Raw genomic sequence first — 115,343 nt, forward strand, 5'->3', positions numbered from 1 at the left:
ACGCATCAAAGTATTGGTAAAAGTTCTTCCTTGTCGGCTATTTAAAATTTGCTCAAACATTCCAGGTTCTTCTTTTACCGGTTTTGTTTTTTGAGTTGGAGCAGCCGTTTCTACAGCTTGTTCCATTCTTTTTGCTAAAATTTCGTACGCCGATTCGTTGTCAATAGATTTCTCATATTTTGCAACCATTTCCGATTTTGATGTTAAATCTGAAACTTCAGCATCATTCAGCACATCCATTCTAGATTCTGGAGAAATTAAATACGTATGAACCAAAGGCGTTGGAATTCCTTTTTCATCTAAAGCCGTTACAAAAGCTTCCCCAATTCCAAGATTTTGAATGAGTTCAGACGCATCATAAAACTCTGTTGTAGGGTAATTTTCTACCGCTTTCGAGATTTCTTTTTTATCTTTTGCCGTAAAACCTCTCAAAGCGTGCTGAATTTTCAATCCCAATTGAGACAAAACATTTTCCGGCACATCGCCTGGAATTTGAGTGATGAAATAAATCCCGACTCCTTTAGAACGAATCAATTTTACCATCGTTTCAATTTGTGAAACCAAAGCTTTTGAAGATTCATCAAAAATTAAATGCGCCTCGTCGATAAACAGAACCAATTTGGGTTTTCCACTGTCTCCTTCTTCAGGGAAAGTCATATAAATTTCAGCAAAAAGCGACAACATAAAGGTCGAAAAAAGCTGCGGTTTATTTTGAATATCTGAAACTCTTAAAATATTAACAACACCTTTTCCATCGCGGGTTTCCAGTAAATCGTGCACATCAAAACTGAGTTCGCCAAAGAAATCTGCGGCTCCTTGTTGTTCCAAAGCTACAATCGACCTTAAAATTGCTCCTAAAGACGCAGAAGCAATCGAACCGTAATTGGCTGCCAATTCTGTTTTTCCTTGAGGATTATCGGTAACGTATTGAAGAACTTTTTTTAAATCATTCAAATCAATTAAAGGCAAACCTTTGTCGTCACAATATTTAAAAACAATAGACATGATACTTTGTTGCGTATCATTCAATTCTAAAATTTTACTTAATAAAACCGGTCCGAATTCTGTAACAGTTGCACGAAGTTTAACCCCTTTTTCTCCGGAAATCGTCATCAATTCCACTGGGAAAGATTGCGGCTGATAAGGAAGTTGGGTTTTTGCATATCGTTCTTCGATGATAGAATTCATTTTACCTTCGGCTGCAATTCCAGAAAAATCTCCTTTAATATCCAACACCAAAGAAGGAATTCCTGCGTGCGAAAGCTGTTCTGCAAAGACTTGTAAAGTTTTTGTTTTTCCGGTTCCTGTCGCTCCGGCAATTAAACCATGACGGTTGATTGTTTTCAAAGGAATCGTAACGTTTACTTCGGTTACCACATCTCCGTCGAGCATTCCTTTTCCTAAAATAATATGTTCTCCTTTCGGAGTATATCTTGCATTTAAATCTTGAATAAATTTATTTTTATCTGCCATTTGAAATTTTTATCGATTAAAGATAAAATTTTTGGAGAATATCTTGGCTCTGTTTTAAGTTTTTGTGAGTAAAAAAGAAGTTCATATTTTAAAGATGATAAAAAACAGTCGTTTTGTTTACAACACACCAAAAACCACTTACAAGCTCATTATCAAAAGGTTTCAAAAAAGGAAATTGCCGTAAAATTCTAATAATCGACAGAAACTATCGACTAATTTATTTAATACTTTATAATTAATGACTTACTTTGTATCTTTATAGTTAAAATAATTAAAACAGGATCCAATGAAAATTGAACAAATATATACAGGATGTCTCGCACAGGGAGCCTATTATATTGTATCAGAAAACGAAGCGGCAATTATAGATCCATTACGCGAAGTAAAGCCATATCTTGACCGTTTAGAAAAAGACAATGTTACTTTAAAATATATTTTCGAAACCCACTTCCATGCAGATTTTGTCTCGGGACATTTGGATTTGAGTAAAAAAACCGATGCAGCTATTGTTTACGGACCAACTGCACAACCAGAGTTTGAAGCGATTATCGCAGAAGACAACCAAATTTTCGAAATCGGAAAAGTAAAAATTAAAGTTCTTCACACGCCTGGTCACACAATGGAAAGCACAACTTTTCTTTTAATTGACGAAAACGGTGTAGAAACCGCTATTTTCACAGGAGACACTTTGTTTTTGGGAGATGTAGGAAGACCTGACCTTGCTCAAAAAGCAGGAAGTATTACTCAAGAAGACCTTGCTGGAATTTTGTATGATAGTTTACAGACGAAAATCATGCCTTTGGACGACAGTATTACGGTGTATCCAGCGCATGGAGCTGGTTCTGCTTGCGGAAAAAACATGCAAAAAGAAACTGTTGATATTTTAGGAAATCAAAAGAAAACCAATTACGCTTTAAATCAGCCCGATAAAGAATCTTTCATCAGAGAAGTTTTAGACGGATTAACGGCTCCACCGAAATATTTCGGGATGAACGTTGCTATGAACAAAGGTGGCTACGAAAGTCTTGATGATGTAATGAATAAAGGTTTAAACCCAGTTTCGGCAGAAGATTTTGAAAATTACGCTGAAGAAACAGGTGCTTTAATTTTAGATACGAGAAGCCCTGTAGAATTTCATCAAGGATTTATTCCTAATGCAATTAATATTGGTTTGAAAGGCGATTTTGCTCCATGGGTTGGAACTTTAATTGTGGATGTAAAGCACCCTATTTTATTGGTTTCAGACGAAGGAACAGAAGAAGAAGTTATTACAAGATTGAGCAGAGTTGGTTTTGACAATGTTGTGGGTTACTTAAAAGGAGGTTTCGAAGCTTGGAAAAATTCCGGAAACGAAATCGACGAAATCAAAAGAATTTCTCCAGCAGAATTTGCTGAAGAATTTACAGAAAATGCAAAAGTTATAGACGTAAGAAAAATTTCGGAATACACCGCAGAACATATCGACAATGCTTTCAGCAGACCTTTAGACACGATTAGCGACTGGGTTACGAATATCGACGATTCTGAACATTTCTTTTTACATTGCGCAGGAGGTTATAGAAGCATGATTGCAGCAAGCATTCTTAACGCACACGGAATCAGAAACTTTACCGAAATAGAAGGTGGTTTTAACGGAATTAAAAAAACAGAAAAACTTCCGATTTCAGATTTTGTTTGCCAATCTAAAACATTGTAAAACATTTAGTTTTAATTAAATAAAATATTAATGACTGCAGAGCAAATTGAAACTGAAATAGATAAAGCGTTTATAGAAACATTTCTAAAACCAAGGGAAAAACTTGTTACTGATTTTCTTATTAACTTTTTAAGTTCAGATTTTAACTTTACAGATGATGATAGAAAAATCAAAGTGATAAGTCTTTTTAAATATGCTCCCAGTCCGTTAAGTTTTCTTTTTATTGAGCCTAATTACGATTATTATTCACCTGACGACACATTAAATCGACCTGAATTATCACTTCCTGATTATTCATATATTGAAGTTGATGAACTATGCATTAAAGTCCTAAACGAACATAAAATAAATTATTCAGAACATTTAAATTCGTTAGGAGAACTAGACCCGGCTGTTTACTGGGAAAACCAATCTCTTCTAGAAAATAATTTCCTTTTCTTTTGCTGGAAAAAAGCAAAAGAAATAACAAATTCTAAAATGTTAGGTTTCTTAGAATATTCAGATTTTGCGGGCGGAGTTTATGATTTAGATTCTGGATACTGCATCTCAGATGATGATTTGGAAGCTAGTGAATATTTAGAAAGTAAAAATATATTTATTGAAAAAGAAACAACTTAAGGTTTGATAAAACTTTTATTAAAATAAAATAGTTTCATAATGTCACAAAAATTTCAAGAGCTTATAGAATCTGAAAGACCGGTTTTGATAGATTTTTTCGCAACATGGTGTCAACCTTGTAAAGTACAGTCTTCGGTTTTAAATACGGTAAAGGAAAATGTAGGAACAGGCGCAAGAATTGTAAAAATTGATGTGGATGAATATCCTTCAATTGCCTCACAATACGGAGTTCGTGGTGTTCCAACTTTGGCAGTTTTCAAAAACGGAGAATTGCTTTACAAAGAAAGCGGCGTTCATGATGTAAACACACTAACCCAGCTTTTGAATCATTTTATGTAAAGGTAGGTTTAGATAATTTAGTTTATCAAAAAACTAAGAATTACATTTAAAAAAATAATTGCCACGAATGCACGTAATTTTATAATCGCGTATTCGTGGCAAAAATTTATCCGATTTGCGCTTACTTATGGACAGTTTTTCTCATATTCATTAATGATTCCCATAAAAATATTTTCCTGATCTCCATGTATTTTTCTTGCAATATTGCGGTCTAGGTCTTTAATATTTTTTTCTTTAATCAGTCTTTTTAATTCGGTTTTATAAAAATCTTTATATCCTTTTTGAAGGTTTTCTTCAAGTTTTTGATCTTGCATTACATCTTTTTTAAAAGTATCTAAGTAATTCGAGAATGCAGTACACTTACCTCCGACCACGCGGAAAGCATCTACAATTGGTTCCAATGAAGACCCCATCTTAGAACTCATACTAAACTGACTTTTAACTTTTACAGCTAAAACAGCAAAAGGATCATCCTTTTTTTGAATATAAAATGTAGAGTATACATAACCACAACCTCCATTCATACATTCTTTTACATCAGCACCAAAGAGTCTAATTTTCCCGTCATACAACAAAAACTCAAAACTCTCTACAGCATCAGAAGATAGCTTTCCTTCTTTATCTACATATTTTATTTGAATTTTTTCCTGTATCAACGGTGAATCTTCTACATTAAAAATCACTTTTTTTAAATCTTTAGGCTTCGCCTCTTTTTTCTTTCTTTCTCCCAAAGTGGCATATCTGAAACCCGTTATTTTACTCGACAACAAAATGAGTCCCATACCATAAGAAGTAGTTTCTGTGCCTAAATCATAAGCTTTGAAACTCGTTCCATCTTCAGCAAAATATTCTGCAATATTGCTTTCAGTATAGAGGTCTTCTTTTTTTTGTGCAAGAGCAAGTACATTTAGAAAGCAAAATAAAAGGAGAGATAATTTTTTCATTCTTAGTTTTTTCAGCAAATTAATCAAAAATCTCAAAAGAATCTCTATCATTTAAAAACTGAAAATGATTTCTGAAATTCTTTAGTTCTTCCAAATTTAATTCAGCTGTTACGAGATTTCCTTTTTTCTCTGAAACTTCAGTACCATCAGCAAAAAAACAGTGCGAACTTTCTTTATAAAAAAGATTATTTCCATCAGTTCCAATTCGGTTTAAGCCAAAAACGTAAGAAAGATTTTCAATTGCTCTTGCTTTCAACAAATGCTCCCAAGCTCCTACTCTTTTCTCTGGCCAATTGGCAACATATAAAATAGCGTCATAATCGTTATTATTCCTTGCAAAAACGGGAAAACGAAGATCATAGCAAACCTGCAACAGAAATCGAATACCTAGAAACTCTACAATTACTCGATTTTTCCCTGCTGTGTACACTTTATCTTCGCCAGAAAACGAAAACAAATGCCTTTTATCGTAAAAAGAAACTTCAGACTTCGGTTTTACAAAATACATTCTGTTGTAAAAACTTCCATCAACCGCAACAGGAGCGCTTCCGCAAAAAGCTGCATTTTTTTCTTTAGAAATCTTCTTCAAAAACTCAAGCGCTTCTTCATTTTTATCCGAAACTTCCGCAGCATCCATACAAAAACCTGTAGAAAACATTTCTGGCAAAAGAAAAATGTCTGAATCTGCATTTTCGAACTCCTGCTCAATTTTTTTAAAGTTTTCAGTTTTATTTTTCCAGACAATGTCTAAATTTAATCCTGTAATTTTCATATGTAGTTTTTAATGCTTTTAAGATCACATGCAATCGCTGTTTCTCTATGTGTTTTTGTGTCTTCAAACCACGGCGATCTCATAAGACTCCAATAAAGTTCTTAAAATTACGTTTTTTCAGTGAAATCGGTTTTATTTTTGATGCAATCGATTCTTATTAAACTAAATAAAATAAATTATGAAGAAATTGTTTTTAATGATGACCTTTCTGTTTTGCGGAGCAGCTTTTCAAGCACAAGCATACACAGGAAGTGGTGACCAAAAAGTAAACGCCGGACTTGCGGCATGGGGTTACGGAACCGGAGTAGCCGGAACTTATGATTACGGAATCAACGACCTTATTTCTGTAGGAGCGGGTCTGAATCTCTACTTTAACAATTATAAAGATAATAACCACGACAACCAGTTTTTTGCCTTTGGAAGGGTAAACTTCCATTTGAATAAAGCTTTACAACTTCCTGAGAAACTAGATATTTATCCTGGTTTAGATGTAGGTGTTTTGCATAGAGAATTTGGAGTGGGCGCACATGTTGGCGCACGATATTTCTTCACGAATAATATTGGTGTTTACGCAGAAGTCGGCAACAATGGCAGTCTTGGTGTATCGTTCAACTTCTAAACTTTACCATAAGATATGACAAAGCTTCTCATTTAGAGAGGCTTTTTATTTGGCATCCTTTTGATAATTGTTACATTTGCAAATTATAATTTAAAAACATTTAATGGAAATAGCAATCAAACTGTTTCAATTTATATTGAGCATTTCTATTCTAGTAATTCTTCACGAACTAGGGCATTTCTTGCCTGCAAAATGGTTCAAAACTAAAGTTGAAAAATTTTATCTCTTCTTCGACCCTTGGTTTTCTGTAGTAAAAAAGAAAATCGGCGAAACCGAATACGGAATTGGATGGCTTCCTTTCGGAGGCTATGTAAAAATTGCCGGAATGGTAGATGAAAGCATGGATACCGAACAACTAAAACAACCTGCACAACCATGGGAATTTAGAGCAAAACCAGCTTGGCAAAGACTCATCATCATGATGGGCGGTGTTACTGTGAATTTCTTTTTAGCTTGGTTGATTTACTCGTGCTTGATTGCTAATAATGGTGAAAATATTTTCGAAGCACAAAGAATAACAACTCCACTTCACTACACTGAAGCTGCAAAAAAAATGGGCTTTGAAGATGGTGACAAAATCTTGAAAGTTGACGGCAAGGTTCAGAAAGATTTCAAAAAACTAGCGTTAGATGTTTTACTAAGTGATGAAATTACTGTTGAAAGAAACGGAAAAGAAGTTACTTTCCCTACTAACGACGATGGAAAAGCTTTAGCATTCAATGATCCAGAACCAAAATCTTTTCTTACCCCAAGAATGACACCTATTGTTGATACCATTGTAGCTAAATCAACAAGTGATGCGGGTCTTAAAATTGGTGATAAAATCTCAACAATCAACGGAAAATCAGTTTCATTCTATGATGAAGTAAAACCTTTAATTGTTCCAAATGCAGGCAAAACAATTGCAGTACAAGTTGTAAGAAATAACCAAAATATAGATCTTAAGATCCCTGTTTCAAAAGAGGGCACTTTAGGGATTTTAAGCTTTAAAGAACTTCAAAAATACAATAATCACATTGATTACAGCTTTGGTGGCTCAATCCAAAGAGGTTTTACATTAACCATTGAAAGTTTAACCTATCAAATCAAGCAGTTTAAACTCATTTTCAATAAAAAAGTACAAGGCTACAAAAAAGTTGGTGGTCCACTTGCTATTATCAACAAAATGCCTGTAGACAAAGACGCAAGCGGAAACGTTTCAATTAACTGGACAGATTTCTGGTCATTCACAGCAATGTTCTCTGTTTGGTTGGCGTTCTTAAATTTAGTTCCAATTCCGGGATTAGATGGCGGTCACGTAATTTTCACATTATATGAAATGATTGTTGGCAAACCGGTTCCACAGAAAGTTTTGGAAAACGCTCAAATGGTGGGAGTTATCTTCCTTTTAGGATTAATGGTATTGATTTTCGGAAGCGACATCTTCAAAATAATCACAGGCGGATTATAGTTTTTTGAAAAAAGTTAAATAAAAACTTGCGTGGTTCAAATATCCGTCCTATATTTGCACCACTTAAAAATAAGGACATTCCTCCTTAGCTCAGTTGGTTAGAGCATCTGACTGTTAATCAGAGGGTCGCTGGTTCGAGCCCAGCAGGAGGAGCAAAACCGCAATCTTTTTTAGATTGCGGTTTTTTTATTCCAAAGATTCATTACTTCTTGGCTTATTTCTAATTAAAGCTTTTCGAAGGATCTTCTTAAAATTTATACCCGACAGCAAATATTTTGAATACTGCATTTCTCTAAATAACATTACTAATGCATATTCTAAGTCTTTTTCTTTACAAAACAGCAAAGTGAAGCCATGTTAGAAACCCTCATGTTTTAAAAACTGAAAATTAATACCCTGAAATAGAAAAAGATAAGAAATTTCTTACATTTAAGCGAGGAAAAAACTTGTAAGCTATCATTTTTCATATTATATTTGCACCACTTAAAACAAGAACATTCCTCCTTAGCTCAGTTGGTTAGAGCATCTGACTGTTAATCAGAGGGTCGCTGGTTCGAGCCCAGCAGGAGGAGCCACAAAATGAAACACTTACGAGGATCGTAAGTGTTTTTTTATTCCTGTTGCAAGAATATTGCAAGAACTTTTCAAAATCATAAGTCATTTTAAACTCGTAATATTATTTTTAATTAAATCAAATGACTGTTGATTTCAAAAACCGTATCCAAATCCATTGAGTCTAAATAATGCTGAGTAGTTTTAGTGTTGGAATGGGATAACATTTCTGATATTTTATCAATAGAAACCCCACTTCTTTTTAAAACTGACGCATAGGAATCTCTTGCGGTCTTGAGTTTCAAAGGAACGGAAAGTTCTAATTTTTCTGATAATTCCGATAGTGAATAATTAATCTGTTTTCTAAGTTTACGATTATAATAATCAAAGTTCTGCTCTGAATATCCTTCTTTTAGAAAACCCAATACAAATTTACTGTTTCTATCACCTACTTTTTGTAGCAATAGTTCCAGCTTCCTGTCAATAGGAACAACAACATCCTTTTTTAAATTTTTTCTTGTTTTTTCAGTTTTTTTCCTGAAAAACACAAAACATTTTCCATTTTGCTGTTCCCACCTCAATCTCAATAAATCGGCAAAGTTGATCCCATTACAACGGTAAAGAAGTTCCCAAATATTTCTTGCAAATTCTTCTTCAGGATTTGCAAAATTTTTAAAATTTACGATCTTTTCAATTTCTTTATTTGACAACACATATTTTTTGGGAATATATTCTGTAATCTTATATCCTTCTGCTGAAAAAGGATAAACATAATCTTTTGGTATTATTTTCTTTTTATTGCAAAAGTAATTGATAACCGTTCTGAGATCCCGTAAATTGGAATTAATGGATGATATAGACGTTCCTTTCCTAAGTCTCTTTTTTTCATTAGTTACTAAAAACTCTTTGTCAATCTCGGTAATACTAATCCCGGAATTTCCTCTCAAAAAAACATTCCGGGAATGCTCCATATGTTTAATAGTTCTAAAACTCAGATGCTCATTTTCTGAAATGTACCGTGTAAATAAGTCTGATAGTTTTAAAGAGGTAAAAATCTGTTCATTTTTTAAATCAGTATCTTTATTGAAAAACTTAGTTTTAATCTTATTCCGGTCAAAAAAATCAAGTTCAGATATTATTTTTTCAGCTTGAGAAACCCGTTTAATGCATTCATGGCGGAATTCTACTGATTTTTCCTCCATATTCTTTTTATCAAAAATATGAGAATACTGTACCTCTGTTAGTTTTGCGATATTGAGATACAATTGATTTTTACCTTCAATAATACGGATGCTTAGATTATAATTATTATTTTTCAGTTTAACTCTTTTGTCGAGTACGAGACTACATGTTGCCATTTTTGAAAATATTTAAATTTAAACCACTAAAACCGGAATTTTCACTTCTTTTTTCATTTTTCCGCCTTCATCAATCCAACGGTCAATCTCCTCTTTACTGAATATTAGTTTTTTTCCAATTTTTTTAAATGGTATTTGATTTCTGTTTACTTTTGAGTAAATCGTTGCCTTTGTGAAAGGGATATATTTTATTAATGAATTGAGATCCATATATCTGTTTTCTTGCATAGTTTTGATATTATTTTGAAAACAAAGGCATCGCAATGCTAAGCCTTTGTTTTGATTTTGCCAAAGCGGCAGTTAAAAATTTACGTTTTTTCAATGTAACCATACCCAAATTCAAGACATGACTTATTCTGTTCACAAAATCTGTGAATTAAAAAATTTGATAAAAGTTTAGATTAAATTATAGGAAACGGTAAATAAAAATTTCCTGATGGTTATTGAAAACCTTTAGGCAGCAAGATCAATTTGATCATCTGAGGAAAGAAAATCTTTTCTCAAAGAAGAATATTCATTTTCATCATATTCAGAAACACCCTTTTCAAGAATTTCTGAGATTTTGGCAACGTTTTTTTCATACAGTTCACTGATAATCACTTTACGGTTCAGCATCAATGCCGCTCTTCCTGTTGTTCCAGTTCCGCCGAAGGGATCCCATACAGTCCCGTTTTCAGGAAAAAATGATAAGATAAATGGAATGGGTAGCAAGGTTGGAAACGACCCGAAAAACCCATTCTGAAGACCATCCTTCTGTGATCTCTCCTTTGAGATATTTAACTTTAAAATTTGTTCAATGTCGTTATCACATAGGAAATTTCTCATCGTTTTATAGGGATTAGAAATATGATATGATTTCTTTTTGCCCAAACCTTTGTTTCCCTGTTCTGAACAACCACTTTTAACGGTTGCTGATTTTTCTGGATCAAATATTCTCAGTTGATCGTAGTAATAATCCGGTGATTTGGAAAATATAAGAATAGATTCGTATGAATTTGTAAAACGTGAAGTTTCGTTACTTTGGGGCTTAGGATTTGATTTTTGCCAGATAATCTGATCAATAAAAAAGAAACCAGCCTTCTGCATCTCTAAAATCAATAACGCAACGACACCAACACAAATTGAACCTTTATAGGTATCATGGAGATTGATAATGATAACACCATCCTCAGTCATATGATCTGCCCCTATTTTCATAACATCAACAATATTTTCTACGAAATCTTCACGTTTTTTCTCTCTTCCAATTTCCAACTCAGATCCTATATCTCTACTTCCCTTCGAAATATTATCTTTTCCATATTCTATTAGGTTGAAATAAGGAATTGAGGTAAAAATACCGTTGATCAATGTTCCTTCCGGAAACTGAGTATCCAGACTGTTACCGGGAAGTATTAAATATCTGTCTGAAGAAATATAATTTAAAACAGTGATTTCAGATGTTCCCCTATCAACTTTAGTATTGTATTGACGCATCATTGACTCTGCTTTTTTTAAGTCATAGTTTTTACTGATATATCCTTCAAGAATTTTAGCCTCATTTTCCTTTTGGAGGTCATAATTATTTTTTGGATCTGCTAAAATATCAAGACATTTTTTTGCTCTGTCGAATGATATTTCATTTTCTAAAAGTCTTGTAGAAAGATTAAGGGCATTCTCCGGATTTTCGTTATCGAAGACCAATGATCTTTTTGCCGTAATAACATTATTTCGTCCCCATCCTCTGCCATATTGTTCAGAAACGAATCCATACTTTTCATTACATGAAATTTCATCCTCTTCATTACCATCTACCACTCTCAAATAGTGAGAGAGTAATCTTCTGCGTTCCTCAACAGTTGGAACCGATTTCAGATTAAATTCAATAATCCAATCTTTGACTTGGTCTTTCGAGTTGGGTGTCTTTTCAATAATTATACAGTCGATTTGGTTTAAATTTAAATCCTGTAACGCTAAAAATCTTAAAACACCATCTACAATGACATATTTATCGTTATACCTGAAGACAACCAGAGGAATATAACATCCTGTCTTCTCAAACTGTTCCTGTAATTTTTTAATGAACTGTTTCTTTTCTTTCCTGTCAAATAACTCATCCCATTCTTCCGGAATTTCAATTTGATTTAATGATAATTTGGTTACTCTGTTAAATAACGGCAAAACTACCCCTGCTGTAAATGTTTCTTTGTGCATGATATTATTGTTTAAATATTATGATGCAAAGTAACAGGGGTCACCAAAAAATGTGAAGACAAATTACATTACAAACCTCGTTTTGTAACGTTACAAAAATGACGATTATTTTGTTTTGCCTTTCTTTAAAATGTATTTCTGATCCATTGATATAATCTCCTTTTGAATATTGATTTTATAGTATTTATCAACAGAATCATCGAAAGTATTGATCATGTAGAACTCCGCTAATTTCTCACCGACAGTCTGATTAATTTCCTTATTGATAGAATTTTTTTCTTTTAAAAATCTTTTATACCCATAATCGTTTTCAAATAATTTCTTTACGATTTCATCAACCTCTTTCTGTTTTAAAACTAAAATATGATCTTTAATCTCCTCCTTATCTCTATTCTTTAAAGACTTTGTTGGTGGATATTTTATCTGAACATAAATTTCAGTCAGATCTTCTTTATATTCGTCTAATTTATTTGTTAGAATACCATTTAAATGATTCAGAAAAAGGTAATATAAAGATTTAGGTTGGGGACCCAGACTGATCTTATGTTTTCCTATCGTAAGTATTCCTTTTTCATCCACACATATCGGTTCTTTTGGAATCTGGTTTAGAATTAAACTAAAATTATCCACCATCGAATTCCGTATAGAATCTATAATTGATTTCAAATGGCTTATAACAACAATATCAATATTTTCACTCAAAATTCTCTGTACACACGAGTCACAGATATACCCCTGACGAAGTTTAAACATGATGTCTTTCTTGTTACCACAAAAATCATTAATACAACCTATGGATTCCTTATGGATATTAGGTTCAGTATAAATATTATCGATATTTAATTTCATTAAAGACTGAATAATATTCTCGACAATTTGAAAGGCTATCCCATACTTTGAATCTTTATCAGAAAAATATTCCCAATCGTTAGAATCCACAAATATATTATGACCGTTAAAACCACTGAACCAATTCTCATCATGTTTATTTGGTGATATTAATACAGCATAATTATCGGTTGGGATTTTATTAATAATCCTGTACATATTGAGGATTTCCCAATACTGTCCGAAGGATAAACGTTTTTGCAAAGAATAATCCTTAATCTGTAGTTGAAGTATTTCGGTGGGTATTGTTTCTCCCTTTATAAATTTTACCGTTCCGGGAACAGTGTTAAGTAATTTTACAACTTCATTCAGTTCTTCCATTGGATATTGAGGAAGGGCAGTGACAATAATATTCATTCTGAAAATTTAAACCCCTAAATTTAATGACTGTCTGGATATTAAACAAGAATCTTTATAGGGTATGTTTATGTCAGAGTTTTTTGATAATTTTTAGAAATCATATTTCTTACATGTTTTCAGTGAAATATTCAAGTCATGGAACGTAAAAAAAAAGGTTCTCGCAAGAACCCTTCTCTACTTTATCTTTTATTAAATTTTTCTTTTCTTCTTTTAGAAATAACTTTTTTATATGATTTATTCAACATTTCTAAAGCGGTATTTTCAATTGTTTTAAACGGATCTTCACGTTCTTTTATTGATAGCCCGATTTGTTTTCCGGTAGTTTCACTTATTACTGCCGAAAGAATATTTTTTACCGTTTCTGACATTCCTTCTTCAACAGCAACCGAATCATGAATTGTGAAAAAGTTTAAGTTGGGATGTTCTTTCAACAGTTTCTTAATTCCTATATCCAACAAAAGGGTTGATTCAAACCTTTGAAGAAGGATAGCTAGGCAACCTTTAGAATTATCTAACCCATTGATCAATTCGATAACATGACCGACATTTGGAAATTTTTCATTCATTTTTCTGATGAACGTATTATTTTCCCGGTGTTTTTTTAAGTTGAGATAACTCATTACATTTCTCTTTATATACTCCCTTGTTTTTTTCCCATCAAATAGGATGTTATTTAAATGCTGGTACAAATTATTATCAAAAGGTAGATCATTGAATTGTTCAACATCTTTCTGATTGAGAAAAGTGCCACACATATAGGGTATATATGATTTATTTTTATATTTAAATTTATTTTTAATTTGTTCTTTTATATAATACTTAGATTTATAAAATTCTGATTTTATTATATTATAAATATTTTTATCAATTTTTATTAATGAATTCTTATTTTTATTTGTATAGAAGGATGGTTTTAAAATATTTGAAAATATGTATAAATGACTATTACTAATATCTATCTCATTAATTTTTTTTCCATTTATCCTAAGAAATTGTCTTATTTCCTTTTTACAGGAGGTTAAAGTGGAGTAAAGTCTTAAATTATTGTTGTTTAGCGTGGGATCAAATTCTCCGTTTTTAATTTGATGAACACTTCTTTTAATTGCTAGTATTTTATCATCAATACTTTTCTTTAGATTTTGATAATAGATTTTATTTTCCTTCTTCTTTAGTTTTGAATCTAAAAAAAATTCTAGTTGCTCTATGTACAGGTCAACAGAACTATCAATGGTAATAATTTTACTGTTTAATTGTGGGAATAAATGTTGAAATTGAGAATTATTTTCTAATTTGGAATCAGTTTTATCCGTACCGGTTACAGACTCCATCATTTTCAAATAATTATCTCCAACCCTAGAGTTCATCGTAATTTTTTCAGCTTTACAGAAAAGGAAAAAGTCATTTTTAAGCTTGTAGGATTTTGAATATTTCCCAACTTTATAACTTTTGCTTTCTATCACTGGATAGTCTGTATTTTCTAAAAGGGCAACAGTTCTTGTTAAAAAATTTCTAGTAATTACATTAAAGTCTGTACTCTTTATTTTCTTGTGAAAACCATTATTCTTTGTATAAGTCATATAATTGGAAGACGGATACAGATAGTGAAGAAATAGTAATGTTGAATCTTTTAATTTGGATTTATCCCCTTTACTTAGGTCAGGATTAGTATTAATTTTGTCCCAAAGTTTTTCGTAATTAATATTATTTGGGATGATGAGACTTACATCTGAGAATTTGCTCATTATTTTGGATATTTCTCTTTTATACCGATATTTCAGGTACGTATAATATAAGATTTTTTTATGAATTTCCCAAAAAATTAATCAATAAGTGAATTACTTTTATTATAATCTGACATAGTTTTTTTTCATAGAGAATAGATAATATCTTCTCTATTTCATATTTAATATGATATGGACAACTTCAAAAGTTTCACCGTTATTCTCATGTCTCGAAATACCAATTTTAATGTTAGCAAAATTATGTAAGTCATCTCTAACAGAAAATCCTGAAATAGGATACTTTTCGCCATAATTTTCATTAGAGTTAAGGTTTTTGATATATTGAGAATAATTTGTCCACAAGTTATCAAATCTCTCAGCCTCACCAAAAACAACTACAAATTTACGTTTTAGTTCGTGCGTATCATACTTATTCAAAAGTTTAGAGATATGATCAGAAACAACTGTATTTTTAGCGCCACAACTTTCAAGTCTAAAACATTCAATAATTGTGACCGGAATTCCATTGTTCATCCTAATCATTATATCTAATTCTCCTGCACCCTTATCATTATTTGAGATTCCTGATCTTGTTTGATCGGCAATATTATGTCCTTTCGTTCTAAGGAGGTCAACAATATCATCATTGATAAGGTCTTCTATCTTTTTTATACGCTTTCTTTCAAGAATTCGTGAACTGATTTCAACAAGGTCATTTAAAATTTTATCAAGTGAATACATAGGATTATTATCAGGCTCTTGACTCTCAATTTTATATAAGCCTAACAGTTTATGTACATTTACTCCTGTAGCACTCACTTCACAAGGTATCGTTTTGAATGTGTTTTCAATTCCAATTCTTTTTACGAAAGAATAATTAAAAAGATGAGGACTCATCGATTTAGCGCATTCTTGACAATTACATGGAATCTTCTCCGGAACATCTGGATAGTTTAAAGATTGATGGATATCGTTTAATTCTTTTCTAATAACTTCAAGTAGAAAAGAAGAATTATTACCGTTAATCCATATAAATAATTTTCTTGAGTATTGATCTGTAGTTATAAGTGCCCTTGTACTTTCTCTTTGAATAATCACTCCATTTTTCCAGAATGTTTTATCATATATCAATTTTCTAATCCTAACAATAAATCGCGCCATTATACCTGCAGGCATGAAATCATAATGATATTCAAAGCGTAAGTTGTCTAGATAATCCCAATCAAAATCAATCTTTTCCGGTTTAAGTAACTCGGGAATTAGAAAGATGTTTTGTTCAACCTCAAAACATAACTCAAATTTCTTCATAAGTGTAACAATGTAAGCACGTTTATCACGTTCAAAATCATCAAGAATAACATCCAACATATCTGGGTCAAATTCACCGTTACGAGTTATTACATCTTTTGAATCTAAAATTTTATATACTGCATTTGTAGCCCATTCAGGCTTTAAAAATAATATATTTCGCAACAAAGTATCATCTTGAAAATGGAGAAAAACACCTAAATCGTGAAAATATTGACTTAAAAATAATGCTCTTTTATTTGATAGTCCATGTTGGTTGCATATATATAAATATTGGTCTGCCGAAATATAGTTAGACTCTAAAGACTCAAGTACTGTTCTAATTTCCAACCAAACCTTTGGCAGACTATCACCTATTAGTGGTAGCGAATTAATCTCGGTTCCAATTTCATTTATTAACAAATTAATATTTTGCCCAGTATATGCACTTACTTGATGGAATGATACTATATTTTTGAATTTTGTTTTAAGTGATCGTTCATCAATATTAATTATTCTTTCATCGATTTTATTTAGAACTATTATGACTGGTGAATTGTTACTTAATAAGCGAATCACATTAAGCCAATAATCAAAACTGATAAGATGTTGATCAGTTCTCGCTTCCCATACTAAGAGATAAAGTGATCTATTGGTTAAAAAAAACTGATGTGTTGAATGATAGATTTCTTGACCCCCAAAGTCCCAAATATTAACACGAAAGTCTCGTGATGAAGTAGTTTCAATCTTCCAAGTTTTTATGTCTATACCTTCTGTCGTATAGGTTGCGGGTAAAGTTCCACTTATTAATCTATTCATTAAATAGGTTTTACCAACATTGCCTTGCCCTACTATTAGTAGTTTTGCTTCAAATAATTGAGCATTATCTCCAAGAGATAAATAATAATTTATAATTCCTGAAACACCTTGAGAGGAAATTTCTAAAGGAACTCTACCAATTGGATTTCCATCAAAATCTAAAAATTCTAATGATGTTAAATTTTCAAACTCCTTTGGTAGTGATTTAATTTTGTTTCCACTCAAAATTAATCTTTTCAATTTTTTTAAATTACCTATACTGGTAGGTAAATAACTCAGATCATTAAAGCTAAGATCTAATTCAATTAAATTTTCAAGATTATCGAATGCATCGTCATCTATTGAACTTATTTTATTTTCAGATAAATCCAATTTTTCAAGAGTGTAGGCATCGCTCAAGGAGGTTGGAAATTTTTCTAATTTATTACCTTTAATACTTAAATTCTTACATTTGGGATACTCAATTTTTTCTGTTGGCAAAGAAGATATTTGATTATAGCTAATGTCAACTTTTTCTATATCAATTAAATTCCTGAAGTAATGTCCTCTAATTTCACGAATTTGATTGTCTGACAAATTGAAATATTTAATATTTTCAATAGTAAATACTATTGTTGGTAGTTCCTTAAAAGAGTTGCTTTTAAGACTTAAATGCTCTAATTTTTTGAATTCGAAAAACCAATCAGGTAATTCATGGATTGAATTACCAAACAAATCCATATACTTAGTTAAAGGACAGTTTTTAAGTTCTTTTGGAACCTCTTTAAGTCTGCCGGATGTTAACTGTACTTTACTTGTATTAGATTTTAAGTCTTTGAGCTTGCTCTTTATATGAGGTTTCATAATACGTGTTTTTTAATAAAAGTAATAATTTTGCTTAATCAATCTACTTCTTAAGATTCATTTTGTTAAAATACGTAATTTTTTTTGGAAAAATACTTATGTACCATAAAATCCTATCAATATAACAATTAATCTTTGGCATTAATAGAAATTATAAAATAGCATAACACTAAATTGCGAAAATCTGAAAGAAAATTTGGAAAAATTTTTATTTTTATTTTGGGGTCAATTTTTTTTAACAAAGTTTTTTCCGGTTTAAATTTAAATTTTAGAAAGTCAGATTTCTGAACCAAAAACCTAAAATTTTTTTTTTTTTTAAATGGGTATTATTATGATCTCAAGGAAATAAACCAAAAACTACGTGTATACATTCGAACCCCATTTTTAAAGGTTCTATACACCCACGGGTGCAAGGGGGGATTTGATTCCCCGGGCTCCCGGGGGACTATAGTAACTTTAATATATCCGGATGAAATAATTGTTTTGCCCGAAAGGGCAAAATATATTTTCAATCCGGAGATCAACCTGTACCATGCGCAATTGTAGCTCTAGCTTTCTACAGGACCTGCGCTAATGATTATTTTGCTCTGAAATTTACTGCAGTGACTGCGGACCTTGAGTGCTAAATTTTATTTTGCTATTCCAACTAAAAACCAGAACTATTCCTGATCAAAAACATGTGATTATTATTTTGCACAATTCTGCGGTCATAAAATTTAAAACAAAAACTAAATCTATTTTAAACGCTAAATAGTGCTAAAAGCGTAGGCAGAACGGCGATTCCGCCGTAAATTTAATCTGAAATTAAAATTACAACAAAATGAGGGTTAAATATAATAGAGTTTCTACTTTAGGTCAGACAGGAAATCGTTTTGAAGCGGATACTGATAAATATGATTTGGTATTATTAGACAAAGTTTCAGGCACAGTAAATTTTAGAGACCGAGAGAACGGACGGATCTTAATTGATCTTGCGGGAAAGAGTCAAATAACTGAAATAGTGGTCGAAGAAATTTCCCGTTTGGGTCGTAATACAAGAAACGTACTCGAAACGCTCGAGATCTTTGAGGAGCATGGGATTAATGTGGTGGTAAGAAACATGGGACTACAATCCCGACCTAATGGAGAGAAAAACCCTATATGGAAAGTCATAATTACTATAATATCAAGTCTTTACGAGCAAGAATTGTCCAATCTAAAGGAAAGAATCGCCGCCGGAAAAATAATCGCTCTTCAGCGCAATGTAAAATTTGGCCGTCCGTCAGGTAGTAACGAAAGTGATGCAATCTTTATAAATAAACCAAAAAATAAAAAGGCGTTGGAATATCTGAAAAAAGGAAGAACATTAAGAGAGATTGGAAAACTACTTGAAATGTCAACTAAAACAGTACAGAAAGTAAAAAAAGTTGCTGTAAAACTTGATATGATGTAAATGTAAGTAAGTAATCCATCCATTTAACCTTAAATTTTGAATTTTTCAAAAAAAACTAGCACTTGCTTGTTAATAGGTACGGTTTTTTTCGGTGCAAAATAATATTGTTTTTTATATTATAATTGAATGAACACTGTTATATGTTCCCAGATAAAGATTTTTATTTTCCGGTTTAAATTTCAATCTTTTATGATTTACGGCAAAAATGTACCTTAAAGGTACCGAAAAGTACATATAAAGTCTTAATAACTTAACATAAAGTACACTTTCAACTGATTAATTTTGAGTTTTGTATATTTTGCTACAACATTTACGAAAATAAATTTTCACTTTAATGATAGACTAATTATATTTGCTATTGATAAGATTAAATAATCCTATCAAATACATTTCGAACACATAGAACGCTTGTCTAACGACATTCCTCAGGTAAATCTGGTACATTTAATTAGGGGGAATATGTTAGCAACTCTCATGTCATATCTATATGGCGTGGGGGTCTGCTACTTATTTGACCCTAACGGTTTACCAGAACCTACCTGATAGAATAAGTTTAGTAGTCCTCACGCTTTCTTTATTAATTAACAACTCTTTTTCGGGACTGAAAGGAAATAAAACTTTAACTATGAAAAAAGTTTATTTATCTCTATTAACAGTAATCTTTTTAGGTTCATGTTCAAACAATGATTCTGAAACTACAGAAGAAAATAAAAATCAATCACAACAATTTATCGGTAAATGGCACCGTTACAAAACGGTAATTCTCAACGGTAAAACCGACACTCCCCTAAGTTCTTACGATCATGCTAAATGCGAAATAGAAGCAATACATGAGTTTACAACAAACAGTAAATACTTATTGACAAATTATGTTTTAAATTCTTCCACTCAACAATGTCAACAAATAGGGAGTATAGAAACATATCCTTATTCTTATAATGCTACAACAAATATTTTAGATATTGATGGAGAACGTTATTACATTAAACATAGTGATTCCAAGGAATTAATTCTTCAGGATTATGAATATTATGATCAAAATGGTGACGGAACAAAGGAGAAAAGATTAGATTACTATAAAAAATAAACCACCGAAAACCGAAATTCATCATGAATTATTTAAACTACCTTGAGAATCTTGATTTCGAATCAATGATTACAACTTCATTTCTATTGCCTTTCTTCGCTATAATGGTGGTTGTTAAAATTCTTTCCGCAATAATTTTTTCTTTCGTCCCGGATGATTATGACGATGATCCTTATCAAGTTACCGTATTTTCGAATATACTTTTGTACTTCATTTTCTCTTTCTTTATTGTAACAGTATATGATTATAATGATAGGAAAGGGATATTAGATTTCCGGTATTCTCAAAATGTATTTGAGGAAAATTCTAAAGAATTCGTAGTGAAAGAAGATACTAAATTAGAAAATGATCAAAACATTAATATTGAAGATCTAAATTCTTTTGAAAGTAAAACATTTTCTTGGGATGATATAGTAATTACACCCGAAGCTGAAAGACTAATAGATAATGCAAACCTAACCGAGAAATATGTGGGATTATCATCTGAGGATATTATCAAACTAAAAAAGATAATGAGTGACCCGAATCCCGATCCACTATCTAAGGCTGAAAACAAGATCGAGGTTGGAAGCACTGAATGTAAATGGTGTGAAAAAAAGATTGATATCAAAGCGATTATTTATACTTCAAAGGATTTGTTAGGGGTAATTGTAAAACCTAAGTCTGAAGACCCTTTTGAAATGATTGCTTCTGTAATGACGGTTTTAACAGTTAGTCCCCAAGCCTGCATTGAAAGTTATGAACTCCAAGATACAAATCAACATAAATATCAATTTATTGTAACCGATGAAAAAGAATTTTGTTCCTTAAAATGTGAGAAAGAATTCAAAAATAACAGAGGATACTAAAATTTAAAATAAACTTATGAAAACATTATCACTTATTGGAATTTTGATCAGTATTTTAGGAATTGTATTGTGTTTAGGAATTATTGATAATTTTGTCGCATACGGGAACAAACTTATTGACTATTTAAATTTAAACCACAAAGAAATTAAACACGAAATTTTCTCGATAACTTCCGTTTTAGATACCGGTAGAACTATTTGTTTTGTTTTAATGGGTCTTTTTGCATTCAATCTTTTTGTATGTACTAAAGTTTACCGTTCCAGAACTTAAGATATGTATTCCAAAAATATTAATACAAGTCAAAAGAGGCTGTCTCAAAAGTACCCTCTCTCTCGGACTCCTGTTTGACAACTTTTATCATTTAGGAGATTCTCAGAGCATTAGTTTACCTTTTGGGACAGCCTCTTTATTTTTTTCCGAATTGTTTCTTGGCAGTCCAATTTCATGTTCCTGAGGATAAGGCTTTCTAAAAGTCATACTTACATCTTCTTTAATTTGACGGTGAATATCATATTGTTTTTCTTTATCGTAAGAATACCGGGGATCGGTGATCATTGGCATCTTTGCCATTTTATGAATAGTAATGGTAGGAAAGTGAAAATCAACTTCAACCCTTCCGAGTAATAAATAACAACCGCCTTCCTGAAAATCATATTCCTTTAAACTATTGGGAAAATGTGCGGTGTCAAAATAATCACCGTTGACATCGATCCAAGTTCCAAAATACATCGTCCCTTTTTTAGTGGGAACGTGTTTTCTGGAAATAAGATATGCTAACATTTTTACCTGTCTTTTATGAAATTTCAACAAGTCTTTTACAAATACTGATCCTCTGTATTTGGTTTTTAATAAATCAAAAGGACTACATGAAACTGGAAGTCCAATTAACTCAATTTCATCAAATGCATCCTCGAAACTTTCTCTTTTCAGTTGTGGAAGTTTAAATTCCTGAACAGGTTCTTCAATTAACATCAAACCCCTATTCTTAGGTTTAAAATTTATTAATAGTAATCTTATTTCAACAAGCAATTCATTCTTTGGTTTACAAGTAAACCAGAATGCTCCAATAAAAATTAGAACCTTCATCGGTTCCATCATAATATTCATCCGTCTGATAAAATCTTCTTATGCTTTATAATCTCCACAAATTTTCAATTTCCATAGCAATATCATGAGATACTTGATTCAAAATTTCCAAATCTTTATCACCTCGATATATCATGGAAATGAAAGCATACATTTCAATTTCTTTTTTAATCCTTGGGATAAATTTACGACGCACTCATCTATGCCAAAAATAAAACAAACTCATAATCAATATATTAAAAAATAAGTTTAAATTTGCACTTCTATTAAAATCAAGATGAAAAATAAGATTGCCTTAGTTTTAGGATTATTCACAATAGTTACTGTAAAATCACAGAACACAGTACGCCCCGCTTCCGAAATATTTTCAGATTTCAATGGTTATTGGAGAAGCTCCAACAATGCAGTAATACCCAATAACAATCATAATTTACTTGCCTTTACTTGGAATGCAAATGGAATTAATAATATTAACACACCCATAACTTATTCTACCGGAGTTAATAATTCGGCTTTATCCAGCAATAATATTCCTTTCACATCTGCCACATTTATTTCATTACCCATTTACACAATCCCCTCTCCAGGTAGCGGAACTTTTATTGGGGTAGGACAAGCATTTGGAGGAAATGGTAATGTAACGCCGGTGCCGGTTAATAATAATTTAGTACAATATCTTACTGATGGTATTAACGGTTTAGGTTTAGGAACTGCTATTTTTAATATACCACAAGGCTCTAACATTGCCTTCAATACGATGGGAATTGTTCCCACATCAATCGGAGATGGTGTACCGGATCTTATTTTTACTCAGATGGGACAACCCAGCAGTACATCAGATGTATTTCACTTTCAAAATGGTCCCACCCCATCAGATCCGATGGTAGGAACTCCTTATTCGGTAGCTTTTGGTGCAGAAGTAAATGGTATACCGGTAGTTCCGTCTATTGGTAACGCCTGCTGGAAATTTTACAGAGCAAATGTATCGCCTCCTCTTTATGATGCAGGAACTTCAAGTGGATGTACGAGAAACATTAGAGTTATCGCTTTAGATTGGTCTGAAATGGGAATAACGACCGCAAATTATCAGAGTGCAACAACATTAATTCAAACATATTCAGGAACATCAGACCCTGCTTTTATTGGTGCTTATAACGCTGCATCAATTACTTTTGCGTCTACTTTTAGCGGAACTGTCTTTAATGATAACAATGCAGGAACTCCTGATGGTAACGGATATCAGGGAGCAACTGTTAAGCTCTTTAATAATGGAGTAGAAATAGGATCAAAAACAACTGATGTAAACGGATATTATTATTTTGACAATATAAACATCAATACTTATCCCGGTCCTTACACAATTCAGTTAACAGAGCCAACAGGTTTTAATGTTGTAGGTAATAAAGAGGGAACTACTGCCAACAGTTTCACAGCAACAATCTCTAACAGCATTTCTTCAGGGAATAATTTTGGAATCAATCAACCTCCTGTAGCGGTAGATGATAATGCTTCTGTTGGTAAAAATATGTCTAAAACATTCAGTATCGTAACGAATGATTATGACTTGAATTCAGGGTCTTTAATATACTCTACAATTAATCTCATCGCTCCCTCTGGTGCAACCAATATTATAACTTCCGGAGGATATACGAAAGGATTTATAATTGCCGGACAAGGAACTTGGCTGGTAGATAATCTTGGAAATCTAACATTTACCCCCGCTATCGGATTCTTCGGAAACGCTACTACCGTTAATTATAATATTAAAGATTTAGCCGGGCTTACAAGCAATAATGCCTCAATTTTCATCGCTGTAGATTACTGCATAAAACCAGGAGCGTCAGGAATTCCTGATGGATATTCAAAAGTAGGAATTACTACATTAAAAACCCGTAACAAAAACTGGCCCGAAGGCCCAACAATCAATGAAGGAGGTGTTCCCAATGGTTTTATTGCGTTAGAATCTAATACAAAAGGACTGGTTATTACCAAAACTACAAGTACAGCAAATATTATTAATCCCCAAAAAGGTATGATAGCATATGATATTACAGATCAATGTATAAAACTTTATAACGGAACTACTTGGAAATGTATAAAAAGAGCGTGTAACGATTAAATATAAAATATGAAAAATATAAAAAATACAAAAACATTCTATATAGGCAGTCTTATATTTTGTTCTTTAACCTTATCCGCCCAGGTAGCCATTGGTAAAACATCAGTAAATGGAAACAGTACACTGCTGGATTTCGGGGGAGCAACAGCTACTAATTCTCCGACAGATGTTGAAACCACTAATTTCAAAGGCATCATTCTCCCTGCATTAACAGCAACTCCTACATTTTCTGCTACCACTCCAACTACTAATAATCCACAAAACGGAACATTCATATTTGATAAAACTTCAGTAAAAGTGAGAATGTTTACTAATGGTAGTTGGGTAGATATGTCAGATACGGGAAGTTTAACCAATCTTACATCCAATACAAGTGCAGAGAGTGGGAATGGTGTGATAATAGGTTCCAATATAAGTTCGGCTACGGGAGTACTTGTTTTAGAGTCTCCCAATAAGGCAATTATATTACCTCACATTAAAAATCCTCATACAACAGTAAAAAGTCCCTATGCTGGTATGATGTGCTATGATACAGTAAGCAATTCGATTGCGGTATATGATGGCAGTAACTGGAACTATTGGAAATAAAAATCTTTACCAACTCTACGCCTCTGTTTTTGCTTTAATAACTGATAGAAGATTTTAACGGAGCACAGAAAGGATTCACAAAGATGGAGGTTTCCTGCGGAACGTCGAAGACTATTCGAAATACCCCGAACCTATTCACTTTTAGGAAAATAGCAACAGTGGCAGCAAAGCTTAAATTTAAACATAATATTCTGAATATAAGAAGTGATTCAATATCCTTCAACTCCACCAAAATAAAAGGGTATAACACCATTTAAAATCTAAAAATATTTTATAAATTGCTCAAATTCATTCCGTTTCATTGATTGCCTTTGTGGTGATTGAAATGGTGGTCACAAAATTTAATTATTTTTTAAAACATATTTTCTTACCGCGCTCGACGAGATCATTACATCCTTCTTGAATTTTCTTTACATAAAAAAATGTACGGAAATTATTGATGATGATGTGTACTTACAAACCTTCTAAGAATGGAGTCTTGCCGGTTTTGGCGGGATATAAATTTTAAAAAAGTTGCAAGATTTATTGCAAGACTTTTTTAGTAAATGGTCATAGAACATATTAAATCATCAAAGAAATGAAAGTACTATATTTTTTCAATCATCTCATATTCAGAACCTTAAAATCAAAAACACTATGACTGTTAATCAGAGGGTCGCTGGTTCGAGCCCAGCAGGAGGAGCAAAAAGACTTACAGAAATGTAAGTCTTTTTTATTTCTATAAATATTCTATTTCTCATTTCAGCCATCCTTAAATAAACTTTCTAATCCGCACAATATTGGCAGGTTTTTTTTCGTTACATTTGCAGCTTAATAAACAACAACAAAAGCGTTTAAAAATATTTTATTTTGAAGTTTTTACAGCACGCTTTTTGTTTAAGCTAAATGCTTGAAGAACCGAATGATGTCATTACCTATTAACAAATATCTACTCTTTATATTTTCCCTTTTCACGGCAGGCTTTTTTTTCGCACAAAACTCTGTTTCAGGCAGAATTTCAGACGCAAAGACCAGCCTAGCTCTTACGGGGGTTGATATTTACATCAACAACAGAACAACTCCTATTTTAAGAACAACCAGTGCAGATTTTAAAATCGAGGCAGATACGGTTATTGTTAAAGTAAAATTCAGTAAAAAAAACTATTCTTTATACGAAATCAGTATTACAGGAGAAGACAATAACAATCTTGCGATTGCACTTTCACCAGAAAAAGAAAGCAATATTGCCGAAGTGGTTATTCAGAAAAGCAAACCAAAATACAAGAGCAAAAAAGAAAACCCAGCCTACGCCATTATGCAGGAGGTTTGGAAAAGAAAAAAGAATAATGGTCTTGATAAATATGACAGCTACAGCTACAAAGAGTATGAAAAGATAGAGTTTGATGCCAATAACATAGACAGTACGTTTATGAATCAAAAGATATTCAACAAACTTGATTTTATCTTTGATTATGCAGACTCTACGGCCAATGGCAAAATGGCTCTGCCTATTTTCTTAAACGAATCTATTTATGAAAATTATGGTTTAAACAAACCCGCTAAGAAAAATAAACGCTTGCTTACCGCTCAGAAAACATCTGGTTTTCAAGACAATCAGGTTGTAACGATTACGGCAAAAAATCTTTATCGTGAAATTAATATTTATGATAATACTTTAAATTATTTTGATATTGGCTTTCAAAGCCCTGTTTCTTCCGACGGTTTCAGCACCTACGATTATTCTATTACTGACACGATTAGAATGAATGGAAATCGTGCATATAGAATTCGTTACGAACCTAAAAGAAAAGACGTTCTCGCTTTTCAAGGGTATCTTTATATTAATACAGAAACTTACGCCGTTTTGGGCGCAACGCTGAAGTCTACCCATCGAATGAACGTGAACTTCATCAATTCAATTGCGACAGAACTAGAATTCGACAATCCAGACGAAGAAACATTTTTGCCCAAAAAAGTTGTTACCCAAATTGAATTAAGCCCTTTTTCCAAAAAGAAAGGTTCAAAAAGCATTATTGCGAGACGCTCTGTAGATTATTCAAATTATCAGTTTAATCAACCCATTGCGGACGATATTTTCCTTAGAAAGAAAGAAGAATACGAAGATAAATTTCTTGATAAAGATGAAGCTTTTTGGGCCACGGCAAGACCAGATTCTTTATCAAAACAAGAAAAAGGTGTTTACGAAATGTTGGACAAACTTAACCAAACACCAAAATTCAACCGAATTGTAAAGATTTATGAAACTTTAGCTTCAAGATATTATAATATTACAAAAGGTGTAGATTTAGGTCCTATCACGTCTATTTACGGTAAAAACATGGTGGAAGGTGATAGAATTAGACTCGGAGCCAGAACGTATTTCGGACAAAACGACCCTTGGAGAATTGAATTTTACAATGCATACGGTTTCAAAGACCAGCAATTCAAATACGGTGCTGAAGGAAGATATATGTTCAACCGTGTAAACCGTTTTATGGTAGGAGCAGGAACCAAAAGAGACATTACCCAACTTGGCGTACAACTTACAACAGAAGACGGTATTTTGTCACGCTCTTTCGCTTCTTCAACAGTTTTTGCAAGAGGAACGAATGCTTCCTTAAGCTCGGTAAATCAAACAAGTGTTTTCACCTCAATTGAGCCGTGGAAAAACTTCCAGATTAGAATTGATGGAACAATGCAAAGCATTAAATCTGCCAATCCAGAAGGTTTCAGTTTGATGTATTATAAAGATGGAAACTTGAGAAAAACAACAAACGATTCTCACGTTACCATCAGTTTAATTGCGAGACCTGGAGCAAAATTCTCGCAAACAGGTGTAGACCGCTACGAGCACGGAACTTTGGCTCCAACTATCGTTTTAAAATATACACGCGGAATAGAAGGCTTATTTAACGCCGACTTCAATTATAACAAGCTGCAGTTTATGTTTTACAAACCTATCTTAATTGGAAGTTGGGGAAAAACTTTATTGAATTTTGAAGCAGGAAAAAACTTCAACACAGTTCCGTTGGCCTTACAAAACATTATTCCAGCCAACCAAAGTTATGGTTTGGTTCAGAATACATTTTCACAGCTTAATTATTACGAATTTGTTGCAGACACCTACTCTACACTTCATATTGAGCATCATTTTAACGGAAAAATTCTTTCTTACATTCCTTTAATTAAAAAACTAAAATTAAGAGAGGTTGGCTTTATTCGTGGCGCTTATGGAACTTTGAGTGATGCTTCAAAAAACATTAATGTGGATGGTGACAAATATTCTGCTCCAGACCAGCAAATTTACTACGAATACGGTTTCGGGATTGAAAATATAGGCTTTGGAAATATCAGAATTTTCAGAGTAGATTTTAACTGGAGAGGAAATTATCTCGACAGACCCGATGTTTCTAAATTTGGAATTAAAGCTGGGTTTCAGTTTGGGTTTTAAACAAAGCTAAATTTCTTTCAAATTTAAACAACCCTATCATCTTTTATTTTTAACGATCGTATTGATCATATTTCAGAAAAGCTAAAACGTCTTAATTTCAGATAGCGCTTCTACGGAGCGCGCCATCACAAAAACATTCATCTACAAAGGTTTGGCTCCTCCGGAGCCTCCAAAATCCTCCAAATTATTTTACAATACTGAACTTTAATTAAAACTAAAAACAACAAAAATCCCCAACCAAAAGGTCGGGGATTTTAGATTTTATGAAACGCTTAAATTATGCGTTTGCTTCTACAGATACGAAAGATCTGTTGTTTGCTTTCTTTCTGAAAACTACTTTACCGTCTACTAAAGCAAACAAAGTGTGGTCTTTACCGATACCCACGTTTGCACCTGGGTGGTGTTGAGTACCTCTTTGTCTAACAATAATATTTCCAGCAATAGCGTCTTGTCCTCCGAAAATCTTCACACCTAATCTTTTAGAGTGAGATTCTCTACCGTTCTTGGAACTACCAACTCCTTTCTTATGTGCCATTTTATTTTAAGGTTTTGTGTGGTTTAACAATTATTCTGCGCTAGCTTCCTCAGTCTTAGGAGCTTTTTTCGCTTTAGTTTCTTTTTTAGCTCCATCAAAACCTGTAATACCAGTGATTTTGATTTGAGTTAATGACTGTCTGTGACCATTTTTCACTTTGTAACCTTTTCTTCTTTTCTTTTTGAAAACGATTACTTTATCAGCTTTTACATGATCAAGGATCTCTGCTTCTACAGTGATTCCGCTTACAGCTGGGGCGCCAACAGTGATTGCTCCGTTTACAGTAAGAAGTACTTTATCGAAAGATACTTTACCTCCTTTATCTCCTGCTAAACGGTTCACAAACAATTTTTGGTCTTGCTCAACTTTGTATTGAAGCCCTGCTATTTCTACAATTGCAAACATTGTTTATAAATTTTTTAGTTATTTCGAGGTGCAAAGATAAAAATAAATTTCACATTTTCAAGCACAAAGACAAAATTTTTCTTTATTTCTAAATTATTTACTTTTGGCAAATAATTTTTATAACCAAAATGAACAGAGACCTCTACATCGATTTTGCTAAAGGTTTAGCGACGCTTTCCATTATTTTCATTCATACCGCGTTTTGGTCGGGGCAGTTTTATATTCAGCCTGAAGTAAGAGTTTTTTCTCTTGTTTTTGATGTGGCTTTGTTTTATGCTTTAAGCGGAATAACTTCCGGCTCCAACATCGAAAAAACTTTTTACAGACTTCTAAAACTGCAGATTACCTACATGATTTTTGTAACCCTGCTGTTCTTTTTAGATTATTTCTTTAAAGTTTTCGGTCTTGCATTTTTCTCTTTAGAATGGTTGCAAAGTTTTTATTCTACTTTCGGGTCGAAATATGCAGCAACAAGCATTTCAACGATTCCTAATTGGGAAAATTTAGGAAATTGGTATTTGCACGAATATAGAAATGCAGACACTTTTCCCGTTGTAATGGGAAGCTTTTGGTATTTGAAAGTCTATTATATCCTTACCGTTTTTGGAGTTTTAATTTTAAGATTCTTCCCGAAACACATCAATTGGTTTATAGGAATTTGTATTAGTTTAACTTTACTTTTCAATATTTTGCCTGAAATTTATCCTAGCGGACAAGTTGGTTATGTTGCTTTTTACATGACGGTTTTCTTGATTGCACATCAAATGAAAGGTAAAAAAATCCCAACGAAAATCATTCCTTTGCTTTACGGATTGGTTGCTGCAGCTTTGGTTTGGATGTTTTGGTATTTTGGTGACGATATTTTCTATAAAATCAACAAACAAAAATTCCCGCCGAAAGTTCCTTATATTATTTGGTCTTTATTTTCGTTGGTTACGCTGTTCGTTTTTTACAACAGATTAAAAATCACCAAAGAAAATTTTGTTACGCACATCGGGAAAAACGCGATTTTCTTTTATTTCGGGCAAGGAATTAGTTCATCACTTGTCTATTTTATGGTTGTTCCAATGAAAGATTCTATGCCTTGGTGGATTTTAATGATATTAATTTACGTCATCAATGTTATTTTAGCATTTATCATTTCGGCAGGTTTGAAGAAATTTGATGCTTTTGGATGGAAAACATTGGAATTTTTAAGGTTAAAAACTGCTTCTAAATAGTTTGTCTTTTTTAAATTAAAAAGCCATGACTGATTATAACACCATTGCGAACTAAAAAAATGCTCATTGCATTCACCAAAAACATTTCGTTCGTTGCGTTTAACCATCAAAAAAATAAAATCTTCCATCTTATTACAAATTATTTTAATTTTACAGAAATTTTTTAAGTCATGTTTAAGCTGAAACTTCCTACCGATCCAAGGTGGGCAAATATTGCAGAAGGAAACCTTCAGGAAATTTTGACCGATCATGCGTGGTGCGAGCAAAAAGCGGCTACAAATGCGATTGGGCTTATCACGATGCTTCCAGAATATCCGGAAATCGTGACTGAACTTTTGGCAATTGCACAGGAAGAATTAGAACATTTTAATCAAGTTCATCAGATTATCTTAAAAAGAGGGTACACTTTTGGGCGTACCCGAAAAGACGATTACGTGAACGAATTGGTAAACTTCATCCAAAAAGGAGGAAACAGAGACACTTTAATTATCGATAAAATGCTTTTTGCAGCGATGATTGAAGCGAGAAGTTGCGAAAGATTTAAAGTTTTAACTGAAAACATACAAGACGAAGAACTTAGAGAGTTTTATAGAGAATTGATGATTTCTGAAGCCAATCATTATACCACATTTATTGGTTTTGCAAGACAATTGGGCGATCCAGAACAGGTAAATGCACGTTGGGAAGAATGGTTGGAATACGAAGCCAAAATCATTAAATCTTACGGAAACAAAGAAACAATACACGGATAAAACGTTGAAAAAACCGACTTTAGAGAGCATGACAAACGCCTTCCTGAAAAACTTTTTTCAGGGACTCATAATTATTGGTCCAATTGGGTTAACGATTTTTGTGATTTGGTCGGTAATCACTTCTATCGACAATATTATTCCGTCGGTGGCCAGACAAATTCCGGGCTTGGTTTTTATTTCAGTATTGTTGGTAACGGCTTTGTTGGGATTTTTAGGAAATAAATTTGTTGTAGGAAGATTTTTTGTAGATTCGATAGACAGACTTTTAGAAAAAACTCCTGGAATAAAACATATATATTCTCCAACGAAAGACGTGATGTCTTCATTTGTGGGCGATAAAAAGAAATTCAGCGATCCTGTTTGGGTAAAAACCAACGAAAATCCGGAAATATGGAGAATCGGTTTTCTTACGCAAAAAGAAATGGCAGATGTTGATAAACACAATTATGTAGCGGTTTATCTTCCGCATTCGTATGCAATTTCCGGTTGGGTAATCGTTACTGAAGAAAAAAACATTAAACCTGTTGTAGGGATGACCGCAGCGACTGCCATGAAATTTGCGGTAAGTGGCGGTGTAGCAGGTTTTCATTCAGACGATAATATTTTTAAAGCACCTGAATAGCTTTTCTTATTTCTCGAAATATCGTTCGGATATTTCCTTTTCTTTTTTTGAATATTAATAGCTGGATTTTTTTGCGAAGCTTTATTTTATTTTAAAACTTAAGCATGTATAATTTTAAGTCTGGCAAATCTTTATATTAAGCTAAAAATATAGTATTCAATTTAGAAAAATCAGTTATTAATTTCCGCCATAAAATTCTGAAGCTAAATGATTTTATAGATTCATTTTCAGAACTTTAGCATTACATTTAAATAAAACTAAACAATACGATTAAAAATCAAAACAAGATGAGCAAAGTTGCAATTATAGGAGCAGGTGTTTCCGGTCTAAGTATGGCCAATTATTTAGAAAAAAATAATTTTGAATATCACCTTTACGAAAGAAGAACTCAAGACGACCTAAAAGGGCACGGTTTTATCGTTCCAAAAGAAGGAATTGAGTTTCTTTCAAGCATCATCAATATCGACGAATTGTACGAAAGAGGAAGTTTCCTTAAAAAATATATTCATTACGACCATAAAGGCGAAGTTATTTCTGAAAAAGATTTAGACGACGTTTTTGTGGTTTCTAGAAGTGCGTTAATCGAAATTTTAGCAAAAGGACTTCCTGCTGAAAAGATTTCTTACAACACAACGATTGCCATGAACGGTTTTGAAAACGGAAAAGCGTCTCTTACCGTTGACGAAAATACGCCCGTTGATGCAGATGTAATTATTGCTTCAGACGGTTCTAGAAGTAGAATCAGAAGGCACATCTTCCAAGATGAAGTAATGAAAGCCGTTTTGGAAAACGAAGTGGTAAACATTATCGAAAACGAAGAATTAGCAAGCCAAATTGAAAGCAACTTCTTAAAATTTCACCACGAAAAAGGAGGTTTAACTTTCGGTGTTTTAAAACTTTCTGCTAAAAAAATCCTTTGGTATTGTCAGTTTGATATTTCAAAATATTTCATCAACGAAGAATATAGTGCAGATTGCATTAAACAATTTATGTTGGATAATTTTGGAGATTGGAACCCGCTTATTTCATCAATTATAGAAGGTTCAAGCTACCAAAATGCTCACATTTGGAGAGTGTACGAATTGGAAAAACTAAACCCTTTCTATCACGAAAACGTAGTGTTTGTAGGTGATGCAGCGCATCCTTTAATTCCATTTACAAGTCAGGGAGTTACATCTGCGTTGAAAGATTCTTTCACTTTAACGAATCTATTAATGGAAAATAACGACCTTCAGGAAACTTTCAAAAAGTACGAAGACGCGAGAAGACCGGAAATCGATATTCACATTAAAAATGGAAGAGCTTTGCTAGAACAATTCCTTTTACCACTAAGCGAACAGCCGAAAAATACTTTACCCATTTCATACAAATAAAAAAATGTTTACAAACAACTATATTAATTTTGAAGCCCTAAAAAGAAAGGCCTACAACGGAAGATGGGCAACTTTGGAAGAAGGAATTATCCCTTTAACAGCGGCAGATCCAGACTTTAGAATGTCTCCTGCAATTGAACAAGGAATTATTGAATACATTAAAGACGGATACTTAAGTTACGGTCCTTTTTCTGGACTCCCAGAGTTTAAAAAAAGTGTTTCTGAACATTTCAACAGTGGTAAAAACGGAAGTTTTACTCCCGACAATGTTTTGGCGGTAAACAGCGCTGCAATGGGAATGTACATGGTGGCAAAATATGTTTTGAACCCAGGAGATGAAGCCATTATTTTCGACCCGGTAGATTTCTTATTTAAAAAAACCGTTGATGCGGTTGGTGGAAACATCAAACTTTGCGCTGTAGATTCTAAAACCGGCGATATCGATTTTGATATGTTGGTTTCTTTAATTGGTCCAAAAACCAAATTAATCAGCATTTGCAACCCGCACAATCCGGTTGGAAGAGTATATTCTAAAGAAATTCTAAAGAAAATATCTGAAATCGCAGCTGCGCACGACCTTTGGGTAATGAGCGACGAAATCTGGAGCGACATTGTGTACGACAACATTGAATTCAACACCTACTCTTCTGTTTCTGAGGAAGCTAAAAAGAAAAGCTTTACGGTTTTCGGGTTTTCAAAATCGTTTGGAATTGCTGGTTTAAGAATTGGCGCGGTTCTTTGTAATGACCAAGATTTATTGGATGATTTTACAGAGAAATCTCAGTTTAATTCTACTATTGAAGGCGTTTCTACATTATCACAAATTGCAGCAAGCGTTGCGATTGACAAAGCGAAACCTTGGTTTAATGATTTCTTAGGTCATCTTCAAAGCAATAGAGATTTTGCATACAATACCTTGAAAAACTCAGGCATTCTAACGCCAAATTTCCCTGAAGCAACTTTTGTAATTTTCCCTAAAATTGAAAACGGAATGACGAGTGAAGCATTTGCTCAGCAAGCATTGCAAAAAGGAAAAGTTGCCATTGTTCCAGGTTCGGAAAGATGGTTCGGAAAAGGCGCTGAAGGACACATCAGAATTTGTTTCTCTACTTCGCAAGAAATTCTTGCAGAAGGATTGGATAGAATTTTGAAAAGTTTTTAAGCTTAAAAACTTAGTCTCAGCGGCGGCTTCGCCGCCGCTGAGACTTCAATAAAATATTACTTGATTTATCAAACCAAAAAAGCGATTTCAAAATTTGAAATCGCTCTTTATTATATGTTTAAGATTCTATAAATCGAATGCAACTCCTGCCAAAACTGCAAATTGATTATTCAGAAGTCTGTATGTGTCAGAATTTGTGTTGTATTTCGCGATTGGAATTTGGAACTCTGTGAAAACTCCGAACCCTTTTTTGAAGAAATATCTCGCTCCTGCGTGTGCGCCAAAGTTTTTCAATCCTAAATTAAGACCTGGATACACATCGAAATTTGCCGGTAAACCAATCACTTCGCCAAGATGTGCATTCGCTCTCGCTTTTAAATCAAAACGGTGTTCAACTCTAGATTTTTCGCCATACACTTCAGAAATTCCTAAAAGATAACCGGTTTGCAAACCAATTGAAAAGCTATCTCCCAAACCGTAATCCAAAGAAGTCATAATCCCGGTTCCGCCGCTTTGGAAATTTGCTCCAATGTCTAATTTCAAGTCTCCTTTTCCAGAAAAAGCGTCGTTTTGTGCGCTTGCAAAGCCACCAATAGCAATAGTCATTGCTAGAAATAATTTTCTCATTTGTTATTTTTTGAAGCTGCAAAGATAAAAAATTATTATGTTTTGTTATTTCGATTCATCCAATAAAACATTCCGAAGAATAAAATTCCTGAAAAAACACTTTGAACAGCCACTTTTATGAGTGATTCTTTATCTTCTTCATTAAAGAAAAAATAATTAATAATAAAAAGCAGAACGCTATAAACAACACACCCTAAAAGTAATTTTCTTGTTTTCAATTGTTATATTTTTTTCAAAGACAAATATAGAAAAACCACATTCGTCTATAAAAACATTCATTAAAGTTCATTTAAAAACAGTTCACAAAGCGATTTAACACTGAAAACAAATCATTTACAAAAATATTTCTCAAGTAAATTCTAAAAAATAATCACAAAAATATTTGTTTGGTTAGATTTTTATTCTACATTTGTAGAACAAAATATAAAATTGTAGAACATGAAAGAAATAAAACTTACAGATTCAGAGAAAACACTCATGGAAATTCTTTGGGCAAAAGAAAAAGCATTCATGAAAGACATTTTGGAAGCTTACGACGAACCGAAACCCGCTACAACAACCGTTGCAACTTTGCTAAAAAGAATGCAAAACAAAGATTTAATTGGTTTCACTTTGTACGGAAACTCGCGAGAATATTACCCAAAAGTGGTGAAAGGAGAATATTTCAAAGAAGAAATGACTTCTATGATTGACCGTTTTTTTAACTCATCTGTTGCACAATTTGCTTCGTTTTTTACCTCAAATTCGAAACTTTCACAGAAAGAATTAAAAGAACTACGAGACATTATCGACAAGCAAATAGAAGAATAACCATGGAAACCATCATCACAAAAATTATTATTTGCTCCGGCGTTTTGCTCGGTTTATATTACCTGTTTTTAGCCAAAGAAAAAACGTTGGTTTTCAACCGATTTTACTTAATTTTCTCTTTAATTTTCTCGGTGGCAATTCCATTTTTCACGATTCAAGCACCGGAAATTAAGCAAGAAAAGGCGCCCATTATTTTTGAAGAAGCTCCTGTTGAAACCGTTTTAATTAGCCAAGAAACACCCATTCAAAGTGTTGATTACAGCCAAATTCTATTATATCTCTACGGAATTATCACCGCAATTTTATTGGTAAAACTGATTGTTTCTTTCATTAAAATCAAAAAATTAAAAGGAAGAAAAATGGTGTACAAAAGCAGAAATTTGGTTCTTGTAGAGAAAGATGTGGCGCCGTTCAGCTTTTGGAAAACCATTTATATCTCAGAAAAGTCTTTTGCAGAAGGCAAAATTGATGACCAAATTTTCCTTCATGAAGAAATCCACATTAGACAAAAACACTCTTTAGACCTTTTGTTGGCAGAAGTTGTAAAAGCGATATTTTGGTTCAATCCGTTTGTGTATCTCTACAAAAATGCCATCGTAAGCAACCACGAATTTCTCGCCGACGAAGAAGTAATCACCAAAAATAAAAACATAAAAAACTATCAAGAACTGATTTTAAAGGAGGTTCTAAAACAGCAAAATCTTTCTCTTACGCATCAGTTTAATTTCAACAACACTAAAAAACGATTTATTATGATGACAAAACAAAATTCAAAATTTGCTAAGGCAAAAAGATTTCTGGCAATTCCGGTGTTTGCGCTTGCTGCACTTGCTTTTGCGGAGAAAGTCTATGGAAATGACACCATAAAAAACACTCTTTCAGAAAATACAATTGTTGAAAATACTACAGATGCGGAAAATCCAAATGCTTATTCTGAGTACATCAAAATTATGCAAAAGTATTATCGTTTTATTGATGAAAAAGATTATCGTGGTTTTAATCGTAATCTTTCTCAAAGTGATAAAGCAGAGCTTTTTAAGCTATATAATGAAATGTCATATTTTCAACAAGACCTTGTTCCTGTTGCTTTTAAAGAAAGAACATGGAAAACACCTAGAAAACCAATAACAGACGAGATTATAGAAAAATATCAGGATGAAAAAAAATACTTAATAAGAATTGATGGAATTCGCATTAAAAATTCTGACTTGCGTAATTACGACAAGAAAAATCTCGCAACCTTTTTGGAATTACACACAGACCCCAAAAGAAATTTAGAACAAGATTACGTTATTATCTTTTTTACTGAAGAAAATTACAAAAAGCGCTACAATCAAAAATATATAGAAACAAGTATAAGATTTAATGAAAACACAAAACCAGCAATTCTCGATACTATCGTTCCTAAAAAAACTGTCGAAGCAAAAATTAGCACAAAAAACAATTCAGTAGAAAAAACAAAATCTGTAACAGATGTAGCCATTGCAACTCCACAAGCAGACAATACTGAAAAAACTCCTGCAGAATTTCCAGATGGAATGGACAATTTTAGAAGGTCTATTGGAGAAAATTTTAATCATGCTCGATTTGAGAAAAAAAGTGGTATAATCTCGACCTCGGTTATGATTAGCATTGATGAAAATGGAAATACAACGAACGTTACTGCCACAGGAGATGATCCCGCTTTTAATGAAGAATCTGTGAGAACTGTAAAATTTGTCACGAATAACAAAACTTGGAAACCCGCAACAGAAAACGGAAAACCGGTAAAAAGCGTGTCCAAACTTCCTCTAAAAATAATGTTTGCCAACCAAGCACCTACAAAAACACAATAACCATATCGAAGCCGTAAAGTTGATTCTTTGCGGCTTTTTTTGTGAATGCTAAAAAACTAGCGATAAATAAACAAAAAGTTCCCGCTAAAAGGATTAAAATCATTATAAAACTAAAGCGTTCTAATTTTTTTGAACGCTTTTGGGTTCAAAAAAATTATACTAAATTCTTCTTTTTAAGCTATAAATGTTAATAATATCTATTTTTGTGTCTAACAAAAATTTTTCAAATGAAACTTGAAGAAAATGAAACTATTCTTGAAGAGATTCATCATTCAAATAAAATTCCATTAAGGTTGGAAGATATGTTAACTATACCCTTTTTCACAGTATTTGCTTTCATTTTTGTTTTGGTGACGAGCAATATAACTCACAATAAAGATGTCATTTATTACTTTCTCTACCCAATTGCTACGGCATTTGTCGTAATGATGACAGTTGGTAGAATTTTTCTTCGGTGGTTTAAAACCAAAACAAGGAGGTTTTTTCTTTCAAATAAAAGATTAATCTTTTCAGACAAAACGGGCAAAATAATAGATAAATCTTTCCCTTTAAAAAATTTAGAAATAAGTTACAGAGAAAATCTAAATGGTAATGGATACATAATAATTGGAAAACCAGAACCACTTTTTCAGGGCAGAGGTATTAATTTTTTTGAAGATTCTGATGTCATGTATAATGTAAACAATGTAAAAAAAACATTTGATAGAATTTATTCTGAAAAGACTCTGTTGTAATTTTTATTTTTAATTCAGTCTGACTTGATTTTTAAAAAGTTCATCAAACCAACCTCTCCCTCAAACTTTTATTTCCTAAATTTGTTCAATGCAATTCAAACTTCATTCAGAATACAAACCAACAGGAGATCAACCAACTGCCATTCAAAAACTGACAGAAGGGATTGAAATTGGCGAGAAATTTCAGACACTTCTTGGGGTAACTGGCTCAGGAAAGACTTTTACCGTTGCCAATGTCGTCAATAATGTACAAAGACCAACTTTGGTTTTGGCTCACAACAAGACTTTGGCGGCGCAACTTTTCATGGAATTCAAAGAATTCTTCCCAGAAAATGCGGTAGAATATTTTGTAAGTTACTACGACTATTACCAACCAGAAGCCTACATTGCAAGCTCCGGAACATACATTGAAAAGGATTTGAGCATCAACGAAGAAGTTGAAAAACTAAGACTTTCGGCGACGGCAAGTTTGCTTTCCGGAAGACGCGATGTTTTAATTGTAGCTTCGGTTTCTTGTATTTACGGTATTGGAAATCCGCATGAGTTTCATAAATCATTAATTTCTCTTGAAATTGGCGAAAAAACAACTCGTACAGCACTTCTTCATTCTTTGGTCAGTGCATTATACGCAAGAACTTTAAATGAATTTCAAAGAGGAACTTTCCGTGTGAAAGGCGATGTAATTGATGTTTTCCCGGCGTATGCAGATAATGCGATAAGAGTTCAGTTTTTTGGTGATGAAATTGAAAAAATTCAAAGTTTTGACCCTGTTTCTGGAAATGTAACGGCAAATTTTGACCAGATTCAAATTTATCCAGCCAATCTTTTTGTGACCTCCAAAGAAACTTTAAATGGCGCGATTAGAGAAATTCAAGATGATTTGGTGAAGCAGGTAGATTTTTTCAATTCAATCGAAAAACCTTTAGAAGCTAAAAGATTACAGGAAAGAACAGAGCTAGACCTCGAAATGATTAAAGAATTGGGGTATTGCTCTGGAATTGAGAACTATTCTCGCTATTTAGACGGCAGAAATCCGGGCTCTCGACCCTTCTGTTTGATTGATTATTTCCCGAAAGATTTTCTCATGGTGATTGATGAAAGCCACGTAACTGTACCGCAAGTTCATGCGATGTACGGAGGCGACAGAAGCCGTAAAGAAGCTTTGGTTGAATACGGTTTTAGACTTCCTGCAGCGATGGATAACCGACCTTTGAAGTTTGAAGAGTTTGAAACCATGCAAAATCAAGTTATTTACGTTTCGGCAACTCCGGCTGACTATGAACTTGAAAAAACCGGCGGAATGTACATCGAGCAAATTATTCGACCAACCGGACTTTTGGACCCGATTATTGAAGTACGCCCTACTTTAAATCAAATTGATGATTTAATTGAAGAAATTAACAAACGTGCAGAAGCCGACGAAAGAGTTTTGGTAACGACTTTAACCAAAAAAATGGCGGAAGAACTCACGAAATATTTTACCAAATTCGGAATCAGATGTCGCTACATTCACTCGGATGTTGAGACTTTGGAGCGTATCCAAATTATGCAAGATTTACGTTTAGGTTTGTTTGATGTTTTAATTGGGGTAAACCTTTTGAGAGAAGGTTTAGACTTACCAGAAGTCTCCTTAGTTGCCATTCTTGATGCCGACAAAGAGGGAATGTTGCGCAGCAGAAGGTCGATGATACAAACAGTTGGTCGTGCCGCAAGAAACATTAATGGTAGAGCCATCATGTACGCTGATAAGATTACAAAATCGATGCAGGCAACTTTAGACGAAACCGAGTACAGAAGAGCCAAACAAATAGCTTATAACGAAGAACACGGTAAAGTTCCGACAGCATTGAACAAAAAGATTTCTGAAAATCTTGTCGGAAGAAGCAAAGATTTCCCTGACGAAAAATATACGCAGAAAGAAATTGCGCAGAAAGTTGCAGAGACAAAAGCTACTTATTCTTCTGAAGATGTAGAAAAAATCATTCTTCAAAAGCAAAAAGAAATGGAATCTGCTGCAAAAAGTTTAGACTTTATAAAAGCGGCAAAATTGCGTGACGAAATTGAAGCGTTGAGAAATTAACGAGGAAGAAGGTATTTATAAAACTTAAGTACCTTTTTTATTTTTCTTTTACGAACCATACCATTAATAGCGCCGTTAATTTTACCAGAACAATATTCGGGAGTCGATTTTACTAATTTTGCGTACTCATCTCCGATCAACGCAATCACCTCTTTATCAGATGTTAAACGTGCAAAATTCTTCAATCTTTTTTCAAGATTCATCTCATGAAAATTCATTCTATTGAGATCCACCATGTAGAAATTGTTTACGCCGTTTTCGTTTTTAATCATGAAATTTCCGGGTGCGTTGTCTAAAAATTCAATGCCCTGTTCATGAAGTTGAAACATTAATTGCGCATATTTTCTAATGATTTGCTCTCGGTCTGGAAAAGAATGATTTACAATTACTTCCATTAAAGTTGGGCATTCTTCCAATTGTCGGCTCACGTAATAGCTGGAAGTAAGTCCCCAAAAGTCAAAATTCTCGATGTAAGCAATGGGTTCTGGTGTATGAAAACCTTTATCTAAAAGCATTTGCGCATATTCAAAAGAGCGTTTTGCTTTCGATTTTCTGTAATATTTATAGACGTGTCTATTGATGAAATTATGCTGTTTGAAAGATTTAAAATTAAATTTTTCCGCATCAATTGCAATTACTTTTACCACATTTCGGCTTCCGGGACCAATAAGAGTTCCTTCGTTTTTAAAATTCTTTAAAACGTTGATAATGTTAGGTTCAAGATGATGATAACCTTCAGCATAAAAACTCTTCATAAGCCTAAAATGTAAATTTAAAGTAATAAATTCTTAAAGAATCTTTTTTAACAAATTAATAATCTCATCCATCGAAATTTCGTTGGTATTTACAGAAAAACTTCCGTCGTTGTATGGTTTATAAACCGCTTCTTCTGTAATCATAAACAAACCAACAGTTGGCGTATTTACGGCACTTGCCAAATGCATTACGCCATTATCTGCCGCAATAAACACTTCGCAATTGGCGATAAAACCTCCCATTTCTCGAATATCTTTGCTGTAGAACGATGGAATTTTGAAATTCAGTTTTGAAATATTTTCTACTGGTAAAAGTTCAACAAAATTATAGTTTGGAAACTCTTTTTCAAGTTTTTCGTAGAAACTATGCCACCATTCTTCAGAGTAACATTTTGCTCCTGTTGCATTGGTGAAAAGACAAACAGATTTTTTATCATTTTTAACCAAATCATGAAGCTTTCTCTTCCCTTCTTCCCTTTCTGCATTGCTTAATTCAATACTTAAATCAGGGATTTTAGTATCATTTCCCTTGATATCAATCTGCTGTAAAAACTCTCTTAAACTATAAATAGAATTTTTCGCAGCATGACGGTAATCTGAAATTTGAGCAGCCGTTTCTTCATTAGATTCTCCAAAAACTTTGTATTCTGAACGAGCCATTGAGGTAGACAATCTTCCAGAAGAAGAGCCATAACTTGCGTTTATAACCAAGTCGTATTTTCTACTTTTCAACTGATACCAACCTTTTATATACTGAAATAAATTACTGAAAGGCTTTTTCGGAAGTTGAATAATACGGTCGATATTTTTATAGTTTTTGTAAATAATAGGCGTAATTCCGCCCTTTACAAAAAGGTCAACTTTTGCATCTGGAAAAGTATTGATAACTTCCTGAACCAAAGGCGAAAGCAACAACAAATTTCCCAACCTATGATTCGGTCTGGAAATCAATATTTTCTTAATCGGGATATTTTTCTGAGTAATAACTTCCGTATGAGATTTACCAATATTTTTGGTAAGACCTCTCATTAAAGACCTTCTGGCCGCATTTATTTTTTTAGGTACTTTCATTTAGAAAAATAAAAACATCTAGCAAAGGTCGGAAATAATTTTGAACGAATCTAATTAATTTCGTAGAGGTCGCAGTAATTCTGTTAAACCATTAATTTTTATTTCATAAATCGTAGAAAGTTGCATCCCCAATTTTCCGGGAGGCATTCCTTTTTTGTACATCCATTCTAAGTAAGAAACGGGCAAATCGGCTAATATTTTACCTTTATATTTTCCAAACGGCATTTTAACCACGCAAATCTCCTGCAATATTTCAGGTCTTAATCCTTCCATTTATTATGATAATAAGTCTATATCTCTTTCAAATTCTTCTTTCTGGTCTTTTTCCGACAGGATGAGCTCATTACCGCTTTCAGAAAATTCATTTCGATATACCTGAATAAGTAAAACCGTGAGAGAAACCATAATTGGCCCAAAAATAAGCCCCATAAAACCGAAAAGATTCATCCCCATGATAATTCCGAAAACGGTATTAAGCGGATGTATATCTTCTAATTTTTTTAGTAAAGTAAAACGAAGCAAATTATCGGTAAGGCCAACAACAATAGCGCAATACGCAAGTAACCCTACTCCAGAACCTGTATTTCCTTCTGCAATCATAAAGACTACAATCGGCACATAAATAATAGCCGCTCCAACAACGGGAATCATCGAAGCCACCGCAGTTAAGGCAAACAAAAGTATCGGACTTGGAGCACCGAAAATATAATATCCAATTAAAGCAACAATACCCTGTCCGAGAGCTACAACGGGAATTCCGATTGCATTTGCCATGATAAGTTTTCGCATTTTCTCGCCAATCATAGCTACATTAGCTCTCTTCAGAGGAGCAGAAGAAGTAAGAATTCTTTCAAAAAGCCTTGGTTTTTCAAACATAAAATACAGAATAAAATACATAGAAATTACTACTGTAAGTGTATTGAAAGTTCCACTCAATGCAGAAGTAGAATATTTTCCGGCTGTTTCTTTAAGTTTTTTTAAATTTTCTTTGCTTAAAAGATCTACATGAGTCTTAGAATAAACAAAATCATGTATTTTATCTACAAATATGTTGAATTTTTCCATGTAAGCTTGTGCGTTTCCAAGCTTTTCAATAAGCAAATCTATGATAAAATATAACGGAAGCACAATAACCACAAGACTTGCCAACATTAATACCAACGCAGATGCCCAAGGTTTCCATTTTTTTTCTTCCTGGAGATAAAAATTGTACTTTCTACACACCACGTAAATGGTGATTGCTCCTAAAACAGAAGGTATGAAAAGAGCAAGATTAAAACATATTAAAGCAATCATCGTGATAATGATTGCCAACAAAAAAACCTGTTTAATTTTTGTCTCGCTAATTTGCTCGTTGATATTCATTGTAGTTTTTATTTATAAATCTGTCGAGGCTTTCCGCAGTATGCACAATACGCAGAATACATCATTACATAGATAAATGGAATAGTAAAAACTATACCAATACAACAAAGAATAATCCCAGAAATTGCTATTAAAATTCCCAAAATTCCAGTTCCTAAGAACACACCATAATTCTCTTTAGTGATATTAAAGCTTTTCGACAGTGCATCTACCGCCGATAAGTTTTCAAATAAAAGAAAAGGCATACCCAAAATCAACAATGGAAAAACAAAAAAAACAGGAAGACCACACATTAATGCAGAAATCCCTAAAATTATACTAGAAATAAGCCCATACAAAAGAGTTTGCCCTACATTTTGTCTAAAGCCTATAAATAAATCAGCAATCTCAATGGTTTCTTTATTGTTGTATTTATTCGCTATATACAGCAATCCTAAATGTAGTGGAGTAAGCAAAATACTCACCAACGTACTTGAAGAATAATATATTCCTGAACCTTCTTGTTGCCATACCCTAGAATCAGAATTCCGGAAAGTACTCCAATCCATCGTATTATTCATCCAAAATCCAAAACCACTTATCAGCTGTAGTAAAGTATCTAAAGCTATATTAATGATTACCGCAACAAGCACATACACGAAAATACCTTTATACATTTCGAAAGCGTGCGAGATAATAGAACCACTATTTCTTTCAGGTGTTGTTCCCTGTTGATCAAATTCGTCGAATTGAGACATCGTTATTAATATTTATGATGACTCAAATATAATTGTTTTTTAGCACAAAATATTTCTATTACGACGCTTTCTCTATTTTATCTTCAAAAAGTGAGGTATAAAGTGAATAAATCATCGCATTCCAAAATGGAAATGTGAAAAGCGCACCTACAAAAAAGACAGCGAAACCAGCATAGCAGAAAATAAATGCCACCAACACAGAAACGAAAATTTCAATAAAATTTGTTCTTAAAGCATTCCAACCAATGGCTAAAATCTCAAATATACGTTTGTTTTGGAAGAACATTAATGGCGCTGCAAAAATCGTTAACATCACCCAAATAATCGGCAGAATGATGGTCTGGGTAATAAAAGAGTAAATTAACACCCAAAACATAAAGAAGCTGATAAATTTGAAGAAATTAATACCATTGTATCCTGCAAAAAGATCACTAATTTCAATATTCTCCTTCAAATCTATTTTTTTATAAATCTGAAAAAAACCAATATTTAAAGGGTAAAGAAATATTCTCACGCCCATCATGGCAAACATAAAATACTGGAAATTTACAGTATCTGTTATTGTTGCAATCGCTGTTTTAAAATCATCAATTCCACTTGGTCCGGCTTCTTGATAATCCAAAAAAGCACTTTGGAAACCTTCAAACAGTTCATACTTCATTCCGAAATAATAAAAAACTGTCATAAAAATTCCAAAATATACAATAGAAAACATGATTTGAAGACCTAGAGTTTGGCTCCAATAAGAAAATGCTCTCTTTAAAATTAAATCTAGTCCCTGTTTCTGGGGATATTGCTGCTGCATTGAAAATATTTTGTGCAAAAATAGTCATCAATAACTATTTTTGCGGAATGTTTTTGGCAAATCATAAAAATTTTCAAAGAATGGACGAACTTTCGGCTCAGAAGGTTCCCTTTTTTTTCGTGACCGACTTCCTCGCTGAAACCGTTTTGGTGTACACCGAAGACGAATTAAAAAAAGAAGGCTTATTAATTGATTTTCAACTATTTTCAAACATCAAAAAGAAACATGATTTAGCTAAAAAAACAGAATGGAAATCTTTTCCAGAAACACTGGAAAGCTTCAAAAAAGGTTTCGACCATGTGCAGAGCAACATCAAACTAGGAAATTCTTATTTAACCAACTATACCCGAAAAACAAAAATTGAAACCAATTTGAGTCTGAAAGAAATTTTTTATCATTCTCAGGCTAAATACAAGGTTCTGTTTAAAGATTTTTTCGTATTTTTTTCTCCGGAAACTTTTGTAAAAATCATTGATGGCGAAATCTACACCTATCCTATGAAAGGAACGATAGATGCCTCCATAGAAAATGCAGCAGAAGTTTTAAAAAATGACCCAAAAGAAAAAGCAGAACACTACACTGTGGTCGATCTTTTACGAAACGATTTAAGTATGGTGGCAAACAACGTAAAAGTTGATAAGTTTCAGTATATCGATTTTTTGAAAACGAAACAGAAAGACCTTTTTGCGATGAGCTCGGAGATTTCCGGAACCTTGAAACCGGAGTTCGAAGGAAAAATAGGAAGCATTTTGCATCAGCTTTTACCTGCGGGATCAATCTTAGGCGCACCTAAGCCTAAAACTCTAGAAATTATTTTGGAAGCAGAAGGCTTCGACAGAGGATTTTACACAGGAATTTGCGGCTGGTTTGATGGCGAAAACCTAGACAGCTGCGTGATGATACGATTTATTGAAAAAGACGGCGATGAGCTCTTTTTCAAAAGCGGTGGTGGAATAACCCACATGAGTAAACTTGAAGACGAATACGAAGAAATGAAAAACAAAATTTATGTCCCAATTCATTGAAAGCATTAAAGTAGAAGATCAGGAAATTTTCCTTGCCGATTTGCATCAAAAAAGAATCAATGATACTTTTTCGCATTTCGGAAAAGCAGAATCTATCGATTTGCAAAAGATTTATAAACATCTTGAGCATGATGAAGACGGCCTTTTCAAACTTCGAATTGTGTATGATCTAGATAAAAGAATTCGTACACAGCTTATTCCGTATGCGATCCCTGAAATTCAATCTTTTCAGTTGGTAGAAAACAACAGCTACGATTATTCTTTCAAATTTGAAGACCGTAAAGAGCTGGAAAAGATGAAGATGAAAGCCAAAAGCGAAGAAATCATCATCGTAAAAAACAATCACATTACCGATACCTCTTTCTCTAATATTTTGTTTAAAAAAGGTAAAGATTGGTTCACACCCACAACTTATCTTCTGAATGGCGTGCAAAGACAACATTTGCTGAAAACCAAGAAGATAAAAGAAGCAGAAATCACTTTACAAAACATTAAGGAATTCTCACATTTTCAATTGATTAATGCGTTAAATGACTTCGATGATATGTTTATCTATCCGATTGCAAAGATTACCAATCTTCCGGGAAATGAGGATTATTTTGATTTATAATTCTTCTTGTTGTTTTTTAATTAATACAGAATAAAGAATAAGCAGATAAAACGAAAATAAAATACCAAAGCCGATTAAAGCTGCTTTTAAATGCATTTTAGATTCTTCTTGCATTAAACTCTCCCAATTATTGTATGTCATTAAAAAAGAGCATAACACGGGTAACAAACCAATTATTAATGATGACTTTTGGTCATTTTTTAAGACACTAAATCTTTTAATAATTTTTTTAATCATTTCTACTGTATAAAATTAAAATACGCCTTCAAAATATCTGCATTGCCTTTTCCGGCGGTAATTACTTCTAGAATTTTTGGTTTTACATCTGCTTTAAAGAAGTTTTCCATCACGCGGTCGAGTGTCATTTCGTCTTCAACTTTGGTGTAAGAAAACCCAAAATGTTTTGCCAAAAACTCCATGTTTTTATAATGTTTTGTGGCGATAAACTCGTCTAAAGCATTAGAATTTGCATTTGAAGGACCAGGAATAATCCTAAAAATATTTCCTTCCATATTATTAAAGATAATAATCCTGGTAAATGGCGGAATATATTGGTTCCACAAGCCATTAACATCGTACATAAAACTCAAATCTCCAGTCACTAAAACAGTCGGCTGGTTGCTTTTTATGGCAAAACCCATTGCGGTAGAAGTACTTCCATCAATTCCGCTGGTTCCTCGGTTGCAGAAAATCCTGCGTTTTCCTAAATCGAACAACTGCGCATATCGAATCGCCGAAGAATTACTAAAATGCACACAATAATTCTCTGGAATACTCTGTGTAACTTTATTAAAGAAATAAAAATCTGAATACTCGGCGCGGTTTAGGAATTGCTCGTGTTTTGCATCTTTTTTATCTCTTAAATTATCCCACAGATTATAAAAAGGTTTAGGCTCAAGATTTACAAAACTTAAAAGTTTAGCAAAGAAAAGTTCTGGCTTTATCTCAACTTTTTGCGTTAATGAAAAATAAGTATCGGGTTGCCAAACCTCATCCAAATGCCAATGTTGCTTAGGATGTGCTTTTCTTAAAAACTGCTTCACCCTTTTGGATACTACATTTTGCCCTACAGTAATCAAAAGATCGGGTGCATACTGTTTATAATCTTCCTCTGTAAAACTGGTAATATATCTATCAATATGCTTGAAAAATTTCTCGTGATAAAGATTAGAATTCGCCTCACACAAAACCACAACCGTATGATTTTTAACCAATTGCGTTAATTGATTTTCCAATTCTGGGCTATAATCTCTTGTTCCCACAAGAATCATGATGCGTTGCGACGTATTCCAATCTGCAACGAGATTGGAAGGAATATCGTATTCTTTGTGACGAATTGTATGCTCTACAGACGGAAAAGTGGGCAATTCGGAAACCAAATCATACAAAGGTTCTTCCAAAGGAATATTGATATGAACGGGACCTTTCTTTTCAAAGCAAAGCTCAATGGCTTTTTTAATAGTTTCGGCGTTTAAGTTTTCAGCATTTTCTTTTGAGTCTTCCAACAATTGAAAATCCCCATAAGAATGTTGATGAAAAAGGTCTTTCTGACGAATGGTTTGCCCATCGAAAATATCGGTATAATCTGTTGGTCTGTCTGCCGTTAAAATCAACAAAGGAATATTCGAATAAAACGCTTCTGTAACTGCAGGATAATAATTAGCTGCTGCTGAACCACTTGTACAAGTAATTATCACAGGTTTTTTCTCGCTCATTGCCATTCCCATTGCTACAAACGCAGCGCTTCTTTCATCTACAATACTGTAGCATTTAAAGCTGTCGGTTTCAGAGAAATGTATAGCCAAAGGAGCGTTTCTAGACCCCGGCGAAATGACAATATCTGAAATTCCGTACTGCTGAAGAAGATGCGCAAGAACCTGCACACTGCGTTTAGAAGAATATTTTTTCATTTGAAAATTTCCATTTTGTTTAAAGACCGAAAATTTCTGCCTTTAGATGATACGTTTAGAAAAAGACATTTCAAGAACGGCGTTTTCGTTGCACAAATTTACTCCTTTATCTATTAACTCTGAAACCAATCTTGTCTATAATTAATCATCTTTTTTACAATATCGTAAAGTTCAGGAAACGCAATTCGTAATTGGTCAGGAGTTTCAAAAAAATGTTTTAAGATTACTGAAGTAAATTCGTTTACACTCGTAAAAGCATAATTCCGAAAATAGCTGGAGTTCACAATTTTTCTGCATTGTTCCTCATCAGAAAGAATATCTTTTATCAGAAAAAAACCTTTTGAAAAATCTTCTTCGGCAACGGTTTTAGAAGCATCTCTTTTTCTTCTGGAAGCTGAAAGTATGGCATGTGTAAACTCATGGATTCCAAGATTATAATTGCTGGTATCAAACCTTATCCCTTCCAAAAAATTCTTCCAAGAGAAAACCACCACTTTTAATCCGGGATTAAATTCCCCAAAATGTTGATTCCCTGTAATGCTCGACACATAGTAATCTGGATACACCAAAACGGTACGAAAAGAATCTACAAAACAGGCATTCATCCCAAAACTTAGCTGCGTATAAGATGCCGCAATCATAATTTTTTGCTCCTCTCCTACATAAAAACTTTGTCTGCCTACAATAGGATATTTCTTTAAAAAGCTCGCCACTCGATGGTCAAAACTATTCTGAAAATAAGGACTCAATCTTCGGTAAAAAGAAAAATGCTGCGCAATAATATTTTTTTCTCTCGTAGAAAGCTTCCTCGGAAACAGATGAAAATGAATGTATTTCGGAATTCTTTCAAGATATCTTCGCCCCAAATCTATCCCAAAAAACAACACCGTTACGGTAAGCGAACAAGCAACCAAGAATACACTTTTGGTAAGCCAATAATAGAAAGCCGAGAAACATATAATGCCTAAAATCGCTCCGGGTGTACTTTTGAAATATCTGTTCATTAAAATTAATGTTAACCAAAAATATTAAAATTATTGCGATTCAAACCAAGGACTTTGAAGAAAGTAATGGCGCGAGCGAAGCGAGCGTCGAAACAGTTAGTAGTAACATCATTGCCTTCAAAAGTGCTTTCATATTTAAAACTCTGAAAGTCTTTCAAAAAATTTCACATTCTAAAAACCCAGTTTTCTCAACACTTTTTTCCCTGTCATAAACTGAGTTTCTACGGCGAAGTCAATTTTGAGGAAGCCGGAAACCTAATCTTTAACACAAAAGTAATTCTAGAGAAGCTGGAAACTGAATTTCTAAAACAAAGTCAGTCTTGGGGAAGCCGGAAACCGAGTTTTTGGGGAAAACTACTTTTTAAGACGAAAAAATGTAACACCATCACACAAAGGATTGTACACAAAATTTCTGTACATTTGCTCCACGTAAAATTTCTATAAAATGGATAAAATACCTAGTGTAGACCTGCGTGATTTCCTTTCGGATAACCCGGAACGCAAACAGAAATTTGTAAATGAAATCGGAAAAGCTTACGAAGAAATTGGTTTTGTTGCCTTAAAAGGTCATTTCCTAGACGATAAGCTTGTGAGTGAATTGTATGGAGAGGTGAAAAACTTTTTTGAACTCCCCGTGGAAACTAAACAAAAGTATGAGATTCCCGGTATTGGCGGACAAAGAGGTTATGTTGGTTTCGGTAAAGAAACCGCAAAAGGATTTAAAAAAGGTGACTTGAAAGAGTTTTGGCATTTCGGACAGTATGTTTCGGATGATTCAAAATACAAACAAGAATATCCTGATAACGTAATCGTTGAAGAACTTCCGAAATTCAACGAAGTAGGTAAAGAAACTTACCAAATGCTTGAAAAAACAGGGAAATATGTTTTGAGAGCTTTAGCTTTATACCTTGGCTTAGACGAGTTTTATTTTGATGATAAAATCGCAGAGGGAAATTCTATCTTAAGACCAATTCATTACCCTCCAATTACCCAAGAACCAGATGATGCGGTAAGAGCTGCAGCTCATGGAGACATCAACCTCATCACTCTTTTGATGGGTTCTCAAGGGAAAGGACTTCAGGTTCAAAACCACAACGGCGACTGGATTGATGCAATTGCAGAGCCAGACGAATTGATGATTAACGTTGGTGATATGCTTTCCAGACATACCAACAACAAGTTGAAATCAACGATTCACAGAGTGGTAAACCCGCCAAGAGAATTATGGGGAACTTCAAGATATTCTATCCCTTTCTTTATGCACCCAGTAAGCGAAATGTCGCTGAATGCACTAGAAAACTGTGTAGACGAAAACAATCCAAAATTGTATGAAGACACGACAGCAGGAGAATTCTTACATGAAAGATTAATCGAACTAGGATTAATAAAAAAATAAACAAAAACCGCTCTTCTGGAGCGGTTTTCTATTTTAAAGCGGCTTTAATTCTAGAATATTTCTAGCGAATTATTTTCTTTACGCACTTTGTTTTCTAAATATTCTTTAGTCTTTTTTATAGTATCTCTTTTATCTTCCTCACTGCGAAAAATCATTTCACCCGCCGCAATCTTTTGCATATAATTCGCCATCGGATTTTTACGATATTCTAACTGCATTTTATTATATTTTTCGACATCTAATTTTATCGTATTTTGATAATCGTACTCGTTCATAAAATCATAAAAATCGCTTTTTTTAGAGACTGAAATTAATTTATAAACATGAGTTTTGCTTTCATCTGACATTTCGATAATCAATCCCGGCAATCCATGAAATTTATACGGTCCGTCCGAAATTGGAATCTCTGTTGTAAACCAAGCTTCCCAAATCCTTCCGCCAAAAGCAACGGTTGCCTTCTGAGCCATATACTCTCCTACTTTCTTTTTTTCTTCAGTTACTTTCCAATTCATGGGTCTTGAATCTTCAACTTTATACACCTTTTCAGGCATATGGTTTGCAGTGTAGAAGAACGTTTTTCCCTGATTTTTTTCTACGACTTCCCTCACTTTCAAAGTTGGGTCGGGAAAAGAATAAACTCCTTTACTTGCATCAGCAACCATTGTAGAATCTGATTTTATCTTCTTTAAACCCGCGAACAAAGACTGTTTCTTTTCTGGCTTTACCATGAGCGACATAATTTCACTTTCTACTTCAGACTTATTTAAACTGTCTTTAGCAAAGCTATAATCATATAAAAACTGATAATTTTGCGCAGTAAGTGCAGCGCTCATAAACATCATAATTAAAAAAAATCTTTTCATTTGAATTCTACTTTTTGGTCTAATTCTATTGGGTTATTGTGTTTTGCTAAGTTTTTCTGAATGCCTTTAGTAAATTCCCTATAATCCACTTCTTTTGTGCCTCCTTTACCATCATCAGTATGAACTTTCGTGCCCATTGCTTTTAAAGAAAACATCGGGTCATCGTAAAAATTACGCAAAATCTTCTTGTATTGTTCCCAAGAGATTTCTTTTCCTAAATCCCGCTCAAACAAATCTTTTGTTTTCATCTCTTCAATTTTGGTTACCGTGAACGAAAAATTGTTTTGATTATCTTCCATTTTTAAAATCAAACCAGGAAGCCCATGGAAATAATAGGGACCTTCGGAAAGAGCTATTTCTTTACAAAACCAGGCAATCCAATGTCTTCCGCTAAAATCTACCTCTGCTTTTTGACAATTATAGATTCCTATTTTTTGTGTTTCGTCTGAAATTTTCCATTGAAGCTCTTTAAAATCGGTGATAAAAAATTTATCTCTTCCAAGAGAAAATACGAAGTGTTTACTAAATTTTTGCGTTGAAAAATCTTTGGCAAAATAAAGTTCCTGATTGATATTAACTCGATAACCATTACCATATTGACCTTGGTTTTGAAGAGAATCCGATTTTCTTCGAGACTCTGTTCTGAACAAAGATTTATTCCCCAAAATATCTAATCTGTATTCTCTTTCTACACTTTTGGGATCAGTTTCTCCAAGACTATTATCAATAAATTCATAATGAACCGACATATTTTGAGCAGCAGCAAAAAGCGGAAAAACTAATATTACGAGGTAAAGGAAAGCACTGAAAGGAGTAATTTGAATAATCTTTTTCATGTTTAATATTTAAAGCAAAACTACACTTTCACCATCTATAATTCAACAAAAAAAGAGTTAATATTCGTTAATTCTAAAACAACCTCAACTGCTGTTCTTTAGTTCCTGTAAAAGCATCGGTAGAGAGTTTGGGAAATTCTTTTCCGTCAAAATATTTCTTTCTTCCGATTTTAAAGGTATTGTGAATCATTTCTGCGATATTTCCTTCGCCAATATGTCTGTCGTACATTCTTTTGTCTCCCAATTTTCCGCCACGCATGGAACGAATTAAGTTTAAAACTTTCTGAGCTCTGTCAGGAAATGCAGTTTCAATCCATTTAACAAAAACAGGCTCTACAGCATCATTTAATCGAACTAAAGTATAACCAAAACTTTGCGCACCTGCATCTGAAATAGATTTTAAAATCGACAAAGGTTCATCACTGTTCAAACCTGGAATAATTGGCGCAACCATTACGTGAGTGGGAATTCCGTTACTGGAAAGAATTTCAACCGCTTTTAATTTATTTTGTGATGAACTTGTTCGGGGTTCCATTTTGCGGCGAAGTTCTTCGTTCATTGTTGGAATGCTTAACGAGACTGAAACCAGATTTTGTTCTGCCATAGGTTTTAAAATATCCAAATCTCTCAAAACTAAAGCATTTTTAGTAAGAACATTCACCGGATGTCTGTAATCTAAACAAACTTGAAGCAGTTTTCTTGTGATTTCAAATTGTCTTTCGGCTGGTTGATAGCAATCTGTGTTTCCAGAAAGTAAAATAGGAGCAGGTTTGTAGCCTCGTTTTTTAAAGAATTTTTCTAAAAGTTCAGGAGCGTTTTTCTTCACCATAATTTTTCTTTCAAAATCGATTCCGGCGCTGTATCCCCAATATTCGTGAGTAGGTCTTGCAAAACAGTAAGAGCAGCCATGTTCACACCCTTGATACGGATTCATAGAATATTCCATTGGCAAATCATCACTTTTCACTTGGTTTACAATGGTTTTAGGGAAAACTTCTGTAAAAGTGGTTTTTATGGCTTCCAAATCTTCTTCATCAGGTTCATAGGTGTATTTTTCGAAACGATTAACGACGTTTCGCTGTGCTCCTTGTCCTTTTATGAAGTTTTCGCTGCTCATATTCTTTGGTAAAATTAGAAAGGAAACTTTCTACAACAATTAGTTTTAACACAAAACTTTTCCACAAAAAAAATTCCGACAATCTAAAACAGATTGTCGGAGCTTGTTATACAAATATAATTGTGTACTACTTCTCTTATATGTTATTTCATAGCAAAATACTCTACACCGTGTTCTTCATCTGCATTTTCTTTGTGAAAATGTCTGTGATGATCGGCGTAATAATCATTGTATTTCTTTTGTTTTCTTTGTAAAATTTTCTTAATTCCGATAAAACTTAACGCAGCCAAAAAACCAATGCTTCCTGCCAGTAAAATTCCTGCTTCTTTTTTCATATTCTGAAATTTTTTGTTTTAGAGCAAAGCAAAAAATATACCTTTTGAGATTGTGTCAGTAATAAATTTTGTTAATCTAATCACAAAATTCTCTTTATATAATGGTGTAATAATTGCAGTTTTAAAGTTAAAATATTATTATGGAAAATAAAGAAACTGAAGACAAAATGACAACCTTAAGCCAAGTAATGACTACTCTTGGCAAAAGAGGAATTCACAGAGAATACAGAATGAACGAGGACGGAGAAATGAAACTAGACAACTCTGAACATGTATACCAACCTCAGAATCTTACCATTTTGCGTACCTACAGATTTGAGGGAGACAGTAATCCTGCAGATAATGCGGTATTATATGTTGTAAAAGATCACGAAAAAAACATTGGTTTCATCTTAGATTCTTATGGAGCAGAAAGCAATTATCCGGGAGAACAATTTGATAAATTTCTTAGAGAAATTCCTGTAGAAGAAAGCGAAGAATATTAATGCTCCTCATTTATACAACTAAAAAATCCGGAACTTTACTGAGTTTCGGATTTTTCTTTTTTCCTAAAAACACCTTTCAGAAAACCTTTTTCTTTTGGCGGCTCCACTTCTTTTGGATCTTCTTTTTTGGAAGGAGTTGTGGGAGATTTCAAATCTTTCTTAAGATCTTCCACAGACTGCTTTATTCCATTTACCTTTTCGACCTTATTTTTTATTGATTTTTCTGTTTTACCAATATTTTTGCTGATCAGTGTTTTCTTTAAACCATCTTCAATCCCTTTCCAAAAGAGGTTAAAAAATGATTTCGTGGGATCTCTTTCTATACCTTCCACCACGACAGATTCGGGAAATTTTTCCGATGTAGTTTTAATAAAAACATTTGCAACGGCACTTAAAAGCGTATTTTTCTCTTTAGTATCCTTATTTAACACCGCAATTTGAAGATCCTTATGTTTTAAATTAAAGCTTCCTCCCAAACCAGCAGGATTTCCTTTAAAATCGAATAACATCTCTTGTATGGTTCCTTTGGCCGAAACATTCATGTAAGGAACAATAAAAACATTCAGCGATGTCGCAGGAATACCTGTAGCGCGTCCTGAAATCCTAAAACGATCTTTTAAATCTGCGACATTAAAGTTCCAGTTTACGGAAAGCGGCGAAGCATTTAGGAAAGAACAATCGATTTTGATTTTCACATCGGTTGGTTTTCCCTTCATTTTGGCAGAGTTCAAATTTTGAACATGCATATTGAAATTGCTAAAGCTCAATTTCCCAGGCCCATCACTTTTCTCGGTATCTTCTTCGTATTCTAAATATGAGTTTTTGAGGTTTAAATTTTCAATAAACATGGGAATTTTAAGCGAGCGAAGCATTTTTGAATACAACGGTTTTATCTTCGGGTCGTCTTTTGGAATTTTACTTCTGAAAATATTTGCATTTACAGCAGAAATATTAACTGTTTTAGCCTCAATTAATGGCCGATCCGAAAACAAATCCCACTTTCCTATTGCCGAAATCTGATCTATCTTCAAAGAATACAAATCGCTCTCAACAGGAATCATCTTAATGAACTGTGCTCTCGAAACCAAAGGCTTCATCGCAAAATTCTGGATAACAGCTTTGTTTTTGCCTAAAAAAAGTTTCCCCAAAGAAAGATGATAAAATTTGGTGCGGTAAGAAAAATCTGATGTCGTAAAATGATAATCTTTTACGTTAAAATCCAACTCAGATTGGTTTTGTTTGGGAGATATTTCAAGATGATCTATTTGAGCATTCAATTGCTTAAAAGCCATAGGCTGATTTCCTTTTTGAAAGGTAAGATCTGAGTTTCTTAAATTAATTTTTCGCACAACAACCGGAAATTGAATTCCAGGAAAACCGGCATTCTTTTTAGATTTTTTTTCCAATGACGGAATATAAACTCCTTGCGCTTTGTCTACCAAAATATTCTTAACATCAAGATTCAGTTTTTCGTCTTCAATCGCCCATTTATTTATATTAAAAGCAATTTGCTTTGCTTTTAAATTAGTCTTTGTCCTATCGTTTTCAACAGTCACCTCATTGAAAATTCCGCTTTTAGGATTTACCGAAAAGTTTTTAAAACTAAAATTTTCGTTTACACCAAGAAACACGTTTTCTCCACTCAATTTAAAATCTTTGTAATGAACAGGTATTGTTTGGCGAGCAGTTTCTTTATTGAATATAAAATCTGTAATGCTAAGATTAAGTTTTTCTGCTTCTGCAAGATGAGTTCCGTCTGGTTTAATAATCTTCAAGGAAGCATTTTTTAATAAAACCCCGTGGAAATCTACTTCAAAGTTTTTATTTTTCGCCTCTTCTTTCTTTTGAACAGTACTGTTAGTGTATACCAGAAATTGTGGATTTACAATCTTTGCTTCAGAGAGTGAAATTTTGTTTTTCTTTAAAGCAATATCAGAAAAATTCATCTTCGGGATTGTAAATTGTACAAGTTGTCTTTTATTAGGAAACCGCATTTTAAACTCATCAAATCCCAATAATGCCTTTACATTAAGCTCATCTACCGACATTTGCCCATTTTCGGTTTTAATTTTCGCAATTGTTATTTGATACAAATCATCTGGTTGCAAGAAAAAATCATTCCCTTTAATACTGTATTGATCAAAAACCAGTGGCAACTTATCTTCTACCGCTTCTTCTGTAAGTTGCAAGTTTTCTACCATCAAATCCAAATTTTGAACGCTAAGAAACCTTTGTTTTGTTGGCTTAAAAACACGGATTTTTCCTTGCTGAATTCTAATATTTTCAAAAGAAACAGGATTTTTTTTCTTTCCTGTTTTTTTATCTACAGCATCGGCTAGAGTAATTGTAAGATCGGGTTTTAGCAGCAATAAGTCTGTAGAACTAATTTTTTTATTAAAAATGGCATCATAAATTCCGAAACGGCTGATTTTTAAAGTATCAATCGTTCCATCTAGCCCAATAACCTGTGTATTATTAGGATTTTTAGACTTCACCGCAATTTCTGAAGCAAAAATATCGCCCGTTCCAAGGCTGATTTCTAATTTTTTATAGGAAACTTTATAATCTGTATTGTCTTTAATGTACGCAGGAAGTTGGGTTTTCAGCCAGATATTCAGTCCAAAATTGACCAACAATATCAGTCCGAAGAAAATTCCTAAAAAAAGGAAAAGCTTTTTCACCCAAGGTTTTTTCATGGCGTATTAATTTTTAGAGATTTTACATCGTTTTTTTTCTTGCTAAAATTAGACCAATAACAAAATCAAACGCTTCCTTTAAAACTCCAACTCAATCACATACCCTTCATGACCTCTTACATTGATGAAATTTCCGCCTTCAAAACCAAGATACTGACCTTTAATACCGGTAAGTTTTGCTGTAAACTCTGGCTTTTTATCTAGGGTGAAAGAATTTACTTTTTCGGGTTTTTCAAAAGGATAATCAAATTTCCATAATTCTTCTCCTTCAGAATAAAATTTTTGAAAATCTGCGGGGAAATATTCTTTTATTTTTTGTTGAAAATCAGCCAAATCGATTTCATCTTCAAAATCGTCCTGAAGCATTTTTCTCCAATTTGTTTTGTCTGGAAGATGCTGTTTCAAGGCAACTTCTATCATTCCGGCTTCGTAACGATTTTCGGTTCTTGCGATGGGAAGCGCAAATGTTGCTCCCTGGTCAATCCATCGTGTAGGAATTTGAGTGTTTCTCGTAACCCCAACTTTTACATCTCCTGTGTAAGAAAGATACACCGTGTGCGGCTGCAGCTGAATTTGTTTTTCTACCTCCAAATCTCGCTCTGCAATGCCTAAATGCGCTGTAGAAAGTTCCGGACGAATAATTGTATCACTTGCATAAGGACTTTCGAAAAAGCAACTTTTACAAAAACCCATTCTGTAAATAGGCTTGTCTAGGTTACAATTTACACACTGAAAACCGGTATGTTTTATGGTAATTTCTTTCCCAAAAAGCTCGTTCATGTGAATCAAATCGCCAGAAAGATTTAAATAGTATTGAATTGGCTGAGCGTTGTAGCTCGTCATTTTTAAAATTTGCCCCTGAAATTTCATGTGATGTAAATGTTACTTTATCGAGTAAATTTAGTAATTTCAGTTTCAAAACCTATAAATTTATACTTTTGTACTAATAAAAAAACGCGGATGAATTATCTCATTACCGGAGGAAGCGGTTTTATCGGTTCTCATTTAATTGAAATTTTATTAAAAAACGGACATTCTGTCATTAGCATTGATAATTTTGATGATTTTTATGATTATCGAATTAAAATCAATAATACGCTAGAATCTTTGGGTTTAGAAAGAAATTTCAGTTTTACTGATAAAAAACAAGACATTGAAAGATTAATTTCCCTCACAGAATCTTCAAATTTTAAATTATACTCCACAGACATTCGTGATAAAGATGGCTTGAAAAGTGTTTTTGAAAACCATCAAATTGACCTTATTATTCATCTTGCGGCTCTTGCGGGAGTAAGACCTTCTATAGACCGACCTTTAGATTATGAAGAAGTGAATATTAAAGGAACGATGCATCTTTGGGAGCTTTCGAAAGATTTTAATATTAAGAAAATCATCTGTGCGTCGTCTTCAAGTGTTTATGGGAACAATACAAAAACACCTTTTTCTGAAACCGATTCTGTAGATCACCCTATTTCTACATACGCCGCCACAAAAAGGTCTATGGAAATTTTAGGACATGTTTATCATTCGTTGTATGGTTTGGATATGATTCACCTAAGATTTTTTACCGTTTACGGGCCAAGACAAAGACCTGACCTTGCGATTCATAAATTCACAAAATTGATGGTCGAAAATCAGGAAATTCCTTTCTATGGTGATGGTTCTACAGCTAGAGATTATACTTTTATCAACGATATTATTCAAGGAATTTTAGGTTCTATCGATTATATTTCTACCCACGAAAATGTCTATGAAATCCTAAATTTAGGCGAAAATGAAGTGATTACTTTAGAAGAAATGGTAACTACTTTAGAACAAACATTAGGAAAAAAAGCAATAAGAAAAAATCTGCCAATGCAACCGGGAGATGTCACAAAAACCAATGCAGACATTGCCAAAGCAGCCACTTTAACAGGCTATAAACCCACCACAAACTTCCAAAATGGCATAAAAATCTTTGTGGAATGGTTTTTGAGAAATCGAGAGCAGAACTACTGAGAGGTTGTTTTACCCAATTCTTCAGTCGTTAACAAATATTTAATAAAAAGAATTGAAAATCAAGGATAAAAAAGGCTATAATATAACCTATTTTTATACTTTTGCAAAAAATTGACAAATTATGTACTGGACATTAGAATTAGCTTCATATTTAAGTGACGCACCTTGGCCAATGACAAAAGCAGAGCTTATTGACTATGCAATTAGAACTGGTGCACCCATGGAAGTAGTAGAAAACCTTCAGGCTATTGAAGATGAAGGAGAAGTCTATGACGCAATCGACGAAATCTGGAGTGATTATCCTACAGATGAAGATTATCTTTGGAACGAAGACGAGTATTAATCGGCCTTTGGCTTTTGGCGCTTTGCCAATAGCCTTTTTTTTAACAATTAATGTGCAATTAGCAAACTGCTGATTGCCAATCGCAAATAGCAAACTATGAGTTTTTTAAACAAAGTTCTTAAAGGGTTTTTGGGAGACAAGAAAGCGCAGGACCTGAAGGAAGTAAAAAAAGTTGTAACAAAAATCAAAGCTGTTGAACCATCAATTCAGCAATTGTCTGACGATGGTTTAAGAGAAAAAACGGCGGAGTTTAAAGAAAATATCAAAGCAGCTACCAGCAAAATTACTGAGCAGGTAGAGCAAGTAAAAGAGCAAATTAAAACATCAACAAACGTTGACGAAAAAGAAGCTCTTTTCTCAAAAATCGAAAGACTTAAAAAAGAATCTTACGAAATTGAAGAAAAAGTGCTTAGCCAAATTTTACCTGAAGTTTTTGCTTTGGTAAAAGAAACTGCCAGAAGATGGGCTCAAAACGGAGAAATCCGTGTAACTGCAACAGACTGGGACAGACAATTGGCTGCTGCAGGAAAAGATTTCGTAGAAATCCAAGGCGACCAAGCGGTTTGGAAAAACCATTGGGACGCCGCAGGAACTGCCGTAAACTGGGACATGGTACATTACGACGTACAGTTTATTGGTGGGGTTATTCTACACAGCGGTAAAATTGCCGAAATGGCAACCGGTGAAGGTAAAACTTTGGTAGGAACACTTCCAATCTTCTTAAATGCGCTTCCAGGAAGAGGTGTTCACGTTGTAACCGTGAATGATTATCTTGCAAAAAGAGACTCGGCTTGGATGGGACCATTGTATCAATTCCACGGAATGTCGATTGACTGTATCGACAATCACCAACCGAATTCAGACGGAAGAAGAAAAGCATACAACTCAGACATCACTTACGGAACCAACAACGAATTTGGTTTCGATTATCTAAGAGACAATATGGTGAGTTCACCATCAGAATTGGTTCAAAGAGAATTAAACTTTGCTATCGTCGACGAGGTTGACTCGGTTTTGGTAGACGACGCAAGAACTCCTTTGATTATTTCTGGACCTGTTCCGCAAGGAGACAGACAAGAGTTTGATGTACTAAAACCATCTATCGACAGAATCGTAGAAGTTCAGAAAAAAACAGTTTCTGCTATCTTCAACGAAGCGAAAAAATTAATCGCTGCTGGAAATACTAAAGAAGGAGGTTTCAAATTACTTCAGGCGTACAGAGGTCTTCCTAAGAGCAGACAATTAATTAAATTTTTATCGGAAAGCGGGAATCGTGCTTTGCTACAGAAAGTTGAGGCACAATACATGCAAGACAACAACCGTGATATGCCGATTGTAGATAAAGACCTTTACTTCGTAATTGAAGAAAAAAACAATCAGGTTGAGCTTACAGACAAAGGTGTTGAATACATGTCTCAAGGAAATTCTGATGCAAATTTCTTCGTACTTCCAGACATCGGAACTGAATTGGCAGAACTTGAAGCTAAAAATCTTTCTAAAGAAGAAGAATTTGAAGCAAAAGAAAAACTTTTCGGAGATTTTGCTGAAAAATCTGAGCGAGTTCACACCATGAGCCAATTACTAAAAGCGTACACATTATTCGAAAAAGATGATGAGTATGTGGTAATTGATGGCGAAGTAAAAATCGTAGACGAGCAAACAGGTCGTATTATGGAAGGAAGACGTTATTCAGACGGTCTTCACCAAGCGATTGAAGCGAAAGAAAATGTAAAAATTGAAGCGGCAACGCAAACTTTTGCTACAGTAACACTTCAGAACTATTTCCGTATGTACAACAAATTGGCGGGAATGACGGGTACTGCAGAAACTGAAGCAGGAGAACTTTGGGAAATCTACAAATTGGATGTAGTGGTAATCCCAACCAACCGTCCGATTTTAAGAAACGACAAGCAAGATTTGGTGTACAAAACCAATAGAGAAAAATATAACGCAGTAATTGAAGAGGTAGAACAATTAACAGCAGCGGGAAGACCAGTATTGGTAGGAACAACTTCTGTTGAAATTTCTCAGTTACTTTCTAAAGCTTTACAGCTAAGAAAAATTCCGCACCAAGTTTTGAATGCGAAGCTTCACAAAAAAGAAGCAGAAATCGTTGCAGAAGCTGGAAGACCAGGAGTTGTAACGATCGCAACAAACATGGCGGGTCGTGGTACCGATATTAAATTGACGAAGGAAGTAAAAGATGCAGGTGGTTTAGCAATTATTGGTACGGAAAGACACGATTCTAGACGTGTAGACAGACAGTTGAGAGGTAGAGCAGGAAGACAAGGAGACCCAGGAAGCTCACAGTTCTATGTTTCTTTGGAAGATAACTTGATGCGTCTTTTCGGTTCTGAAAGAATCGCTAAAATGATGGACAGAATGGGCCATAAAGAAGGTGAAGTTATTCAGCATTCTATGATTTCTAAATCTATCGAAAGAGCTCAGAAAAAAGTAGAAGAAAACAACTTCGGAACAAGAAAGAGACTTCTTGAGTACGATGATGTAATGAATAAGCAACGTGACGTAATCTACAAGAGAAGAAAGAACGCTTTATTCGGAGATCACTTAAAGTACGATATTACGAATATGATTTTCGATGTAGCAAACTCAATTGCAGCAAAAGGAAAAGCTACAGGAAATTATAAAGATTTCGAATATGAAATCATTAAAACTTTCACAATGGAATCTCCGGTTTCTGAGAATGATTTCAAAAATAAAAACGTTCAGGACTTAACGAATATTTTATTTAAAGCAGCTCAGGAAGATTACCAAATGAAGCTAAACTTGTTGAAAGAAAAATCTTTCCCAATCATTGAAAACGTGTACCAAAACCAAGGTTCAATGTTTAAAATGATTCAGGTTCCTTTCACAGACGGCCATAAGACAATGACGATTGTTACGGACTTAAAAGAAGCTTATGACAGCCATTGCGAAAGCATGATTAACGATTTTGAAAAGAATATTACGCTTTCTATTATCGATGAAAACTGGAAACTTCACCTTCGTGAAATGGACGACTTGAGAAGATCTTCACAAGGAGCTGTTTACGAGCAGAAAGATCCGTTGGTAATTTACAAACAAGAATCTTTCCACCTTTTCAGTGAAATGATTGATAAATTGAACAAAGAAATTATCTCATTCTTATACAAAGGAGAAATTCCTGCATAAGGAATTTTTAGATAAAACATTCATAAACCACTTCGTTTGAAGTGGTTTTTTGTTGTAAAAGGAGTTTTTATTTAAATAATATGACAAATATCAATATTTAGCCTTATTTAGAATAATTAAAAAGAATATCTTTGCAACAAAAATAAGCTTCATGAAAAATGTACTAATCTGTGCTTCAATGTTGGGTTCAATGCTATCGTTTGCACAGGAGAAAAAAGATTCTACAAATTCAAAACATATCGAGGAAGTAATCATTAATACTTTGGTGAAGAAACACGACACCGAATCTTCCAATAAAATGCCGATAAGATTTATCGAAAATCCGCAAGTTTACTCATCAATTGATAAAAGAATTTTAGAAAACGAAAACATTTTCACCGTAGATGATGCTTACAGAAATGTAACTGGTTTACAAAAAATGTGGAATTCTACGGGAAGAGCCGGAGATGGAGGTTCCTATTTTGTGTTGAGAGGTTTCCCATCACAAGCTTCGACAAGAAATGGCGTGGTTGCGCCCGTAACTTCAACAATTGATGCCATCAATGTAGAAACCTTAGAATTCTTAAAAGGTCCTGCAGGAACGCTTTACGGAAGTAATGTCGCTTCTTATGGAGGTCTTATTAATAGAGTGACAAAAAAACCACAAAGCAATTTCTTTGGTGCAGTTTCTGGTTCTGCAGGAACTTACAATACGTACAGAGCAACGGCAGATGTAAACGCACCGATTACAAAAGATTTATTTTTCCGTGTAAATACAGCCTATACCAATGAAGGCAACTTCACGAAAAACAATGCTGGAAACCAATACACAACATTTGCACCAAGTTTAACCTGGAATGTTTCTGAAAAACTACAGTTGAATGTTGATTATGAAATGTTCAACAACAGAGTAACGGCAAATCCTTATTTCTTCTATCTTTCTCCTAAAACATTGAACGGGATTAATAATATGAAAGATTTGGAACAAGTTGCTGGTTTAGATTATAAAGAATCTTACACCGGGAAAGATTTGTACATGACAGCGAGAAACTCCAACGTATTCGGAAACGCAAAATGGAAAATCAACAAAAACATTACGTCTAATACATACATCAATAATTCTGATTCGTATTCAGACGGTTACAATCCTTATTTTTCGCTAAATTATGACAATGCAACTTCATCATATTTAGTAACAAGAGCAGACCAATCTACGAATAACAGTAAAAAATCTTGGTTCCAGATTCAGCAAAACTTCAACTTCAATTATGATTTTTCCAACGGAATGAAAAACAAAACGATTGTTGGTTTTGATTATATGAGAACAACGGAGAGGTTACGTTACAAGTATTTAAACTCAAATTTTGATACTTTAGCCGCTTCTGGCGCAGATTATTCAGGAATGAATGGCGATGCTTTAGCTGCACTTTATGCAAATACAGCCAACTTTTCAACTTGGGATTATATCAGAGATTTAAATACCTATTCAGGTTATATCTCCAACTTATTTACTCCGATTGCCAACTTACACATTATGGCAGGACTTCGTTATGAAAACAACGATTATTTAGGAGGACTTGTAGGTCCTGCTGCTACAGCAAGTCCAGAAAAAGCCTTCAACCAATCTGCATTTTCACCAAAAGCAGGGATTGATTATGAAATTGTAAAAGACAGATTCTCTGTATTCGGAAACTATCAAAATTCTTTCAAATCTAATGGTTATTACACTTCTGATGTTGCCGGAAACACAACATTATCGGATCCGGAAACAGGAAACCAGTTTGAAGGAGGTTTCAAGGCGAGTTTATTTAAAAACAGATTCAATGCAACGGTTTCTTACTACAATATTCAAGTAAAAAATCAATTGCTTTATACAGGACAGCTTGCCACAAATGGATCTTCAGTTCAAAACCAAGCGGCTTCTACATTGAGCAAAGGTTTCGAATTGGAAGTAAACGCATATCTTGTAAAAGGCTTCTCTTTAGTCGGAGGTTTGGCGTACAACGACACTGTAGATGAATCTACTAATACAAGACCAACAACTGCAGGTTCTTTCTGGAATGCCAATTTCAATTTAGCATATCAATTTGTTGATGGGAAAGTAAAAGGTTTAGGTTTTGGCTTTGGAGGAAACTATGCGAGCGACAACAATGTAACAGGAGATTTTATTTTACCAGAATATTTCGTTTTGAATGTTAATGCGTTTTACGATGCAAGAAGATTCAGAATTGGGGTAAAAGTAGACAACTTCACCAACGAGCATTATTGGACAGGCTACTCTACTGCTAATCCGCAAAAGTTAGCAAACTTCTTAGGAACAATCGTTTACAAGTTCTAATCATTCATATATTTTGTAAACCTCTGGCAAAAGTTTTCGCTTTCGCCAGAGGTTTTCTAATAGTATTTTAATTACTTTTATTCATTCTAAATTAAAACTTAGCGTATCTTTGCCCAAGTTTAGAAAAAATGAAGAAGAAACATCATCATAAAAAGAAACCAAGCGTATTCAAAAAATGGACGGGAAAGCTTCACCTTTGGTTTGGCTTGTCTATTGGTTTGCTTATTTTTATAATTTCGATTACAGGAACTCTTTTCGTTTTTAAGGATGAAATAGAAAACTTCAGCAGAAAAGAATACATCTATCATCATGAGCAAAATATCGCCGAGAAGAAAGTTCTTCCTATTCGTGTGCTCGAAAAACTGGTAGACGAACAAGTAAACGAAAAATACAAAATACATTGGGTAAATGTGCCCATCGACAAAAGCATGTCTTACCAATTTTATTGGTACGAACACAACACAAAAGCCTGGAACTATTTTGATGAATTTCCCATCTACAAACAAGCCTACGTAAATCCTTACACGGGTAGAGTTTTAAAATTATATGATGAAAAAAATGGCTTTTTTGCCATCGTAAAATCAATACACTGGAGTTTTCTTTTGAAGCAAGATTGGGGAAAATATGTAGTCGGAATTCCCGTAATTATCTTCATCATCATGCTGATTTCTGGGATTATTCTTTGGTGGCCGAAAAATAAAGCCGCTAAAAAACAACGTTTCCGTTTTCAATGGAAAGATACCACAAGATGGAAACGCAAAAACTACGATATGCACAATATCTTTGGATTTTATGCTTCTGTTTTAGGTTTAGTTTTTACAATTACAGGTCTTTTTTACGCGTTTTTTATCGTACAAACGATGATTTATGTAATCTTTTCCGGCGGAAATACAACATATCCCGATTTCTCTCACATCACGACAAAAGCGCCTATTGAAATGCGCAACGAAAGTACTTTAGACAAAGTTATCGCCACTGTAGAAGAAAAATATCCGGACTCTTTTGCTTTTTCTGTTGACTTAGGACATCCGCATTTAGACGACCACGAACATCCGAATTTTTCGGTGTTTGTAAGACATCTCTCTTACTCGTACCATAAAAATGCAAGTTTAATTTTCGACGAAAATTCAGGAGAATTACTTCATACACACGACCATTCCGACAAAAATTTAGGAGAGAAAGCTGTCGCTGCAAACTATGATGTACACGTAGGTTCTATCTTAGGTTTACCTACAAAAATCATTGCATTTATCGTAAGTTTAATGCTTGCTTCATTGCCTGTAACTGGTTTTCTAATTTGGTGGGGAAGAAGAAAAAAGACTAAAACAATCGCTTAACCTTTTGAAATTCATGGTTTTTTAAATGATTTAGCCTTTCTTTTTTTATTAAATTTACAAAAGAAGCTAATCACCATGAAAAATATTACTCCCCTCGTTTTGGCAATATGTTTTCCTATTATCACTTTTGCCCAAGACACCATTCGGAAAAAAGAAAAGAAAGTAGAAATCACCCCTATTCCCTATTTAAGCTACAGCCAAAGCCAAGATTTAATGTACGGCGGTATTGGTTTGGCCACTTTTAGGATGAATCATAGAGATACGATAAGCCCTCGTTCCACGGCTGGAATTTCTGCGATTGGAACTACACAAGGTTCGTATTTTGTGGCTGCTTTTGCTAAACTTTATTTTGATGAAGACAAGTGGCGAGTAAGTGCGATGGGAGGCTTTGGAAATTATGCTTTTCAAACTTATTTAGACGAACCAGAAATTGAAACAGGATTCTACGATTACGATTCAAAGACCTCAATTTTTACGCTAAGAGCGCTCAGAAAAGTTTATAAAAAAAATTATGTAGGTCTAGGTTATTATTACGACAAGGCGCATACCGTTTTTGAAGAACTTCCCACTGAATCTACACTTACAACGAGTTCTTTACAACTCATTTATCTTCATGATTCCCGAAACAATGTTTATTTTCCGACCAAAGGTATAAAAGCATCCTTTCAATATACAGCTTATCCAAAATGGATGAACGAAACAGAAAGTTTTGGTTTAGTTAATGCTTACATCAATGCCTACGTACCGACAAAGCGAAATAACGTGTGGGTTTTTCGAGCTAATTCTAAATTCGGCACAAAAGACCTTGAATTCCAAAAGCAAGTAGTTTTAGGACGAGTAGATCTTAGGGGTTATGCCGATGGAAAATATCGAGGAACAGGTAAATTTGATGTGCAAACAGAATTCCGTTATCAGCTGCCGAAAAGATTTGGATTGGTTGGGTTTACAGGTCTTGCAACTATTTACGGTTCAGATATTGAAGAATTCAACTGGAAATTGTACCCAACTGTGGGTATAGGCGCAAGATATACTGCCGTAAAATCTACCAATATGCGTTTCGGGGTAGATGTTGCAAGAGGGAAAGACGATTGGGCTTTTTATTTCAGAATTGGGGAATCATTTTAAATCTTATGCCAAAAGCAACATTTTTAACACATAATTTAATTGTAAAAACATAAAAAAATTACTTTTCTCAATATTTTTTTTACCTTTAGCTCCCAAAAAGAAATAAATGTCATTAGTAGATCTATCAAAACATGTTGCACTGGGAATAGACATTGGTGGAACAAATACAAAATTTGGCGTTGTAAACCATAGAGGCGAAGTACTGGAGAAAGGAAGCATTAGTACAGATGCATATCCTACCGTAGAGGAGTTTATCGATGCTTTATATACAGCTGTTTTACCGCTTATTGAAAAAAATAGTGGAGAAAAAAATTTCGACGGTATCGGAGTAGGCGCTCCGAATGCCAATTATTATTCTGGAACCATAGAACACGCTCCTAATCTTCCTTGGAAAGGTGTAATTCCTTTTGCGGAAATGATGACTAAGAAATTCAATCTTCCAACAAAAATTACCAACGATGCAAATGCAGCAGCAGTAGGCGAAATGCTTTTCGGAGCTGCAAGAGGGATGAAAGATTTTATCATGATTACCCTTGGAACAGGTGTAGGAAGCGGAATTATCGCAGGAGGAAAATTAATCTACGGACATGACGGTTTTGCAGGTGAACTCGGTCACACCATCGTAAAACCTGGTGGTAGAAAACATTGGAGCACTGGTTCTGAAGGAAGTCTAGAAGCTTACGCTTCAGCAACAGGAATTGCCATCACTGCAAAAAAAATGAGAGCAGAATTTCCAGAATCAATGTTGAATGAATATCCTGAAGAAGCCATCAACTCTAAAACAGTACACGAATGTGCATTGAAAGATGATCCAATTGCAAAAGAAGTTTTCAGATATACCGGGCAAAAACTCGGGGAAGCTTTAGCTAATTTTGTAATGTTCTCTTCGCCAGAAGCGATTCTCTTATTTGGTGGGGTTATAAAAGCTGGAGATTTCATCCTAAAACCTACCAAACTTCACATGGAAAGAAACCTTCTTCCAATTTTCAGAAACAAAGTAAGGTTGGTATTTTCAGAACTAGACGAAGCAGATGCAGCTATTCTAGGCGCAAGTGCTTTAGTTTGGGAAAAATAATAACTGTTTCCTTCAAATCAACATACAGCATCCTTTTTAGGGTGCTTTTTTTTGATTGATTTAACATAAAATGAAGTCATAAAGCATTACTTAAAGTCTAATTTTGAAAAACTTTTCCTTATTTTTGATTGGCTTTTTCTAAAGCAATTAATTTTAAAAACGATTCAAAAAATGAGCAACAATCAATTGGAACAAATTACTTTCGGAGGAGGATGTTTTTGGTGTGTAGAAAGCTGTTTTAATATGCTAAAAGGTGTAGAATCTGCCATTTCTGGTTATTCGGGAGGTCATAAAGACAACCCAACTTACCAAGACGTTTGCACTGGCGAAACTGGTCACGCAGAAGTTGTTCAAATCACGTATCATCCAGACCTTATTTCTTATGAACAATTAATGGATGTTTTCTTCTTTTTGCACGACCCAACCCAGCTCAACAGACAGGGCAACGATATCGGTACACAATATCGCTCAGTAATTTATTATAAAGATGATGCTGAAAAAGCAAAAGCAGAAGAAGCTATTAAAACCTCACAAGAATCAGGAAGATGGGAAGGAACGTACGTAACAGAGCTTTCCCCATTTGAAAAATTCTGGGCTGCAGAACAATATCATCAAGGATATTATAATGAAAACCCTACACAACCTTATTGTAGCGCTGTAGTAGGTCCAAAAATTCAAAAGTTTAAAAAATATTTTGGAGAATTAAATCTTATTAAAGAATAAAAAAATGCCGGCTTAAAAAACCGGCATTTTTATGTAAGAAAAAGAAATTATTTAATTTCAACACAGCCGACTCTTCCACCAGCATTTCCCGTAGGTTGCGTGTGGAAATCATCAGCAGCAGCGTGAATAATTAATCCTTTATTCATAATATTTTTAGAAGTATCGCTGCAATCCATACACCATTTATCGGTAGCAAAACTTAACTCGGCTTTCCCATTCGCATCGGCTGTAAGATTTCCGATATCTCCCATGTGGAAATGGTCTGCTCCCCATTTTCCGTGGTCGTCTTTCGCAGGATTCCAGTGTCCTCCAGTAGAAGTTCCATCTGCAGCAGAGCAATCTGGTTTTTCATGAATATGCACTGCGTGAATTCCGGGTGTAAGGTTATTTACTTTCAGTTTCAAAACTACACGGTCTCCTTTTTGAGTAAATTTTGCAGTTCCTTCAGTCTGCGTTCCGCTTTTTCCTTGGATGTCGAATGTTTTACATGTACCACAAGACACAGCGAAAAGAGCAAAACTTCCTAATAAACTAAATGCTTTTAAATTCATTTTTGATTTTTATTTGATTTAATGATACTAAAGATAAGGATAATATTCAGTCTGAAAAGCCCAAAATGCTTTAAATCTAAATTAAGCTACGGTTCGGTGTCGAAAAAATACCGTTCAGCTAAATTTTATTGATCCGCTTTTTTGAACTGTGTATTTTTACATCAAATTATCAGCCGATGAAAACTTTTTACTTTAGAATACTCTTACTAACTTTTGCTTTTTGGTGTGTTTCATTATCCTCACAGATTAAAATTTCGGGAAAAGTAAGTTACAAAAACAAGGGAATTCCTCAGGTAAATGTAACTTTAAAAGATACTTACGACGGCGCGACAACAGATGCTGAAGGAAATTATTCTTTTGAAACCTCAGAAACAGGAAACCATATTTTACAGTTTTCCCATTCAAAATACATTGAAACAGAAAAGAGTTTAATTATTGAAAATCAAAACATTACAATCAACGCCGAGCTTAAAGAGCAAATCAGTGAAATTGATGCCGTTGTGATTTCTGCAGGTTCCATTGAAGCGTCCGACAAAAACCGAGCAACCGCTCTACTCTCTCCCATCGACATTTATACAACAGCCGGCGCAGACGGACAAATTTCTTCGGCGTTAAATTACCTTCCCGGAGTGCAAAAAGTAGGAGAAACAGAAGGTCTTTTCATTCGTGGAGGAACGGGTTCTGAGGCAAAAATCTTTATGGATGGAAGTTTAATCAATAATTATTTCACCAATTCTGTCCCGGGAATTGCGGGAAGAGACCGCTTCAACACCTCATTATTTAAAGGAAATATTTTCTCCAGCGGCGGTTATTCTGCATTGTACGGACAGGCTCTTTCTGGCGCATTAATGCTCGAAAGTGTAGATTTACCAGACCAATCTTCATATGATTTTGGCGTTGCTCCTATCTTTTTAAACGCTTCCATGCAAAAAGTAAATTCAGAGAAAACATATTCTTATGGAGCGAGTGCAGGATATTCTAACCTAAAACTAATGCAGGAAATCTTGATCTTTAACACCAATTTTTCTGAAGCACCGAGCGGTTTTAATGGTGATGCAAATTTTAGAATTAAAACAAAATCAGGCGGTTTTTTAAAATACTACGGCTTGTTCAACAGCAATGTGATGGGCGTAAAAACGCCAAGCTTTGAACCCGATTACGATTATTCTTCGGTACATTTAAAAGGAGCAAACACTTTTCACACGCTTTCGTATCGTCAGAAATTTGGCCGATATTTACTAAATCTCGGTTCTTCGTACACTTTTAATCGTTCAGATTTAAATTTTTCAACAGAAAATAATGATGTTTCCAACGGTGAAACACGAATGATTAATGACGGAAATTATTTAAACTTTAAAGCTGTTTTAGAAAGAAAAATCAACAGAATTTCTGCTGTAAGAGGTGGTTTCGAACTGAATCATGCGAAAGAAAATCTTTCGGTAGAAGATATTCATAAAAATTACTCAGACCTTATTTCTTCTGCTTTTGTGGAAACAGATTTGGGTTTCAGCAACCGTTTTTCAACTAAAATTGGCGCAAGAACCGAATACTCTTCTTTTCTAAAAGCGGCCAATTTTGCTCCAAGAATTGCTTTAGCTTATCGATTGGCAAAAGAATGGACAACCTCGCTTGCGTACGGAATTTTCTACCAAAATCCGGAAAATAAATACATCAATTCATCGGCAAAACTAGATTTTCAGCAGTCGCAACATTATATTTTTCAGCTTCAAAGAAATACGGACGGAAGAAGTTTGCGCTTCGAAGCTTTCTATAAAAAGTATGATGATTTGATAAAAGTTCAGAACATCGCCAATATTCCGGGGCAATATCAAGCGGTACAAACTGCCGTAAATAATAACGGAAATGGCTTTGCTAAAGGAATCGAGTTCTTTTTCAGAGATAAAAAAACATTTGAAAATATCGATTATTGGATTAGTTATTCGTTCTTGGATTCGAAAAGAGATTTCCTAAATTATCCGATGAGTTTGAAACCCAATTTTGCCGCAGAACACACCGTTTCTGTTGTTGCCAAAAGGTTTTTTCCGAATTTGAAATTTGGAACCAATCTATCTTTCAATTACGCAAAAGGGCGCCCTTATTATGATATTATTACTGAAAATGGCGAAAATATCATCAGAAATGAAGGCAGTTTGAAAGATTTTTCTTCTTTGAATTTTAGTTTTAATTATCTTCCAAATCTAGGGAAGAAAGATGCGAAAGCTTTTACTGTACTTGTTCTAAGCGTTTCGAATGTTTTAGGCAGAAAAAATATCTACGGCTACAATTTTTCTACCGATGGAAATTACAGAACAGCGGTTGTTCCGCCAGTGAATACCTTTGTCTTTGTAGGAATGTTCATCAGTTTTGGTGTCGATAAAAGTCAGGATGCCATCAATAATAATCTTTAAAAATCAATTATCTTTAACCTAATTAAAATTGAATCATGAAAAAACTATTTTTAAGCTTTGCTTTAAGTTTAATCAGCTTAACAGCTTTTGCACAGACTACTTACGAAAAAATAATGGGCGAAAAAATTGCCAAAATTGAAACCTGCAAAACACCGGAAGACTTCCATACTTTAGCGAATGATTTCCAAAGAATTGCAGAAAAAGAAAAGGGAAAATGGTTGCCCAATTATTACGCTGCATTTTCTTACATTCAAAAAGGAAGAGTTTTAATGCGAGAAAACAAATTGGATCAATTAGACGCAACAGCAGATCAAGCACAAAAATTTGTAGATGCTGCAATGGCTTCTGAACCTGATAATTCTGAAATTTATTTGCTACAAAAAATGATTTATTCTCTAAAAATGATGGTAAACCCAATGCAGAGATATATGACTTTCGGAATGAAAGCTCAGGAAACCATAGAAAAAGCACAATCTTTAAATGGAGAAAACCCAAGAGTAACCCTTATAAGAGCGGAAGATATTTATTTTACTCCGGAACAATATGGCGGAAGCAAAGCAAAAGGAATGGACTTGTTTAAAGCGGCTCTTCAGCAATTTGAAACTTATAAACCAGCAACAACGCTAGACCCAAATTGGGGAAAAGCAGAAGCTGAATATTTCATTAATCTTGATAAAAAGTAATTAAAACTTGTCTTTTTTGATACTTTTTAATGTTTTTTGATGAAATTTCGTCTAAAAATTCAATATTAAAATCATTCTTTGATTATGATGAAACGCAAAGATTTGCTTGGTCTTATGTATGTATCGATTGGTACATCGATGTATTTTTTTCTCTTTGTAAATGAGGAGAAAAGTATACGCTCGTTTTTTCTCACACTTGCTATTTCGGCGATGTACACTGTTTTTTTAGGTTGCGGGAATCATTTTGTGAATGAGTTTCTGAACCGTAAATTTCCGTGGTCTGAAGCCACGAGAACTCGAGCAATTCTTAGTATCGTTTCTTTGCTTATCGTCAACTTTATACTCGTTTATGTTTGCAATTATGTAAATTTTGTGATTTACCAAAAAGCAGCTACTCCCGCAGAATTTTTTTCCGGAAAATACAATTTTGTGAATTGGTTTATGATCAACCTCACACTTTTAATTTCGGCGTTTCTCCATGCAAAAGGTTTCATGGAAGAACTGAAAAAAACATCGAAAAAGGAAGTTGTAGAACAAAAACTGATTGCCAAATCTGCCAATGCACAATTTGAAAGCTTAAAAAACCAACTCGATCCTCATTTTCTTTTTAATTCTTTGAATGTTTTAAGTTCGTTAATAGACGAAAACCCAAAACAGGCACAGAAGTTTACTGCTTCAATGTCAAAGATTTACAGATACGTTTTGGAACAAAAAGACAAAGAACTGGTAACCGTGCAAGATGAGATAGATTTTGCAAAAACCTATTGCGAATTGCTGAAAACGAGGTTTGAAGACAGCGTAGATTTCGAATTTAATGTGAATGAAAATGATTTAAGGAAGTTTGTCGTTCCGCTTTCTCTACAGCTTTTATTGGAAAATTGTATTAAGCATAATTTTGCAACTTCGTCGAAGCCTTTAATCATCAAAGTTTTTACCGAAAACGATTGTTTATGTATTGAAAACAACCTTCAAGCGAGAGAACAAATAAAGGAAAGCGCAGGAATTGGTTTGGCGAATATCGTGCAGCGATACTCTCTTTTAACCAAAAAAAATGTGTTTATAGAGAAATCTGAATCCTTTTTTAAAGTAAAACTTCCTGTTTTAGCATCAAAACCTATCACAGAAGAAAAAATTGAAGGCAGCGAAAATCTTACCTACGAAAGAGCGCAAAAACGCGTAAAAGAATTGAAAAGCTTTTACTCTAATCTGATAAGCTACATTATTGTAAACACGTTTTTAATAGTGCTGAATTTCATCACATCGCCCAATCATCTTTGGTTCTACTGGTGTCTTTTAGGATGGGGAATTGGTCTTATTGCCCATGGAATGAGCGTTTTTGCCATTGGAAGAAACTGGGAAGAGAAAAAAATTAGAGAATTAATGGAAAAAAATAAATAGAATGACAACTCTCATCACAATTTTTTACATTTCTATTGCGATTTGGTTTTCCAGCGAGATCTATTACAAAAGAATCCTGAAATCTGAAAATTCTGCTCAGAAAAAAGACAAATCGTCTTTAAATATTCTTTGGCTGGTAATTTTACCTTCCGTTTTTCTCGGAATTTTAATTCAATTTGTTTTAAAATCTCCCATTGCAGACCGCATGTGGATCTATTTTGTTGGTTTATTATTAATTATTTCGGGTGTTGTTTGTCGATACTTAATTATTAAAAGTCTCGGAAAATATTTTACCGTTGATGTGAGTATTCGAAAAGACCATAAAATAAAACAAGACGGCATTTATCGTTATTTAAGACATCCTTCTTACACTTTTGCATTGCTTCCGTTTGTTGGGTTAGGTATGTTTCAAAACAACTGGATTTCTTTAATCGTAAATTTTGTTCCGGTTTTTATCGCTTTTAGATACAGAATTAAGGTGGAAGAACAAGCTCTTCTGGAAACCTTCGGTGAAGATTATGAAACGTATCGCAAAAAGACCAAAATGCTGATTCCTTTTCTATATTAAAAACCCGAATTAATCATTTTAAAGGTTAAAAAACAATCCTGATTCTCAATGAGTCAGGATTTTTACAGTTCAGTAAGCAAATTCTACCGTTCGGTCATATTAAATTGATTTGAGGTAAGTTTCCGTACTACATTTGTCTCAACAAAAACAAACAATTACCAATTTAAAATAAAAACATCATGGAAAATCTTACTTACAACAAAGAAAACTTAGCGTACGAAAAAGCAGCAAAAAGAGTGAAAGACCTTAAAGGATTTTACGGAAACCTTACTTCATATTGCTTAGTAATTCCTTTTTTAATTATTGTAAACGTACTTACATCTCCCGAACATTTGTGGTTTTACTGGCCAATGTTGGGATGGGGAATCGGGATTGTAGCGCATGCTGTTTCAACCTTCGGAATCGGAAAAGACTGGGAAGAAAAGAAAATCAGACAATTGATGGAGGAAGATAAAAGACAATCAAAATCACTTTAAATAAAAACTAATAACTAATTTAATATTAACATCATGGAATTTCAAAAAGCACAAGAAAGAGTAAAAGAACTTAAAAGATTCTACAGAGGATTATTATGGTTCGGAATTGTCTCGGTTTTGCTGTTTTTCTCAGACACAATAGACAACGGAACATTTGATATTAACCGCTTTGATGGCTGCATCATTCTCGGAGTTTGGGCAATCATTCTTTTGGTAAAAGCTTTACAAATTTTTATTCTAAACCCAGATTGGGAACGCAGAACTTTAGAGAAAGAAATAAAAAAGTTTTAATTACTTTTATCTTTTCAAAAACTGAAACCACACACAATGATTAAGACCATCATCATCGAAGACGAAAAACCTGCCGCAAGAAAACTGGAAAGAATGCTCAGCGAATTTCCGGACATTGACCTCATCGCAAAAATTGAATCTGTGGAAGATGGTGTCGCATGGTTTTCTAAAAACGAGCATCCACAACTTATTTTTTCGGATATTGTTTTGGGCGACGGTCTTTCTTTCGATATTTTTGAGAAGATTCCAACAAAAGCATTTATTATCTACACTACCGCTTTTGACCAATATACTTTAAAAGCTTTTAAACTGAACAGCATCGATTATCTTTTAAAACCGATAATGGACGAAGATTTGGGTGCGGCAATAGAAAAATTCAGGTCATTTATTCCTTCAAATAACGAAGTTAATTCTCAAAAAATCAAAGAATTAATAAAAAAAGACAAATCTACATTATCCAGAGTTTTGGTAAAGATTGGTTATAATTTAAAAATTGTTCAAACCTCAGAAATCAGTTGTTTTTATAGCGAAAATAAAATCGTTTATCTTCAAACTCAGGAAAGAGCTTACCCTTCTGATTTTACTTTAGATGAATTAACCGAAGTTCTTGATAATCAAAAATTTTTCAGAACCAACAGACAGTTCATCATCAATTCAGATTACATAAAAAATATACATACTTCACCCAATTATAAAGTTGAGCTCAAGTTTCAACCCGAAGAAGAAATTACCGTAAGCCGAGAACGTGTAAAAGACTTTAAAGATTGGCTCGTTTCCTAAAAAAAATAGATCGAAATTGATTTTCGGTCTATTTTTTTATCTAAAAGGTTTGTTATGCTCCACTTTTTGTCTTTTTCACCTCCTTTTTTCTGGTTTTGAACATATTTAAAGTACTGGTCTTTTGTTAAGATTTTTTTCAAACGCATTTCATATGCACGCTCATTCAATCTTTCTCTTTCCAAAGACTTTATTTGTCTTTCTTGGTGGCTCGTTAATCGAATTCCGTAGAAATCATTTTGCTGATGTTGGTATTCTACTCTATCTTTTTGTACCTCAACTCCTCTTTTCTGTGCTGTTACTGCAACGGCAACAAATAAACTTGCTGCAAAAACTAATTTTTTCATAAGACTTTTATTTTAAGGTTAATTAATTGCTTTCTTGTTTTAAAAGAATCAATTCACATGCCCTAAAACCGCACAAATAAAGGCTTATAGAAGAATAAGCCTTTTGTATAGATAAACGTTGAAATTATATCGACCAATGAGAAATTTTAATTTTTTAGAAGCCATTCCCGCTCTCCGCACTCGCTATTTTCGGGGTTTCGGCGGCGGCTTCGCCGCCGAAATCCCGAAAATGAGCTCAAACAATTGCTACGATCGGGGCTAGAAACCCGAACTCACCTTGTACTTTTTATTTTCATTAAGAAATTACGCCACTTCCCAACAACTCTTCGCCGTTGTACCAAGAAGCAAATTGCCCTTCAGCGATTGCAGATTGAGGGTTTTCAAATTCAACATAAAAACCATCCTCGAACTGATACAAAGTTGCTTTCTGCAAAGGCTGTCTGTATCTGAATCTTGCCATTACCTCCATCGATTCTCCGTTTTTCAAACGAAGATCTTCTCTTACCCAATGCAGTTCAGAATTAGCAATTTTCAAGGCTTTTTTCAACAAACCAGGAAATTGATGACCTTCACCTACGAAAAGAATATTATTTTCCATATCTCTAGAGATAATAAAACAACTTTCCTTATGACCGCCAATTCCTAAACCTTTGCTTTGTCCGATGGTGAAAAATTGAGCACCTTGATGTTTTCCAATTACCTTTCCGTCTGATTTTTTATAATGAATTTTTCTGCTCAAAAACTCCAATTCTTCCTGTTTTGATGAAAATTTGGGTGTTTCTTCTGCAAAAAGAGGCGAATCTTTAAAAATTTCAACAATTTCTCCTTCTTTCGGAACCAACTGTTGTTGTAAAAATTGCGGTAAACTTACCTTTCCGATAAAACACAATCCTTGAGAATCTTTTTTATCTGCCGTTACCAAACCAATTTCTTTCGCAATTTCTCTTACTTCTGGTTTTGTAAGCTCTCCAATTGGGAACAACGCTTTCGAAAGCTGCTCCTGGCTCAACTGACATAAAAAATACGATTGGTCTTTATTATTGTCTTTTCCGGCTAAAAGATGGAAAATTTCTTTGCCGTTTTCATCGAAAGTAGAATCTACTCTTGCATAATGTCCCGTTGCCACTTTATCGGCTCCCAAAGACATGGCGGTTTTCATAAAAACATCAAATTTTACCTCTCTATTGCATAAAACGTCTGGATTGGGGGTTCTGCCTTTTTCGTATTCGGCAAACATGTAATCTACAATCCTTTCTTTGTAAAGCTCGCTCATATCGATTACCTGAAAAGGAATTCCTAATTTCTGAGCCACCATTAAGGCATCATTACTATCCTCAATCCACGGACATTCGTCTTCCAAAGTTACGGAAGCATCGTTCCAGTTTCTCATAAAAAGAGCCACAACTTCGTGCCCTTGTTGTTGCAACAAATACGCTGTTACACTTGAATCTACGCCTCCAGAGAGACCTACTACTACTTTCATTCTATTCAATTTTACGAAACTCTTAACGGGAGTTCTTAGTTTGACACGGCAAAATTACGATATTCATTCACGTAAAAAAAGCGATAATATAAAGGATTGATAAAAGTGATAACCTATTTCTGTTTTATAATTTATTTACATTTTAAACATGATGGAATATTTAAAACACAAAATCATATAATATCTTGTAAATTGAATCAGAGAAATTTATTACCTTGTGAACATAAATACACAATGTAAAACATGAAAAAAATAGCATTTCTAGCCTTATTATCTATTTCGGCTTCTCTTTTTTCTCAAAATGTAATCGGAACTTCAACAGCCCCTGCAAACAAATGGACATTTGGAGGCGGAATAGGGTTCGGTTTTGGCAGCAACTCAACTTTTAATCTACAAGCTTCCCCAAGAGTTGGTTACAGAATTACCGATAATCTTGAGGGAGGAATTACGGGAACTGTAATGTGGCAAACTTCAGATTATTTCAACTCTACTATGTTTGGCGTAGGGCCATTCGTAAACTATTATTTTGCAAGATCTTTTTACCTGAGTGGAAATCTTCAGCAATTTTTCATCAATTACAAAGACAAATACTACGATTTTTCTGCAAGTGATGAAGAAACGGCTCTTTATTTAGGGGGCGGTTATTTACAGAGAATGGGTAACAATTCTTATTTACAATTAGGCTTAATGTATAATGTTTTATACTCCAGTAACAATAGTAATTTTTCTAGCGGACTTATTCCTACCGTTGGATTTGTTGTAGGCCTTTAATTGATTTTTATAAAATTCACCTGATTTTTTTACCTCTTTTCTACAAAAAAATCAGGTGAATGTTTTATTTTTCAAAAAGCATTTTGGTGAGAAAGTCTTTCTCCCCGTTTCCTCTTGCAGGCGAATATTCTCTTCCATAAAAAATTATTTGGAGGTGAAGTTTATTCCAAACGCTTTCATGCCATAGTTTTTTAGCATCTTTTTCAGTTTCTACAACGTTTTTCCCTGATGTAAGCTTCCATTGCGTCATCAGACGATGAATATGCGTATCTACTGGAAAAGCGGGAAATCCAAAACCTTGGCTCATCACCACAGAAGCGGTTTTATGCCCCACTCCCGGAAGCGCTTCGAGTTCTTCATACGTTTGAGGAACAACTCCATCATGTCTTTCTAATAAAAGCTCTGCCATTTTTTTCAAATTCTTCGCTTTTGTATTCGCAAGACCAATTTCTTTTATCAGCTCTTTAATTTGAAACTCTTCCAATTTTGCCATTCTTTGTGGCGTTCCGGCAACAGCAAAAAGCTCTGGTGTTACTTCATTTACTTTTTTATCTGTTGTTTGAGCAGAAAGCGCAACAGCAACCATTAAGGTATAAACATCGGTATGATCCAACGGAATAGGAACTTCTGGATACAATCTCTCAAGTTCTAGCTGAATGAGCTCGGCTCTTTGTTTTTTTGTCATTTAAAATCTAAATTTGAACAAAATTAAAAAATATGCTGAAAGTCGGAGACTCTTTACCAAAATTCGAAAGTGTAAATCAGGATGGTGAAACAATCAATTCAGAAAAATTTAACGGTAAAAAACTTGTCATTTTCTTTTATCCACAAGCGAGTACGCCAACTTGTACGGTAGAAGCGTGTAATATAAGCAACAATTATTCTCAACTAGAAAAAGCGGGATTTCAAATTCTTGGAATTAGCGGAGATTCTGTAAAAAAACAAAAGAACTTCCACAATAAATTTTCCTTTCCTTACGATTTAATAGCTGATGAAAGCAAAGAAATCATTGAAAAATTTGGAGTTTGGCAAGAAAAGAAAACTTTCGGGAAAACCTATATGGGAATCGTAAGAACCACATTTATCTTCGACGAAAACGGAATCTGCACAAGAGTAATTGAAAAAGTTACTTCAAAAACCGCCGCAGAGCAGATTTTGGAAGGAAATTAAAAAAGTCTCAGTAAATCTGAGACTTTAATTTTATTTATAAACAAATGTAAGCGTTTGTTTCAAATCTGGATGTAAACTTTTGGAAACCGGACAATTGAAAGCAATTTCTTCAATCGCTTTTTTCTGCTCGTCAGTATATTGGTCTTTAAATATAAATTCACAAACAATTTCACTGATTCTTCTAGGATTTGTTGCCATTATTTTTTGAAGATTGCAATAAGCGCCATCAATATTAATACCTTTATCTTTTCCCAAAATAGCAATCGTTGTAAGAGCACATTCTGCTAGAGAAGTGGCACACATATCTGTTGGCGAAAACTTTTCACCTTTACCGTGATTGTCTGTCGGTGCATCACTTTCTATAATAGTTCCTGATTGTAGGTGTTCAGCTGAACATCTTAAATCGCCGAGATATGTTATTTTTGAAGTCATATTTTCTTTATTTAAAATTCATTTTTACAGGTAGCTTATAACTCTCAGTTTTAGCAAAACCTTTATTACATCTTGGAGTCCATTTCGCTAATTTATAAAGAGTAATTTCTAAATCCCTGTTAAATTCAGCATTTTCTCCTGATGCCACTACATTTTTTATAAAACCATCTGCTGTAACCTGAAAAGTAACTACGCTACTCAAATTATCTTTGTCGTCACTTTCTTTTGTTTTTATCTTACTTACGGTAGGTTTATACTTAGGCTTATTTGAAAAATCAGGCATTTGGAAATCTTCATTGCCCTCACATCTTAAAAATTTTTGCGGGATTTTTAACTTTTCTATTTCCAGTTCTCGACTTTTAATTTTAGCTAACTGAATTCTTTCCTCAATTCTTTGCTTTTCAAAAATCTTTGCTTCTTCTGCAGCCATAATCTCATTACGTATGTCTTTTTTAAGATGAGAAAGAGAATCTTTAGCTTTTTTCTGATAAGCAATAAGCATTGAATCATACCTTGTTCCAATATTTTTAAGCTCATCAATTTCTTTTAACTGCCCTTTTAATGTAAGACTTAAAATAGTAAATATTATTAGATAGAACTTATTCATAATTTAAAAATGAAACACATCTTTCGCTTTATTGTAAGCGCTTTCAAAATTTAGTAAATTCAGTTTGTGAGGTGCTTTTTCTACGCTCATAAAGTTAATGACCTGTTCTGTGGGCATGTTTCCTACCAAATCATCTTTCGCCATTGGGCAACCTCCAATTCCCTTAATTGCAGAATCGAATCTGCGGCAACCTTGGTCGTAAGCTGCTTTAAGCTTGGTATAAGACTCTTCGTACCGATTGTGAAAATGTGCCCCGAAATTAATTTCAGGAAATTGCGAAGGTATTTTTTCAAACAAAAGCGTAATATTTTCTGCTGTTGCAACACCGGTGGTATCGGAAAGCAAAATATTTGTAATGCCTATTTCAGCAAATCTTCTCGCCCAAAATTCTACATCTTGCCATTTCCACATTTCGCCATAAGGATTTCCGAACGCCATTGAAAAATAAAGATTTAAGCTTTTATTTTCTGCTTTTGTAAGCTCGTGAATTTTCACAATATCATCAAACGCTTCTTCCTGACTTTTATTGGTATTTCTATGCTGAAATGTTTCAGAAATTGAAAACGGAAACCCCAAAATATCAACAACCTCATACTTCAAAGCTTTTTCGGCGCCTCTATAATTGGCAATAATAGCCGAAACCTGTGTTTGAGACTTAGATTTATCAATATTTTCGGCAACTTCAGCAGAATCTGCCATTTGCGGAATCGCTTTCGGAGAGACAAAACTTAGGCAATCGAGCACATCAAAACCTACATCCATCAAGGCGTTGATGTAATCAATTTTTTTGGAAGTCGGAATCATTTCACCCCAACCTTGCATGGCATCTCGCGGACATTCAGTAAGAAACATTTTTACATTTTGATTTTCTCAAATATAATAAATCTTGTGCATTTTGCTATCAATCATTTTATATTAAACAATCTATTAAAAATCAAACCATTATAATTAAAATTCAGTAAAAAAGCATTTGAAATTTTATTCCGCAAACTTTAAGCACCTCGCCTTTTTTTCTAATTTTAAATTTAATTTTTTTTTATCCTGAAAAAACTATTCAAACTACCTAAAATTAAGTATTTCAAGACTATTCAGAAAAATTTAACATTAAATAAATACTTTTCATTTAAAAAACAGACAGATTTGGTAAAGGAATTGCAATACTACAATCAAGACCTCAAAAACATAATGCTATGAATATTTCTTTCTACGATTTTAAAAACTTAGCAGATCGTGATCAATGCAATCTTGTTATTCATAACGGAAAAGTGATGAACGAAAGAACAAACAACCATTTGAAATATATTCTTTACGAATTTTCAAATTTTACAGTGGAAGTAATTCATGACATGAATAAAGAAAAGACCTCTGTTATCAATGTTTTTCAAAATAAAGCTGCTTATGCAGTATAGTTTTTTTATATAGTTTCTAAAAAAATCCGCAGAAAATTCTGCGGATTTTTTGATGGCGCGAGCGAAGCGAGCGTCAAAACGGTTAGTATTAGAAACTTCATTATTAGAAATAAAACATATTTCAAATGCTTTTCCATACCTTTTCTTCAATGATAGAATACATCGTATATTTGTGCAACTATAAAAATCAATAATGAGTACGATAGAATTTAACCAAGTTTGGAAAGAAAAATTACTGAATAGATTTATCAGTTACGTAAAAATATATTCTACCAGCGACGCTGAAAGCGAGTCTACACCTTCCACAGAAAGACAGTGGGAAATCGCAAACTACATTACACAAGAACTTAAAAATATCGGTTTAGAAGACGTTTCAATAGACGAAAATGGCTACATCATGGGTTATGTTCCTTCTAATATTGAGAATGACGACAAGCCAACTATCGGTTTTATTTCTCATTACGACACGTCGCCAGACTTTAACGGAGAAAATGTGAACCCTAAAGTTTGGGAAAACTATGACGGAAGCGATTTGTTGCTAAATGCAGCTACAGGATTCACTTTATCTCCTTCAAAATTTGAAAGTTTAAAGAAATACATCGGTCAAACTTTAATTACTACCGACGGAACTACTCTTCTTGGAGCAGACGACAAAGCAGGTTGTGCAGAAATCGTAACAGCAGCAGAATACCTTATCGCTCATCCGGAAATTAAGCACGGAAGAATTGCAGTAGGTTTCACTCCAGACGAAGAAATCGGAAGAGGAGCTCACAAATTTGATGTAGCAAAGTTCGGAGCTGAGTTTGCTTACACAATGGATGGTGGCGAAGTTGGTGAATTGGAATACGAAAACTTCAATGCAGCAGGTGCTGTGGTAAAAATTCACGGGCTGAGTGTTCACCCAGGTTATGCGTACGGAAAAATGGTAAATGCAGTTTTATTGGCTGCGGAATTTGCACAAATGCTTCCTGCAAACGAAACTCCTGCAACGACAAAAGGATTCGACGGTTTTTATCATTTAATGGATTTAAACGCTGATATTTCTGAAGCTAAACTTCAATACATTATTCGTGACCACGATGCTGAAAAATATGAAGCGAGAAAGAAATTCATGGAAGATAAAATTGCTGAATTCAACCAAAAACATGGAGAAGGAACGGCAGAAATCGAAATTAAAGAGCAGTACAGAAATATGAAGCAGCAGTTTGAAGGCAAAATGCACATCGTAGACATTGCCGCTGCAGCGATGAAAGAAGCGGGAATTGAGCCAAAAATTAAAGCCATTCGTGGCGGAACAGATGGCGCGCAATTGTCTTACATGGGATTGCCTTGCCCGAATATTTTCGCAGGAGGAATCAACTTCCACGGACCATACGAATATGTTGCTTTGGAAAGCATGGAAAAAGCTACCGAAGTGATTATCAACATCGTAAAAGCTTAACATTTTAGCATACAACAATAAAACCCCAGCAAAATTTGCTGGAGTTTTATTGTTAAAAATTTTTATGAAATATTAATGCGGAATTTCCTCCGCTAAAACTTCGTTGCCTGCTTTGTCAAAATAAGTGCAGGTATATTGGTCTAAATCTACAATCCATTTTTCGACACCATTTACAGCACAATCTTCACAGAATTTCATGTAATCGGTTTGTCCTTGCTGATGCTTTTTCAAACAATGCTGAAACTCTTCTTTATTGAGAACATCTTCGATTTTTAAATCTTCATATTTTGGTGCAGATTCAGTTTTAAAATTATTGTCTCCCAAATATTTGGTATGACTGTCTTTTACCCAAGTTTCAAACGATTTTACGCCAAAATCTTTAATTTCCTGAATGTATTTTGGGAAATCTGCTCCCGAAGCAACTTTACCGTGCGCTTCCTCGATTTGTTCTACTGTAAACATTCTTTTTTGTGTTTTTTTAAATTATTTTATTGCTTTTTAGCCCAATTTTCCATTTTTCTGGTCAAAACATTCAAAGGAAGACAACCTTGGCTCAAAACCTCATCATGAAATTTAGCCAGACTAAACTTCTCTCCCAGTTTTTTCTGATAAAGTTCTCTCAGCTCACGGAACTTCAATGCCCCGATTTTATAACCTAAAGCTTGTCCAGGCATCGCCATATAACGTTCTACTTCGGCAGTTGCTCCCGCTTCGTCGTAAGCAATATTTCTTAAAAAGTAAGCAATTGCCTCTTCTCTTTTCATTTTTCCGGTGTGAATTCCTGTATCCACTACCAATCTTACAGCTCTCAACATTTGGTCGCTCAAATATCCCATTTTTTGATACGGGTCTGTGTACAACCCGAATTCTGGACCTAAAGTTTCACAATAATGAGCCCAACCTTCACCATAAGCTCCAATCCAACCGAAACGCATAAATTTAGGCAAAGCTTCGTTTTCCTGCTGTAAAGAAACTTGGTAATGATGCCCCGGAATTGCCTCATGCAAAAAAAGACTTTCCATTCCAGAAGTTACATTAAATTTGGTAGGGTCTGGAAGCGGAACATAGAAAATCCCCGGTCTTTTTCCGTCTGCCGTTCCTTGTATATATTCTGCACTTGCACTCGCTTCTCTGAATTTTTCAGTTTGTCTTACCTCGAATTTTGTTTTCGGTGTTACACTGAACATTGTTTTCAGTTTTGGAGTAATTTTCGTTAAAATTCCATTAAAAGCGTTCAAAACTTCTGTAGAATTTTGATAAGGCATTGCTTTGGGGTCATTTTTCACGAATGTAATAAACTCATCCAAACTACCTGTAAAGCCAACTTCTTGTTTTACTTTTTCCATTTCCGAACGAAGCATCGCAACTTGTTGTAAACCAATTTTGTTGATTTCTTCTGGAGACATATTGGTTGTCGTCCAACTTTTTGTATAATAAGAATAAATGTTATCTCCGTTCGGAAGTGCATTATAACCATCTGTATCTCTGGCTTTAAGGTAATATTCTTTCTCTAAAAAATCTCCTAATTTTGTATAAGACGGAATAATATTCTTTTTAATTGATTCTTCAAAAAGTTTGGTAAACTTAGCTTTAGTTTCTTCTGAAAAGCTTTTAGGGAAATTTCTAACTGGTCCGAAAAAAATATTTTTCTCAGGGTCAGAAGTAATAATTTCTTCCGCTCTCATTTGCGGAATCATCTTAATAACCAGTTTCTTCGGCAAAGTAACCTTTGCATTTATCCCTTCACGGAAATTATTAACCGCTGCATCTGCCCATTCTGGGAATTTATCCATTCTCTTCAACCAGTTTTCATAGTCTTTTTCGGTTTTGAAAGGCTGGCTTCCTTCACCGCTTCCCAACAAAGGAAAATTGAGCGGTAAACCTCCAAATTGCGTAAACGGAATGTATTCTGGGTGATAAGCGTATGCTTCAATTTTGTCTTTTAACGTAAAATCTAAAACATCAAACACCACTTTTTTATCATCCGAAAGGCTTTTGTAATCTACATTTTCTAGCTGTTTTTGTACAGAAGTATAGAAAGCTATTTCGCCAGAAATAAAATCTTTATCTATATTTATGGGAAGTTGGTCGTTATATCTTTCATCACCTTGCTGCGTAGCTTCCAAAGGATACAACTTCAAATATTGTTCGTAATAATTGGCTGCGATAGAATCTATATTACTCGGCGTAACTTTGGTAAGAGGTGAATCTGTCTTTCGACAAGAAGTAAAAGCCGTTGCAAGCCCCAAACAGAAAAGGCTTCCCAATACAATTTTTCGCATGAATAAAGATTTTAGAATGAAACAAAAGTAATGATTCTTTGTGAAAACTCTCTTCAATGTTAAATTTTAAAAATAATTTGAAAAAATTTTTCACATTCAGTCAATTTTTTATCTTTGTTAAAACAATTAACAAACATACCAATACGCTCTTTTTTTAAGGAAAAATGAAAGGGATTTTAAAAATTTACCATCCAGACGAAACGCTTAAATACAATATTAAAAATACCTATTGCAAAGCGGTCTATAGTAATCAGCAACACTTTTTGGAAGTAGAAATTATCACAGACGACAGCCTCGATCATGTGGAAGACGATTCTCTGCAGTACAATTTTCCTCAGCTTTCTATGGAAGTTTTTGATTTCCCTATAGAATCTGCTGAGATTGAAGACAAAACCTTCCAAATAAACGATTCAGACGAAGATTCTTACACAGAAGTAGATCTTTTTGATGATGAAGAAGCCTATCTTTATGACAACGAATTGTTCTTTGAAAAAGACGAAAACGGTGAACTTCAGCTAATCTGGAAAGGTCAAATAGACGATTTTTATACAGGCTCAGAAAACCCAATTCCGTTTAGGCTTAAATGCGAACTTAAGCAAGACGATATAGAGGTAGACGAAGATTAAGATTTTATCTTTTATCATATTATGCATTTCTCTTCATCATTTTTGGAGAGAAATTTGCTGTTTTGGCGCATAAGGTTTATTTTAAGCATTTTTTAAGATTGTTATTAATAATATTCCTTTATTTTTGTCGTTTAAACCATTAAAAATTACAGATTAATGCTTGTAACAGAACTTACTCAGGTTTTATTTGCACAGGCCGCGGCGCCTGTTGTTTCTGCTGAAACTGCAGAATTTTCATTTTGGAGCATCATGTTCCACGGAGGTGCTTTTGCCAAAATTGTAATGGTAACCGTGCTTTTGTTGGGCGTATTTTCTGTCTATCTTTTCTTCGAGAGATTTTTCTTTATTAAAAGAATGACCTCTAAAACAGATTCTAACTTTATGAATAATATTGAAGATTTTGTTCGAAACGGAAAGATTGATGCTGCATTAGACTACTGTAAAACGCAAAATTCGCCAGAATCAAGAATTTTAGAAAAAGGAATTTCAAGATTAGGAAGACCCGTTTCTGATATCGTAAGCGCCATGGAATCTCAAGCGCAGGTAGAAGTTGCCAATATGGAAAAAAACCTTAACCTTTTAGCCGTAGTACCAAGTATTGCTCCGATGTTGGGTTTATTAGGAACAGTAATCGGGATGATTATTGCGTTCTTCAACTTATCTCATGCAGAAGGCTCTTTCTCTCCTAAAACCTTATCTGAAGGGATTTATACCGCTTTAGGACAAACTGCAGTTGGTTTGGCAGTGGCAATTCCTGCAAACTTCGCATACAACCTTCTTTTAACGAGAATTGATAAATTTGTTTTGAATGCTCAAAACATGTCTGGAGAATTTTTAGATATCATCAACAAACCTTTATAATCTTTTACGATGAAAATTCAGAGAAGAAATAAAGCAAACCCAGAATTCAGCCTTGCAGCAATGACAGACGTTATTTTGCTGATGTTGATATTCTTCATGGTGACTTCCTCCGCCGCCAACCAAAGTGCAATTGATGTAAAACTTCCGAAAGCAGATACTGCCGCAGATAATACTCAAAACCCACTTACCGTAAGCATTGATGCCGAAGGAAATTACTTTGTAGATGATAAACCAGTTGCAAGAGAGCAAGTAGAAGCTACTGTCGTAAATCTCTTAAATGAAAGAGGTGGTAAATCTTTTACCATTCGAGCAGACGAAAACACAATGCATAAAGATGTAGTTTTTGCAATGGAAATTGCCGAAAAGCATAAACTGAACATCGCCATTGCTACAGTGAAAGAACAATAATCTCAAATCAAGTTAAACAACTTACATGAGAAGCTATACCATCGATAAAAACGAGCACAACAAAGACCGTATCAAGAGTGCCTTACTCTCTATTTTGATTTGGTCGGCAATTTTATTGTTTGTTTTTATCTATAAATTAAAACCTACCGAAGAAGAGAAGCAACCCGAAATTGTAACCACAATGCTCGTAAACTTCGGAGACAACAGAAACGGAAACGGTATTGAAGAACCCGCAGAACAAGAAGGAAGTGTAGCTGCAAAAGCAGATGAAACCCTTACAGAACCTGTAGAAAGCAAAACCGAGCCTACTGCAATTATTAAAAACGAGCCACAACCCGAAAGCAAGAAAAACGAGGTAAAAGAAAAAGCTATTTCAGGGAACGACAATAGAACGGTGGCAAAAAAAGACGATTCAAAATCGAATAAAAAGCCAAGTTCTAGCGCTTCTAAAAGCACAATAAAAGGAGGAGCAACCACCGCAAACAGTACAAAAGGAAATGGTGATGGCAAAGGAAATGCAGCCATCGGAAACCTCATTAAAGGAAGAGGAAAAAATCCTGGAAGCCAAGGAACTGGCGATGGAATTGGTAACAACGGAGATCCTTTAGGCGGAGACGGAAATGGCGACAGCAAAATTGGCATCGACAGAAAACTAACCGATTACATTCCCGGAACTTACGGAAGAGGTGGCGCACAACCGAGTCACAAATGTACAGCAAGCGGTTCTATCACGATTGCATACACTGTAGATAAAGCCGGAAATATTGTTTCTGCAAGACGTATTGGCGGAATTTCAGACCCTTGTATTGTTTCTACCTCCATCGGATGGGTTAAAAAATATGTGAAGGCAGAAAAGGCCCCTGTTTCCTCTACTGGAACGTACAGCATTACTTTCTAAAAATACAAAAGCACTTTACTCAAGTGCTTTTTTTTATGGTTTTATCTGAAATGTTTAATTGAGTTTGCCTGTTACAATCATCTACTTTTAAAAAGTCAATGAAAAGAAATTAGCTTTTGGAAATTTCATTAATTCTATTGATTACCGGAAGTGAAAAAATACTGCTCGTCTTCAAATAGAGTTCATAAAAAGTCTTTGCTTTGTCTAAATAATCAACTCTGTTTTCTACTTTTCCGTTATAGTAAAAGAGATTGGCGAGCATTTCATAATAATCTTTATGATCTCTCTCTTGTCTTTCCTGAACGATTTCAATGATTTCTTCTTTCGATTTTGAAGCCAGCGTAACAAAATCAAACTTGAAAATATCTTTCATTAACGAATCAAAATCCAGTTCTTTTTGCATTAAACTTTCTTCTGGTTTGTCTAAAATCAGTTTTTCTAATGCTTGAGTTAACTGGCGTATTAATCTTAGGGTGAATTCTTTATCGGTAATCATTGTATGCTTTTTTTGTTTAAAATTTTAAATAATCTTCAGTTTGAGTTAATTCGCTCCATCTTGCAGAAAGGAACTTTGCATAATGAGAAGAAGAAAGCCCATAAGTTCCTAAAGAATGTCCGTCATTTACTTCCACCAATATTGTTTCTCCATTTTCATCCACTCCGAAATCTAAAGCATATGCGCTAGGTTGAGAAATAAATGAACCCACTGCAGATTGAACGGTTTTCAAGTCAATTTTTGTATCCCAATCTCCTTTATATCTTCTGATATCAAGAACCTCTTTATATCGAATAAAACACCTCCATTCTGTCTTAAAATTAATAAGTTCTGAGCAGAGTATTTCAATATCTCTTTCCGAATTAATGATTCCCAAAAAATCCAATTCATTTTGAATTACTTTTCCTGCAAAAAGTTTTGCTTCTTTTTTAGGTTTAATGAAAATATTCCAGCTATTTGCGTCTGAAAAAATTTGATTAATTGTTGATTCCCAAACTTTTCTTTTTAAAAAAGGTTTTAATTCTTCAGGATAATCAATTTCCTTATCAGAGCGAACGATATTTAAATTTCTAATTCTCTTTCTAACACTTCCGATTCCTCCAACGAGAATGTTTTCAGGATTGTCATCTAAAATTTCATCTACATCAAAGAATTTTTCTATTTCGTAGCCAAAATTTTTAAAACCTTCATAAGCTATAAAAGCATTGACATTATAAAACTCTCCTTTTGAATCAGTTTGAATAAAAGCTTTCATAATTTAAGCAAAAAACAAATACGCCAGAATAATTGAGGTAATAATCCCCACCAAATCAGCCAAAAGCATCGCAATTACAGTGTATCTTGTGTTTTTAATGGCTACAGCTCCGAAATAAACTGCAATTACATAAAACGTAGTATCTGAGCTTCCTTGAAGAACCGCCGCCAATTTCCCTTGGAAACTATCTGCGCCAAAAGTTGCCATTGTGTCTACCATCATTCCTCTTGCGCCGGATCCGGATAAAGGCTTGATTAACGCAGTTGGAAGTCCGTCTACAAATCTTGCGTCTAAATTGGCTACATTCGCCACCCATTTCATTCCGTCTACCACCACTTCAAAAACTCCAGAAGTTCTTAAAAGGGAAATGGCAATCAACATTCCAACCAAATACGGAATAATTTTCACGCAGGTCGTAAAACCTTCTTTTGCGCCTTCAATAAAAGCATTAAAAACATCTATTTTTTTGTAAACTGCTCCTAGAACGATGGCTAAAAAGATAAACAGAATCAATCCGTTGCTTACCACTTTACTAAAATCATCCAGCTCTTCTTTACTTAATTGAACCAAATAACACACTAAAAGCCCGATAATTGCTGAAATTCCGCCAACATAAGCGATTACAATAGGTTTTAGCAGGTTAATTTTTTGATATAACGACACCACAATCATCGCCGCTAAAGTGGCGGCAAACGTTGCAATCATACAAGGAAGAAAAATATCTGTAGGCGTTTTAGATCCCATAGAAGCTCGTATAGCAATAATAGAAACCGGAATCAGGGTCATTCCTCCCGCGTGAAGACAGAGAAACATAATCTGAGAATTACTTGCCGTATCTTTATTTGGATTTAAAGTTTGTAAACTTTCCATGGCTTTTAATCCAAAAGGAGTTGCCGCATTGTCTAAACCTAAAAGATTGGCGCTAAAATTCATCAACATATGTCCGAAAGCGGGATGATTTTTAGGAATTTCAGGAAATAATTTTGAGAAAAAAGGCTGAATTAATTTACTTAAAAGGTTGATTCCTCCTGCTTTTTCAGCAATAGACATGAAACCCATGAAGAGTGTCATAATTCCGATTAAACCAAGACAGATTTTTACTGCTGTTTCGGAGGTTCCAATCACACCATCAGTTTGCTGAACACGGTAAACCTGAACATTTTGCTTTAAAGAATCGGTTTTATAATGAATTCGGTTCTCTTCGAAATCGTTTTTCTTCAACAAACTATCTCTTACAACAGGAGTAAGAGCATTCATTTTCTGTGTTGAAATTTGTACTGTATCTCCGCCTTTTCCAACGACCATATCGTTGAAAATCGTTTGATAATTGCCCGAAGACATGTACTTTATACTCGCAATTGCGATGGCGATAATAATAAACGCCGACCAAATTCTGCTGAGAACCATGGAAGTAAAATTAATTGTTTAAACTTAATCAAAAAAAAAATAGATTACAAAAGCTCCTGCAAAATTTATTGAATTAATCATTAAATGCTCCGTTTTAAATGAAGACAAACAAAAAACTCAGAAATAAATTCCTGAGCTCACTTCTTCAATTATTATTAATTAATCAATTTCCTCATGCAAAAGAGCTTGCTCATCTTTTACGGTGTAAGGAATTTTATTTAAGATATATTCCAAAGATTCTATTCTTGCTTTGGATTTTTTATTGGCTTTAAGAATTTTCCAAGGAGCAAAATTGGTATTGGTTTTATTGAACATTTTCTCTTTATACTCTGTGTATTTGTCCCACAAATGCAATGCGTCTTTATCTACATCGCTGTACTTCCATTTTTTTAAGGGATTTGTAATAATTTCTGAAAATCTTCTTTCTTGCTCGTCTTTAGAAATAGAATAATAAAGTTTGATGATGTAAACACCCGAACTACAAAGCATTTTTTCGAATTCATTTACTTGGTTCATAAATTCTTCGTACTCGGCATTTGTACAAAACCCATTTACTGGTTCTACCACGGCTCTGTTGTACCAACTTCTATCAAAAAAAACAATTTCTCCCGCTTTTGGCAACTGCTGAATGTATCTTTGAAAGTACCATTGCCCTTCTTCAACCTCATCCGGCTTTGGTAAAGCAACTACTCTATGTTGTCGCGGGTTTAGATTTTCAGTAATTCTTCTAATTGCTCCTCCTTTTCCTGCAGCATCTCTCCCCTCAAAAATAATAACAATTTTCTTTTGGTTTTCTACAGTCCAATTCAGCAGTTTTATCATTTCTTCCTGAAGTTTTGCCAATCGTTTTTCATATTTAGCAAACTTAATGGCTTTATCTGCATCTAAAAGTTGGTTTTGAAGTAACCCGTAAAGACCTTTTTTAGTATTTAATATTTCCAATTGTTCTTGTGTAATTTTCATTGTAAATTTTGTGTTTTAGGTTAAAGGTCTATTTGTTTTACCATTCTGAAATAGCGTTGTACAACATTCGGGTCTGGGTTTACATTAATCACCGATTTATTTTTCCCTTCATAATCAAATATTGAAAGCACATATCGAATAGCCTCTAATCTAGCCCTAAGTTTATCATCAGATTTTACAATTACCCAAGGAGAAAAAGCATTATGCGTTCTGGAAAACATTTGGTCTTTGTAGTAAGTGAAAGTATCCCAAAGTTCCTGCCCTTTCTCGTCTACAGGGCTGTATTTCCATTTTTTTAGGGGATTTTTTAATCGTCGGTTGAAACGGTAAAGCTGTTGCTGTTTGTTTACAGAAAACCAAAATTTTATGATGGTTGTTCCCGCTTCATAAAGCATGTGTTCAAACTCCGGAACTTGTACCATGTAGCTTTCATATTGCTCTGGAGTACAAAATCCCATTACAGGTTCTACTACAGCTCTGTTGTACCAACTTCTGTCGAAAAAAACAATTTCTCCTTCATTCGGAAGCTCTTTAATATATCTTCGGAAATACCATTGCCCTCGCTCAACATCTGTAGGTTTATTAAGCGCAACCAATCGCATTGCTCTGGGATTTAAATGCTCAATAAATCTTTTTATTGTGCCTCCTTTTCCTGAAGCATCTCTCCCTTCAAAAATAACAGCTACTTTTCTTTTGCTTTTCTGTATCCAGTTTTGAAGCTTTACAAGCTCACCTTGAAGTTGGCGAAGTTCGACCTCATAAAAGTACTTTTCTACCAACTCAGAATACATTTCGTTTTCTTCTTGATTTTTCTCTAAAAAGGCTAATAATTCTTCTCGTGTTTCAATTTTTTGAAAATCATCTATGCTAATCATACAATAGTTAATTAATTTTTTGCATAATAAATTTACGAAAAACGAAAATTTTTAACTAAAATCAAAAGATGACATTTAGCAGAATACTAAAAGTAAAAAGAAATGGTTTAAGAAATATTTAGGACAGTTTTATTCTTCCAAATACACTAAATAGCCATCAAAATCGTCATTCAGATCTTGCAATAGCTTTGCTTGAGCGGTTTTTCTTTGAAGTTCTTCTACAAAAAAACTTTTTTCAAAAAACTGGCGGTGAATTCCGGGAAGCATTTCCATGAAATAATTCATCCCGATTTTGTTATTATGAAGGTCCATTTTAGTTTCCAAAGGCTCATTTGGAAAGAGTTCTTCGTGCAAATCTGTAATTTCTTTGCAGAATTGTAAGGCTTTTTCTGGGGACGAAACTTTGCAGCAGTACATCATAATCAAACAGCACCAAAACGAATGTCTGAAGGCGTTTCCTCTTCCGTTTTTGGAAGCAGTTTTAGGATAAAGTTTCTCTGCAATTGAAAACGCTTTTACAGTAGCGTAAAAAGCCAAAATACAAAATAAAGGATGAGGCAAAACTGTAGCAAAAAGCTTCATAAGTTTCTTAAAACTCAAGCTTCGAAGCGTATTAAAAACAATTTTAAAAGTTCTCATATTTTAGCTTTTGGCAATTGGCTTATTGCTTTTAGCTCTACAATCGTGCCACATGTTTAATAGAAAATCTCTCCCTTTTCAGAGAGAGATTGTATTATTTTTTTATCAATATTAAGCTTTAACAGCTAATAATTTTACAGTTTTAGAAACTGTTTCTTTAATTTCAGTACGTTTTACGATAAAATCTACAAAACCTTTCTCTTGTAAGAATTCTGAAGTCTGGAAACCTTCCGGTAAATCTCTACCAATGGTTTCACGAATTACTCTTGGCCCTGCAAAACCGATTAACGCGCCTGGTTCAGCCATAATAATATCGGCTGTCATGGCGAAAGAAGCGGTAATACCTCCAAAAGTTGGGTCACACAAATAAGCGATGTAAAGAAGCCCTGCTTCAGAAAGCTGAGCCAATTTTGCTTGTACTTTCGCCAATTGCATCAAAGAATAAGTTGCTTCCTGCATTCTCGCCCCACCCGACTGACAGATAATCATGTACGGAAGTTTGTTTTCAATACAGTAATCAATTGCTCTTTTGATTTTTTCTCCCATTACAGAACCCAAAGACCCTCCGATGAAAGCAAAATCCATACAAGAAACCACCATTTTAGTCCCGTTTACTTCTCCTACTGCATTTCTGATAGAATCTGTAAGTTTTGTTTTTGCTTTTACTTCTTTAAGACGGTCTACATAAGGTTTTGTATCCTTAAAGTTAAGAATATCAATACTTTCAACATTAGCATCCAATTCGGTAAACTTCCCGTCAAAAAGGATGTCGAAGAACTCAGCACTTCCAATTCTTACGTGGAAACCATCTTCAGGAGAAACGTAGTTGTTTCTTTTCAGCTCGTCGTGCTCCACTACTTTTCCTGACGGAGTTTGATGCCAAAGTCCTTTCGGCACATCTTTTTTCTCGTCTGTAGAAGTGGTAATATTTTGTGTTTTTCTTTTAAACCAGTCGAATGCCATAGCTTTATAATTGATGTATAATAAATGATAAATGATGAGTAAAGTGTTTTAAAATCAATCATCATTTATCAACTATAATTTATTTAAGTGTATTTACGTTGTTTAGATCCTCAAACGCCTGTACCAATCTCGTAGAGAAAGTTTCTTCTCCTTTTCTAACCCAAACTCTTGGATCGTAGTATTTTTTGTTTGGTTTTTCTTCTCCTTCCGGATTTCCAATTTGAGATTTTAGATACTCGATGTTGTTTACCATATAATCTCTGATGCCTTCCATATAAGCAAACTGAAGATCGGTATCAATATTCATCTTAATTACCCCATAATCAATCGCTTCTCTGATTTCTTCTAAAGTAGAACCTGAACCACCGTGGAATACGAAATTGATTGGTTTATCTGCTGTTCCGAATTTCTCCTGAACATATTTCTGAGAGTTATCTAAGATTTTCGGTGTAAGAACTACGTTCCCTGGTTTGTACACTCCGTGAACGTTTCCGAAAGCTGCAGCGATAGTAAAGTTATCAGAAATAGCTTTTAATTTTTCGTAAGTATAGGCTACATCTTCTGGCTGAGTGTACAATAAAGAATTGTCTACACCAGAGTTGTCTACACCATCTTCTTCACCACCTGTAACGCCGATTTCAACTTCTAAAGTCATCTGCATTTTATTCATTCTTTCGAAATATTTAGCAGAGATTTCTAGGTTTTCTTCTAGAGATTCTTCAGAAAGATCTAGCATGTGAGAAGAGTAAAGAGACTTCCCTGTTTGCTTGTAAAATTCTTCACTTGCATCTAGTAAACCGTCGATCCAAGGTAATAATTTTTTAGCAGCGTGGTCTGTATGTAAAATAACAGTAGCTCCATAAGCTTCTGCAAGAGTATGAATATGCTTTGCTCCCGCGATTGCTCCCAAGATAGCAGATTTTTGCCCGTCGTTGCTTAAACCTTTTCCTGCATTGTAAGAAGCTCCACCATTTGAAAACTGAATAATTACTGGTGAATTTAATTTTGCTGCAGTTTCCAATACTGCGTTTACGTTGCTCGATCCGATTACGTTTACTGCAGGAAGTGCAAATTTGTTTTCTTTAGCGTACTGAAAAATATCAGTTACAAGCTGACCTGTGGCAACTCCTGCCGGGAAAATTCTGCTCATGTGTTACTTTTTATAAATAATATTAGGGTGTTTTTAAATTCCGGTAAAGTTAAGGAATTTTATATAATTTGTTAATTTCTTTTATCTTTCCCCCAAAGAAGCTTTTGGCGGATTGTTTCGTAGAAACTTAAGTTATTGGGCTGCACCAAAAGTATCTGAAATTTCGCTTTTCTGATAACAATTTCCTGATCTGTCTCAATATGAATTAATCTAGAATCTAAAGACAAAGAATATTGTGGGACACGGCTTTCAACCTTTAATTTTATCTCTACCGTATCGTCTACAATAAGAGGTCTTACATTAAGGTTGTGTGGTGCAATCGGTGTAATAACAAAGTTTTCGTTGTTTGGCGAGATTATAGGACCTCCACAACTTAAAGAATATGCCGTAGAACCTGTAGGCGTAGAAATAATAACTCCGTCCCCCCAAAAAACATTTAAAAATTCATTATTAATATAAGAATCGATAGTTACCATCGAAGTTGTTTCTTTTCTTGAAATGGTAACATCATTCAAAGCATAAGGAAAAAGATCGTCGTAATTGGGTGAAACGACTTCTATTACAGAACGACGGCTCATCTTTACATCACCTTTTAAAATAGCATCCAACTCTTTGAAAGCTTCTTCTTTGGTAAAACTTGCCAAAAAACCGAGTCTTCCGGTGTTTACTCCAACAATAGGAATTTCAAGGTCTTCTATAAAGGTAAGAGAATTTACAATTGTACCATCTCCTCCAAAAGTAAAGAATAGGTTTACTTCTTTCTCCAACAAATCTTGTTTGTTGGTAAAAGTTTCAAATATTTTGGAAAATTGTAGTGCATCTGCCATTTCCTGGTACAAAACAGATTTTACACCTCTGCTTTCGAGCTCTGAAACGAACTTACTCAGGTAAAGAAAAGTATCGAGATCTTTTTTCTGGGAATAAATGGCTGCCTTCATGCTTAGATTTCTATAAATTTTTGGAAAAACCCAAATCGATCTTTAAAAAGGTCTGATTTTTCGTCGGAATAATATTTCTCTACAATTCGGTAATCGTATCGGTCGAAAGTAGCATCAATAGACGCTAAATTTTCATGACTTATTTTAATCGTCACCTGAATAACTTCGTCTGACATTAAGCTGATAAAACCGCCGTAGAATTTAGAATTATTGCTTTCAACAATATTGGCAATCTCTGTCATCGAGTATTTTCTTGCAGGAGTTTCTACGGTAAGTATGGCTCCAGACTCCGAAAACAGAGGATATTTAGAAAAATTCTGAAAAACATCGTCAGAATTAATATACCCTAAATACTTCTCTCCTTTATTAATTACAGGAATTACATTCGCATTGAACGTGTAGAACAAACGAATACTATCCATAATATTATTGTCTTCCAGAATGGCAAATCTTTCGATTTGATGTTCTAGATTTTTTAGCGCACCTTCAGATTCGTAAAGAAATTCTTTGGCAATTGCTCCGAAAAAATGATGGGATTTTTTGATGAATACATGAGAATATCCAAAATCTTCAAGCATTTCTCTCGCCGACTCTATAGAATCGGAAAGGCTAAAAGCCGGAAAGTCTTTTGAGATATAATCCTTGATAAACATTGTGCTAATTTATAAAAAATTAAATTAATTTATTTTCTGAAAACGATTTTTTTTGATAAATATTTTAAAATTTTACCGAAAAAAATTTGTTAGTGAAAATTTAAAACGTATCTTTGCCGCCTTTCATTTTTACTTTTTATTAGATTTATTTCAAACTGCACTGTCTTTTAGACAATTGCAGTTTTTTTATTTTAACGCTTTTGCAAACTCCCACATTACAATTCCGCCGCATACACTTACATTTAAAGAATGTTTGGTTCCCAACTGAGGAATTTCAATAAAAGTATCAACATTAGAAAGCGCTTCATCGCTAATTCCTTCCACTTCGTTTCCTAAAATTACTGCGTATTTCTTATCCTTATTTATAGTAAAGTCTGAAATCATCACACTTTTTGAAGTCTGCTCGATTCCTAAAATTTCAAATCCCTGACTTTTTAAATCGTTAATTGCCGTATTAATATCGCTTTCATACGACCAATCTACACTTTCTGTAGCTCCCAAAGCCGCTTTGTGAATCTCACGATGTGGCGGTTGTGGCGTTATTCCGCACAAAATAATTTTCTGAACCAAAAAAGCATCTGCCGTTCTGAAAGTTGCTCCCACATTGTGCATGCTTCTAATATTGTCTAAAACCACCACCAACGGAATTTTTTCTGTTTGTTTAAAGGTTTCTACATCAATCCTGTTCAGTTCTTCAAGCTTTAATTTATGTACCACTTTTATTATTTTATTTATTATTTTGAATTTTGATTTTCACAATTTTCTCTGTTATAATTTACGAAATTTATGAAAGTTTAGATTTAAAATTTTACAATTTTTCTCCCATAATTTGGTCTACATTTTTCTCAATATTCTGCGCAATGGTTTCCATCGGAATATCATTTTCATCCATATTGAAAGGGTCTTCAATTTCTTCGGCAATCAATTCCAAACTCATCAAAACATAATACACAAAAACCGTAAGCGAAACAATGAAACACCCAAGGTTTATTGCATACGCAATCGGTAAAGCCATCACATATAAAATGATAAACTTTTTGATAAAAGACGAGTAAGAATAAGGAATTGGCGTATTTTTAATTCTTTCACAACCTCCGCAAACATCCAAAAACCCTGAAAGTTGCGTGTCTAAATACAACATTTCAACCTCAGAAATTTTTCCTTCTTTTTTTAATTGATGTAATGTATTGGTAAGCTGAATTATTAAATCTGCAGGACCATGACTTCTCAACGATTTCTCAATTTCGGAATAATCTTCATCCAAAGCCAAACGTGTAGATTCTTTTGAAAGATGTTTCGCCAAAAAATGCGGGAAAAACTTCAAATATTTAGCAATTTGTTCGGCAGAATCTCTATCGTCTCTCAGCAAAACATTGATTTTGATGGCAAAATTTCGGGAATCGTTTACCAATTTACCCCAAAGTTTTCTTCCTTCCCACCATCTGTCATACGCTGTATTCGTTCTAAAAACCAGTAAAAGCGACAACACAAAACCTAATAAAGTATGAATAAGCCCCACATTACTTACCTTAGATTTTGGCGTAAGATGTAAATATTCAATCTCAAGAAACTGCATTCCGTAAGAGTACAATCCTACCAAAACCATCGTCGGAAAAAGAATTTTCAGAGTATCACTTTTATGAAGACTAAAAAGAATTTTAAGGAAATGCTTGGTATTGTAGACTCTCATCTCAGAACTTTAATGCAAAGATAAAGTATTCATATTATTATTTAGAAGAGAGATTTTATTTTCATCCTAAAGAGCAAAATAATTGGTGGCATGAATTCTGTCAACTCAAAAAAAACAGTATTTTTATCATTCCCATTAAAAAACCAAACGCATGATTCTCGAAAACGTAGATATTGTAAACGACATTAGCAAAGCAGATTTTCAGGAGAAATATTTTAAAAAGCAAAAGCCACTTCTTATTAAAAACTATTCTTCGAGATGGGCTGCTTTCCACCAGTGGAATTTAGAATATATTCGTGAAAAAGCTGGTGAACAGGAAGTTCCTTTGTACGACAACAAACCTGCAGATGCTAAAAAAAGTTCGGATGCGCCCGTTACAAAAATGAAGATGAAAGATTATATTGACACGATAAAATCTAAACCTTCCGACCTGAGAATTTTCTTTTACATCATCACAGACCGACTTCCGGAACTGTTGAAAAACTTCACCTATCCAGACCTTGGAATTAAGTTTTTTAAAAGACTTCCTACCCTTTTTTTTGGAGGTAACGATGCTCATGTTTTAATGCATTACGACGTAGATTTGGGAGATTTTATGCACTTCCATTTTGAAGGAAAAAAAAGAATTTTACTCTTCGACCAAAAGCAGTCTAAGTTTTTGTACAAAGTTCCGCTCTCAGTTCACACCATTTATGAGCTCGATTATCAAAACCCAGATTATGAAAAATTCCCTGCTTTGAAATATGCAAAAGGCTATGAAATCTTCATGGAACATGGCGATGCGCTTTTCATTCCGGGAGGTTTTTGGCATTTCAACCGATATTTGGAGCCCGGTTTTTCGATGTCGCTTCGTGCACTTCCCAACAAACCGAAAGTTTTTGCCAATATGCTTTACCATGTTTTCGTGATGCGATACACCGATAAATTAATGCGCAAGCTTTTTAAAGCGAATTGGGTGAATTTCAAGCAAAAATGGGCGTATGAAAAAGCGACGGAAGCTTTGGAGAAGTATGAAAGAAGAAGAAAAAACTAAATTCCCACAGATTGTAGAGAATAATTAATTTTTTTCAAAATGGAGACCTACAAAACAATCACAACATCCAAATATATACTCCAAGTTCCAGAACTTTGGGAGGTAACTGATTTTGATGAAAACAAGTATGATTTGGCGTTTAAAACTCAAAATGGTGAAAATTATATTTTTTTTAACCTTCGTCCATTTTATGAAAAATTAGACTCTGATCCTGATAAAGATTTTGGTTTCGGAAGAATTCGCGTTAATATTTTATCAAGACCAATTAAATACTCTGATAAAAAATATTCTGGAAATATTGATATTCTGACTGAAAATAATCTCGAAGCTATTTTAAAATCTATTGAATTAATTATAATGAAAATGATGCTTAATCCTTAATCAAAAAACATTTTAAAAAAAACTTATCTGATTTTGCATTTTACTATGATGATTAAACAATATAAAAATTATCTTTTGCTTAAAATCTATACAAACTGCAGGAAATCTTTTTTAAACCAAACTTTCCCAAAATACCTTTCCCCTCAAAATTAAAATTCCCTATTTTTACCATCCTAAATTTTAAGAACGATTTTAATGGCAAAGGCAGCGAAGAAAGAAACCCCGTTAATGACGCAGTACAACACCATCAAGGCGAAATATCCTGATGCACTTTTGCTATTCAGAGTGGGCGATTTCTACGAAACTTTCGGGCAAGATGCTGTAAGAACTTCTCAAATTTTAGGAATTGTTTTAACGAAAAGAGCCAACGGAGAAGGGCACATCGAATTAGCTGGATTTCCGCATCATTCGGTAGATTCTTACTTGCCAAAACTGGTGAGAGCCGGGATGAGAGTTGCTATTTGCGACCAGTTGGAAGACCCCAAAATGGTAAAGGGAATCGTAAAACGTGGCGTTACAGAATTGGTAACTCCCGGAGTAACGTTCAATGACCAGGTTCTTAATTCTAAAAAGAATAATTTCCTGCTTTCGCTTCACAAAGAAAAAGAAAGATTCGGGATTGCTTTGGTCGATATTTCTACGGGAGAATTTTTGGTGAGCGAAGGAAATTTAGAAAAACTTCTTCACATCGTAAATACTTTCGACCCGAGTGAAATTATTTACCAAAGAAGTGTTCAAATTCCGGAGCAGCTTAAAAATAAAAACGCGTTCAAGCTAGAAGATTGGGCGTATCAATATAATTTCGCGTACGAAAAACTGACAAATCACTTCAAAACCAATTCTTTAAAAGGTTTCGGAGTTGAAAATCAACCACTTGCCATTACAGCAGCAGGAGCTATTTTTGCTTATTTGGTGGAAGATACACATCATAATTTACTTTCGCACATCACTAAAATTCAGGTGATTCCGCAGGAAGATTTTTTGATGATGGACCATTTTACGTTACGAAATTTAGAAATCGTTTATCCGAGCAATCCGCAAGGAAAATCTCTTTTAGATATTATCGACAAAACCTCAACTCCGATGGGAGGAAGATTGTTGAGACGAAGAATTATTTTACCCTTAAAATCGGTAGAAGAAATTAACAGAAGGCTTTCTTTGATTGATTTCTTAAACGAAAACGACCTTCTTAAATATGATATTTCTCAACTTTTAAAATCGATTTCAGATTTAGACCGATTGATGGGAAAATTGGCGGCAGAAAAAATCTCACCAAAAGAATTGGGATATCTTCGCCAAAGTTTAATCAACATTCATAAAATCAAATCATTGCTGCATTCTCATGCCGATGTTTTGGCTTGGCTTGAACCTTTATACGACCAGGAAGATTTAATAAAAATGCTTGAAAACCATTTGAATGAAGAGCTTCCCGTAAATCTTGCCAAAGGAAATGTAATAAAAGCAGGAATTTCTGAAGAACTCGACAGATTGAGAGGTTTACAATCGAAAGGTCGTGGTTTTTTAGATGAAATGTGCCAAAGAGAGATTGAAAGAACCGGTATTTCAAGCTTAAAAATAGATTTCAACAACATTTTTGGATATTATATTGAAGTTCGAAATACGCATAAAGATAAAGTTCCTTCCGATTGGCTAAGGAAGCAAACTTTGGTAAATGCAGAGCGTTACATTACCGAAGAACTGAAAGAATATGAAAATCAGATTCTAGGCGCCGAAGAAAAAATCGGGGTTTTAGAAAATGAATTATACAGAAATGTTTGTGCTGAAACGATGGTTCACATCGACCAAATTCAAGAAAATTCTAAAATTATTGCGCAACTCGACGTTGCCGTTGGTTTATCTGAACTTGCGGTTTCCGAAAGCTATACAAAGCCAGTTTTGAATGACAGTTTCGCCATCGATTTAAAAGAAGCAAGACATCCTATCATTGAAAACGCCCTTCCTTTGGGAGAAAAATACATTCCGAATGATATTTTCTTAGATAAAGATTCGCAACAAATTATTATGGTTACCGGACCGAACATGGCGGGTAAATCGGCGATTCTACGTCAAACTGCAATTGTCTGTTTAATGGCTCAAATCGGAAGTTTTGTGCCTGCAAAACATGCTGAAATTGGGGTTTTAGACAAGATTTTCACGAGAGTTGGCGCCACAGATAATATTTCTGCAGGAGAATCTACTTTCATGGTTGAAATGAATGAAGCCGCGAATATTTTGAATAATATTTCTGAAAGAAGTTTGATTCTTTTAGACGAAATCGGTCGTGGAACTTCTACTTACGACGGGGTTTCCATAGCTTGGGCAATTGCGGAATATCTTCACCAACATCCAACTCAGGCAAAGACTTTATTTGCGACACATTATCATGAATTAAATGAAATGACCGTAAACTTTGAAAGAGTAAAGAATTTCCACGTTTCTATCCAAGAAAACAAAGGAAACATCATCTTTTTAAGAAAGCTGGTTCCAGGCGGAAGTGAGCACAGTTTCGGTATTCACGTAGCAAAATTGGCGGGAATGCCTGCAAAAGTAGTGAACCGAGCCAATGAAATTCTGAAAACCCTTGAAGCAAGCCGCACACAAGGAAGTTCGTCTGAAAGTATTAAAAGAGTGACCGAAGAAAATATGCAACTTTCTTTCTTTCAGCTAGACGACCCAGTTTTGGAAAATATCCGCGAAGAATTGACGAAAATCGACATTAATACTTTAACACCCATTGAAGCATTGATGAAGTTGAATTCGATTAAGAAAATGATTGGAGGGTAAAAGTGTTAATTTATTGAAAATGATAAAGTCGTAAATGTCGTAACTGGGGCATTCCTTAACATGGCGGGAATCCACAGCTCTTTTATTTTTGAAACCGATTGCTTTACTTTTTTATTAAAACTTTTATCTTCCCCATTTACAGAAATTTTTGAGATTCTTCCATTATAATCTACAATAAAAGTAATTTCACATTTTTTACTTCCTTGAATTTTTGATGTTTGTAAATTTTCAAGAATTTTCTTCTTAAAAGCTTCTTCTCCTTCCGGAAATTTGGCTTTCACATCAACACCATCCGTAAACTTAATATCCAAAGGTATTTTAAATCTACTTCTTACAGGAGTGCCATTTATCGTCCCTGGATACCATTTTTCTTTTATTTTAGAGACTGCAAGAATAGCTTCATCATTAAAATTTTGATTTTCTCCAATAGCTTTTATTCCGCTAAGAGTTCCGTCTATTTCTACAATAAAAGACAAATCACAATGAATGTCAGCGACTTTTTGAAATAAATTCATATTGAAATTATTTGCCAACATTTTCCTAAATTCATCTGTTCCTAAAGAAAATGAAGCGTGAATTTCTTCGTCTCCATTTATTTTTGATTTTTTTAATGCAATTTCAGGAATAAATTTCGCATCAATAATAGTATCATTTTGCGCAGATACAATAATTATGTAGAAAAAAGATATAAATAGTAATGTTTTGGTCATCTTGGTAAATATGGTACAAAGTAAAAATTTTTTAGCCAAAAAAAAAACGACACTCAAAATGAATGTCGTTTTGTTTTATCCATAAAAATTTTACCAACTTCTTAAACCAATAGGAATATAAAATATATATCTTACTGGTTTCCCTCCTACTTTTGCAGGTTTCCAACGGGTGAAGACTTTTTTTACGCCTTCTTCTGCAGCCTCAGCATATTTTTTATTATTGCTAATTGCTTTATAATTTCGAATATAGCCATCTTTTTCAACGATAACGTAAATAGTTGTGCTAAATTCTTTTTGATTTTTAATATTTATAATGGGAATATTTTCAGAAACTTTATACAGAAATGCCTTTCTTCCACCAGGAAACTCAGGTTCTTCATCTGCTACGGTTACAACATCTTTAAGGTTCAGACTTTTTTGCAGAACAGCATAATCAGGAAGTTCTTCTACCGTTTGAGGAACCGCTGGTTTTACTGCGGTTTCAGGTTTTTGAGAGGTTTGAGCTTGGAACGAAAATCCAAAGCCCGCAAAAATTAAGATTGTAAATAATTTTTTCATTGTTTGTTTTTGCAAAATTAAAAAAACTTCAACAAAAAAGATGCCTAAAGCTTATTTAAACGCGGATATTCACAAAATTTAACCCATTTTTGTGATAAATAATTTATGTTTGCAACGATAAAAAATCACATGAAAATTCAATTCAGTTTAAAATATTTGCTCATTACTGTTTTTCTATTTCTAATAGAAGTCTTAATTGCAACATCACTTAAAAATATATTTTTTGTAAGAGCTTATCTGGGTGACGTTATTGTTGTCATACTGCTTTGTACTTTTGTCAAAACCTTCATTAAAACTAATGATTTGAAACTTATTTCAAGTATTTTTCTCTTTTCTTGTCTGATTGAATTTGCGCAATATTTTAATGTTGCAGATCATCTCGGCTTTAAACCAGGAAGCATAATGTACATCGTTATCGGAAACTCTTTTTCGTGGATCGACATTCTCTGCTATTTTGCAGGATGTTTTCTAGTTGCAATTTTTTTACAAGTCAAAAAGTAATTATCTTCCGAAAGAAACTTTTATTTATCAAAATTGTATTGCCATTGGAAGCCTAAATTTTGATTTAACTTTAACACCTTTAATTTCAGCAGGTTTCCACTTTTTTTTACTTAATTTCTTTATAACCCTCTCCATTTCTTTGTTCAACTTTTCGCTTTCACCTTCAGCAACAATATTACCAATAGCTCCATCTTCAAAAACAACAAAACTTACTACAGATTTTGCAGTTACTCCTTCTAAAGCCCTCGAATTAAAGTTATTTTGAAAGTCTTTCCTAAACCCTTCGATTCCTCCAATATATTCAGCTTGTATATCAACATCAGTATAAACACTGTCTGAAGAAATTACACGCTCTTCATTTATCGAATTTTTCTCTTGAGAAAAAGCGATTGAGAAAATAGAAATTAGCACAAGCGTTAAAAGTTTTTTCATGTTGTTTTTTTATTTTTTTACTTAAAATTATTCAGTTTTTAATTTTTTTCAAACACTAATATCACAAATTATTCGCACTAAAGGCACTAATAAATTGTGCCTTTTGTGAAAAATATTCGTGCATTTTGTGTCTAAACTATTTTACATTCAAATCCTGCGCAATCAGCCAGGCTTCGCTCCAACAAGCTTGGAAATTAAAACCTCCGGTTACGGCATCGATATTTAAAACTTCACCGGCAACGTAAAAATTAGGGAGAATTTTTGACGACATATTTTTAAAGTTAATTTCCTTTAAATCAACTCCTCCAGCGGTTACAAACTCGTCTTTAAAAGTCGATTTTCCGGTTACATTGAATTTCTTTTTACAAAGATTTTCGATAATGGTTTGCATTTCTTTTGCTGAAATTTGTGCGACCTGCTTATTCAAATCTACTTTAGAAACATCTAAAATTCTTTGCCAAAAACGATTCGTAATGTCGAAGATTTTAGCTTGACCAATTGTTTTTTTAGGATTGCTTTGCTTAAAGTTTTGAAACATTTCTTCAGCTTCATCGGTAGATTTAGAAATAAAATTCACTTCCACTTCAAAGTTGTATTTCACTTTTGCCAAATTAATTGCTTCCCAAGCTGAAATTTTCAAAATCGCAGGACCAGAAAGTCCCCAATGCGTAATTAAAAGCGGACCACTTTCATCGGTTTTTAACTTTGGAATCGAAGTTTCTGCCATTTCAAAACTTGTTCCGGCTAAATCTTTCAACAAATCGTCTTTAATATTGAATGTAAAAAGCGACGGCACCAAATCCACAATTTTATGTCCCAAATTCTGAATCATTTTTAAAGATTTTGGTGAGCTTCCAGTGGTATAAATTACATAATCTGCCTCAAAATCGCCTAAACTGGTCTTTACAAGATATTTTTCTTCTAATTTTTCAATTTCTTTTACCGAGCATTTGGTTTTCACCTCTACTCTTTTCTTCTCGATTTCATGTAAAAAAGTATTGATAATCGTTTGTGAAGAATTGGTTTCAGGGAAAATTCTGTTATCGTTTTCGATTTTTAAGGCTACCTTTCTTTGCTCGAACCAATCCATCGTGTCTCCCGGCTGAAATTTCGTAAAAACACTCAGTAATTCTTTATTTCCGCGAGGATAAAACTGTACCAGTTCTCTTGGGTCGAAGCAAGCGTGTGTTACATTGCATCTTCCGCCACCAGAAACTTTCACCTTTTGTAAAACATCAGAATTTTGTTCTAGAATTGTGATTTTATATTTTTTCTCGTCAAGGTTTGAGGCACAGAAAAATCCTGCTGCTCCACCGCCGATAATGATGATTTGCTTCATAATTTTAACTTCCAAAATTATTCATTTATTCTAAACCTAGCCTGTTTTTAAAACCTGTTAGGTTTGAAAAGCACAAAAGTTTTTATTAATTCAAAAGCTTTTATGCAAAGGATTATTTTTACAAAACTACAATTTTTATAAACCATCTTATTTAAGTATTTTTGTGCCAATAAATCAATCTACTTAGGCACATTCTTTTTTGCACTTTAATCGGCTTACATTTTAGCTTTAATAATGATTAAACTTTTGTGACTTTTGTGGTTAAAACAAATTTTAAATGACATTCTATCATACTTTTGAAGTTCGCTGGAGCGACCTTGATGCTAATAAACACTTAGCCAACTCTACTTATGTACAATATTGTGCACAAGCAAGAATGGCGTTTATGACCAAAGAAAAAATGGGCGTTACGCAAATGAGCAGATGGGGAATTGGTCCCGTAATTCTACACGAAAGATATTCTTTCTTTAAAGAGATTTATGCCGACCAAACTGTAATTGTAAGCGTAGAAATTGATGGTTGCTCAGAAGATTCTTCTATCTACAGATTTCTTCACAAGTTTTATTTGCCAGACGGAACGCATTGCGCAACTTCGGAAGCAACAGGAGTTTGGATTGATATGATGCTTAGAAAAATGACCACACCTCCAGATGATGTGGTGGAAGCCATGAACAAATACAAAACGACAGATACAGAAGTTTTAACAAAAGAAGATTTCAAAAAATTCCCTTTCAAACCGGGGAATGTAGATCCGCAAATTTTTAATCAATAAATAAATGATAAGCGATAAATGATGAATAATTATGGTCATCATTTATCACTTATCAACCATCATTTATAATTTAATGTATGTTTGAAGATAAATCACAGGAATTAACGCCCATCTCGAAATTAGGCGAATTTGGCTTAATTAAACACCTTACACAGTTTTTTCCCCTTACTAACGATTCGTCTGAGTTGGGTGTTGGAGACGATGCCGCCGTTATAAATCCTGACAATAAAAAAGTAGTAATTACCACCGATGTTTTGGCTGAAGGTGTGCATTTCAATTTGGGATATGTTCCTTTGAAGCATTTAGGATATAAAGCTGTAGTCGTAAATCTAAGCGATATTGCTGCGATGAACGCTACACCAACGCAGATTTTGGTTTCTTTGGCGGTATCAAATCGTTTTCCAGTTGAAGCTTTAGAAGAATTATATGCCGGAATTCAAGCCGCTTGCGGAAGATACAAAGTTGACTTAATTGGCGGAGATACAACAAGTTCCAATGCTGGTTTAGTAATGAGCATTACCGCAATTGGCCTTGAAAATGAAGAAAATATAGTAAAAAGAAGCGGTGCAAAACCGAACGACCTTTTGGTGGTTACCGGAGATTTGGGAGGTGCTTATATGGGACTACAAATTTTGGAAAGAGAACACGCTGTTTACCTTGCCAATCCGAATATGCAGCCGGAAATGGAAGGTTTCGACTATATTTTGGAAAGACAATTAAAGCCTGAAGCAAGAACCGATGTAAAAGGTATTTTGGAGCAATTGGAGATTAAACCAACCTCAATGATTGATGTTTCTGATGGTTTAGCTTCTGAAATTTTGCATCTTTCTGACCAATCTAAAGTAGGTTTCAGATTGTATGAAGAGAAAGTTCCGATGGATAATTTAACGATTACAACGGCGGATGAATTTAATCTAAACCCTGTAATGACGGCATTAAGCGGTGGTGAAGATTATGAATTGCTCTTCACAATTTCGCCAAATGATTTTGATAAAATTAAAAATCATCCAGACTTTACAATTATCGGTCATGCGGTAGAAAAACAAGAAGGAAACTTTATGGTTGCAAGAGGTTCTAATCAATTGGTTGCTTTAACAGCGCAAGGTTGGGACGCTTTTTTAGGAAATCAATAAATTATTTTTAATTTTAAATATTGTAAAACCACTGCTTTTTGTAGTGGTTTTTTTTTATTAATATGAAGTATGAATGAAAAAAATAACGATTTAAATTTCCAGTGCTTTTGCTGCGGATATTTCACAATTGAAGAAAGAGGCAACTATGAAATATGCCGTGTTTGTTTTTGGGAGGATGATGGAAGTAATTATTTAGATAGAATCAGCGGTCCGAATCATATGACTTTGGAAGAAGGCAGAAAAAATTTTCTACAATTTGGAGCGTGTGAAGAAAGATTTGTGCAAAATGTTGTAAAAGACCCTGAGCAAATCTATAGAAAAGGGATTATATAAAAAAGCCAGCAAATTCGCTGGCTTTCTTGATTTATGACTTCTTGCTCATGTCTGCAATGATGTTCATTGCTTCTTGCAAATAGGTGTCTTTTCTGAGGTTTTTAATCCACACTTCAGATTTCTTTTTGAAGGCTTCATCTTTTTTCTCTCTTTCGATTTCGGCAGGATACATGGTAAATTTCAAACCGTTATCGAATTTCGTCAATACTTTAAACTTCTCGATTTGCGCTTTTCTTTGCTTCATCAAATCATTAAATTTATTGATGTTCAAAGTAATGGTTTCTTCTTTATCCAATTGCTCTCTCCATTGTGCAGACTCTAAAAGAAGCTGATAATTCTTGTTATTTGCCATTCTTGCGTTACTTGCTGCTTCAAGAGCTTTTACATCAAAATAGCTTAGTTTTTGATAGTTTGTAGAAGGAATTTTATCCCAAGCCAAAGCAAACTCATCATAACGCTCCCCGATTTCAGAGTAAGAGAAGAAATCTTTCATTTGAATATCAGAAACAATCCCTTTTCTTTGGTTAGATTCTCCTGTAATTCTGTAGAATTTCTGAATCGTCAATTTTAAAGAACCGAAATCATCAGAAGTATTTAAAAATCTATTTAAATCTACAAACGTTTGTACTGTTCCTTTCCCGAAAGACTGCGGCGAACCAACGATAATTGCTCTTCCGTAATCTTGCATTGCTCCCGCTAAAATTTCAGAAGCAGAAGCAGAAAGTTCGTTCTGCATAATCACCAACGGACCAGTCCAGATTGGGGCAGCTTGTTTATTTTTTAGGGTTTGAATTTTTCCGTTTCCGTCTTTTACCTGAACGTAAGGACCTGCATTCATAAACAGTCCCATAATATCGCCTACTTCGGTTAAAGAACCACCTCCGTTGTTTCTAAGGTCTAAAACAATTCCTTCAATGTTTTGAGCTTTCAGCTTAATGATTTCGTTTTTGATGTCATCAGAAGCGTTTCTTCCTTTTTCATCTTCAAAATCTGCGTTAAAGCTTGGTAAATTGATGAAACCATATTTTTTTCCGTTCGGAGAATTTACGATAATACTTTTCGCAAAAGTGTCTTCAATTGCCACTTCTTCACGAATCATCGTTACTTCTTTTACCGTTCCGTCTTTTTTCTGAACCGTTAAAGTAACCGGAGTTCCTTTTTCACCTCTAATTAAACGTACAGCTTCGTCAGATAACATTCCTACAACATTTACAGCATCTTCTTTTGGTTTAGATTTTACTTTTAAAATTTTATCGCCTTCAGAAAGTTGCTTAGACTTCCAAGCCGGTGCACCAATCGTTAAAGCTCCCAAATAAAGGTATCCTTTTTTCTCCTGAATAATCGCTCCAATCCCGATTACTTTACCCGTAAACTGAGTATCAAAATCTTCTTTATCTTTTGGAGAATAATAGTTTGTATGCGGGTCGAAAACTTCTGTATAAGCATTCATATAGACAGAAAACCAATCCATTTTCTTTCTTTTTTTGAATCTTGTGAAGGTTTCTTTCACCAAATCTTTCACTTCATCTGTCGCCTTTGTAATTTTTTGCTGAGGCGTAAGAATTTGAAGTTTGATGGTGTCTTTCAGCTTGTATTTCTGTACAGAATCTTTCTTTTCTTTTTGAGCTTCTTCTTTGCTGTTCATCGATTCAATTTCCTGAAGAATATTGTATTTAATATACTTTCTCCATTCATTGTACTGCTCTTGTTTGTTGGCAGGAATCGCTTTGTTTTTCGGTTCTAGTACTAAAGATTCATCTTCTTCCAAATTAATTGGCTTGCTGAAAATATCCTGTGTAATCTTATCAATTTCATCAACTCTTTGGTATAATCTGTCGATGGTTAATTTATAAAACGTTAAATCTCCTTGGTTGATGTAATCGTCCAATTTGGTTTCATGTTTGGCAAATTCAGCCATATCAGTTTGCAGGAAATATCTTTTTCCAGGGTCTACCATTTCGAAATAATGCTTGTAAACATCTTTAGAATAGGCATCGTTAATAGGTTTTGGGCTGTAATGTAGATAAGAAAGAGTGTTTTTTACGCTCACCATTATCGTCTGCATTTTTTCGTCATCATTTTGAGGCGAATTGAAACAAAACATTAAACTTGTTAACGGAATGAGGAGTAAAAATTTATTCAGTTTAAAATTTTTCCACATAGATTTTTAATGTATAATATTATTTTATCAAAATTGTTCGCACTATAAGTCTAAAAAATCGAATAGCTGTTACAAACTATCAAATTTAATACCTTATTTAGAAATATCGGCTAGTTTTCAGGTTTTTTTAATGATAAAACAAAACATTCTTTAAGACTTTGATTTTCTGTGCGTATTATTCTTCATTATTAATTAAATTATGCCTGTATTAAGACCAAACCTTAATGCTTATCTTTGTTAAAATTAAATATACAATATGGAAAGACCCTTAATTCTGGTAACCAATGACGACGGAATCACTGCACCCGGTATCAGAAATTTAATACAATTTATGAATGAAATTGGTGATGTAATTGTAGTAGCTCCCAACTCGCCACAAAGCGGAAAAGGACATGCCATTACCATCAATTCTACACTTACCTACGAAGAACTTCACTTAGAAGGACCACAAAAAGATTTTTCTTGCAGCGGAACTCCGGTCGATTGTGTGAAGATGGCTTTAGACAAAATTTTACCGAGAAGACCAGACCTTGTTGTTTCTGGAATTAATCACGGTGCGAATTCTTCGATTAACGTAATCTATTCTGGGACAATGTCTGCTGCTGTAGAAGGCGGTGTTGAAGGACTTCCTTCGATTGGTTTTTCACTTTTGGATTTCAGTTGGGAAGCAGATTTTACTCAAGCGAAAGAATATATTCAGGGAATTGTAAGAAAAACTCTTGAAAACCCGATGCCTAAAGGTGTTGTATTGAATGTAAATATTCCAAAACTTAGCAAGGAAGAAATAAAAGGCGTAAAAGTTTGCAAGCAAGCCAATGCAAAATGGGAAGAAAGTTTTGATGAAAGAATCAATCCGCACGGGAAAAAATATTATTGGTTAACAGGTTATTTCAATAATATGGATGAATCTGAAGATGCCGACGAAACCGCTTTAGCCAACGGATACATTTCAATTGTTCCTGTAAAATTCGACCTTACTGCGTATGAATACATGAATAGATTGAGTGAGGTGATGAAGTTTGATTAATATTTTATGTCCCGCAGATTTCACGGATTTTCACGGATGAATGTTTAAAAAGCTGTTTAAGTTTGCGAATTCATGCCAAATTTAACCATGCAAATTATTTTGCCACGAATACACGAATATTAGTAAAAAGTTATAGTAAAAATTCGTGCATTCGTGGCAAATTCTATTCTCAATCCTCTGTGAAAATCCGTGAAATCTATGGGAAATTTAATTAAAACAAAACCCTATCCTCTTTTCTCAGTTCTTCAAGATATTTACTTTTATCATCACGATAAAAAAGATTCATCGTTTCAAACGGAATAAGTTTTAAATCTTTATTTACAATATGAACACATGATTTTTTTACAGCTCGAACATCAAAATCATGCGCATCCATGAAATTCATGATGATGATTCTGAACAGGTTATCATAATCTAAATTCGGAGCAGAAACATCAGGAAGACAACACAATAACTGGTTTACTTTAGGCTGAACTTTATCTACAGAAATTCCCGTACTGAAAATATCCAAAAGCTGCATTTGCAAACCGGTGTCTTGTTCGTAAACAATCGTATTTTTAGTTTCATTACTCAGTAAATCAGCAGGATTGATGTATCGTGTTAAAGGAATAGTTTCACCTTGAAGTTTCAAAATATAGCCCATCGCCAAAGCATCCGGATTACATGGAACCGGAATAATATCGTCAGAATTCAACAAAGGAAACTGGTTTAAAATTTCCTGTCTTACTTCTGTTAACGTAATTTTTTCATGCGCAGAATCTTCACGGTTTCTTCCGGCAATTTCTACAGGTTGGAAAGTAATTCCTCGAACACATTTTTGTTTTAAAGCAAAATCGATAATCTTCCCGATTTCATCAATATTTTTACCTTTTTGAAGAACAATAACGAGCGTTGTAGACAAATTTAAAGCATTGAGTTTTTCCAAAGCTTTCATACGAACATCCGTTAAATCTTTTCCTCTGAAATCTTCTAAAACTTCGGGTTTAAAAGAATCAAACTGAAGGTAAACTTCAAATTCTGGAGCGTAAGTTGCTAATTTTTCGGCAAAACCGGGGTCATTGGCAATTCGAACACCATTGGTATTCAGCATTAAATGTTTAATCGGTTTCGACTTTGCGATGTCCATAATTTTAAAAAACTCTGGATGAATCGTGGGTTCGCCTCCACTGATTTGAACAACATCGGGTTCACCTTCATTTTTTACGATAATATCAAACATTGCCTCAATTTCTTCCAAACTTCTATGGCTTCCATAATGTGGCGAAGACATTGCGTAGCAAGTGGGACAAGTAAGGTTGCAACGGTCTGTAACTTCCACAATAGAAAGACAGCTATGTTGCTCATGATCAACACACAAACCACAATCGTAAGGACAACCATACTCTACATCTGTTCCAAAATGAACAGGCATTTCTGAAGCTTTATTGTAGTTTCTGATATTTTTATAATATTGAACATCGGAAGCGATTTTAGTCTTAAAAAACCCATGATCCGGACATCTTTTCGTCATGAAAACAGCTTCATCTTCAATAATAATCTTTGCGCCTACCCTTTTTAAACATTCCGGGCAAAGACTGATGGTATAATCGTAATACGTATAATTTCTTACTGGCATAAATTTTTTTTATATTCCTGATCCACAAATGCAACCTCCCGCAATAAGTAATAAAACACCAACAAGAACACCTATTAAAGGTGCTTTAAAACTGTATTTCTTTTCTTTATTGGATGCAGACATTATTCCTAAAACGATAAGGCTAAATAATGAAATAACAATTATTAAAAGCCCTACTAAAAGAGCTATAATTCCTAATCCAGCTAAACGTCCTCCAAAATTGCCTACTTCTAAAATACTTAACAAGGTTATCATATTACATTTTTGTGAAAAATTAATAAATCTTAAATTATCATTTGCAAATCAATCCGAAAGCTAATAAAAACAACAATATGCAAAGAATTGCACCCAGAAAAAACATTATAAACAAAT

The 115,343-nt window shown here is 34.0% G+C and carries 111 protein-coding genes, 2 tRNA genes and 2 pseudogenes (1 of these 115 cut by a window edge); 58 read left to right on the forward strand and 57 right to left on the reverse strand.

What is annotated here, in order from left to right; all coding sequences use genetic code 11:
• Positions 1–1,473 carry the 5' portion of a helicase HerA-like domain-containing protein gene (locus tag AC2A1D_RS10195; protein ID WP_484043541.1) on the reverse strand. The gene continues 54 nt to the left of window position 1, outside the view, so only the first 1,473 of its 1,527 coding nucleotides appear in the window; the start codon lies at positions 1,471–1,473; its stop codon lies beyond the left edge, outside the window.
• A 286-nt stretch (positions 1,474–1,759) separates the two neighbouring features.
• Here AC2A1D_RS10195 and AC2A1D_RS10200 point away from each other — a divergent pair, with 286 nt between their 5' ends.
• The 3 genes from AC2A1D_RS10200 to trxA are packed head-to-tail and all read left to right on the forward strand — an operon-like array spanning position 1,760 to position 4,126.
• Complete coding sequence (locus tag AC2A1D_RS10200) at positions 1,760–3,169, forward strand: MBL fold metallo-hydrolase (protein ID WP_484043542.1); 1,410 nt, start codon at positions 1,760–1,762, stop codon at positions 3,167–3,169.
• Between the two features lie 30 nt (positions 3,170–3,199).
• Complete coding sequence (locus tag AC2A1D_RS10205; protein ID WP_484043543.1) at positions 3,200–3,787, forward strand: hypothetical protein; 588 nt, start codon at positions 3,200–3,202, stop codon at positions 3,785–3,787.
• A 39-nt stretch (positions 3,788–3,826) separates the two neighbouring features.
• Complete coding sequence (trxA, locus tag AC2A1D_RS10210; RefSeq protein ID WP_484043544.1) at positions 3,827–4,126, forward strand: thioredoxin; 300 nt, start codon at positions 3,827–3,829, stop codon at positions 4,124–4,126.
• Positions 4,127–4,251: 125 nt separating this feature from the next.
• Here the strand turns inward: trxA and AC2A1D_RS10215 are convergent, their stop codons facing one another.
• Together AC2A1D_RS10215 and AC2A1D_RS10220 are read right to left on the reverse strand one after the other, a co-directional pair.
• Positions 4,252–5,070, reverse strand: a complete 819-nt coding sequence (locus tag AC2A1D_RS10215) for a hypothetical protein (RefSeq protein ID WP_484043545.1) — start codon at positions 5,068–5,070, stop codon at positions 4,252–4,254.
• A 19-nt stretch (positions 5,071–5,089) separates the two neighbouring features.
• On the reverse strand, positions 5,090–5,842 hold the full coding sequence (locus AC2A1D_RS10220; RefSeq protein ID WP_484043546.1) for a nitrilase-related carbon-nitrogen hydrolase: 753 nt from the start codon (positions 5,840–5,842) through the stop codon (positions 5,090–5,092).
• Positions 5,843–6,020: 178 nt separating this feature from the next.
• On the opposite strand from AC2A1D_RS10220, the gene AC2A1D_RS10225 reads away from it, so the two are divergent.
• The 4 genes from AC2A1D_RS10225 to AC2A1D_RS10240 all read left to right on the forward strand — a co-directional run bounded on the left by AC2A1D_RS10225 (position 6,021) and on the right by AC2A1D_RS10240 (position 8,486).
• Positions 6,021–6,461, forward strand: coding sequence for a DUF6646 family protein (locus tag AC2A1D_RS10225; RefSeq protein ID WP_484043547.1), 441 nt, complete (start codon positions 6,021–6,023; stop codon positions 6,459–6,461).
• A gap of 103 nt (positions 6,462–6,564) precedes the next feature.
• Positions 6,565–7,911: an RIP metalloprotease RseP gene (rseP, locus tag AC2A1D_RS10230; RefSeq protein ID WP_484043548.1), complete on the forward strand. Its 1,347-nt coding sequence runs from the start codon at positions 6,565–6,567 to the stop codon at positions 7,909–7,911.
• Between the two features lie 79 nt (positions 7,912–7,990).
• Positions 7,991–8,064 (forward strand) — tRNA-Asn (locus AC2A1D_RS10235).
• Positions 8,065–8,409: 345 nt separating this feature from the next.
• Positions 8,410–8,486: transfer RNA gene (locus tag AC2A1D_RS10240), tRNA-Asn, on the forward strand.
• Between the two features lie 111 nt (positions 8,487–8,597).
• On the opposite strand, the gene AC2A1D_RS10245 is transcribed toward AC2A1D_RS10240, so the two are convergent.
• From AC2A1D_RS10245 to AC2A1D_RS10270, 6 genes are all read right to left on the reverse strand, one after another.
• Positions 8,598–9,665, reverse strand: a complete 1,068-nt coding sequence (locus AC2A1D_RS10245; RefSeq protein ID WP_484043549.1) for a tyrosine-type recombinase/integrase — start codon at positions 9,663–9,665, stop codon at positions 8,598–8,600.
• Between the two features lie 174 nt (positions 9,666–9,839).
• A complete protein-coding gene (locus tag AC2A1D_RS10250) occupies positions 9,840–10,049 on the reverse strand; it encodes a helix-turn-helix transcriptional regulator (protein ID WP_040999616.1) in 210 nt (69 codons plus the stop codon).
• Between the two features lie 225 nt (positions 10,050–10,274).
• Positions 10,275–12,014, reverse strand: a complete 1,740-nt coding sequence (locus AC2A1D_RS10255; protein ID WP_484043550.1) for a DNA methyltransferase — start codon at positions 12,012–12,014, stop codon at positions 10,275–10,277.
• A gap of 105 nt (positions 12,015–12,119) precedes the next feature.
• Complete coding sequence (locus AC2A1D_RS10260) at positions 12,120–13,259, reverse strand: hypothetical protein (RefSeq protein WP_484043551.1); 1,140 nt, start codon at positions 13,257–13,259, stop codon at positions 12,120–12,122.
• A gap of 182 nt (positions 13,260–13,441) precedes the next feature.
• Complete coding sequence (locus AC2A1D_RS10265) at positions 13,442–15,004, reverse strand: hypothetical protein (RefSeq protein WP_312074956.1); 1,563 nt, start codon at positions 15,002–15,004, stop codon at positions 13,442–13,444.
• Between the two features lie 150 nt (positions 15,005–15,154).
• A complete protein-coding gene (locus AC2A1D_RS10270) occupies positions 15,155–17,932 on the reverse strand; it encodes a COR domain-containing protein (protein WP_312074957.1) in 2,778 nt (925 codons plus the stop codon).
• A gap of 820 nt (positions 17,933–18,752) precedes the next feature.
• Here AC2A1D_RS10270 and AC2A1D_RS10275 point away from each other — a divergent pair.
• The 4 genes from AC2A1D_RS10275 (at position 18,753) to AC2A1D_RS10290 (ending at position 21,570) form a co-directional block, all read left to right on the forward strand.
• Complete coding sequence (locus tag AC2A1D_RS10275) at positions 18,753–19,364, forward strand: recombinase family protein (RefSeq protein ID WP_484043552.1); 612 nt, start codon at positions 18,753–18,755, stop codon at positions 19,362–19,364.
• Positions 19,365–19,989: 625 nt separating this feature from the next.
• Positions 19,990–20,451 (forward strand): hypothetical protein, encoded by a 462-nt coding sequence (locus tag AC2A1D_RS10280; protein ID WP_040999626.1) that lies wholly within the window; start codon positions 19,990–19,992, stop codon positions 20,449–20,451.
• A 23-nt stretch (positions 20,452–20,474) separates the two neighbouring features.
• Entirely contained in the window at positions 20,475–21,299 is an 825-nt protein-coding gene (locus AC2A1D_RS10285) for a hypothetical protein (RefSeq protein WP_146028539.1), read from the forward strand.
• A 16-nt stretch (positions 21,300–21,315) separates the two neighbouring features.
• A complete protein-coding gene (locus AC2A1D_RS10290; RefSeq protein WP_040999630.1) occupies positions 21,316–21,570 on the forward strand; it encodes a hypothetical protein in 255 nt (84 codons plus the stop codon).
• A 102-nt stretch (positions 21,571–21,672) separates the two neighbouring features.
• Here the strand turns inward: AC2A1D_RS10290 and AC2A1D_RS10295 are convergent.
• A pseudogene (locus tag AC2A1D_RS10295) lies at positions 21,673–22,425 on the reverse strand (single stranded DNA-binding domain-containing protein); the annotation flags it as partial.
• Positions 22,426–22,663: 238 nt separating this feature from the next.
• Between AC2A1D_RS10295 and AC2A1D_RS10300 the strand changes: the two are divergent.
• The 3 genes from AC2A1D_RS10300 (at position 22,664) to AC2A1D_RS10310 (ending at position 28,523) form a co-directional block, all read left to right on the forward strand.
• Positions 22,664–24,505 (forward strand): Ig-like domain-containing protein, encoded by a 1,842-nt coding sequence (locus tag AC2A1D_RS10300; RefSeq protein WP_484043553.1) that lies wholly within the window; start codon positions 22,664–22,666, stop codon positions 24,503–24,505.
• 9 nt (positions 24,506–24,514) lie between these two features.
• Entirely contained in the window at positions 24,515–25,093 is a 579-nt protein-coding gene (locus AC2A1D_RS10305; protein WP_065721269.1) for a hypothetical protein, read from the forward strand.
• 901 nt (positions 25,094–25,994) lie between these two features.
• Positions 25,995–28,523 (forward strand): DUF5686 family protein, encoded by a 2,529-nt coding sequence (locus AC2A1D_RS10310; RefSeq protein ID WP_484043554.1) that lies wholly within the window; start codon positions 25,995–25,997, stop codon positions 28,521–28,523.
• A 277-nt stretch (positions 28,524–28,800) separates the two neighbouring features.
• On the opposite strand, the gene rpmA is transcribed toward AC2A1D_RS10310, so the two are convergent.
• Both rpmA and rplU read right to left on the reverse strand, forming a co-directional pair.
• A complete protein-coding gene (gene rpmA / locus AC2A1D_RS10315; RefSeq protein ID WP_047399085.1) occupies positions 28,801–29,058 on the reverse strand; it encodes a 50S ribosomal protein L27 in 258 nt (85 codons plus the stop codon).
• Between the two features lie 33 nt (positions 29,059–29,091).
• Positions 29,092–29,463: pseudogene (gene rplU, locus AC2A1D_RS10320) on the reverse strand (50S ribosomal protein L21); the annotation flags it as partial.
• Positions 29,464–29,591: 128 nt separating this feature from the next.
• Between rplU and AC2A1D_RS10325 the strand changes: the two are divergent.
• The 5 genes from AC2A1D_RS10325 to AC2A1D_RS10345 all read left to right on the forward strand — a co-directional run bounded on the left by AC2A1D_RS10325 (position 29,592) and on the right by AC2A1D_RS10345 (position 34,592).
• Entirely contained in the window at positions 29,592–30,683 is a 1,092-nt protein-coding gene (locus tag AC2A1D_RS10325) for an acyltransferase family protein (RefSeq protein ID WP_484043555.1), read from the forward strand.
• 170 nt (positions 30,684–30,853) lie between these two features.
• Positions 30,854–31,435 carry a MiaE family protein gene (locus AC2A1D_RS10330; protein WP_484043556.1) on the forward strand — a complete coding sequence of 194 codons (582 nt, stop codon included), beginning with the start codon at positions 30,854–30,856 and terminating at the stop codon, positions 31,433–31,435.
• Between the two features lie 28 nt (positions 31,436–31,463).
• Positions 31,464–32,057: a DUF502 domain-containing protein gene (locus AC2A1D_RS10335; protein WP_484043557.1), complete on the forward strand. Its 594-nt coding sequence runs from the start codon at positions 31,464–31,466 to the stop codon at positions 32,055–32,057.
• A gap of 287 nt (positions 32,058–32,344) precedes the next feature.
• Positions 32,345–33,430, forward strand: coding sequence for an FAD-dependent oxidoreductase (locus tag AC2A1D_RS10340; RefSeq protein WP_484043558.1), 1,086 nt, complete (start codon positions 32,345–32,347; stop codon positions 33,428–33,430).
• A gap of 4 nt (positions 33,431–33,434) precedes the next feature.
• Positions 33,435–34,592 (forward strand): pyridoxal phosphate-dependent aminotransferase, encoded by a 1,158-nt coding sequence (locus AC2A1D_RS10345; RefSeq protein ID WP_484043559.1) that lies wholly within the window; start codon positions 33,435–33,437, stop codon positions 34,590–34,592.
• A 126-nt stretch (positions 34,593–34,718) separates the two neighbouring features.
• Here AC2A1D_RS10345 and AC2A1D_RS10350 read toward each other — a convergent pair whose 3' ends face one another.
• Positions 34,719–35,219 (reverse strand): DUF6646 family protein, encoded by a 501-nt coding sequence (locus AC2A1D_RS10350; protein ID WP_484043560.1) that lies wholly within the window; start codon positions 35,217–35,219, stop codon positions 34,719–34,721.
• A gap of 35 nt (positions 35,220–35,254) precedes the next feature.
• Positions 35,255–35,437, reverse strand: coding sequence for a hypothetical protein (locus tag AC2A1D_RS10355; RefSeq protein WP_484043561.1), 183 nt, complete (start codon positions 35,435–35,437; stop codon positions 35,255–35,257).
• A 220-nt stretch (positions 35,438–35,657) separates the two neighbouring features.
• Between AC2A1D_RS10355 and AC2A1D_RS10360 the strand changes: the two genes are divergently transcribed.
• The 4 genes from AC2A1D_RS10360 (at position 35,658) to uvrB (ending at position 40,678) form a co-directional block, all read left to right on the forward strand.
• Positions 35,658–36,029, forward strand: coding sequence for a BlaI/MecI/CopY family transcriptional regulator (locus AC2A1D_RS10360; RefSeq protein WP_484043562.1), 372 nt, complete (start codon positions 35,658–35,660; stop codon positions 36,027–36,029).
• A 2-nt stretch (positions 36,030–36,031) separates the two neighbouring features.
• Entirely contained in the window at positions 36,032–37,864 is a 1,833-nt protein-coding gene (locus AC2A1D_RS10365; RefSeq protein WP_484043563.1) for a M56 family metallopeptidase, read from the forward strand.
• A gap of 227 nt (positions 37,865–38,091) precedes the next feature.
• Positions 38,092–38,598, forward strand: a complete 507-nt coding sequence (locus AC2A1D_RS10370; RefSeq protein WP_484043564.1) for a hypothetical protein — start codon at positions 38,092–38,094, stop codon at positions 38,596–38,598.
• An 88-nt stretch (positions 38,599–38,686) separates the two neighbouring features.
• Positions 38,687–40,678 (forward strand): excinuclease ABC subunit UvrB, encoded by a 1,992-nt coding sequence (uvrB, locus tag AC2A1D_RS10375; RefSeq protein WP_484043565.1) that lies wholly within the window; start codon positions 38,687–38,689, stop codon positions 40,676–40,678.
• Here the strand turns inward: uvrB and AC2A1D_RS10380 are convergent.
• From AC2A1D_RS10380 to AC2A1D_RS10405, 6 genes are read right to left on the reverse strand one after another with little or no spacing between them, the layout of a single operon-like run.
• Complete coding sequence (locus AC2A1D_RS10380) at positions 40,675–41,433, reverse strand: lipopolysaccharide kinase InaA family protein (protein WP_484043566.1); 759 nt, start codon at positions 41,431–41,433, stop codon at positions 40,675–40,677. The genes uvrB and AC2A1D_RS10380 overlap by 4 nt on opposite strands.
• A gap of 33 nt (positions 41,434–41,466) precedes the next feature.
• The gene (locus AC2A1D_RS10385) at positions 41,467–42,504 is read right to left on the reverse strand and encodes a glycosyltransferase family 9 protein (RefSeq protein WP_484043567.1); all 1,038 of its coding nucleotides are present in this window, start codon (positions 42,502–42,504) and stop codon (positions 41,467–41,469) included.
• 54 nt (positions 42,505–42,558) lie between these two features.
• On the reverse strand, positions 42,559–42,777 hold the full coding sequence (locus AC2A1D_RS10390; protein WP_484043568.1) for a DUF3820 family protein: 219 nt from the start codon (positions 42,775–42,777) through the stop codon (positions 42,559–42,561).
• 3 nt (positions 42,778–42,780) lie between these two features.
• Entirely contained in the window at positions 42,781–43,869 is a 1,089-nt protein-coding gene (locus AC2A1D_RS10395; protein ID WP_484043569.1) for an AI-2E family transporter, read from the reverse strand.
• An 8-nt stretch (positions 43,870–43,877) separates the two neighbouring features.
• Complete coding sequence (locus tag AC2A1D_RS10400) at positions 43,878–44,606, reverse strand: beta-carotene 15,15'-monooxygenase (RefSeq protein ID WP_484043570.1); 729 nt, start codon at positions 44,604–44,606, stop codon at positions 43,878–43,880.
• 58 nt (positions 44,607–44,664) lie between these two features.
• On the reverse strand, positions 44,665–45,411 hold the full coding sequence (locus AC2A1D_RS10405; protein ID WP_484043571.1) for a hypothetical protein: 747 nt from the start codon (positions 45,409–45,411) through the stop codon (positions 44,665–44,667).
• An 80-nt stretch (positions 45,412–45,491) separates the two neighbouring features.
• On the opposite strand from AC2A1D_RS10405, the gene AC2A1D_RS10410 reads away from it, so the two are divergent.
• Both AC2A1D_RS10410 and AC2A1D_RS10415 read left to right on the forward strand, forming a co-directional pair.
• Positions 45,492–46,436: an aminodeoxychorismate synthase component I gene (locus tag AC2A1D_RS10410; RefSeq protein WP_484043572.1), complete on the forward strand. Its 945-nt coding sequence runs from the start codon at positions 45,492–45,494 to the stop codon at positions 46,434–46,436.
• Positions 46,420–47,046, forward strand: coding sequence for an aminotransferase class IV (locus AC2A1D_RS10415; RefSeq protein ID WP_484043573.1), 627 nt, complete (start codon positions 46,420–46,422; stop codon positions 47,044–47,046). The genes AC2A1D_RS10410 and AC2A1D_RS10415 overlap by 17 nt, the downstream gene beginning before the upstream one ends.
• Here AC2A1D_RS10415 and AC2A1D_RS10420 read toward each other — a convergent pair.
• The 3 genes from AC2A1D_RS10420 to AC2A1D_RS10430 form a co-directional block, all read right to left on the reverse strand.
• Positions 47,041–47,283 (reverse strand): hypothetical protein, encoded by a 243-nt coding sequence (locus tag AC2A1D_RS10420; protein WP_484043574.1) that lies wholly within the window; start codon positions 47,281–47,283, stop codon positions 47,041–47,043. The two genes, AC2A1D_RS10415 and AC2A1D_RS10420, sit on opposite strands and share 6 nt — an antisense overlap.
• A gap of 2 nt (positions 47,284–47,285) precedes the next feature.
• The gene (menD, locus tag AC2A1D_RS10425; protein ID WP_484043575.1) at positions 47,286–48,956 is read right to left on the reverse strand and encodes a 2-succinyl-5-enolpyruvyl-6-hydroxy-3-cyclohexene-1-carboxylic-acid synthase; all 1,671 of its coding nucleotides are present in this window, start codon (positions 48,954–48,956) and stop codon (positions 47,286–47,288) included.
• Positions 48,957–49,069: 113 nt separating this feature from the next.
• Positions 49,070–49,960 carry a zinc-dependent peptidase gene (locus AC2A1D_RS10430; protein ID WP_484043576.1) on the reverse strand — a complete coding sequence of 297 codons (891 nt, stop codon included), beginning with the start codon at positions 49,958–49,960 and terminating at the stop codon, positions 49,070–49,072.
• A 445-nt stretch (positions 49,961–50,405) separates the two neighbouring features.
• Here AC2A1D_RS10430 and AC2A1D_RS10435 point away from each other — a divergent pair, with 445 nt between their 5' ends.
• Complete coding sequence (locus AC2A1D_RS10435; protein WP_484043577.1) at positions 50,406–51,356, forward strand: isopenicillin N synthase family dioxygenase; 951 nt, start codon at positions 50,406–50,408, stop codon at positions 51,354–51,356.
• A 50-nt stretch (positions 51,357–51,406) separates the two neighbouring features.
• Here AC2A1D_RS10435 and AC2A1D_RS10440 read toward each other — a convergent pair whose 3' ends face one another.
• The 4 genes from AC2A1D_RS10440 to AC2A1D_RS10455 form a co-directional block, all read right to left on the reverse strand.
• On the reverse strand, positions 51,407–52,219 hold the full coding sequence (locus tag AC2A1D_RS10440) for a GLPGLI family protein (RefSeq protein ID WP_484043578.1): 813 nt from the start codon (positions 52,217–52,219) through the stop codon (positions 51,407–51,409).
• Positions 52,216–53,055 carry a GLPGLI family protein gene (locus AC2A1D_RS10445; protein WP_484043579.1) on the reverse strand — a complete coding sequence of 280 codons (840 nt, stop codon included), beginning with the start codon at positions 53,053–53,055 and terminating at the stop codon, positions 52,216–52,218. Before AC2A1D_RS10445 ends, AC2A1D_RS10440 begins: the two co-directional genes overlap by 4 nt.
• Before the next feature lie 73 nt (positions 53,056–53,128).
• Positions 53,129–54,172: a PA0069 family radical SAM protein gene (locus AC2A1D_RS10450; RefSeq protein WP_484043580.1), complete on the reverse strand. Its 1,044-nt coding sequence runs from the start codon at positions 54,170–54,172 to the stop codon at positions 53,129–53,131.
• Positions 54,173–54,315: 143 nt separating this feature from the next.
• Entirely contained in the window at positions 54,316–54,507 is a 192-nt protein-coding gene (locus AC2A1D_RS10455) for a hypothetical protein (RefSeq protein WP_484043581.1), read from the reverse strand.
• A gap of 140 nt (positions 54,508–54,647) precedes the next feature.
• On the opposite strand from AC2A1D_RS10455, the gene AC2A1D_RS10460 reads away from it, so the two are divergent.
• Positions 54,648–54,992 (forward strand): hypothetical protein, encoded by a 345-nt coding sequence (locus AC2A1D_RS10460; RefSeq protein ID WP_484043582.1) that lies wholly within the window; start codon positions 54,648–54,650, stop codon positions 54,990–54,992.
• Positions 54,993–55,027: 35 nt separating this feature from the next.
• Here AC2A1D_RS10460 and AC2A1D_RS10465 read toward each other — a convergent pair whose 3' ends face one another.
• Together AC2A1D_RS10465 and AC2A1D_RS10470 are read right to left on the reverse strand one after the other, a co-directional pair.
• Positions 55,028–57,688 (reverse strand): hypothetical protein, encoded by a 2,661-nt coding sequence (locus tag AC2A1D_RS10465; protein WP_484043583.1) that lies wholly within the window; start codon positions 57,686–57,688, stop codon positions 55,028–55,030.
• 78 nt (positions 57,689–57,766) lie between these two features.
• Positions 57,767–58,558, reverse strand: coding sequence for a DUF2797 domain-containing protein (locus AC2A1D_RS10470; protein WP_484043584.1), 792 nt, complete (start codon positions 58,556–58,558; stop codon positions 57,767–57,769).
• A 90-nt stretch (positions 58,559–58,648) separates the two neighbouring features.
• Between AC2A1D_RS10470 and AC2A1D_RS10475 the strand changes: the two genes are divergently transcribed.
• From AC2A1D_RS10475 to msrA, 8 genes are all read left to right on the forward strand, one after another.
• Positions 58,649–59,686, forward strand: a complete 1,038-nt coding sequence (locus tag AC2A1D_RS10475) for a GDP-mannose 4,6-dehydratase (RefSeq protein WP_484043585.1) — start codon at positions 58,649–58,651, stop codon at positions 59,684–59,686.
• A 121-nt stretch (positions 59,687–59,807) separates the two neighbouring features.
• On the forward strand, positions 59,808–60,029 hold the full coding sequence (locus AC2A1D_RS10480; RefSeq protein ID WP_034709134.1) for a DUF2795 domain-containing protein: 222 nt from the start codon (positions 59,808–59,810) through the stop codon (positions 60,027–60,029).
• Positions 60,030–60,125: 96 nt separating this feature from the next.
• Positions 60,126–63,200, forward strand: a complete 3,075-nt coding sequence (secA, locus tag AC2A1D_RS10485) for a preprotein translocase subunit SecA (protein WP_484043586.1) — start codon at positions 60,126–60,128, stop codon at positions 63,198–63,200.
• Positions 63,201–63,351: 151 nt separating this feature from the next.
• On the forward strand, positions 63,352–65,517 hold the full coding sequence (locus AC2A1D_RS10490; RefSeq protein WP_484043587.1) for a TonB-dependent siderophore receptor: 2,166 nt from the start codon (positions 63,352–63,354) through the stop codon (positions 65,515–65,517).
• A gap of 128 nt (positions 65,518–65,645) precedes the next feature.
• Positions 65,646–66,854, forward strand: a complete 1,209-nt coding sequence (locus AC2A1D_RS10495; protein ID WP_484043588.1) for a PepSY-associated TM helix domain-containing protein — start codon at positions 65,646–65,648, stop codon at positions 66,852–66,854.
• Between the two features lie 75 nt (positions 66,855–66,929).
• On the forward strand, positions 66,930–67,979 hold the full coding sequence (locus tag AC2A1D_RS10500) for a BamA/TamA family outer membrane protein (RefSeq protein ID WP_484043589.1): 1,050 nt from the start codon (positions 66,930–66,932) through the stop codon (positions 67,977–67,979).
• 106 nt (positions 67,980–68,085) lie between these two features.
• Positions 68,086–69,054 carry an ROK family protein gene (locus AC2A1D_RS10505; protein WP_484043590.1) on the forward strand — a complete coding sequence of 323 codons (969 nt, stop codon included), beginning with the start codon at positions 68,086–68,088 and terminating at the stop codon, positions 69,052–69,054.
• 171 nt (positions 69,055–69,225) lie between these two features.
• Positions 69,226–69,777 carry a peptide-methionine (S)-S-oxide reductase MsrA gene (gene msrA / locus AC2A1D_RS10510; protein ID WP_484043591.1) on the forward strand — a complete coding sequence of 184 codons (552 nt, stop codon included), beginning with the start codon at positions 69,226–69,228 and terminating at the stop codon, positions 69,775–69,777.
• 47 nt (positions 69,778–69,824) lie between these two features.
• On the opposite strand, the gene AC2A1D_RS10515 is transcribed toward msrA, so the two are convergent.
• Entirely contained in the window at positions 69,825–70,328 is a 504-nt protein-coding gene (locus AC2A1D_RS10515) for a superoxide dismutase family protein (RefSeq protein WP_484043592.1), read from the reverse strand.
• Positions 70,329–70,504: 176 nt separating this feature from the next.
• Between AC2A1D_RS10515 and AC2A1D_RS10520 the strand changes: the two genes are divergently transcribed.
• The 7 genes from AC2A1D_RS10520 (at position 70,505) to AC2A1D_RS10550 (ending at position 76,932) form a co-directional block, all read left to right on the forward strand.
• On the forward strand, positions 70,505–72,736 hold the full coding sequence (locus AC2A1D_RS10520) for a TonB-dependent receptor (protein WP_484043593.1): 2,232 nt from the start codon (positions 70,505–70,507) through the stop codon (positions 72,734–72,736).
• A gap of 35 nt (positions 72,737–72,771) precedes the next feature.
• Complete coding sequence (locus tag AC2A1D_RS10525) at positions 72,772–73,419, forward strand: hypothetical protein (RefSeq protein ID WP_484043594.1); 648 nt, start codon at positions 72,772–72,774, stop codon at positions 73,417–73,419.
• A gap of 84 nt (positions 73,420–73,503) precedes the next feature.
• A complete protein-coding gene (locus AC2A1D_RS10530) occupies positions 73,504–74,817 on the forward strand; it encodes a 2TM domain-containing protein (protein ID WP_484043595.1) in 1,314 nt (437 codons plus the stop codon).
• 1 nt (position 74,818) lies between these two features.
• Positions 74,819–75,385, forward strand: a complete 567-nt coding sequence (locus tag AC2A1D_RS10535) for a methyltransferase family protein (protein ID WP_484043596.1) — start codon at positions 74,819–74,821, stop codon at positions 75,383–75,385.
• A gap of 179 nt (positions 75,386–75,564) precedes the next feature.
• Positions 75,565–75,861, forward strand: a complete 297-nt coding sequence (locus AC2A1D_RS10540) for a 2TM domain-containing protein (RefSeq protein ID WP_484043597.1) — start codon at positions 75,565–75,567, stop codon at positions 75,859–75,861.
• A 33-nt stretch (positions 75,862–75,894) separates the two neighbouring features.
• A complete protein-coding gene (locus tag AC2A1D_RS10545; RefSeq protein WP_484043598.1) occupies positions 75,895–76,152 on the forward strand; it encodes a 2TM domain-containing protein in 258 nt (85 codons plus the stop codon).
• A 36-nt stretch (positions 76,153–76,188) separates the two neighbouring features.
• A complete protein-coding gene (locus AC2A1D_RS10550; protein ID WP_484043599.1) occupies positions 76,189–76,932 on the forward strand; it encodes a LytR/AlgR family response regulator transcription factor in 744 nt (247 codons plus the stop codon).
• On the opposite strand, the gene AC2A1D_RS10555 is transcribed toward AC2A1D_RS10550, so the two are convergent.
• Positions 76,929–77,276 carry a hypothetical protein gene (locus AC2A1D_RS10555; protein ID WP_484043600.1) on the reverse strand — a complete coding sequence of 116 codons (348 nt, stop codon included), beginning with the start codon at positions 77,274–77,276 and terminating at the stop codon, positions 76,929–76,931. The two genes, AC2A1D_RS10550 and AC2A1D_RS10555, sit on opposite strands and share 4 nt — an antisense overlap.
• A gap of 295 nt (positions 77,277–77,571) precedes the next feature.
• Positions 77,572–78,759, reverse strand: coding sequence for a tRNA 2-thiouridine(34) synthase MnmA (gene mnmA / locus AC2A1D_RS10560; protein ID WP_484043601.1), 1,188 nt, complete (start codon positions 78,757–78,759; stop codon positions 77,572–77,574).
• Between the two features lie 243 nt (positions 78,760–79,002).
• Between mnmA and AC2A1D_RS10565 the strand changes: the two genes are divergently transcribed.
• On the forward strand, positions 79,003–79,530 hold the full coding sequence (locus AC2A1D_RS10565; RefSeq protein WP_484043602.1) for a hypothetical protein: 528 nt from the start codon (positions 79,003–79,005) through the stop codon (positions 79,528–79,530).
• A 64-nt stretch (positions 79,531–79,594) separates the two neighbouring features.
• Here AC2A1D_RS10565 and AC2A1D_RS10570 read toward each other — a convergent pair whose 3' ends face one another.
• A complete protein-coding gene (locus AC2A1D_RS10570) occupies positions 79,595–80,215 on the reverse strand; it encodes an endonuclease III domain-containing protein (protein WP_484043603.1) in 621 nt (206 codons plus the stop codon).
• A gap of 32 nt (positions 80,216–80,247) precedes the next feature.
• Between AC2A1D_RS10570 and bcp the strand changes: the two genes are divergently transcribed.
• On the forward strand, positions 80,248–80,700 hold the full coding sequence (gene bcp, locus AC2A1D_RS10575) for a thioredoxin-dependent thiol peroxidase (RefSeq protein WP_484043604.1): 453 nt from the start codon (positions 80,248–80,250) through the stop codon (positions 80,698–80,700).
• Between the two features lie 30 nt (positions 80,701–80,730).
• Here the strand turns inward: bcp and AC2A1D_RS10580 are convergent, their stop codons facing one another.
• From AC2A1D_RS10580 to AC2A1D_RS10590, 3 genes are read right to left on the reverse strand one after another with little or no spacing between them, the layout of a single operon-like run.
• A complete protein-coding gene (locus tag AC2A1D_RS10580; RefSeq protein ID WP_484043605.1) occupies positions 80,731–81,132 on the reverse strand; it encodes an OsmC family protein in 402 nt (133 codons plus the stop codon).
• 7 nt (positions 81,133–81,139) lie between these two features.
• On the reverse strand, positions 81,140–81,739 hold the full coding sequence (locus AC2A1D_RS10585) for a hypothetical protein (protein ID WP_484043606.1): 600 nt from the start codon (positions 81,737–81,739) through the stop codon (positions 81,140–81,142).
• A 3-nt stretch (positions 81,740–81,742) separates the two neighbouring features.
• Positions 81,743–82,591: a hydroxymethylglutaryl-CoA lyase gene (locus AC2A1D_RS10590; protein ID WP_484043607.1), complete on the reverse strand. Its 849-nt coding sequence runs from the start codon at positions 82,589–82,591 to the stop codon at positions 81,743–81,745.
• A 338-nt stretch (positions 82,592–82,929) separates the two neighbouring features.
• Between AC2A1D_RS10590 and AC2A1D_RS10595 the strand changes: the two genes are divergently transcribed.
• Complete coding sequence (locus tag AC2A1D_RS10595) at positions 82,930–83,148, forward strand: hypothetical protein (protein ID WP_484043608.1); 219 nt, start codon at positions 82,930–82,932, stop codon at positions 83,146–83,148.
• A 193-nt stretch (positions 83,149–83,341) separates the two neighbouring features.
• On the forward strand, positions 83,342–84,589 hold the full coding sequence (pepT, locus tag AC2A1D_RS10600) for a peptidase T (RefSeq protein ID WP_484043609.1): 1,248 nt from the start codon (positions 83,342–83,344) through the stop codon (positions 84,587–84,589).
• Between the two features lie 72 nt (positions 84,590–84,661).
• On the opposite strand, the gene AC2A1D_RS10605 is transcribed toward pepT, so the two are convergent.
• Positions 84,662–85,051: a DUF1398 domain-containing protein gene (locus AC2A1D_RS10605; RefSeq protein ID WP_484043610.1), complete on the reverse strand. Its 390-nt coding sequence runs from the start codon at positions 85,049–85,051 to the stop codon at positions 84,662–84,664.
• Positions 85,052–85,077: 26 nt separating this feature from the next.
• Positions 85,078–86,871, reverse strand: a complete 1,794-nt coding sequence (locus tag AC2A1D_RS10610; RefSeq protein WP_484043611.1) for a DUF885 domain-containing protein — start codon at positions 86,869–86,871, stop codon at positions 85,078–85,080.
• A gap of 164 nt (positions 86,872–87,035) precedes the next feature.
• Here AC2A1D_RS10610 and AC2A1D_RS10615 point away from each other — a divergent pair, with 164 nt between their 5' ends.
• The 4 genes from AC2A1D_RS10615 to AC2A1D_RS10630 all read left to right on the forward strand — a co-directional run bounded on the left by AC2A1D_RS10615 (position 87,036) and on the right by AC2A1D_RS10630 (position 89,664).
• Positions 87,036–87,497, forward strand: a complete 462-nt coding sequence (locus AC2A1D_RS10615; RefSeq protein WP_484043612.1) for a hypothetical protein — start codon at positions 87,036–87,038, stop codon at positions 87,495–87,497.
• Between the two features lie 156 nt (positions 87,498–87,653).
• Positions 87,654–88,358, forward strand: coding sequence for a MotA/TolQ/ExbB proton channel family protein (locus tag AC2A1D_RS10620; RefSeq protein WP_484043613.1), 705 nt, complete (start codon positions 87,654–87,656; stop codon positions 88,356–88,358).
• A gap of 9 nt (positions 88,359–88,367) precedes the next feature.
• Positions 88,368–88,766 (forward strand): ExbD/TolR family protein, encoded by a 399-nt coding sequence (locus tag AC2A1D_RS10625; RefSeq protein WP_484043614.1) that lies wholly within the window; start codon positions 88,368–88,370, stop codon positions 88,764–88,766.
• A 25-nt stretch (positions 88,767–88,791) separates the two neighbouring features.
• On the forward strand, positions 88,792–89,664 hold the full coding sequence (locus AC2A1D_RS10630) for a ferric siderophore ABC transporter substrate-binding protein (protein WP_484043615.1): 873 nt from the start codon (positions 88,792–88,794) through the stop codon (positions 89,662–89,664).
• Between the two features lie 109 nt (positions 89,665–89,773).
• On the opposite strand, the gene AC2A1D_RS10635 is transcribed toward AC2A1D_RS10630, so the two are convergent.
• The 12 genes from AC2A1D_RS10635 to AC2A1D_RS10690 form a co-directional block, all read right to left on the reverse strand.
• Positions 89,774–90,160, reverse strand: coding sequence for a hypothetical protein (locus tag AC2A1D_RS10635; protein WP_484043616.1), 387 nt, complete (start codon positions 90,158–90,160; stop codon positions 89,774–89,776).
• A gap of 16 nt (positions 90,161–90,176) precedes the next feature.
• Positions 90,177–90,914, reverse strand: a complete 738-nt coding sequence (locus AC2A1D_RS10640; RefSeq protein WP_484043617.1) for an ATP-grasp domain-containing protein — start codon at positions 90,912–90,914, stop codon at positions 90,177–90,179.
• Between the two features lie 3 nt (positions 90,915–90,917).
• The gene (locus tag AC2A1D_RS10645; RefSeq protein WP_484043618.1) at positions 90,918–92,321 is read right to left on the reverse strand and encodes a nucleoside recognition domain-containing protein; all 1,404 of its coding nucleotides are present in this window, start codon (positions 92,319–92,321) and stop codon (positions 90,918–90,920) included.
• 159 nt (positions 92,322–92,480) lie between these two features.
• Entirely contained in the window at positions 92,481–93,284 is an 804-nt protein-coding gene (ppk2, locus tag AC2A1D_RS10650) for a polyphosphate kinase 2 (protein WP_484043619.1), read from the reverse strand.
• Between the two features lie 20 nt (positions 93,285–93,304).
• The gene (ppk2, locus tag AC2A1D_RS10655) at positions 93,305–94,159 is read right to left on the reverse strand and encodes a polyphosphate kinase 2 (RefSeq protein WP_484043620.1); all 855 of its coding nucleotides are present in this window, start codon (positions 94,157–94,159) and stop codon (positions 93,305–93,307) included.
• Positions 94,160–94,288: 129 nt separating this feature from the next.
• The gene (locus AC2A1D_RS10660) at positions 94,289–94,798 is read right to left on the reverse strand and encodes a DUF6973 domain-containing protein (RefSeq protein WP_484043621.1); all 510 of its coding nucleotides are present in this window, start codon (positions 94,796–94,798) and stop codon (positions 94,289–94,291) included.
• Between the two features lie 111 nt (positions 94,799–94,909).
• A complete protein-coding gene (accD, locus tag AC2A1D_RS10665) occupies positions 94,910–95,761 on the reverse strand; it encodes an acetyl-CoA carboxylase, carboxyltransferase subunit beta (protein WP_484043622.1) in 852 nt (283 codons plus the stop codon).
• Between the two features lie 79 nt (positions 95,762–95,840).
• Positions 95,841–96,911 carry a class II fructose-bisphosphate aldolase gene (gene fbaA / locus AC2A1D_RS10670; RefSeq protein ID WP_484043623.1) on the reverse strand — a complete coding sequence of 357 codons (1,071 nt, stop codon included), beginning with the start codon at positions 96,909–96,911 and terminating at the stop codon, positions 95,841–95,843.
• A 71-nt stretch (positions 96,912–96,982) separates the two neighbouring features.
• Entirely contained in the window at positions 96,983–97,849 is an 867-nt protein-coding gene (locus AC2A1D_RS10675; RefSeq protein ID WP_484043624.1) for an NAD kinase, read from the reverse strand.
• Between the two features lie 2 nt (positions 97,850–97,851).
• The gene (locus tag AC2A1D_RS10680; RefSeq protein ID WP_484043625.1) at positions 97,852–98,502 is read right to left on the reverse strand and encodes a CBS domain-containing protein; all 651 of its coding nucleotides are present in this window, start codon (positions 98,500–98,502) and stop codon (positions 97,852–97,854) included.
• Positions 98,503–98,688: 186 nt separating this feature from the next.
• A complete protein-coding gene (locus tag AC2A1D_RS10685) occupies positions 98,689–99,219 on the reverse strand; it encodes an RNA methyltransferase (protein ID WP_484043626.1) in 531 nt (176 codons plus the stop codon).
• Positions 99,220–99,310: 91 nt separating this feature from the next.
• Positions 99,311–100,192, reverse strand: coding sequence for a bestrophin family protein (locus AC2A1D_RS10690; RefSeq protein ID WP_484043627.1), 882 nt, complete (start codon positions 100,190–100,192; stop codon positions 99,311–99,313).
• A 151-nt stretch (positions 100,193–100,343) separates the two neighbouring features.
• On the opposite strand from AC2A1D_RS10690, the gene AC2A1D_RS10695 reads away from it, so the two are divergent.
• The 3 genes from AC2A1D_RS10695 to mutS all read left to right on the forward strand — a co-directional run bounded on the left by AC2A1D_RS10695 (position 100,344) and on the right by mutS (position 104,390).
• Positions 100,344–101,225 carry a cupin-like domain-containing protein gene (locus AC2A1D_RS10695; RefSeq protein WP_484043628.1) on the forward strand — a complete coding sequence of 294 codons (882 nt, stop codon included), beginning with the start codon at positions 100,344–100,346 and terminating at the stop codon, positions 101,223–101,225.
• 39 nt (positions 101,226–101,264) lie between these two features.
• Positions 101,265–101,606 carry a hypothetical protein gene (locus tag AC2A1D_RS10700; protein WP_484043629.1) on the forward strand — a complete coding sequence of 114 codons (342 nt, stop codon included), beginning with the start codon at positions 101,265–101,267 and terminating at the stop codon, positions 101,604–101,606.
• A 195-nt stretch (positions 101,607–101,801) separates the two neighbouring features.
• On the forward strand, positions 101,802–104,390 hold the full coding sequence (mutS, locus tag AC2A1D_RS10705; protein ID WP_484043630.1) for a DNA mismatch repair protein MutS: 2,589 nt from the start codon (positions 101,802–101,804) through the stop codon (positions 104,388–104,390).
• A gap of 5 nt (positions 104,391–104,395) precedes the next feature.
• Here the strand turns inward: mutS and AC2A1D_RS10710 are convergent, their stop codons facing one another.
• Together AC2A1D_RS10710 and AC2A1D_RS10715 are read right to left on the reverse strand one after the other, a co-directional pair.
• On the reverse strand, positions 104,396–105,100 hold the full coding sequence (locus AC2A1D_RS10710; protein ID WP_484043631.1) for an energy transducer TonB: 705 nt from the start codon (positions 105,098–105,100) through the stop codon (positions 104,396–104,398).
• A gap of 90 nt (positions 105,101–105,190) precedes the next feature.
• Positions 105,191–105,658: an energy transducer TonB gene (locus tag AC2A1D_RS10715; RefSeq protein WP_484043632.1), complete on the reverse strand. Its 468-nt coding sequence runs from the start codon at positions 105,656–105,658 to the stop codon at positions 105,191–105,193.
• A 129-nt stretch (positions 105,659–105,787) separates the two neighbouring features.
• Between AC2A1D_RS10715 and AC2A1D_RS10720 the strand changes: the two genes are divergently transcribed.
• On the forward strand, positions 105,788–106,159 hold the full coding sequence (locus AC2A1D_RS10720) for a ribosomal maturation YjgA family protein (RefSeq protein WP_484043633.1): 372 nt from the start codon (positions 105,788–105,790) through the stop codon (positions 106,157–106,159).
• A gap of 27 nt (positions 106,160–106,186) precedes the next feature.
• On the opposite strand, the gene AC2A1D_RS10725 is transcribed toward AC2A1D_RS10720, so the two are convergent.
• Both AC2A1D_RS10725 and AC2A1D_RS10730 read right to left on the reverse strand, forming a co-directional pair.
• Positions 106,187–106,591, reverse strand: coding sequence for a hypothetical protein (locus AC2A1D_RS10725; protein WP_484043634.1), 405 nt, complete (start codon positions 106,589–106,591; stop codon positions 106,187–106,189).
• Positions 106,592–106,727: 136 nt separating this feature from the next.
• Complete coding sequence (locus AC2A1D_RS10730) at positions 106,728–107,930, reverse strand: BaiN/RdsA family NAD(P)/FAD-dependent oxidoreductase (protein ID WP_484043635.1); 1,203 nt, start codon at positions 107,928–107,930, stop codon at positions 106,728–106,730.
• 277 nt (positions 107,931–108,207) lie between these two features.
• On the opposite strand from AC2A1D_RS10730, the gene AC2A1D_RS10735 reads away from it, so the two are divergent.
• The 3 genes from AC2A1D_RS10735 (at position 108,208) to AC2A1D_RS10745 (ending at position 110,168) form a co-directional block, all read left to right on the forward strand.
• Positions 108,208–108,702 carry an acyl-CoA thioesterase gene (locus tag AC2A1D_RS10735; RefSeq protein ID WP_484043636.1) on the forward strand — a complete coding sequence of 165 codons (495 nt, stop codon included), beginning with the start codon at positions 108,208–108,210 and terminating at the stop codon, positions 108,700–108,702.
• A 77-nt stretch (positions 108,703–108,779) separates the two neighbouring features.
• Positions 108,780–109,835 (forward strand): thiamine-phosphate kinase, encoded by a 1,056-nt coding sequence (thiL, locus tag AC2A1D_RS10740; RefSeq protein WP_484043637.1) that lies wholly within the window; start codon positions 108,780–108,782, stop codon positions 109,833–109,835.
• Between the two features lie 69 nt (positions 109,836–109,904).
• Positions 109,905–110,168, forward strand: a complete 264-nt coding sequence (locus tag AC2A1D_RS10745) for a CPCC family cysteine-rich protein (RefSeq protein WP_484043638.1) — start codon at positions 109,905–109,907, stop codon at positions 110,166–110,168.
• A 31-nt stretch (positions 110,169–110,199) separates the two neighbouring features.
• Here AC2A1D_RS10745 and AC2A1D_RS10750 read toward each other — a convergent pair whose 3' ends face one another.
• A complete protein-coding gene (locus AC2A1D_RS10750) occupies positions 110,200–112,329 on the reverse strand; it encodes a carboxy terminal-processing peptidase (RefSeq protein WP_484043639.1) in 2,130 nt (709 codons plus the stop codon).
• 256 nt (positions 112,330–112,585) lie between these two features.
• On the opposite strand from AC2A1D_RS10750, the gene surE reads away from it, so the two are divergent.
• Positions 112,586–113,356: a 5'/3'-nucleotidase SurE gene (surE, locus tag AC2A1D_RS10755; protein ID WP_484043640.1), complete on the forward strand. Its 771-nt coding sequence runs from the start codon at positions 112,586–112,588 to the stop codon at positions 113,354–113,356.
• A 211-nt stretch (positions 113,357–113,567) separates the two neighbouring features.
• Here surE and AC2A1D_RS10760 read toward each other — a convergent pair whose 3' ends face one another.
• Complete coding sequence (locus AC2A1D_RS10760) at positions 113,568–114,971, reverse strand: radical SAM protein (protein ID WP_484043641.1); 1,404 nt, start codon at positions 114,969–114,971, stop codon at positions 113,568–113,570.
• A 9-nt stretch (positions 114,972–114,980) separates the two neighbouring features.
• The gene (locus tag AC2A1D_RS10765; RefSeq protein ID WP_484043642.1) at positions 114,981–115,226 is read right to left on the reverse strand and encodes a hypothetical protein; all 246 of its coding nucleotides are present in this window, start codon (positions 115,224–115,226) and stop codon (positions 114,981–114,983) included.
• Positions 115,227–115,343: the final 117 nt, after the last annotated feature.

This window comes from Chryseobacterium sp. HNCC26DJ239 (assembly GCF_057180445.1).

Coding starts and splice junctions, on each gene's coding strand:
- AC2A1D_RS10660 (WP_484043621.1), bottom strand. CDS start 94,798: ATGAGAACTTTTAAAATTGTTTTTAATACGCTTCGAAGCTTGAGTTTT.
- AC2A1D_RS10615 (WP_484043612.1), top strand. CDS start 87,036: ATGAAAGGGATTTTAAAAATTTACCATCCAGACGAAACGCTTAAATAC.
- AC2A1D_RS10570 (WP_484043603.1), bottom strand. CDS start 80,215: ATGACAAAAAAACAAAGAGCCGAGCTCATTCAGCTAGAACTTGAGAGA.
- AC2A1D_RS10290 (WP_040999630.1), top strand. CDS start 21,316: ATGAAAACATTATCACTTATTGGAATTTTGATCAGTATTTTAGGAATT.
- AC2A1D_RS10700 (WP_484043629.1), top strand. CDS start 101,265: ATGGAGACCTACAAAACAATCACAACATCCAAATATATACTCCAAGTT.
- AC2A1D_RS10445 (WP_484043579.1), bottom strand. CDS start 53,055: ATGAAAAAGATTATTCAAATTACTCCTTTCAGTGCTTTCCTTTACCTC.
- AC2A1D_RS10265 (WP_312074956.1), bottom strand. CDS start 15,004: ATGAGCAAATTCTCAGATGTAAGTCTCATCATCCCAAATAATATTAAT.
- AC2A1D_RS10395 (WP_484043569.1), bottom strand. CDS start 43,869: ATGAATATCAACGAGCAAATTAGCGAGACAAAAATTAAACAGGTTTTT.
- AC2A1D_RS10405 (WP_484043571.1), bottom strand. CDS start 45,411: ATGCAGCAGCAATATCCCCAGAAACAGGGACTAGATTTAATTTTAAAG.
- trxA (WP_484043544.1), top strand. CDS start 3,827: ATGTCACAAAAATTTCAAGAGCTTATAGAATCTGAAAGACCGGTTTTG.
- AC2A1D_RS10250 (WP_040999616.1), bottom strand. CDS start 10,049: ATGCAAGAAAACAGATATATGGATCTCAATTCATTAATAAAATATATC.
- AC2A1D_RS10760 (WP_484043641.1), bottom strand. CDS start 114,971: ATGCCAGTAAGAAATTATACGTATTACGATTATACCATCAGTCTTTGC.
- AC2A1D_RS10505 (WP_484043590.1), top strand. CDS start 68,086: ATGTCATTAGTAGATCTATCAAAACATGTTGCACTGGGAATAGACATT.
- AC2A1D_RS10280 (WP_040999626.1), top strand. CDS start 19,990: ATGAAAAAAGTTTATTTATCTCTATTAACAGTAATCTTTTTAGGTTCA.
- AC2A1D_RS10305 (WP_065721269.1), top strand. CDS start 24,515: ATGAAAAATATAAAAAATACAAAAACATTCTATATAGGCAGTCTTATA.
- ppk2 (WP_484043619.1), bottom strand. CDS start 93,284: ATGAAAATTACACAAGAACAATTGGAAATATTAAATACTAAAAAAGGT.
- AC2A1D_RS10555 (WP_484043600.1), bottom strand. CDS start 77,276: ATGAAAAAATTAGTTTTTGCAGCAAGTTTATTTGTTGCCGTTGCAGTA.
- AC2A1D_RS10455 (WP_484043581.1), bottom strand. CDS start 54,507: ATGAAAAAAGAAGCAGGAATTTTACTGGCAGGAAGCATTGGTTTTTTG.
- AC2A1D_RS10710 (WP_484043631.1), bottom strand. CDS start 105,100: ATGACCAAAACATTACTATTTATATCTTTTTTCTACATAATTATTGTA.
- AC2A1D_RS10550 (WP_484043599.1), top strand. CDS start 76,189: ATGATTAAGACCATCATCATCGAAGACGAAAAACCTGCCGCAAGAAAA.
- AC2A1D_RS10680 (WP_484043625.1), bottom strand. CDS start 98,502: ATGTTTATCAAGGATTATATCTCAAAAGACTTTCCGGCTTTTAGCCTT.
- thiL (WP_484043637.1), top strand. CDS start 108,780: ATGTTTGAAGATAAATCACAGGAATTAACGCCCATCTCGAAATTAGGC.
- AC2A1D_RS10735 (WP_484043636.1), top strand. CDS start 108,208: ATGACATTCTATCATACTTTTGAAGTTCGCTGGAGCGACCTTGATGCT.
- AC2A1D_RS10340 (WP_484043558.1), top strand. CDS start 32,345: ATGAGCAAAGTTGCAATTATAGGAGCAGGTGTTTCCGGTCTAAGTATG.
- AC2A1D_RS10245 (WP_484043549.1), bottom strand. CDS start 9,665: ATGGAGGAAAAATCAGTAGAATTCCGCCATGAATGCATTAAACGGGTT.
- AC2A1D_RS10640 (WP_484043617.1), bottom strand. CDS start 90,914: ATGAAAGCTTTTATTCAAACTGATTCAAAAGGAGAGTTTTATAATGTC.
- AC2A1D_RS10275 (WP_484043552.1), top strand. CDS start 18,753: ATGAGGGTTAAATATAATAGAGTTTCTACTTTAGGTCAGACAGGAAAT.
- AC2A1D_RS10350 (WP_484043560.1), bottom strand. CDS start 35,219: ATGAGAAAATTATTTCTAGCAATGACTATTGCTATTGGTGGCTTTGCA.
- AC2A1D_RS10500 (WP_484043589.1), top strand. CDS start 66,930: ATGAAAAATATTACTCCCCTCGTTTTGGCAATATGTTTTCCTATTATC.
- AC2A1D_RS10565 (WP_484043602.1), top strand. CDS start 79,003: ATGAAAAAAATAGCATTTCTAGCCTTATTATCTATTTCGGCTTCTCTT.
- AC2A1D_RS10490 (WP_484043587.1), top strand. CDS start 63,352: ATGAAAAATGTACTAATCTGTGCTTCAATGTTGGGTTCAATGCTATCG.
- AC2A1D_RS10370 (WP_484043564.1), top strand. CDS start 38,092: ATGAAACTTGAAGAAAATGAAACTATTCTTGAAGAGATTCATCATTCA.
- AC2A1D_RS10525 (WP_484043594.1), top strand. CDS start 72,772: ATGAAAAAACTATTTTTAAGCTTTGCTTTAAGTTTAATCAGCTTAACA.
- accD (WP_484043622.1), bottom strand. CDS start 95,761: ATGGCATTCGACTGGTTTAAAAGAAAAACACAAAATATTACCACTTCT.
- AC2A1D_RS10330 (WP_484043556.1), top strand. CDS start 30,854: ATGTTTAAGCTGAAACTTCCTACCGATCCAAGGTGGGCAAATATTGCA.
- AC2A1D_RS10690 (WP_484043627.1), bottom strand. CDS start 100,192: ATGAGAGTCTACAATACCAAGCATTTCCTTAAAATTCTTTTTAGTCTT.
- surE (WP_484043640.1), top strand. CDS start 112,586: ATGGAAAGACCCTTAATTCTGGTAACCAATGACGACGGAATCACTGCA.
- AC2A1D_RS10495 (WP_484043588.1), top strand. CDS start 65,646: ATGAAGAAGAAACATCATCATAAAAAGAAACCAAGCGTATTCAAAAAA.
- uvrB (WP_484043565.1), top strand. CDS start 38,687: ATGCAATTCAAACTTCATTCAGAATACAAACCAACAGGAGATCAACCA.
- AC2A1D_RS10215 (WP_484043545.1), bottom strand. CDS start 5,070: ATGAAAAAATTATCTCTCCTTTTATTTTGCTTTCTAAATGTACTTGCT.
- AC2A1D_RS10420 (WP_484043574.1), bottom strand. CDS start 47,283: ATGATTAAAAAAATTATTAAAAGATTTAGTGTCTTAAAAAATGACCAA.
- AC2A1D_RS10590 (WP_484043607.1), bottom strand. CDS start 82,591: ATGTTTCTTACTGAATGTCCGCGAGATGCCATGCAAGGTTGGGGTGAA.
- AC2A1D_RS10400 (WP_484043570.1), bottom strand. CDS start 44,606: ATGTCTCAATTCGACGAATTTGATCAACAGGGAACAACACCTGAAAGA.
- AC2A1D_RS10530 (WP_484043595.1), top strand. CDS start 73,504: ATGATGAAACGCAAAGATTTGCTTGGTCTTATGTATGTATCGATTGGT.
- AC2A1D_RS10540 (WP_484043597.1), top strand. CDS start 75,565: ATGGAAAATCTTACTTACAACAAAGAAAACTTAGCGTACGAAAAAGCA.
- AC2A1D_RS10365 (WP_484043563.1), top strand. CDS start 36,032: ATGGAAACCATCATCACAAAAATTATTATTTGCTCCGGCGTTTTGCTC.
- rseP (WP_484043548.1), top strand. CDS start 6,565: ATGGAAATAGCAATCAAACTGTTTCAATTTATATTGAGCATTTCTATT.
- AC2A1D_RS10450 (WP_484043580.1), bottom strand. CDS start 54,172: ATGAGCAGCGAAAACTTCATAAAAGGACAAGGAGCACAGCGAAACGTC.
- AC2A1D_RS10465 (WP_484043583.1), bottom strand. CDS start 57,688: ATGAAAAAACCTTGGGTGAAAAAGCTTTTCCTTTTTTTAGGAATTTTC.
- AC2A1D_RS10260 (WP_484043551.1), bottom strand. CDS start 13,259: ATGAATATTATTGTCACTGCCCTTCCTCAATATCCAATGGAAGAACTG.
- AC2A1D_RS10625 (WP_484043614.1), top strand. CDS start 88,368: ATGAAAATTCAGAGAAGAAATAAAGCAAACCCAGAATTCAGCCTTGCA.
- AC2A1D_RS10310 (WP_484043554.1), top strand. CDS start 25,995: ATGATGTCATTACCTATTAACAAATATCTACTCTTTATATTTTCCCTT.
- AC2A1D_RS10610 (WP_484043611.1), bottom strand. CDS start 86,871: ATGCGAAAAATTGTATTGGGAAGCCTTTTCTGTTTGGGGCTTGCAACG.
- AC2A1D_RS10730 (WP_484043635.1), bottom strand. CDS start 107,930: ATGAAGCAAATCATCATTATCGGCGGTGGAGCAGCAGGATTTTTCTGT.
- AC2A1D_RS10255 (WP_484043550.1), bottom strand. CDS start 12,014: ATGCACAAAGAAACATTTACAGCAGGGGTAGTTTTGCCGTTATTTAAC.
- AC2A1D_RS10630 (WP_484043615.1), top strand. CDS start 88,792: ATGAGAAGCTATACCATCGATAAAAACGAGCACAACAAAGACCGTATC.
- fbaA (WP_484043623.1), bottom strand. CDS start 96,911: ATGAGCAGAATTTTCCCGGCAGGAGTTGCCACAGGTCAGCTTGTAACT.
- AC2A1D_RS10620 (WP_484043613.1), top strand. CDS start 87,654: ATGCTTGTAACAGAACTTACTCAGGTTTTATTTGCACAGGCCGCGGCG.
- msrA (WP_484043591.1), top strand. CDS start 69,226: ATGAGCAACAATCAATTGGAACAAATTACTTTCGGAGGAGGATGTTTT.
- rpmA (WP_047399085.1), bottom strand. CDS start 29,058: ATGGCACATAAGAAAGGAGTTGGTAGTTCCAAGAACGGTAGAGAATCT.
- AC2A1D_RS10410 (WP_484043572.1), top strand. CDS start 45,492: ATGGACGAACTTTCGGCTCAGAAGGTTCCCTTTTTTTTCGTGACCGAC.
- bcp (WP_484043604.1), top strand. CDS start 80,248: ATGCTGAAAGTCGGAGACTCTTTACCAAAATTCGAAAGTGTAAATCAG.
- AC2A1D_RS10580 (WP_484043605.1), bottom strand. CDS start 81,132: ATGACTTCAAAAATAACATATCTCGGCGATTTAAGATGTTCAGCTGAA.
- AC2A1D_RS10545 (WP_484043598.1), top strand. CDS start 75,895: ATGGAATTTCAAAAAGCACAAGAAAGAGTAAAAGAACTTAAAAGATTC.
- AC2A1D_RS10225 (WP_484043547.1), top strand. CDS start 6,021: ATGAAGAAATTGTTTTTAATGATGACCTTTCTGTTTTGCGGAGCAGCT.
- AC2A1D_RS10595 (WP_484043608.1), top strand. CDS start 82,930: ATGAATATTTCTTTCTACGATTTTAAAAACTTAGCAGATCGTGATCAA.
- AC2A1D_RS10695 (WP_484043628.1), top strand. CDS start 100,344: ATGATTCTCGAAAACGTAGATATTGTAAACGACATTAGCAAAGCAGAT.
- AC2A1D_RS10480 (WP_034709134.1), top strand. CDS start 59,808: ATGTACTGGACATTAGAATTAGCTTCATATTTAAGTGACGCACCTTGG.
- AC2A1D_RS10335 (WP_484043557.1), top strand. CDS start 31,464: ATGACAAACGCCTTCCTGAAAAACTTTTTTCAGGGACTCATAATTATT.
- AC2A1D_RS10750 (WP_484043639.1), bottom strand. CDS start 112,329: ATGTGGAAAAATTTTAAACTGAATAAATTTTTACTCCTCATTCCGTTA.
- AC2A1D_RS10220 (WP_484043546.1), bottom strand. CDS start 5,842: ATGAAAATTACAGGATTAAATTTAGACATTGTCTGGAAAAATAAAACT.
- AC2A1D_RS10270 (WP_312074957.1), bottom strand. CDS start 17,932: ATGAAACCTCATATAAAGAGCAAGCTCAAAGACTTAAAATCTAATACA.
- AC2A1D_RS10430 (WP_484043576.1), bottom strand. CDS start 49,960: ATGAACAGATATTTCAAAAGTACACCCGGAGCGATTTTAGGCATTATA.
- AC2A1D_RS10725 (WP_484043634.1), bottom strand. CDS start 106,591: ATGAAAAAACTTTTAACGCTTGTGCTAATTTCTATTTTCTCAATCGCT.
- AC2A1D_RS10390 (WP_484043568.1), bottom strand. CDS start 42,777: ATGGAAGGATTAAGACCTGAAATATTGCAGGAGATTTGCGTGGTTAAA.
- AC2A1D_RS10535 (WP_484043596.1), top strand. CDS start 74,819: ATGACAACTCTCATCACAATTTTTTACATTTCTATTGCGATTTGGTTT.
- AC2A1D_RS10435 (WP_484043577.1), top strand. CDS start 50,406: ATGGATAAAATACCTAGTGTAGACCTGCGTGATTTCCTTTCGGATAAC.
- AC2A1D_RS10715 (WP_484043632.1), bottom strand. CDS start 105,658: ATGAAAAAATTATTTACAATCTTAATTTTTGCGGGCTTTGGATTTTCG.
- AC2A1D_RS10745 (WP_484043638.1), top strand. CDS start 109,905: ATGAATGAAAAAAATAACGATTTAAATTTCCAGTGCTTTTGCTGCGGA.
- pepT (WP_484043609.1), top strand. CDS start 83,342: ATGAGTACGATAGAATTTAACCAAGTTTGGAAAGAAAAATTACTGAAT.
- AC2A1D_RS10285 (WP_146028539.1), top strand. CDS start 20,475: ATGAATTATTTAAACTACCTTGAGAATCTTGATTTCGAATCAATGATT.
- AC2A1D_RS10585 (WP_484043606.1), bottom strand. CDS start 81,739: ATGAATAAGTTCTATCTAATAATATTTACTATTTTAAGTCTTACATTA.
- AC2A1D_RS10515 (WP_484043592.1), bottom strand. CDS start 70,328: ATGAATTTAAAAGCATTTAGTTTATTAGGAAGTTTTGCTCTTTTCGCT.
- AC2A1D_RS10300 (WP_484043553.1), top strand. CDS start 22,664: ATGAAAAATAAGATTGCCTTAGTTTTAGGATTATTCACAATAGTTACT.
- AC2A1D_RS10470 (WP_484043584.1), bottom strand. CDS start 58,558: ATGAAATTTCAGGGGCAAATTTTAAAAATGACGAGCTACAACGCTCAG.
- mnmA (WP_484043601.1), bottom strand. CDS start 78,759: ATGAAAGTAGTAGTAGGTCTCTCTGGAGGCGTAGATTCAAGTGTAACA.
- AC2A1D_RS10200 (WP_484043542.1), top strand. CDS start 1,760: ATGAAAATTGAACAAATATATACAGGATGTCTCGCACAGGGAGCCTAT.
- AC2A1D_RS10360 (WP_484043562.1), top strand. CDS start 35,658: ATGAAAGAAATAAAACTTACAGATTCAGAGAAAACACTCATGGAAATT.
- AC2A1D_RS10675 (WP_484043624.1), bottom strand. CDS start 97,849: ATGAAGGCAGCCATTTATTCCCAGAAAAAAGATCTCGATACTTTTCTT.
- mutS (WP_484043630.1), top strand. CDS start 101,802: ATGGCAAAGGCAGCGAAGAAAGAAACCCCGTTAATGACGCAGTACAAC.
- AC2A1D_RS10345 (WP_484043559.1), top strand. CDS start 33,435: ATGTTTACAAACAACTATATTAATTTTGAAGCCCTAAAAAGAAAGGCC.
- AC2A1D_RS10520 (WP_484043593.1), top strand. CDS start 70,505: ATGAAAACTTTTTACTTTAGAATACTCTTACTAACTTTTGCTTTTTGG.
- AC2A1D_RS10440 (WP_484043578.1), bottom strand. CDS start 52,219: ATGAAAAGATTTTTTTTAATTATGATGTTTATGAGCGCTGCACTTACT.
- AC2A1D_RS10205 (WP_484043543.1), top strand. CDS start 3,200: ATGACTGCAGAGCAAATTGAAACTGAAATAGATAAAGCGTTTATAGAA.
- AC2A1D_RS10325 (WP_484043555.1), top strand. CDS start 29,592: ATGAACAGAGACCTCTACATCGATTTTGCTAAAGGTTTAGCGACGCTT.
- AC2A1D_RS10380 (WP_484043566.1), bottom strand. CDS start 41,433: ATGAAGAGTTTTTATGCTGAAGGTTATCATCATCTTGAACCTAACATT.
- AC2A1D_RS10635 (WP_484043616.1), bottom strand. CDS start 90,160: ATGATTACCGATAAAGAATTCACCCTAAGATTAATACGCCAGTTAACT.
- AC2A1D_RS10605 (WP_484043610.1), bottom strand. CDS start 85,051: ATGTTTACAGTAGAACAAATCGAGGAAGCGCACGGTAAAGTTGCTTCG.
- AC2A1D_RS10460 (WP_484043582.1), top strand. CDS start 54,648: ATGGAAAATAAAGAAACTGAAGACAAAATGACAACCTTAAGCCAAGTA.
- AC2A1D_RS10415 (WP_484043573.1), top strand. CDS start 46,420: ATGTCCCAATTCATTGAAAGCATTAAAGTAGAAGATCAGGAAATTTTC.
- secA (WP_484043586.1), top strand. CDS start 60,126: ATGAGTTTTTTAAACAAAGTTCTTAAAGGGTTTTTGGGAGACAAGAAA.
- AC2A1D_RS10385 (WP_484043567.1), bottom strand. CDS start 42,504: ATGAAAGTACCTAAAAAAATAAATGCGGCCAGAAGGTCTTTAATGAGA.
- AC2A1D_RS10475 (WP_484043585.1), top strand. CDS start 58,649: ATGAATTATCTCATTACCGGAGGAAGCGGTTTTATCGGTTCTCATTTA.
- ppk2 (WP_484043620.1), bottom strand. CDS start 94,159: ATGATTAGCATAGATGATTTTCAAAAAATTGAAACACGAGAAGAATTA.
- AC2A1D_RS10720 (WP_484043633.1), top strand. CDS start 105,788: ATGAAAATTCAATTCAGTTTAAAATATTTGCTCATTACTGTTTTTCTA.
- AC2A1D_RS10645 (WP_484043618.1), bottom strand. CDS start 92,321: ATGGTTCTCAGCAGAATTTGGTCGGCGTTTATTATTATCGCCATCGCA.
- AC2A1D_RS10765 (WP_484043642.1), bottom strand. CDS start 115,226: ATGATAACCTTGTTAAGTATTTTAGAAGTAGGCAATTTTGGAGGACGT.
- menD (WP_484043575.1), bottom strand. CDS start 48,956: ATGAAAAAATATTCTTCTAAACGCAGTGTGCAGGTTCTTGCGCATCTT.